This window comes from Streptomyces hazeniae, assembly GCF_031845485.1.
GTDB classification, from domain to species: Bacteria; Actinomycetota; Actinomycetes; order Streptomycetales; family Streptomycetaceae; genus Streptomyces; species Streptomyces hazeniae.
The window spans coordinates 170,800-264,581 of record NZ_JAVREQ010000004.1; the positions used below are offsets into that span (position 1 = coordinate 170,800).

98 protein-coding genes and 2 rRNA genes (1 of these 100 running past the window's edge) are annotated in these 93,782 nt (G+C 72.5%); 51 read left to right on the top strand and 49 right to left on the bottom strand.

Going from position 1 to position 93,782, the window contains the following annotated elements; translation table 11 throughout:
• The 3 genes from RM572_RS07135 to RM572_RS07145 form a co-directional block, all read left to right on the top strand.
• A protein-coding gene (locus RM572_RS07135) for an ATP-binding protein (protein ID WP_311672423.1) crosses the window boundary here: on the top strand, window positions 1–1,175 show its 3' portion. 415 nt of this gene lie to the left of the window's left edge; only the last 1,175 of its 1,590 coding nucleotides appear in the window; its start codon lies beyond the left edge, outside the window; its stop codon occupies window positions 1,173–1,175.
• Between the two features lie 248 nt (window positions 1,176–1,423).
• The gene (locus RM572_RS07140; RefSeq protein WP_311672424.1) at window positions 1,424–1,657 is read left to right on the top strand and encodes a helix-turn-helix domain-containing protein; all 234 of its coding nucleotides are present in this window, start codon (window positions 1,424–1,426) and stop codon (window positions 1,655–1,657) included.
• A 256-nt stretch (window positions 1,658–1,913) separates the two neighbouring features.
• Window positions 1,914–3,149 (top strand): tyrosine-type recombinase/integrase, encoded by a 1,236-nt coding sequence (locus tag RM572_RS07145; RefSeq protein WP_311672425.1) that lies wholly within the window; start codon window positions 1,914–1,916, stop codon window positions 3,147–3,149.
• A 78-nt stretch (window positions 3,150–3,227) separates the two neighbouring features.
• On the opposite strand, the gene RM572_RS07150 is transcribed toward RM572_RS07145, so the two are convergent.
• The 4 genes from RM572_RS07150 to mshA form a co-directional block, all read right to left on the bottom strand.
• The gene (locus RM572_RS07150; protein ID WP_311672426.1) at window positions 3,228–3,989 is read right to left on the bottom strand and encodes a phosphoglyceromutase; all 762 of its coding nucleotides are present in this window, start codon (window positions 3,987–3,989) and stop codon (window positions 3,228–3,230) included.
• Window positions 3,990–4,122: 133 nt separating this feature from the next.
• On the bottom strand, window positions 4,123–4,521 hold the full coding sequence (locus RM572_RS07155) for a hypothetical protein (protein ID WP_311672427.1): 399 nt from the start codon (window positions 4,519–4,521) through the stop codon (window positions 4,123–4,125).
• Window positions 4,522–4,603: 82 nt separating this feature from the next.
• Window positions 4,604–5,116, bottom strand: a complete 513-nt coding sequence (locus RM572_RS07160) for a type III secretion system chaperone family protein (RefSeq protein ID WP_027765664.1) — start codon at window positions 5,114–5,116, stop codon at window positions 4,604–4,606.
• Window positions 5,109–6,413 (bottom strand): D-inositol-3-phosphate glycosyltransferase, encoded by a 1,305-nt coding sequence (gene mshA / locus RM572_RS07165; protein WP_311672513.1) that lies wholly within the window; start codon window positions 6,411–6,413, stop codon window positions 5,109–5,111. Before mshA ends, RM572_RS07160 begins: the two co-directional genes overlap by 8 nt.
• Window positions 6,414–7,010: 597 nt before the next feature.
• Between mshA and RM572_RS07170 the strand changes: the two genes are divergently transcribed.
• Window positions 7,011–7,832 carry a class I SAM-dependent methyltransferase gene (locus RM572_RS07170; protein WP_311672428.1) on the top strand — a complete coding sequence of 274 codons (822 nt, stop codon included), beginning with the start codon at window positions 7,011–7,013 and terminating at the stop codon, window positions 7,830–7,832.
• Here RM572_RS07170 and RM572_RS07175 read toward each other — a convergent pair.
• Together RM572_RS07175 and RM572_RS07180 are read right to left on the bottom strand one after the other, a co-directional pair.
• The gene (locus RM572_RS07175) at window positions 7,771–9,090 is read right to left on the bottom strand and encodes a CHAD domain-containing protein (protein WP_311672429.1); all 1,320 of its coding nucleotides are present in this window, start codon (window positions 9,088–9,090) and stop codon (window positions 7,771–7,773) included. The genes RM572_RS07170 and RM572_RS07175 overlap by 62 nt on opposite strands.
• An 84-nt stretch (window positions 9,091–9,174) precedes the next feature.
• The gene (locus tag RM572_RS07180; RefSeq protein WP_311672430.1) at window positions 9,175–11,511 is read right to left on the bottom strand and encodes an RNA degradosome polyphosphate kinase; all 2,337 of its coding nucleotides are present in this window, start codon (window positions 11,509–11,511) and stop codon (window positions 9,175–9,177) included.
• 328 nt (window positions 11,512–11,839) lie between these two features.
• Here RM572_RS07180 and RM572_RS07185 point away from each other — a divergent pair, with 328 nt between their 5' ends.
• On the top strand, window positions 11,840–12,403 hold the full coding sequence (locus RM572_RS07185) for a dihydrofolate reductase family protein (RefSeq protein ID WP_311672431.1): 564 nt from the start codon (window positions 11,840–11,842) through the stop codon (window positions 12,401–12,403).
• Between the two features lie 51 nt (window positions 12,404–12,454).
• On the opposite strand, the gene mshD is transcribed toward RM572_RS07185, so the two are convergent.
• Window positions 12,455–13,351, bottom strand: a complete 897-nt coding sequence (mshD, locus tag RM572_RS07190; RefSeq protein ID WP_311672432.1) for a mycothiol synthase — start codon at window positions 13,349–13,351, stop codon at window positions 12,455–12,457.
• Between the two features lie 144 nt (window positions 13,352–13,495).
• On the opposite strand from mshD, the gene RM572_RS07195 reads away from it, so the two are divergent.
• Window positions 13,496–15,322, top strand: coding sequence for a bifunctional metallophosphatase/5'-nucleotidase (locus RM572_RS07195; protein WP_311672433.1), 1,827 nt, complete (start codon window positions 13,496–13,498; stop codon window positions 15,320–15,322).
• A 91-nt stretch (window positions 15,323–15,413) separates the two neighbouring features.
• Here RM572_RS07195 and RM572_RS07200 read toward each other — a convergent pair whose 3' ends face one another.
• Window positions 15,414–16,091: an NADPH-dependent FMN reductase gene (locus RM572_RS07200; protein WP_394813540.1), complete on the bottom strand. Its 678-nt coding sequence runs from the start codon at window positions 16,089–16,091 to the stop codon at window positions 15,414–15,416.
• A gap of 192 nt (window positions 16,092–16,283) precedes the next feature.
• Here RM572_RS07200 and RM572_RS07205 point away from each other — a divergent pair, with 192 nt between their 5' ends.
• Window positions 16,284–16,850, top strand: a complete 567-nt coding sequence (locus RM572_RS07205; protein ID WP_311672434.1) for a TetR/AcrR family transcriptional regulator — start codon at window positions 16,284–16,286, stop codon at window positions 16,848–16,850.
• 44 nt (window positions 16,851–16,894) lie between these two features.
• On the opposite strand, the gene RM572_RS07210 is transcribed toward RM572_RS07205, so the two are convergent.
• Together RM572_RS07210 and RM572_RS07215 are read right to left on the bottom strand one after the other, a co-directional pair.
• On the bottom strand, window positions 16,895–17,917 hold the full coding sequence (locus RM572_RS07210) for a LacI family DNA-binding transcriptional regulator (protein WP_311672435.1): 1,023 nt from the start codon (window positions 17,915–17,917) through the stop codon (window positions 16,895–16,897).
• A 24-nt stretch (window positions 17,918–17,941) separates the two neighbouring features.
• Complete coding sequence (locus RM572_RS07215) at window positions 17,942–18,790, bottom strand: winged helix-turn-helix transcriptional regulator (protein ID WP_311672436.1); 849 nt, start codon at window positions 18,788–18,790, stop codon at window positions 17,942–17,944.
• A gap of 208 nt (window positions 18,791–18,998) precedes the next feature.
• Here RM572_RS07215 and RM572_RS07220 point away from each other — a divergent pair, with 208 nt between their 5' ends.
• The 7 genes from RM572_RS07220 to RM572_RS07245 all read left to right on the top strand — a co-directional run bounded on the left by RM572_RS07220 (window position 18,999) and on the right by RM572_RS07245 (window position 23,744).
• Entirely contained in the window at window positions 18,999–19,856 is an 858-nt protein-coding gene (locus RM572_RS07220) for an alpha/beta hydrolase family protein (RefSeq protein ID WP_311672437.1), read from the top strand.
• A gap of 153 nt (window positions 19,857–20,009) precedes the next feature.
• Window positions 20,010–20,276, top strand: a complete 267-nt coding sequence (locus RM572_RS07225) for a MoaD/ThiS family protein (protein ID WP_311672438.1) — start codon at window positions 20,010–20,012, stop codon at window positions 20,274–20,276.
• Window positions 20,273–21,295 (top strand): hypothetical protein, encoded by a 1,023-nt coding sequence (locus RM572_RS07230; RefSeq protein ID WP_311672439.1) that lies wholly within the window; start codon window positions 20,273–20,275, stop codon window positions 21,293–21,295. The genes RM572_RS07225 and RM572_RS07230 overlap by 4 nt, the downstream gene beginning before the upstream one ends.
• Window positions 21,296–21,379: 84 nt before the next feature.
• Complete coding sequence (locus tag RM572_RS07235; RefSeq protein ID WP_311672440.1) at window positions 21,380–22,090, top strand: LmeA family phospholipid-binding protein; 711 nt, start codon at window positions 21,380–21,382, stop codon at window positions 22,088–22,090.
• A gap of 205 nt (window positions 22,091–22,295) precedes the next feature.
• Window positions 22,296–22,379 carry a putative leader peptide gene (locus RM572_RS29740; RefSeq protein WP_368857738.1) on the top strand — a complete coding sequence of 28 codons (84 nt, stop codon included), beginning with the start codon at window positions 22,296–22,298 and terminating at the stop codon, window positions 22,377–22,379.
• A gap of 191 nt (window positions 22,380–22,570) precedes the next feature.
• The gene (locus tag RM572_RS07240) at window positions 22,571–23,410 is read left to right on the top strand and encodes a sulfurtransferase (RefSeq protein ID WP_027765652.1); all 840 of its coding nucleotides are present in this window, start codon (window positions 22,571–22,573) and stop codon (window positions 23,408–23,410) included.
• A gap of 46 nt (window positions 23,411–23,456) precedes the next feature.
• On the top strand, window positions 23,457–23,744 hold the full coding sequence (locus RM572_RS07245; protein ID WP_027765651.1) for a DUF1416 domain-containing protein: 288 nt from the start codon (window positions 23,457–23,459) through the stop codon (window positions 23,742–23,744).
• A 129-nt stretch (window positions 23,745–23,873) separates the two neighbouring features.
• Here RM572_RS07245 and RM572_RS07250 read toward each other — a convergent pair whose 3' ends face one another.
• Entirely contained in the window at window positions 23,874–24,236 is a 363-nt protein-coding gene (locus tag RM572_RS07250; RefSeq protein ID WP_027765650.1) for a DsrE family protein, read from the bottom strand.
• Between the two features lie 127 nt (window positions 24,237–24,363).
• Here RM572_RS07250 and RM572_RS07255 point away from each other — a divergent pair, with 127 nt between their 5' ends.
• The 6 genes from RM572_RS07255 to ygfZ all read left to right on the top strand — a co-directional run bounded on the left by RM572_RS07255 (window position 24,364) and on the right by ygfZ (window position 29,380).
• A complete protein-coding gene (locus RM572_RS07255) occupies window positions 24,364–25,320 on the top strand; it encodes a hypothetical protein (RefSeq protein ID WP_311672441.1) in 957 nt (318 codons plus the stop codon).
• Window positions 25,317–26,081, top strand: coding sequence for a hypothetical protein (locus RM572_RS07260; RefSeq protein WP_311672442.1), 765 nt, complete (start codon window positions 25,317–25,319; stop codon window positions 26,079–26,081). The genes RM572_RS07255 and RM572_RS07260 overlap by 4 nt, the downstream gene beginning before the upstream one ends.
• Window positions 26,078–27,028 (top strand): hypothetical protein, encoded by a 951-nt coding sequence (locus RM572_RS07265; protein ID WP_311672443.1) that lies wholly within the window; start codon window positions 26,078–26,080, stop codon window positions 27,026–27,028. Before RM572_RS07260 ends, RM572_RS07265 begins: the two co-directional genes overlap by 4 nt.
• Before the next feature lie 285 nt (window positions 27,029–27,313).
• Window positions 27,314–27,877, top strand: coding sequence for an FABP family protein (locus RM572_RS07270; RefSeq protein WP_136183507.1), 564 nt, complete (start codon window positions 27,314–27,316; stop codon window positions 27,875–27,877).
• A 74-nt stretch (window positions 27,878–27,951) separates the two neighbouring features.
• The gene (locus RM572_RS07275) at window positions 27,952–28,398 is read left to right on the top strand and encodes a Fur family transcriptional regulator (RefSeq protein ID WP_311672444.1); all 447 of its coding nucleotides are present in this window, start codon (window positions 27,952–27,954) and stop codon (window positions 28,396–28,398) included.
• A gap of 10 nt (window positions 28,399–28,408) precedes the next feature.
• Complete coding sequence (gene ygfZ / locus RM572_RS07280; protein WP_311672445.1) at window positions 28,409–29,380, top strand: CAF17-like 4Fe-4S cluster assembly/insertion protein YgfZ; 972 nt, start codon at window positions 28,409–28,411, stop codon at window positions 29,378–29,380.
• 22 nt (window positions 29,381–29,402) lie between these two features.
• Here the strand turns inward: ygfZ and dtd are convergent, their stop codons facing one another.
• Complete coding sequence (dtd, locus tag RM572_RS07285; protein WP_311672446.1) at window positions 29,403–29,828, bottom strand: D-aminoacyl-tRNA deacylase; 426 nt, start codon at window positions 29,826–29,828, stop codon at window positions 29,403–29,405.
• A 165-nt stretch (window positions 29,829–29,993) separates the two neighbouring features.
• Here dtd and RM572_RS07290 point away from each other — a divergent pair, with 165 nt between their 5' ends.
• The 3 genes from RM572_RS07290 (at window position 29,994) to RM572_RS07300 (ending at window position 33,223) form a co-directional block, all read left to right on the top strand.
• Window positions 29,994–30,605 carry an RsiG family protein gene (locus tag RM572_RS07290; RefSeq protein WP_311672447.1) on the top strand — a complete coding sequence of 204 codons (612 nt, stop codon included), beginning with the start codon at window positions 29,994–29,996 and terminating at the stop codon, window positions 30,603–30,605.
• Window positions 30,606–30,849: 244 nt separating this feature from the next.
• On the top strand, window positions 30,850–31,818 hold the full coding sequence (locus tag RM572_RS07295) for an asparaginase (RefSeq protein ID WP_311672448.1): 969 nt from the start codon (window positions 30,850–30,852) through the stop codon (window positions 31,816–31,818).
• A gap of 151 nt (window positions 31,819–31,969) precedes the next feature.
• Complete coding sequence (locus RM572_RS07300) at window positions 31,970–33,223, top strand: GNAT family N-acetyltransferase (RefSeq protein WP_311672449.1); 1,254 nt, start codon at window positions 31,970–31,972, stop codon at window positions 33,221–33,223.
• 88 nt (window positions 33,224–33,311) lie between these two features.
• On the opposite strand, the gene RM572_RS07305 is transcribed toward RM572_RS07300, so the two are convergent.
• On the bottom strand, window positions 33,312–33,539 hold the full coding sequence (locus RM572_RS07305; RefSeq protein WP_311672450.1) for a DUF5133 domain-containing protein: 228 nt from the start codon (window positions 33,537–33,539) through the stop codon (window positions 33,312–33,314).
• Window positions 33,540–33,781: 242 nt separating this feature from the next.
• A complete protein-coding gene (locus RM572_RS07310; RefSeq protein ID WP_136183499.1) occupies window positions 33,782–33,961 on the bottom strand; it encodes a hypothetical protein in 180 nt (59 codons plus the stop codon).
• Window positions 33,962–34,201: 240 nt separating this feature from the next.
• Between RM572_RS07310 and RM572_RS07315 the strand changes: the two genes are divergently transcribed.
• The 3 genes from RM572_RS07315 to RM572_RS07325 all read left to right on the top strand — a co-directional run bounded on the left by RM572_RS07315 (window position 34,202) and on the right by RM572_RS07325 (window position 37,016).
• On the top strand, window positions 34,202–35,053 hold the full coding sequence (locus RM572_RS07315; protein WP_311672452.1) for a FadR/GntR family transcriptional regulator: 852 nt from the start codon (window positions 34,202–34,204) through the stop codon (window positions 35,051–35,053).
• A gap of 64 nt (window positions 35,054–35,117) precedes the next feature.
• On the top strand, window positions 35,118–36,287 hold the full coding sequence (locus RM572_RS07320) for an aminoglycoside phosphotransferase family protein (protein WP_311672453.1): 1,170 nt from the start codon (window positions 35,118–35,120) through the stop codon (window positions 36,285–36,287).
• Window positions 36,288–36,323: 36 nt separating this feature from the next.
• On the top strand, window positions 36,324–37,016 hold the full coding sequence (locus RM572_RS07325) for an HAD family hydrolase (protein WP_311672454.1): 693 nt from the start codon (window positions 36,324–36,326) through the stop codon (window positions 37,014–37,016).
• 39 nt (window positions 37,017–37,055) lie between these two features.
• Here RM572_RS07325 and RM572_RS07330 read toward each other — a convergent pair whose 3' ends face one another.
• The 5 genes from RM572_RS07330 to RM572_RS07350 all read right to left on the bottom strand — a co-directional run bounded on the left by RM572_RS07330 (window position 37,056) and on the right by RM572_RS07350 (window position 43,859).
• Window positions 37,056–39,314 (bottom strand): MMPL family transporter, encoded by a 2,259-nt coding sequence (locus tag RM572_RS07330; RefSeq protein WP_311672456.1) that lies wholly within the window; start codon window positions 39,312–39,314, stop codon window positions 37,056–37,058.
• Window positions 39,315–39,477: 163 nt separating this feature from the next.
• Window positions 39,478–40,311, bottom strand: coding sequence for a cytochrome d ubiquinol oxidase subunit II (locus RM572_RS07335; protein WP_311672457.1), 834 nt, complete (start codon window positions 40,309–40,311; stop codon window positions 39,478–39,480).
• Window positions 40,312–40,366: 55 nt separating this feature from the next.
• Window positions 40,367–41,677, bottom strand: coding sequence for a cytochrome ubiquinol oxidase subunit I (locus RM572_RS07340; RefSeq protein WP_311672458.1), 1,311 nt, complete (start codon window positions 41,675–41,677; stop codon window positions 40,367–40,369).
• Between the two features lie 227 nt (window positions 41,678–41,904).
• A complete protein-coding gene (locus RM572_RS07345; RefSeq protein ID WP_311672459.1) occupies window positions 41,905–42,597 on the bottom strand; it encodes a response regulator transcription factor in 693 nt (230 codons plus the stop codon).
• Window positions 42,594–43,859 (bottom strand): sensor histidine kinase, encoded by a 1,266-nt coding sequence (locus tag RM572_RS07350; RefSeq protein WP_311672460.1) that lies wholly within the window; start codon window positions 43,857–43,859, stop codon window positions 42,594–42,596. Before RM572_RS07350 ends, RM572_RS07345 begins: the two co-directional genes overlap by 4 nt.
• 97 nt (window positions 43,860–43,956) lie before the next feature.
• On the opposite strand from RM572_RS07350, the gene RM572_RS07355 reads away from it, so the two are divergent.
• Entirely contained in the window at window positions 43,957–44,373 is a 417-nt protein-coding gene (locus RM572_RS07355; RefSeq protein WP_027765633.1) for an ankyrin repeat domain-containing protein, read from the top strand.
• 72 nt (window positions 44,374–44,445) lie between these two features.
• On the opposite strand, the gene RM572_RS07360 is transcribed toward RM572_RS07355, so the two are convergent.
• Both RM572_RS07360 and RM572_RS07365 read right to left on the bottom strand, forming a co-directional pair.
• Window positions 44,446–45,312, bottom strand: a complete 867-nt coding sequence (locus tag RM572_RS07360; RefSeq protein ID WP_311672461.1) for a class I SAM-dependent methyltransferase — start codon at window positions 45,310–45,312, stop codon at window positions 44,446–44,448.
• A 9-nt stretch (window positions 45,313–45,321) separates the two neighbouring features.
• A complete protein-coding gene (locus RM572_RS07365) occupies window positions 45,322–45,783 on the bottom strand; it encodes a GNAT family N-acetyltransferase (protein WP_311672462.1) in 462 nt (153 codons plus the stop codon).
• A gap of 495 nt (window positions 45,784–46,278) precedes the next feature.
• Here RM572_RS07365 and RM572_RS07370 point away from each other — a divergent pair, with 495 nt between their 5' ends.
• On the top strand, window positions 46,279–46,641 hold the full coding sequence (locus RM572_RS07370; protein ID WP_311672463.1) for a DUF805 domain-containing protein: 363 nt from the start codon (window positions 46,279–46,281) through the stop codon (window positions 46,639–46,641).
• A gap of 100 nt (window positions 46,642–46,741) precedes the next feature.
• Here RM572_RS07370 and RM572_RS07375 read toward each other — a convergent pair whose 3' ends face one another.
• The 5 genes from RM572_RS07375 to RM572_RS07395 all read right to left on the bottom strand — a co-directional run bounded on the left by RM572_RS07375 (window position 46,742) and on the right by RM572_RS07395 (window position 50,572).
• A complete protein-coding gene (locus RM572_RS07375; RefSeq protein WP_311672464.1) occupies window positions 46,742–47,893 on the bottom strand; it encodes a MerR family transcriptional regulator in 1,152 nt (383 codons plus the stop codon).
• A gap of 82 nt (window positions 47,894–47,975) precedes the next feature.
• Entirely contained in the window at window positions 47,976–48,611 is a 636-nt protein-coding gene (locus RM572_RS07380) for a histidine phosphatase family protein (protein ID WP_311672515.1), read from the bottom strand.
• Between the two features lie 99 nt (window positions 48,612–48,710).
• Entirely contained in the window at window positions 48,711–49,277 is a 567-nt protein-coding gene (locus tag RM572_RS07385; RefSeq protein ID WP_311672465.1) for a PIN domain-containing protein, read from the bottom strand.
• A gap of 19 nt (window positions 49,278–49,296) precedes the next feature.
• Window positions 49,297–49,746, bottom strand: a complete 450-nt coding sequence (locus RM572_RS07390; RefSeq protein WP_311672466.1) for a helix-turn-helix domain-containing protein — start codon at window positions 49,744–49,746, stop codon at window positions 49,297–49,299.
• Between the two features lie 94 nt (window positions 49,747–49,840).
• Window positions 49,841–50,572: a class I SAM-dependent DNA methyltransferase gene (locus RM572_RS07395; protein ID WP_311672467.1), complete on the bottom strand. Its 732-nt coding sequence runs from the start codon at window positions 50,570–50,572 to the stop codon at window positions 49,841–49,843.
• A 113-nt stretch (window positions 50,573–50,685) separates the two neighbouring features.
• Here RM572_RS07395 and RM572_RS07400 point away from each other — a divergent pair, with 113 nt between their 5' ends.
• From RM572_RS07400 to RM572_RS07410, 3 genes are all read left to right on the top strand, one after another.
• Window positions 50,686–51,108, top strand: coding sequence for a helix-turn-helix domain-containing protein (locus RM572_RS07400; RefSeq protein WP_311672468.1), 423 nt, complete (start codon window positions 50,686–50,688; stop codon window positions 51,106–51,108).
• A gap of 14 nt (window positions 51,109–51,122) precedes the next feature.
• Window positions 51,123–51,887 carry a hypothetical protein gene (locus tag RM572_RS07405; protein ID WP_311672469.1) on the top strand — a complete coding sequence of 255 codons (765 nt, stop codon included), beginning with the start codon at window positions 51,123–51,125 and terminating at the stop codon, window positions 51,885–51,887.
• Window positions 51,888–52,035: 148 nt separating this feature from the next.
• Complete coding sequence (locus tag RM572_RS07410; protein WP_136185388.1) at window positions 52,036–52,389, top strand: DUF2516 family protein; 354 nt, start codon at window positions 52,036–52,038, stop codon at window positions 52,387–52,389.
• A gap of 55 nt (window positions 52,390–52,444) precedes the next feature.
• Here the strand turns inward: RM572_RS07410 and RM572_RS07415 are convergent, their stop codons facing one another.
• Both RM572_RS07415 and RM572_RS07420 read right to left on the bottom strand, forming a co-directional pair.
• Entirely contained in the window at window positions 52,445–53,785 is a 1,341-nt protein-coding gene (locus RM572_RS07415) for a PP2C family protein-serine/threonine phosphatase (protein ID WP_311672470.1), read from the bottom strand.
• Window positions 53,786–53,962: 177 nt separating this feature from the next.
• The gene (locus RM572_RS07420; RefSeq protein WP_311672471.1) at window positions 53,963–55,381 is read right to left on the bottom strand and encodes a C40 family peptidase; all 1,419 of its coding nucleotides are present in this window, start codon (window positions 55,379–55,381) and stop codon (window positions 53,963–53,965) included.
• A 427-nt stretch (window positions 55,382–55,808) separates the two neighbouring features.
• On the opposite strand from RM572_RS07420, the gene pstS reads away from it, so the two are divergent.
• The 4 genes from pstS (at window position 55,809) to pstB (ending at window position 60,072) form a co-directional block, all read left to right on the top strand.
• Entirely contained in the window at window positions 55,809–56,930 is a 1,122-nt protein-coding gene (gene pstS, locus RM572_RS07425; RefSeq protein ID WP_311672472.1) for a phosphate ABC transporter substrate-binding protein PstS, read from the top strand.
• A gap of 199 nt (window positions 56,931–57,129) precedes the next feature.
• A complete protein-coding gene (pstC, locus tag RM572_RS07430) occupies window positions 57,130–58,146 on the top strand; it encodes a phosphate ABC transporter permease subunit PstC (protein WP_311672473.1) in 1,017 nt (338 codons plus the stop codon).
• Entirely contained in the window at window positions 58,143–59,225 is a 1,083-nt protein-coding gene (gene pstA / locus RM572_RS07435) for a phosphate ABC transporter permease PstA (protein WP_311672474.1), read from the top strand. The genes pstC and pstA overlap by 4 nt, the downstream gene beginning before the upstream one ends.
• A gap of 70 nt (window positions 59,226–59,295) precedes the next feature.
• Entirely contained in the window at window positions 59,296–60,072 is a 777-nt protein-coding gene (pstB, locus tag RM572_RS07440) for a phosphate ABC transporter ATP-binding protein PstB (RefSeq protein ID WP_311672475.1), read from the top strand.
• 208 nt (window positions 60,073–60,280) lie between these two features.
• Here pstB and RM572_RS07445 read toward each other — a convergent pair whose 3' ends face one another.
• On the bottom strand, window positions 60,281–61,294 hold the full coding sequence (locus RM572_RS07445) for an inorganic phosphate transporter (protein WP_027765619.1): 1,014 nt from the start codon (window positions 61,292–61,294) through the stop codon (window positions 60,281–60,283).
• A gap of 6 nt (window positions 61,295–61,300) precedes the next feature.
• Window positions 61,301–61,921 carry a DUF47 domain-containing protein gene (locus RM572_RS07450; RefSeq protein ID WP_027765618.1) on the bottom strand — a complete coding sequence of 207 codons (621 nt, stop codon included), beginning with the start codon at window positions 61,919–61,921 and terminating at the stop codon, window positions 61,301–61,303.
• Window positions 61,922–62,184: 263 nt separating this feature from the next.
• On the opposite strand from RM572_RS07450, the gene RM572_RS07455 reads away from it, so the two are divergent.
• Window positions 62,185–62,547: a metal-sensitive transcriptional regulator gene (locus RM572_RS07455; protein WP_311672476.1), complete on the top strand. Its 363-nt coding sequence runs from the start codon at window positions 62,185–62,187 to the stop codon at window positions 62,545–62,547.
• A 64-nt stretch (window positions 62,548–62,611) separates the two neighbouring features.
• Here the strand turns inward: RM572_RS07455 and RM572_RS07460 are convergent, their stop codons facing one another.
• Together RM572_RS07460 and RM572_RS07465 are read right to left on the bottom strand one after the other, a co-directional pair.
• On the bottom strand, window positions 62,612–62,878 hold the full coding sequence (locus tag RM572_RS07460) for a hypothetical protein (RefSeq protein ID WP_311672477.1): 267 nt from the start codon (window positions 62,876–62,878) through the stop codon (window positions 62,612–62,614).
• Between the two features lie 114 nt (window positions 62,879–62,992).
• Complete coding sequence (locus tag RM572_RS07465; RefSeq protein WP_394813541.1) at window positions 62,993–63,889, bottom strand: hypothetical protein; 897 nt, start codon at window positions 63,887–63,889, stop codon at window positions 62,993–62,995.
• Between the two features lie 133 nt (window positions 63,890–64,022).
• Here RM572_RS07465 and RM572_RS07470 point away from each other — a divergent pair, with 133 nt between their 5' ends.
• A complete protein-coding gene (locus RM572_RS07470) occupies window positions 64,023–64,205 on the top strand; it encodes a hypothetical protein (protein WP_394813543.1) in 183 nt (60 codons plus the stop codon).
• A 134-nt stretch (window positions 64,206–64,339) separates the two neighbouring features.
• On the opposite strand, the gene RM572_RS07475 is transcribed toward RM572_RS07470, so the two are convergent.
• Entirely contained in the window at window positions 64,340–65,089 is a 750-nt protein-coding gene (locus RM572_RS07475) for a phosphatase PAP2 family protein (RefSeq protein ID WP_311672479.1), read from the bottom strand.
• Between the two features lie 241 nt (window positions 65,090–65,330).
• Window positions 65,331–66,305, bottom strand: a complete 975-nt coding sequence (locus RM572_RS07480; RefSeq protein ID WP_027765615.1) for a C40 family peptidase — start codon at window positions 66,303–66,305, stop codon at window positions 65,331–65,333.
• 107 nt (window positions 66,306–66,412) lie between these two features.
• Between RM572_RS07480 and RM572_RS07485 the strand changes: the two genes are divergently transcribed.
• Both RM572_RS07485 and RM572_RS07490 read left to right on the top strand, forming a co-directional pair.
• Window positions 66,413–66,721: a hypothetical protein gene (locus RM572_RS07485; protein ID WP_311672480.1), complete on the top strand. Its 309-nt coding sequence runs from the start codon at window positions 66,413–66,415 to the stop codon at window positions 66,719–66,721.
• 137 nt (window positions 66,722–66,858) lie between these two features.
• Entirely contained in the window at window positions 66,859–67,509 is a 651-nt protein-coding gene (locus RM572_RS07490) for an O-methyltransferase (RefSeq protein ID WP_311672481.1), read from the top strand.
• Between the two features lie 56 nt (window positions 67,510–67,565).
• Here the strand turns inward: RM572_RS07490 and RM572_RS07495 are convergent, their stop codons facing one another.
• Window positions 67,566–68,450 carry a winged helix-turn-helix domain-containing protein gene (locus RM572_RS07495; RefSeq protein WP_027765612.1) on the bottom strand — a complete coding sequence of 295 codons (885 nt, stop codon included), beginning with the start codon at window positions 68,448–68,450 and terminating at the stop codon, window positions 67,566–67,568.
• A gap of 306 nt (window positions 68,451–68,756) precedes the next feature.
• Here RM572_RS07495 and RM572_RS07500 point away from each other — a divergent pair, with 306 nt between their 5' ends.
• Complete coding sequence (locus RM572_RS07500) at window positions 68,757–68,984, top strand: hypothetical protein (protein ID WP_311672482.1); 228 nt, start codon at window positions 68,757–68,759, stop codon at window positions 68,982–68,984.
• A 76-nt stretch (window positions 68,985–69,060) separates the two neighbouring features.
• Here RM572_RS07500 and RM572_RS07505 read toward each other — a convergent pair whose 3' ends face one another.
• On the bottom strand, window positions 69,061–70,008 hold the full coding sequence (locus tag RM572_RS07505; protein WP_311672483.1) for a winged helix-turn-helix domain-containing protein: 948 nt from the start codon (window positions 70,006–70,008) through the stop codon (window positions 69,061–69,063).
• A 188-nt stretch (window positions 70,009–70,196) separates the two neighbouring features.
• On the opposite strand from RM572_RS07505, the gene RM572_RS07510 reads away from it, so the two are divergent.
• Complete coding sequence (locus tag RM572_RS07510) at window positions 70,197–71,072, top strand: maleylpyruvate isomerase N-terminal domain-containing protein (RefSeq protein WP_311672484.1); 876 nt, start codon at window positions 70,197–70,199, stop codon at window positions 71,070–71,072.
• Window positions 71,073–71,123: 51 nt separating this feature from the next.
• Here RM572_RS07510 and RM572_RS07515 read toward each other — a convergent pair whose 3' ends face one another.
• From RM572_RS07515 to RM572_RS07535, 5 genes are all read right to left on the bottom strand, one after another.
• Entirely contained in the window at window positions 71,124–71,873 is a 750-nt protein-coding gene (locus RM572_RS07515) for an amino acid ABC transporter ATP-binding protein (RefSeq protein ID WP_311672516.1), read from the bottom strand.
• Between the two features lie 68 nt (window positions 71,874–71,941).
• A complete protein-coding gene (locus tag RM572_RS07520) occupies window positions 71,942–72,955 on the bottom strand; it encodes an amino acid ABC transporter permease (protein ID WP_311672485.1) in 1,014 nt (337 codons plus the stop codon).
• 33 nt (window positions 72,956–72,988) lie between these two features.
• Window positions 72,989–73,936, bottom strand: a complete 948-nt coding sequence (locus RM572_RS07525) for an ABC transporter substrate-binding protein (protein WP_311672486.1) — start codon at window positions 73,934–73,936, stop codon at window positions 72,989–72,991.
• A complete protein-coding gene (locus RM572_RS07530; protein ID WP_311672488.1) occupies window positions 73,933–74,742 on the bottom strand; it encodes a deaminated glutathione amidase in 810 nt (269 codons plus the stop codon). Before RM572_RS07530 ends, RM572_RS07525 begins: the two co-directional genes overlap by 4 nt.
• A gap of 47 nt (window positions 74,743–74,789) precedes the next feature.
• Window positions 74,790–75,788, bottom strand: coding sequence for a substrate-binding domain-containing protein (locus RM572_RS07535; RefSeq protein ID WP_311672489.1), 999 nt, complete (start codon window positions 75,786–75,788; stop codon window positions 74,790–74,792).
• Between the two features lie 193 nt (window positions 75,789–75,981).
• Here RM572_RS07535 and RM572_RS07540 point away from each other — a divergent pair, with 193 nt between their 5' ends.
• Together RM572_RS07540 and RM572_RS07545 are read left to right on the top strand one after the other, a co-directional pair.
• Window positions 75,982–77,379: an aminotransferase class I/II-fold pyridoxal phosphate-dependent enzyme gene (locus RM572_RS07540; protein ID WP_311672490.1), complete on the top strand. Its 1,398-nt coding sequence runs from the start codon at window positions 75,982–75,984 to the stop codon at window positions 77,377–77,379.
• A gap of 19 nt (window positions 77,380–77,398) precedes the next feature.
• Window positions 77,399–77,689 (top strand): DUF397 domain-containing protein, encoded by a 291-nt coding sequence (locus tag RM572_RS07545; protein ID WP_051308731.1) that lies wholly within the window; start codon window positions 77,399–77,401, stop codon window positions 77,687–77,689.
• 71 nt (window positions 77,690–77,760) lie between these two features.
• On the opposite strand, the gene RM572_RS07550 is transcribed toward RM572_RS07545, so the two are convergent.
• The 4 genes from RM572_RS07550 to RM572_RS07565 all read right to left on the bottom strand — a co-directional run bounded on the left by RM572_RS07550 (window position 77,761) and on the right by RM572_RS07565 (window position 80,570).
• On the bottom strand, window positions 77,761–78,117 hold the full coding sequence (locus RM572_RS07550) for a peptidoglycan-binding domain-containing protein (protein WP_311672491.1): 357 nt from the start codon (window positions 78,115–78,117) through the stop codon (window positions 77,761–77,763).
• 170 nt (window positions 78,118–78,287) lie between these two features.
• Complete coding sequence (locus tag RM572_RS07555; protein ID WP_311672492.1) at window positions 78,288–79,295, bottom strand: ArsR/SmtB family transcription factor; 1,008 nt, start codon at window positions 79,293–79,295, stop codon at window positions 78,288–78,290.
• Window positions 79,296–79,449: 154 nt separating this feature from the next.
• Complete coding sequence (locus RM572_RS07560; RefSeq protein ID WP_311672493.1) at window positions 79,450–80,100, bottom strand: Uma2 family endonuclease; 651 nt, start codon at window positions 80,098–80,100, stop codon at window positions 79,450–79,452.
• Window positions 80,097–80,570 (bottom strand): ATP-binding protein, encoded by a 474-nt coding sequence (locus RM572_RS07565; protein ID WP_311672494.1) that lies wholly within the window; start codon window positions 80,568–80,570, stop codon window positions 80,097–80,099. The genes RM572_RS07560 and RM572_RS07565 overlap by 4 nt, the downstream gene beginning before the upstream one ends.
• A 223-nt stretch (window positions 80,571–80,793) precedes the next feature.
• On the opposite strand from RM572_RS07565, the gene RM572_RS07570 reads away from it, so the two are divergent.
• A complete protein-coding gene (locus RM572_RS07570) occupies window positions 80,794–81,678 on the top strand; it encodes a helix-turn-helix domain-containing protein (protein WP_311672495.1) in 885 nt (294 codons plus the stop codon).
• Between the two features lie 10 nt (window positions 81,679–81,688).
• Window positions 81,689–81,883 carry a DUF397 domain-containing protein gene (locus RM572_RS07575; RefSeq protein WP_311672496.1) on the top strand — a complete coding sequence of 65 codons (195 nt, stop codon included), beginning with the start codon at window positions 81,689–81,691 and terminating at the stop codon, window positions 81,881–81,883.
• A gap of 14 nt (window positions 81,884–81,897) precedes the next feature.
• Here RM572_RS07575 and RM572_RS07580 read toward each other — a convergent pair whose 3' ends face one another.
• The gene (locus tag RM572_RS07580; protein WP_311672497.1) at window positions 81,898–82,479 is read right to left on the bottom strand and encodes a suppressor of fused domain protein; all 582 of its coding nucleotides are present in this window, start codon (window positions 82,477–82,479) and stop codon (window positions 81,898–81,900) included.
• Window positions 82,480–82,688: 209 nt separating this feature from the next.
• Here RM572_RS07580 and RM572_RS07585 point away from each other — a divergent pair, with 209 nt between their 5' ends.
• The 5 genes from RM572_RS07585 to RM572_RS07605 are packed head-to-tail and all read left to right on the top strand — an operon-like array spanning window position 82,689 to window position 89,387.
• Entirely contained in the window at window positions 82,689–83,564 is an 876-nt protein-coding gene (locus tag RM572_RS07585; protein ID WP_311672498.1) for a hypothetical protein, read from the top strand.
• Window positions 83,554–84,879 (top strand): hypothetical protein, encoded by a 1,326-nt coding sequence (locus tag RM572_RS07590; protein WP_311672499.1) that lies wholly within the window; start codon window positions 83,554–83,556, stop codon window positions 84,877–84,879. The genes RM572_RS07585 and RM572_RS07590 overlap by 11 nt, the downstream gene beginning before the upstream one ends.
• Complete coding sequence (locus RM572_RS07595) at window positions 84,876–86,432, top strand: SCO6880 family protein (protein WP_311672500.1); 1,557 nt, start codon at window positions 84,876–84,878, stop codon at window positions 86,430–86,432. Before RM572_RS07590 ends, RM572_RS07595 begins: the two co-directional genes overlap by 4 nt.
• 19 nt (window positions 86,433–86,451) lie before the next feature.
• The gene (locus RM572_RS07600; protein WP_311672501.1) at window positions 86,452–87,882 is read left to right on the top strand and encodes an ATP-binding protein; all 1,431 of its coding nucleotides are present in this window, start codon (window positions 86,452–86,454) and stop codon (window positions 87,880–87,882) included.
• A gap of 2 nt (window positions 87,883–87,884) precedes the next feature.
• Complete coding sequence (locus RM572_RS07605) at window positions 87,885–89,387, top strand: type IV secretory system conjugative DNA transfer family protein (protein ID WP_311672517.1); 1,503 nt, start codon at window positions 87,885–87,887, stop codon at window positions 89,385–89,387.
• On the opposite strand, the gene RM572_RS07610 is transcribed toward RM572_RS07605, so the two are convergent.
• Window positions 89,375–89,902 carry a GNAT family N-acetyltransferase gene (locus RM572_RS07610; protein WP_311672502.1) on the bottom strand — a complete coding sequence of 176 codons (528 nt, stop codon included), beginning with the start codon at window positions 89,900–89,902 and terminating at the stop codon, window positions 89,375–89,377. The two genes, RM572_RS07605 and RM572_RS07610, sit on opposite strands and share 13 nt — an antisense overlap.
• Window positions 89,903–90,002: 100 nt before the next feature.
• On the opposite strand from RM572_RS07610, the gene RM572_RS07615 reads away from it, so the two are divergent.
• A complete protein-coding gene (locus RM572_RS07615; protein WP_311672503.1) occupies window positions 90,003–91,106 on the top strand; it encodes a hypothetical protein in 1,104 nt (367 codons plus the stop codon).
• A 64-nt stretch (window positions 91,107–91,170) separates the two neighbouring features.
• Here RM572_RS07615 and rrf read toward each other — a convergent pair.
• Both rrf and RM572_RS07625 read right to left on the bottom strand, forming a co-directional pair.
• A 5S ribosomal RNA gene (gene rrf / locus RM572_RS07620) occupies window positions 91,171–91,287 on the bottom strand.
• A gap of 125 nt (window positions 91,288–91,412) precedes the next feature.
• Window positions 91,413–93,782, bottom strand: a 23S ribosomal RNA gene (locus tag RM572_RS07625); the annotation flags it as partial.

The window sequence follows — 93,782 nt, forward strand, 5'->3', positions numbered from 1 at the left end:
TGACCATCTCCGCTCTGGGCTGGGAAGTAGCGGACCGATCCCCCGTCATCTTCCGCCGCTCCGGAGCCATGTCGCCCATGCCGGCACCGTCCCTCGACGGCGACGGGCTGGCGAAGCTGCACGCCCTGGTGAACATGGACGACACCACCTTCCGCCAGCTCGTGGCATGGCTGGTGGCCGCGTGGATTCCCTCGATCCCGCACCCGATCCTGACGTTCAAGGGAGAGCAGGGCACGGGGAAGTCCAAGACCGCGCAGATGGTCGTCAACCTGATCGACCCAACCCCCGCGCCCAAGCGCTCGCAGCCGCGGGACATCAAGGCGTGGTCGGCACAGGCGTTCAACTCCTGGGCGCTGTGCCTGGACAACATCTCCACCATCCCGGCCTGGCTCTCCGACACGCTGTGCAAGGCCGTGACCGGTGACGGCATCGTGGACCGCGCCCTGTACACCGACGACGACGTCGTGGTGCTGGAGTTCCGGCGCGTGCTGGCCATGACCACCATCGACGCGGGAGCTCTCGCGGGCGACCTTGCCGAACGGCTGCTCATGCTCGACTTGCAGCTCATCGGGGAGGACCGCCGCCGTACGGAGGAAGAGCTGGACCAGGCGTTCGCCGCCGCCCGACCCGCCGTTCTCGGGGCGCTGTGCGACCTGCTCGCCTCCGTGCTCGCGGTGCTGCCCACGGTGCGGCTGTCCACGATGCCGCGCATGGCCGACTTCGCCCGCGTGCTGGCCGCCGTGGACCACGTCCAAGGCTGGGACACCCTCGGCTCCTACCTGGCCACCTCCGAGAACGTCGCCAGCGACGCTCTGGAAGGCGACCCCTTCGGCGCGGCCGTGGCCGCCCTGGTCGAGCAGGCGGGCACCTGGCAAGGGACGGCCGCTCAACTCCTCGAACAGCTCACCCCCACCGACGGGCCACGCCCCCAGGGCTGGCCCAAGGACGCCACCCGCGCCGGCGGGAAGGTCAAACGCCTCGCTCCGCTCCTGCGGTCCGTCGGCATCGCCGTGGACGACACGCAACGTAGCGGGGGCAAGCACCGCCACCGGCTCTACGTCCTCACCCGCACCGACCCCGGAACACCGGCAGCGTCCGACACCGAACCCACCGCCGCACAACCGCCCCTCGCCCACGTCGGCCCCCAACCCGCCCTGCCTGAACAGGAGGAATAGCGCCCGGCAAGGGCCAGCCCGAGACCGGCAGAGAAGCCCCCCGGCACGGACGCCGCACCGGACGCTAAGAGCCCTCAGCGCCCGCAGTGTCCGGCACAGCGTCCACACCGCGCCCCCGCCCTGAGCTGCACCGCAACAGCCCACCGGACGCTGCGGACGCTTCGGACACTGCGATGCAGCAGCTCTCTATTCCACACCCACCCCTACCCGGCCATGCCCCATCGCGGTCACAAGGAGTGAACACCAGAATGCGCAGCACACCCGAAACGCTGCCCGTCCACGCCCTGCGCGCCGGACTCCCCGACCGGTACCTGACCCCGCAAGACGTAGCCGACCTCCTGTCCGTGCCGCTGGAGACCGTCTACGCCTGGCGCCGCAAGCGCACCGGTCCGCCCGGCTTCCGCATCGGCAAGCACCTGCGCTACGACCCCGCCGCCGTACGGGCCTGGATCGACCAGCGGAGCAGCCAACAGGCCGCGTGACACCACGGGTCACGGCGTCACGGGGGCGTGACGGCCCCCGCGACGCCGACGACGCACAGCCCGGTTTCGAGGCTGGACCACAGTTTCGCCCGGCCCGAAACCGGTTTCGTCTCGGATATCGCCGCATCTTTCGCTTGACCTGCACAGATATCGAGTTTCACCACCTCGGCGACCGCCGCAGGAAACGCCCGCAGCAGCTCCTACGGACAGCCCCGCACCCGCCGAAACCCACAGCACCACGAGGAGACCCAACCCGATGCCCGGAAGCATCCAAGACCGCTGGTTCAAGACCGAGACGGACGCCAACGGCAAGACCGTCCGCACCAAGACGGCCCGCCACGGGAACGGCCTACGTTACCGGGCGCGCTACTTCGCACCTGATGGCAAGCGGAAATCCAAGTCCTTCGCCGACGGGCAGAAGCGCCTTGCTGAGCAGTGGCTCAGCACCATCAGCGCCGACGTGGCGCGCGGCCAGTACATCGACCCGAACGCGGCACGAACATCGTTCCAGGAGTTCGCGGAGCAGTGGCTGGCGAGCCAGAGCGGCGACCCAAATACGCGGGCCTCCATGCAGTCTCAGCTCAAGCTGCATGCCTTCCCGCGCATCGGGACGCGCCCGCTGGGGTCGTTCCAGCCGAGTCATATTCGCGAGTTCGTGACGCAGCTCGAAGCGTCCGGCATGTCCGGCTCGTACGCCCGCGTCATCTTCTCCAACGTGCGGGCCATCCTGAGCGCGGCCGTCGAGGACGGCTGTCTGCCCCGGAACCCCTGCAACTCGCGCACGGTGACGCTCCCGGAGATGGGCGCCCGGCGGGTGGTCCCCTGGCTGCCGGAAAGGGTCTTCGCCATGCGCGCTGCCTTGGTCGAACGGTTCCGGCCCATGGTGGACGTTGGCGCCGGGTGCGGACTGCGACAGGGCGAGATCCTCGGGTTGTCCGTCGAAGAACTCGACTTCGACAACGACACGCTTCACGTCGTCCAGCAGCTCAAGCTGAGTCTGAGCGCGCCGGTATTCGCCCCGCCGAAGGGCGGCAAGCTGCGCGACGTGCCGCTACCAGGGCCCGTGGCGGATGCGCTCAAGGCGCACATGAAGCTCTTCCCACCGATAGAGGTCACGTTGCCGTGGATGCGTGCCGGCGGATCGCCCGTGACCAAGCGCCTGCTCTTCACCGGTCCCCGTGGCGGTCACGTCTGGCGTACGTCGCTGAACGAGGACCACTGGAAGCCCGCACTCGCGAAGGTCGGCGTCATCCCCCACGCGAAGAGCCGAGAGCATGCCGCCGCGCGAGAGCACGGCATGCACGCGCTGAGGCACTTCTACGCGTCGGTTCTGCTGGACGCGGGAGAGAGCATCAAGGCAGTCAGCGAGTACCTCGGTCACTCCGACCCGGGGCTGACGCTGAAGGTGTACGCCCACCTGATGCCGAGCAGTCGGGACCGCGCACGGATCGCTCTCGGCAGGGCTCTACGGCCGGACGACTCTCCACGCTGAGGGCCCACGCTGGGCCCAGAGCAAACGCGGGCCCCTGATCCGCGCCGTATGTGCAGGTCAGGGGCCTGGCCGTTTCCCTTACTTCTTCTTGCCCTGGTTCTTGACGGCCTCGATGGCCGCCTTGGCGGCGTCGGGGTCGAGGTAGGTGCCGCCGGGGTTGAGGGGGCGGAAGTCGGCGTCGAGCTCGTAGGAGAGCGGGATGCCGGTGGGGATGTTGAGGCCGGCGATGTCGGCGTCGGAGACGCCGTCGAGGTGCTTGACCAGGGCGCGGAGCGAGTTGCCGTGGGCGGCGACGAGGACCGTGCGGCCGGCGAGGAGGTCGGGGAGGATGCCGTCGTACCAGTAGGGCATCATGCGGCCGACGACGTCCTTGAGGCACTCGGTGCGGGGACGCAGCTCGCTGGGGATGTCGGCGTAGCGCGCGTCGCCGCTCTGCGACCACTCGGTGCCGTCGGCGAGCTCCGGCGGCGGGGTGTCGTACGAGCGGCGCCACAGCATGAACTGCTCTTCGCCGAACTCGGCGAGCGTCTGGGCCTTGTCCTTGCCCTGGAGGGCGCCGTAGTGGCGCTCGTTGAGGCGCCAGCTGCGGTGGACGGGGATCCAGTGGCGGTCGGCGGCCTCGAGGGCGAGGTTCGCGGTGCGGATGGCCCGCTTCTGGAGCGAGGTGTGCACGACGTCCGGGAGCAGGCCGGCCTCCGTCAGCAGCTCGCCGCCGCGGACGGCCTCCTTCTCGCCCTTCTCGGTCAGGTTGACGTCCACCCAGCCGGTGAACAGGTTCTTCGCGTTCCACTCGCTCTCGCCGTGGCGGAGCAGGATCAGCTTGTACGGTGCGTCGGCCATGCGTCCGAGCGTAGACGACCGGGCGGGCGCGGCCTCGGGACGGTCCGAGGCGCGGAACGTCCCCGGGCGTGAGCGGTCCGGAGCCGGTACGGCGGGCGGTGGCGCCGCCGCGGGCCGCCGCTGCTGGAGGGCCCTACGACGCGGTGGTCCTGGTGAGGATCAGGGAGGGCGGACCGTCCGGGTCGTACCGGAAGTACACCGTCCCGGGGCTTCCCGTGTAGAGCTGGATGCCGCCGATCCGGCCGAGGGTGCCGTCCTCGATCGCCAGGTAGACGAAGTCGTCGGCCGTCTCCCGCTCGACGACGTCCCAACTGCCGCTGAAGTCGTCGGTGTCGGGCGAGTCGTCCGTGGAGACGTCGGTGGCGGAGAACGTCCGGTCGGACGCGAGCACCAGCTCACCGCCGGTCTCGTCGTTGCGGTACACGCCGGGGAGTGTGTCGGGGTCGACCGGGGCCGCGCACCCGGACGTGAGGACCGTGGCGGCGGCCAGGGCGGCGCCGACCCATCGTCCGGCTGTTCTCTTGTCTCTCACCCGCTCAGCGTAGCGTCACCCCGTTTGACCTGGTGTGGGGGTGTCAGGCCCGCTGCCCCCGCCACGCGGGCGTCGCCTGGGGTCAGGACGTGGTGTCGGCGTCCCGGGTGAGGTGGGCGAAGGCGTCGAGGTTGCGGGTGGACTCGCCGCGGGAGGTGCGCCAGGCGTACTCCTTGCGGATGGCGTCGGCGAAGCCCATCTCCAGGAGGGTGTTGAAGGAGCCGTCGGCGTTCTCCAGGACGGTGCCGAGCAGCCGGTCGATCTCGTCGGGCGTGACGGCGGCGAGCGGGAGGCGGCCGACGAGGTAGACGTCGCCGAGCCTGTCGATCGCGTAACTCACCCCGTAGAGGCGGGTGTTGCGCTCCAGCAGCCAGCGGTGCACCTCGGCGTGGTTCTCGTCTGGGCAGCGCACCACGAAGGCGTTGACGGAGAGGGAGTGCCGTCCGACGACGAGGGAGCAGGTGGTCGACAGTTTGCGGGTGCCCGGGAGGGTGACGACGTAGGTGCCGTCGGAGGGGTTCTCCCAGTCGATGTCGGCGTCCCGGAGCGACTGCTCCAGCACGGCGGTCGGTGACGTCGGCGTCGGCTCAGCCATGCAGTGATCGTAGGCGACGGCGCCGGGACTGGAGCGCGGCGGTGTACGTCTCGGCGGTGGCGGCGGCCGCCGCGTCCCAGCCGAAGTCGGCGGCGTGGCGGGCGGCTGCCTCGCCCATGCGGGCGCCGAGGGCGTCGTCGTCGAGGAAGCGGCGCAGGGCGCGCGCGTAGTCGGCCGGGTCGTGGCCGGGGACGAGGAAGCCGCTCTCCCGGTCGCTCACGGCCACGGGGAGGCCGCCGACGGACGCGGCGACCACCGGCGTGCCGCATGCCTGCGCCTCCAAGGCGACCAGGCCGAACGACTCGCTGTACGACGGCATCACCAGCACGCTCGCCGCGCGGTACCAGTCGGCCAGCTGCGCCTGCCCGACCGGCGGGCGGAACCGGACCAGGTCGGCGATGCCGAGCCGGGCCGCGAGCTTCTGGAGACGTTCGGGTTTGGCGAGGCCGCTGCCGCTGGGCCCGCCGACCACCGGCACCAGCAGGCGGGAGCGGAGGGAGGGGTCCGCGTCGACCAGCTGGGCGACGGCGCGCAGCAGGACGTCGGGGGCCTTCAGGGGCTGGATGCGGCCGGCGAAGAGCGGAACCAGCGCGTCCTGCGGCAGCCCGAGCCGGGCACGGGCCGCGGCCCGCCCGTCGGCGGGGCGGAACGTCTCCAGGTTCACGCCGGGGTGCACGACGTCGGTGCGCGCCGGGTCGGCGTCGTAGTGGTGGACCAGGTCGCGGGCCTCTTCGGCGGTGTTGCCGATGAGCCGGTCGGCGGCCCGTACGATCTGCTGCTCGCCGATCACGCGGGCGGGCGGCTCCGGGGCGTCGCCCTCGGCCAGGAAGGCGTTCTTGACCTTGGCCATGGTGTGCATGGTGTGCACCAGGGGGACGCCCCAGCGCTGCGAGGCCAGCCAGCCGACGTGGCCGGACAGCCAGTAGTGGGAGTGCACCAGGTCGTAGTGGCCCGGCCGGTGCCCGGCCCACGCCTGCATCACGCCGTGGGTGAAGGCGCAGAGCTGCGCGGGCAGCTCCTCCTTCGCCAGCCCTTCGTACGGACCGGCGTCGATGTGGCGGACGAGGACGCCGGGGGCGAGTTCGACGGTCGGGTCGAGTGCACCTGTGGTGGCGCGCGTGAAGACCTCGACCTCGATGCCCGCGGCGGCGAGCTGGCGGGCCAGTTCGACGATGTAGACGTTCATGCCGCCCGCGTCGCCGGTGCCGGGCTGGTGCAGCGGGGAGGTGTGCACGCTCAGCATGGCGATGCGGCGGGGGCGCCGCGGGTGCAGAAGGTGACGTGGCGACGGCAGCATGCCCTGCGGGGTGCCGCCGGGGGCGACGCCGCCGGGCGTCGTACCGTGCGGGCGCGTGCGGCGGCGGAGGCCGCCGCCGAGCCGGGACGGGGACTGGCTCACGTCGCGTGCCTCCTCCGTGGGCGGTTGTGCGAGGGCTACAACACCGTGGGCGTTGCTCTGCATTTCGACTTTGCCGAATCGTGACGGTCGGGGCCTGCGGACCGTGCCCGCACGGGCCCGCCCGGAGAACCCGTTCGGCGCCGGGTGCCCGCTGGGGCGGGATCCCTCACCTCGCCTGCGTGCACGGCGCGCCGGGGCACGCCGTCACCCTGCTCGCGGGGTGCGCTCGGGGCCCGGCCCGGCGGTTGCGCACGGCGGCTCGCCGGCGCCGAGTCCACGCGGGCGTGGATGACCGGGGCGCGGGCACGGTTCCCCGGCGGGTCGGCTGCGGCGGGGGCGCCGCGCACCCCGTGGGCAGAGCGAAGCGCCGTTCGCCGCAGTCCACGCGGAGTGGGACGCACGCCACCGGGCGCGGCGGACCGGGAGCCGGTCCCGCCCCTCCCTGCGGCCTCCCGAGCCGGAAGGCCGCAGGGAGGTGCGGGATAGGGTCGGGGGATGGTCGGCCGGCTCCCCTCACGTCCCGTCGGGTCGGCGACGCGGGGCACGACGCACCCGAACCGGCTGCGCCGGATGGACCGGTGGATCGCCCACGCGCACGGGCCCGCGCTGCGGCGCGCGCCGGAGGGTCCGCTCGCCGTCGACCTGGGCTACGGCGCCGCGCCGTGGACGGCGGTCGAGCTGCTGTCCCGCCTGAAGCGGGTGCGCCGGGACGTACGGGTGGTGGGCCTGGAGATCGACCCCGCGCGGGTCTCCGCCGCACGGCCGTACGTGCGGGAGGGGCTGGACTTCCGGCTGGGCGGGTTCGAGGTGCCGCTGGAGCGGCGTCCGCTGCTGATCCGCGCGGCGAACGTGCTGCGCCAGTACGCCGAGGACGAGGTGCGGGGCGCCTGGGAGCGCCTCGCGGCCCGGCTGGCGCCGGGCGGGCTGCTCGTCGAGGGGACCTGCGACGAGATCGGCCGCCGCCACGTCTGGGTGGCGCTCGGGCCGGAGGGCCCGCGCACGGTGACGTTCGCGGCCCGGCTCGCCGGTCTGGACCGGCCCTCCGACCTGGCCGAACGGCTGCCCAAGGCGCTGATCCACCGGAACGTGCCGGGCGAGCCGGTGTACGCGTTCCTGCGCGACTTCGACCGGGCGTGGGCGGCCGCGGCACCGTACGGCGCGCTGAGTGCGCGGCAGCGCTGGGTGCGTGCCGTGCAGGCGCTGGCCGACGACTGGCCGCTGGTCGACGGGCCGGGCCGCTGGCGGCACGGCGAGGTCACCGTCCGGTGGCACGCCCTCGCGCCGCGGAGCTCCCCCGCGCCCCGCCGCTCCGGCTGACGGCGTCTCCGGCCGGGCCGGAACGGCCGTCCGGCAGACGGCCGTCCTCGGCCGCCGTCCAGTGGCGGCCGAAGGCGAAACGGGCGGCCTCCACCTCGTGCCGCTGGTCGGCGTGCAGCACGCCGAGGGCGTACGCCGTGGCGGGGGCGATGCGCGGGGTACGGCCGGCCGCCGCGGCGGCCGCCGCGGCCTCCGCGGCGTCGTGGTGCCGGTCCAGCTCCCGGCCTGCGGCGGCGAGCGCCGCGTCGTACGCCGTGCCGGGCGCCGCGTCGTACGCCGTGCCGGGCGCCGCGCCCTGCGCCGGGTCCTGCGTGTCCGGGCCCACGACCTCCTGCGCGTAGCGGTGCAGTCGCAGCAGCAGCCGCACGTGCAGCCAGGCGCTGTCGCCCTGCACCTCGGCGGAGAGTGCCCGGGCCAGCGCCTCGGCGTGGAAGGGGTGTTCGGAACGGGCGAGCGGCAGTCCGTCGACGGCGTCCAGGAGCCGCAGGCGGGCCCGCTCGGCGTACGCGCCGAGGGCCGGATCCTCGCCCGGCTCGGGTGTGCGGGTCTCGGGCGGTTCGGAGGCCAGCACGGCGAGGGTGTCCGCGAGGGCGTGGAAGCGGGAGGAGCCGAGGGCCTGGAGCGCGGCGGAGTGGGCGCGCGTACGGGCCAGGGTGAGCCGGCGGTCGAGCAGGGCTCCGGCGCGGGCGACCCCCGCGGGAAGGGCCTCGTCGCGCCGGTCGCGCCCCTCCCCCGCCGTGCCCCTCCGCGTGCCGGCCGGGGGCGGCACGGGCGTCATCGCGCCCCCGTCGTGGGCGAGGCGGTGCAGCGCGGCGAGCAGTCGGTCGAGCCGGTCACCGTAGGCGTACTCGCGCGCCAGGGTGCCGGACAGCCAGCTCAGTTCGGTGCGGAGCTGTTCGGCCCAGGCGGGGTCGAGCAGCGGGCGGAAGGTGTGCAGCGTGGCGCCGATGCGGCGGGAGGAGCGGCGCAGCCGGCGCACGGCCTCGGCCGCTTCGGCGGCGGTCTCGGCGTGGGCGGCGGCCTCCCGGTGGTCGCGCAGGGTGCGCAGGAACGCGGCGGCCCGGGCCTGGAGGTAGTCGCCGAGCGGGTCCTGGCCCGAGGGCGCTCCCGGCTCCGCACCTGCCCGTTCCGGTGCCGTCGGCGGAGCGGCCGGGGCCGCACGGCGGGCGGCGGGTTCCGGCGGCGTCTGCCCGGCGCGGCGCCGCGGCGGGCGCGGGCGTTCGGTGGCGCGGACGTCGGCGCGTCGTCCGGTGGTCACGGCGTTCCCCCCTGGTGGCGCGGGGCGGGCGACGTCCTGCGCGCCGTTGTGCCGCCCCCGTCGAGGGGGCGGAGCGGCGGACGGTCAGGTCGTCGGGGCACGTCGCCGTCTCCGCGCGTCGATGAGCATTTCCTGGATGTTGCGCAGCGGCTGTCCCTCGCCGTCGTGGGCGACCCGCGTCCATTCCCCGTCGGCGCCGAGGTGCCAGGACGCGGTGCCGTCCGCCGTGCCGCTGTCCAGCAGCCGCGTCAGCGAGGCCCGGTGGCCGGGGTCGGTGACCCGCACCATGGCCTCGATGCGCCGGTCGAGGTTGCGGTGCATCATGTCGGCGCTGCCGAGCCACACCTCCGGCTCGCCACCGTTCTCGAAGGCGAACACGCGGGAGTGTTCGAGGAACCGTCCGAGCACGCTGCGCACGCGTATCCGGTCGCTCAGCCCGGGCACGCCGGGCCGCAGGGCGCAGATGCCGCGCACCCACACGTCCACCGGCACACCCGCCTGCGAGGCGCGGTACAGCGCGTCGATCACGGTCTCGTCGACCATCGAGTTGACCTTGATCCTGATACCGGTGGGCTGCCCGGCCTCGTGGTGGGCGATCTCCCGGTGGACGCGGGAGACCAGGCCGTCGCGCAGCGAGAGCGGGGCGACCAGCAGCCGCCGGTAGGTGGCGCGGCGCGAGTAGCCGCTGAGGCGGTTGAAGAGGTCGGAGAGGTCCGCGCCGACCTGCGGGTCGGCGGTCAGCAGGCCCAGGTCCTCGTACAGGCGGGCCGTCTTGGGGTGGTAGTTGCCGGTGCCGACGTGCGCGTAGCGGCGCAGTGTCTCGCCCTCCTGGCGGACGACGAGTGACAGCTTGCAGTGGGTCTTCAGACCGACCAGTCCGTAGACGACGTGGCAGCCTGCCTCCTCCAGCTTGCGCGCCCACTTGATGTTGGCCTGCTCGTCGAAGCGGGCCTTCAGCTCCACGAGGACGAGGACCTGCTTGCCGGACTCGGCGGCGTCGATCAGGGCGTCCACTATCGGGGAGTCGCCCGACGTGCGGTACAGCGTCTGCTTGATCGCGAGCACGTCCGGGTCGGCAGCGGCCTGCTCCAGGAACGCCTGCACGGAGGTGGAGAAGGAGTCGTACGGGTGGTGCAGCAGGACGTCGCGCTCCCGGAGGGCCGCGAACACGTCGGGGGCGGACGCGGACTCCACCTCGGCCAGGTCGCGGTGCGTGCCGGCGACGAACTTGCGGTACTTCAGGTCAGGCCGCTCCATCGTGGCGGCGACTCCGCCCAGCCCGGTGAGGTCCAGCGGGCCGGGCAGCGGGTACACCTCGGCCTCGCTCACCTTCAGCTCGCGGACGAGGAGGTCGAGCACGTACGGGTCGATGGACTCCTCGACCTCCAGCCTGACGGGCGGCCCGAAGCGCCGCCGCATCAGCTCCTTCTCCAGCGCCTGGAGCAGGTTCTCCGCGTCGTCCTCCTCGACCTCCAGGTCCTCGTTGCGGGTGACGCGGAACATGTGGTGGGCGAGGACCTCCATGCCCGGGAAGAGCTCCTCCAGATGCGCGGCGATCACGTCTTCGAGGGGGACGTACCGCTGCGGTCCCGCCTCCAGGAAGCGGGAGAGGAGCGGCGGGACCTTCACCCGGGCGAAGTGGTTGTGGCCGCTGACCGGGTTGCGGACGACGACGGCGAGGTTCAGGGACAGTCCCGAGATGTACGGGAAGGGGTGCGCCGGGTCGACGGCGAGCGGGGTCAGCACGGGGTAGATCTGCTGGCGGAAGAGGGTGAACAGGCGGGCCTGCTCCTTCTCCGTCAGGTCCGGCCAGCGGATCAGGTGCAGGCCCTCGTCGGCGAGGGCCGGGGCGATGTCCTGCTGGAAGCAGGCCGCGTGCCGGGCCATCAGCTCGCGGGACCGGGTCCAGATGCCCTCCAGCACTTCGCGTGGCTGGAGCCCGGAGGCGGAACGGGTCGCCACGCCGGTCGCGATGCGGCGCTTGAGGCCGGCGACGCGGACCATGAAGAACTCGTCGAGGTTCCCGGCGAAGATCGCCAGGAAGTTGGCCCGTTCGAGGAGGGGGGTCTCCGGGTCCTCGGCGAGCTCCAGGACCCGCTCGTTGAAGGCCAGCCAGCTGCGCTCGCGATCCAGGAAGCGGTCCGCGGGCAGGTCCGGCGCCTCGGCGTCCGGGCCGTGGCCCGGCTCGTAGGAGTCCGGGTCGGAGTCGAGGTCCGGGTCGAGGGCGGGACCGCTGAGGCCCACGGCGTGCGGGCGGTGCGCGGCGATGGAGCCGACGGAGGGTTGCGGGGCGGGCGCGGTGGGCTGCGTCGCAGCGGCCCCGCCGGTGAGCGGCGCCTCGACGGTGTCGCCGCGCCGTGCGGCGGCCGCGGTGTGCGGCGGGTGCGGGCGTCCTGGTCCTGCGGCGGCTGGCTCACTCATGCCCCCATTGTTCCGCGTGCGCCCCGGGGCGGGCGCGGCGGCGGCCGGCACCGTGGCGGGCGCGGCGGCGGCCGGCACCGGGGCCGGAGCACCGGCGCGGCGACGGGAGCGGGCGGCGTGCTGCATTCCGCGATGCTCGCAAGCGTGCGTGAATCGCCGGTTACGCGCACGTGGCCCCCAGCCGACATGCCCCCGCCGCGCGCGGCGCCCTCCGGCCACTCCCGGCGCCGGAGCCGCGTCCTCCGTACGGCCGGGTCCCGCGCGCCGCGATGAGTCCCGCGGCCGTCGGCGGTCGTACTGTCGAACCCGTGACGAAGGAGGCCTTCCCATGCGCAAGGTGACCTTTTCGATGAGCGTCTCGCTCGACGGCTACATCGTCGGGCCGGACGGCGACTTCGACTGGACCGGCCCCGACGAGGAGGTCTTCCGCTTCTGGATCGACGACATCCGGGGGGTCGGCGTCCACGTGATGGGACGGCGGCTGTACGAGACGATGCTGTACTGGGAGACCGCCGACGAGGATCCCTCGCTGGACGCACCGACGCGCGAGTGGACCGCGCTCTGGAAGCCGCTGCCCAAGGTGGTGTTCTCCCGCACGCTGTCGTCGGTGGAGGGCAACGCCCGCCTGGTCTCCGGCGGCCTGGCGGAGGAGATCGGGCGGTTGCGGGCCGAGCCCGGGGAGGGCGAGGTCGCGATCGGCGGCGCGACCCTGGCCGCCGAAGCGGCCGCCTCGGACCTGATCGACGAATACCGGGTGATGGTCTGCCCGGTGCTGGTCGGCGGCGGCATTCCGTTCTTCCCCCGGCACGAGCGCCGGGTGGACCTCGAACTCCTGGAGACCCGCACCTTCGGTGCCAACGTCGTCTACCTCCGCTACCGCGTGGCGCGCTAGGCCGGACACCTACGGGGCGCCCCGGACGCCCCCGGCCGTCCCGGCCTGCGGTCAGGACTCCGTGCGGTACATCAGGTCCGTCTCGTGGGTGCGGAAGCCGAGGCGTTCGTAGACCGCGACGGCGGGCCCGTTGTCGGCGTCGACGTACAGCATGGCCGTGGGGAGGCCGCGGTCTCGGGCCAGGTGGCGCAGGCCGAGGGAGGTGAGGGCGCGGCCGAGGCCGGAGCCCTGTGCGTCGGGGGCGACGCCGACCACGTACACCTCGCCCAGCTGTTCCGCGCTGTGCACCTTGGTCCAGTGGAAGCCGACCAGCCGGTCGCCGCGTACCGCGAGGAAGAAGCCGTGCGGGTCGAACCACGGTTCGCCCTTGCGGTCGTCGAGGTCGCGCCGGGTCAGGCCGCCCTGCTCGGGGTGGTGGGCGAACGCGGCGGCGTTCAGCGCGAGCCAGTCCTCGTCGTCGGTGCCGGGCTGGAACGTGCGGACGGTCACGCCCTCCGGGAAGGCGGGCTCGGCGCGCTCGAACGCGCCGAGCGGGCAGCGCATCTGCCGCAGTTCGCGGAAGAGGGTGAGGCCGAGGAGCTGTGCGAGGTGGCGGGCGGCCGGGTGGCCACCGTGGGCCCACAGGCGGAGCCGCTTGCCGGAGACGTCCAGGAGGGCCTGGCCGAGCTTGCGGCCGTAGCCGCGCCCCCGGTGGGCGGGGTGCACGACGAGTTCGCCGGCGGGCGCCTCGACCGGGTCGGTGTCCTCGAGTTGGGCGTAGCCGACCAGCGTGCCCTCGTGGCGCAGCAGCAGATGCCGTACGCCGGTGCGGCGTCCCCCGCGCAGCTGCAGGCGGCCCTGTTCCGAGACGGCCGGCTGGCCGTCGGTGACGGCCGCGGCGTCGATCAGGTCCTGCGCCTCCCGTACGACCTCCGTCGAGACCTCGTCCACAACAACCACGTCGCTCATGGGGGAAGAGCCTAGGACAACACGCCGCCACCTGGGGGTTCCTCGGCGGTACCGAGTCGTCACCGTCCCGACCGCTGACACGCTACGCGCGTCACCGTAGGCTGCCTCCGCCTGCCCACCCATCCCAGAGGGGGACCCAGCACGATGGCAGCGAATACCTCCCCACGAGCCCGCCGCAGACGAGTCGCCGCGGCGGGCGCCGCGTTCGCCGTCGCGGCCGGCCTGCTGGCCACCGCGATCCCGGCGTCCGCGAACCCCGACGGCCGCGACGCGGACCGCGGCCACGGTCACGGCGGTCACCACGGCCGCACGGTCGACGTGCAGTTGCTGTCCTTCAACGACTTCCACGGCAACCTGGAGCCGCCGCAGGGCTCTTCCGGCGAGGTGACCGAACTCCAGCCGGACGGCACCACGAAGGAGATCCCGGCCGGCGGCGTGGAGTACCTGGCCTCCAGCCTGCGCGACGCCCGCGAGGGACATCGCTACTCGGTGACTGCGGCGGCCGGCGACCTGGTGGGGGCGAGCCCGCTGCTGTCGGGGCTGTTCCACGACGAGCCGACCGTGGAGGCCATGAACAAGCTGGACCTCGACGTCACCTCCGTCGGCAACCACGAGTTCGACGAGGGCATCGCCGAGCTGACGCGCCTCCAGGACGGCGGCTGCCACCCGGAGGAGGGCTGCTACGTCGACGGCCGCCGCTACCGTGGCGCCGACTTCCCGTACCTGGCCGCGAACGTGACCGACGAGGACACCGGCCGCCAGGTCCTGGAGCCGTACACGATCTGGAAGCACCGCGGGGTGCGGATCGGCTTCATCGGCGTCACCCTCGAGGGCACCCCGGACATCGTCTCGGCCGAGGGCGTGAAGGGCCTGGAGTTCCACGACGAGGTCGAGACCATCGACCGGTACGCGAAGAAGCTGAAGCGGCGCGGTGTGAACGCCGTGGTCGCGCTCGTGCACGAAGGCGGCGCCCCGGCCGGCGACGCGTACAACTACGACTGCGACAGCCCCGGACCGGGCGACGGCATCTCCGGTCCGATCGCCGAGATCGCGAAGAACACGACGCCCATGGTCGACGCCTTCGTCACGGGACACACCCACGAGGCGTACGCGTGCACGATCCCGGACCCGAAGGGCGCCCCGCGCACGGTGACCTCGGCCGCCTCGTACGGCCGGCTGTTCACCGACACGACGCTGACCTACGACCGCCGCACCCGCGACATCGTGCGCACCAGCGTCGACTCCGCGAACCACGTGGTGAGCCGTGAGCAGCCCAAGGCGCGCGACCTGACGCGGCTCATCGGCCGGTGGAACGAGCTGGCCGCACCGGTCGCGAACCGCCCGGTCGGCTGGATCGGCGAGGACATCCCGGGCCGCGGCGCGAGCACGCCGGAGTCGCCGCTCGGCGACCTGATCGCCGACGCGCAGCTCGCGCACGCCCAGGGTCTGGACGCCGAGGCGGACCTGGCGCTGATGAACCCCGGCGGCATCCGCTCCGACCTCGTCCACGGGGCCTCCGGCAGTGAGGGCGACGGCGTGGTGACGTACGCCGAGGGCTTCACCGTCCAGCCGTTCGCCAACACGGTGAACATGATCGACCTGACCGGCGCCCAGCTCCTCCAGGTGCTGCGCGAGCAGGTCAGCGGGGACAACGCCGAGTCGCCGAAGGTGCTCCAGGTGTCGGAGGGCTTCACCTACACCCTCGACCTGACGCGCTCCGGCGCGGACCGCGTGGTCGCCGACTCGGTGCGGCTGAACGGCGAGGCGATCCAGGAGGACGCCACTTACCGCGTGGCGGTGAACAACTTCCTGGCCGGCGGCGGCGACGGCTTCCCGACCCTCGCGGAGGGCGCGAACCCGTACGTCGGCGGGAACGACCTGGACGTGCTGGTGGACTACATGACCGCCAACTCGTCCGAGAGCGAACCGTTCCAGGCTCCGGCCGCCGACCGGATCACCGTCGTCGAGTGACCCGCGCGCGCTGAGCGCACCCGCAGCACCCGCTCCACCCGCAGCACCGGCCGCCCCGCCCCGGACCTCTCCGGCGCGGGGCGGTCGCCTGTCAGCCCTGGCGTCCGTACGGCGCGCGGGCGCGCGCCGCGTGCAGCGCGTCGGCCCACCACCGGAGCTGCCGGAGCATGGCGGCGGCCGCCGCGGAGGTGCCCTCGGTGTCGCGCGGGAGGCCGTCGGCGTCGAAGCGCTCCCAGGCGCTGTGGAAGCTGAGCCCGTCGCGGACGGTGACGGCGTGCAGCTCGGCGAAGATCTGCCGCAGCTGCTCGACGGCGCGCAGACCGCCGCTCACCCCGCCGTAGGAGACGAAGCCGACCGGCTTGGCCTGCCATTCGGTGTGGAACCAGTCGAGGGCGTTCTTCAGCGACGCCGGGAAGCTGTGGTTGTACTCCGGGGTGACGACGACGAAGGCGTCGGCGGCGTGCAGGCGCTGGGACAGGGCGGCGGAGATGCGGGCCGTCTCCGCGTCGGTCTCCCCGGCGGAGCCGGGGAAGACCAGCGGCAGCCGGTGGTCCGCCAGGTCGACGACGTCGACCGTCGCGAAGCCGCCGATCCGCTCGGCCTCGCGGGCGAACCACTCGGCGACGACCGGCCCGAAGCGGCCCTCGCGGACACTGCCGACGATCACCGCGAGCCGCAGCGCGTGAGGCTCGGGAGCTGCGGCGGCGGAGCGGGAAGCGGCGGCGGGATGGGAAACGGCGGACGGGGCGGTGCGGACGGTTGCGGACACGTGAGGCCTCCGGGGCACGTCGGGGTCCTGCTCGGCGGCGGGACCGGTCGGTCGGGCGACGCACACGAGAGTGCAACTTCAACTGAAGTTCAGGTCAACCGCCTGCAGGGCCGCCGCGGCCCGGGAACGCCCCCGCCACCCGTACAGCCCCTCGCACACCCGCACGAGTGCCGTTTTTCGTAGCATGAATGCATGGAACATGGCGAAGTGCTCCTTCTGGACGCGGCGATCGAGGTCCTCGCCGCCGGCGGCATGCAGAGCCTGACGCACCAGGAGGTCGACGCCCGGGCGGGAGTCCCCGAGGGCAGCACGTCGCACCTGTACCGGACCCGCGACGAGCTGCTCGGGGCCGTGCTCCGACGCGTGCTCGAGCGGGAGAACGCCGTGTGGGCCCTGCTCCCCGTGGTGCCGGGAGCCTCGACCATCGAGGGCTTCGCCGACCGGATGGGACGCCTGCTCCAGATCCTGGCGGGCCCCGAGCGGACGCTGACGATGGCACGCCAGGCCGTCTTCGCCCACGTCGCGACGTCGCCGGGGCTGCGCGCCGAGCTGCGTTCCGCCCGCAGCGGCGTCAACGCGTGGCTGAGTCCCCTGCTCGCCGAGCTCGGCTCACGGCACCCGGAGGGCGACCTGGACATGCTGCTGGTGTTCATGGACGGGCTGCTCGCCTCACAGGTCGCCGGGCCCACCCCGGGATGGAACCCGTCCCCGGCGATCGCCGCCCTGCTGCACGGCCTCATCGAGCGGCAGGCGGCGTAAGGGTCGACCGGCGGGATCACTGCCGCCCGGGCACCGGCGCTCCGCTACACGCAGCCGCAGCTGTGGCGGACGACGAGGCCGGAGGGGAAGAGGCGGACGCGTTCGCGACGCGAGCCGGCCACGCGCAGGCCGTCGTCCAGCACCAGGTCGACCGCCGCGCGCGCCATCGACTCGCGGTCCGAGCCGACCGTGGTGAGCGGCGGGTCGGACAGGCCCGCCTCCTTCACGTCGTCGAACCCGGCGACGGCCAGTTCGCGCGGCACGTCGATGCCGAGTTCGCGGGCGGCGCGCAGCACGCCCAAGGCCTGGTCGTCGGTGGAGCAGAACACCGCGGGCGGCCGGTCCGGGCCGCTGAGCAGGTCGAGCGCGAGCAGGTAGGTGTCGTAGCGGTTGTACGGCGCCTTGAACAGGCGTCCCTCCACGGAGCGCCCGGCCTCCCGCATCGCCCGCGACCAGCCTTCGACGTGGTCGGTGACGGGGTCGCCGCTCTCGGGCGTGGAGTCCACGCCGCCGAGGCAGGCGACGTAGTCGTGGCCGTGCTCCAGCAGGTGGCGGGTGGCCAGCTGCGCGCCGCCGACGTCGTCGAGGACGACGGCCACGTCGTCGATCGCCTCGGGGCGGCGGTGCAGCAGCACCACCCGCGCGTCCCAGGCGTCGATCTCGGTGGCGGCGTGTTCGGACGGGCCGGAACTGATGAGGATCAGGCCGGAGACCCGCATGCCGAGGAACGCCCGCAGGTAGTGGACCTCGCGCTCGTCGAGGTAGTCGGAGTTGCCGACGAGGACCATCTTTCCGCGCTCGGCGGCGGCCTGCTCGACGGCGTGCGCCATCTCCGCGAAGAAGGGCTGCCGGGCGTCGGGAACGATGAGACCTATGAGGTCGGTGCGACGGGAGGCCATGGCCTGGGCGACACGGTCGGGCCGGTAGCCGAGCTCCTTGATCGCCGCCAGCACCCGTTCCTTGGTGGCCGGCGCCACCGGACGCGGTCCGTTGTTGATCACATAGCTGACCACCGCGGTCGAGGTACCCGCCAGTCTTGCCACGTCGTCGCGCGTCACCTTGGCCACGGCGGTCAGTCTACGTGCGATGGCTCAGCCCTTGGCAGACCGCGTGCCGGTGCGACGAACGTCACCGGAGGCGCCGCCGGAGTCCCCGTCGGCGCCGGAGCCCGGGGCGTCGCCGGCCGCCCGCTTCGCGACCTCCTCGGCCTCGTCGGTCACCGCCCTGGCCTCGGCCTTCGCCTTCTTCGCGGCAGCCGACCTCTCGCCCTTCTCGGGGGAGACGAAGCGGTAGCCGACGTTGCGGACGGTGCCGATCAGGGACTCGTGCTCGGGGCCGAGCTTCGCCCGCAGACGCCGCACGTGCACGTCGACGGTGCGTGTGCCGCCGAAGTAGTCGTAGCCCCAGACCTCCTGGAGGAGCTGGGCGCGGGTGAAGACCCGGCCCGGGTGCTGGGCGAGGTACTTCAGCAGCTCGAACTCCTTGAAGGTCAGGTCGAGGACCCGTCCCTTGAGCTTCGCGCTGTACGTCGCCTCGTCCACCGACAGGTCGCCGTTGCGGATCTCCATCGGGCTGTCGTCGGCGGTCGCGCTGAGCCGGCCGGTGGCCAGCCTCAGCCGGGCCTCGACCTCGGCCGGCCCGGCGGTGTCGAGGACGACGTCGTCCACACCCCAGTCGGCGGTGACCGCGGCGAGACCGCCCTCGGTCACGATCAGCAGCACGGGCGAACCGGGGCCCGTGGAGCGCAGGAGCTGGCACAGCGACTTGACCTGCGGCAGGTCGCGCCGGCCGTCGACCAGGATCACGTCCGCGCCCGGGGTGTCGACCAGGGCGGGCCCGGAGGCGGGGGCGACCCGCACGTTGTGCAGGAGCAGGCCCAGGGCGGGAAGGACTTCGGCGGAGGGCTGGAGGGCGTTGGTGAGCAACAGCAGGGAGCTCATGCGGCCACCTCCCGCTGCCCGGGGTTCGTATGGTGGCTGGTTCCGTCTCGCTTGCCCATGACGTCGGTCGTCCTTCCTTCGGTCCCGGTGGGGCCTGGGGAACACATGCCCGTCGTACGTCGTCGTACGGCCGGTCGTACGGCTGCCGAAAGCACGAAAGGACCCGGGGGCGGCGCTGCCCGAGTCCTCTCCCAGCAGAATAGCCCACATGAGCAGGGAATCGGAGTGTGAGTTGGCTCGCCTTGGTCACCCGCCGGTCGCCGACGGTGACGCGAAGGCCGTGGACCAGGCCCGGCGTACGGTGCTGCGGGCCGCGGACGGGGTGCCGCTGGAGGCGGCGTACACGCCCTGGTCCGGCGGCGGCGACGCGGCGGTTTCGGCCGTTCCGGTGATCGTGGTCGCGCACGGGTTCACCGGGGCGCTGGACCGCCCGGCGCTGCGCCGGGCGGCGGGTGCCTTCGCCCGGCACACGGCGGTGGTGACCTTCTCCTTCCGCGGGCACGGGCGGTCCGGCGGGCGTTCGACCGTGGGTGACCGCGAGGTGCTGGACCTGGCGGCGGCGGTCCGCTGGGCCCGGGAGAGGGGACACCGGTCCGTGGCGACGGTGGGCTTCTCCATGGGCGGCTCGGTGGCCCTGCGGCACGCGGCGCTGTGCGAGGACGCGGCGGAGCGTACGGACGCGGTGGTCGCGGTGAGCGCGCCCGCACGCTGGTACTACCGGGGCACCGCCCCGATGCGGCGGCTGCACTGGGTGGTCCAGCGGCCGGTGGGGCGGCTGGTCTCCCGCTGGGGCCTGCGGACCCGGGTGCACACCGAGGACTGGGACCCGGTGCCGCCGTCCCCCACGCAGGTCGCGCCGAAGATCGCGCCGACGCCGCTGCTCGTCGTGCACGGCGACCGGGACGCGTACTTCCCGCTGGACCATCCGCTCGGGCTGGTACGGGCAGCCGATCCGCGGTGCACGGAGTTGTGGGTGGAGCACGGTTTCGGACACGCGGAGAACGCCGCGCCGGACGACCTGCTGCACCGGATCGCCCGCTGGGCCACCGGCGCCCTCGCGGCCTGAGACCTCCGGCCGTCGGGCGGCAGGCACGGCGCCGCGGGCAGGGAGGGTACGGGGAGCGCCGCGCGGGGGCCATCATGGAGGGCGCACCGACGACACCTGCCACACCGACCACACCGGCGACACGCAGTCGGCCGGCGAGAGGGACGAACCACGATGGCTCGCGGAACCATCCGCTACTGGGCTGCGGCCAAGGCCGCGGCCGGACACGCCGAGGAAGCGTACGAGGCCCACACGCTCGGCGAGGCCCTCGACGCCGCTCGCGTCCGCCACGCCGGGCGGCCGGACTTCGACCGCGTGCTCGGGCGCTGTTCCTTCCTCGTGGACGGCACCGCCGTGGGCCGCCGCCCGCACGGTGCGGTGGAGCTGACCGACGGCGGCACCGTCGAGGTGCTCCCGCCGTTCGCCGGGGGTGCCCGGTGACCGGCGCCCGCCCGCATCCCTCGCCCGGCCCGCTGCCCCCGGAGCGGCCCGCGGCCGAGCCGCCGCCCGCCGCAGCCCCCCACGCCGCGTCCCCGCGCGCCGCGTCCCCGCACACCCCCCGCCGGGCGCCTGCGCCCCCGGGCGCGCCCGGCCCGGCGTCCGCGCCGGACGGACCGGCGCGGGAACCGGCCGACGGCGGCGGCACGGCGGCCGGGGGACGCCGTTCGCGCAGACGCAGCCCGATCATCGCGCCAGGCCTCCTCCCGGCCCTGCTCACCACCGTCCTCGCCGGCCTGCTCGCCGGCGCGGCCCGGCTGCCGCTGCCGGCCTTCGCCGTCGCCGTGGTGGTGCTCCAGGCCGTGACGGCGGCCGGCTGGTTCCGGCTGAACGGGATGTGGCCCGCCCGGCAGGGCATCGCGCTCGCGTTCCTCGCGGGCGTCGCCGCCGATGCGGCGATGCTGCTGGCCGGGGAGGCCCACGTGCCGACGGCCCTGGCGGCGACGCTCGGCGCGTTCTTCGTGCTGAACCTGGTGCTGCACCTGCGCAACCGCTCCGCCCCCGACGAGCGCCTCTACGCCCTGACGGTCGCGCTCACCTCGACCGCGCTGACGGTGGTCGCGGGCGGCTGGATGGCCGCACTCGCCACCGCGGAGTCCGCCACCGACGGCGGCTCGGGAACCGCCCCGGAAGCCGCCGCGCTCGTCGCCGTGGCCGCGGCCGGGATCGCCGCCGCGACGCTGGTCCGCGCGCTGCCGCTGCCGCCGTACGTCTCCCCGGCGCTCGCCCTCGCGGCCGCCGCCGGGGCCGGGTTCGCCGCCGTGCGGGCCGGGGCCGCCTTCGACGCGTCCGGCCTGCACGCCGCGGGCGTCGGCCTGGCGGCGGGCGTGTGCGCGCTGACCGGGCTGCGGACCGCGAGCTACGACTTCCCCTCCCGGTTCGTGCACATGACGGCCGGTGTCGCGCTGCCGCTCGCGCTCGCCGCCCCGGCGGTGTACGGGCTCGGCCTCGCCCTCGGCTGAGTGCTCACCGCGCTCTCATCCGGATCCGACCGAACGCACGTTAGGCTCCCCCGGAGTCGAACACCTGCCCTGGGGGATGCCCGCATGCGCGCCACACGTCGCACACTCGTGATCCTGCTCGTGCTGGCCGGCCTCTTCATCGGGGCGGACCGGCTGGCGGTGCACCTCGCCGAGCAGGAGGCGGCCGACCGGATCAGGTCCGCCGAGGGCCTGTCCGGCGCCGAGTCGACCAGCGTCGACATCCGCGGTTTCCCCTTCCTCACCCAGGTGCTGGACCGGAACCTCGACGAGGTGGACGTCGAGCTGACCGGCATGACGGCGGAGGCCGGGGACCGCGAGATCACCGTGACCCAGATGCAGGCCACCCTGACCGACGTCCGGCTCGGGGAGGGCTACGACACCGGGACCGCCGCGCGGGCCACCGGCAGCGCGTCGATCTCGTACGCCGACCTCAACGCCATAGCGCCCCCCGGCGTGAAGGTGTCGTACGCCGGAGCGGACCGGGCGGCCCGCAACCAGGTGAAGGTCAAGGTCGGCATCGAGATCTTCGGGCAGGAGCTGAAGCTTCCCGAGGCGATCTACAGCACCGTCGAGGTGAACGGCGACGAGCTGGAGCTGCACGCCGACGCCGTGCCGGGCGCCTCGATCCCGGGTGCCGAGGCGCAGGTCAGGTCGCGGATCGACTTCACCACCGGGGTGCGCGGGCTGCCCTCCGGCATCGCCCTGGACGACGCCGAGGTGACGGAGCGGGGCGTGCGCTTCACCCTCTCCGGCGCGGACGTGCCCCTCGGCTGACCGCCTCGTCCGCCCGGGGGACGGATCCCTCGTCCACAGAGCGAGACATCCCCGCCCGCAGAACGGATGCGGACGCCCGTCGCCCCCGTGGCGCCGGGCGTCCCGGCGTTTCGGCGTCCGCCTCCATCTCATGTCGCGGACGATCTCGTCTCACCATCCGGATCAGCGGTGACAGACCGGCCCGCTCCTCCGTACGATCGTGCACATGAAGCGACAGGCGGATCTCACCAAGCGACGGGCGGTCGACCTCTGCCGCGTCGCCGCCATGCTCTGTCGCACAGCCGTCTGACGGCCGTCCCCCGGCGCCCCGCGCCGGCCTGACGCCGCCGCGCACCGCCGCACGGACCGCGCTCCATCCCGCGTTTCCCGCACCTCGCGCTCCCGCGCCTCCCCCGGCGCACGCAGCGCGGCACATCCGGCGTGCGCCCGTACCGCCGCGTACGCACCCACACTGCTCACCCCGCTTCCGGAGGAGAACTGATGAGCCGCAGTGACGTCCTGGTGGACGCCGACTGGGTCGAGGCCCGCATCGACGACCCGAAGACGGTCATCGTCGAGGTGGACGAGGACACCTCGGCGTACGAGAAGAACCACATCCGCAACGCCGTCCGCATCGACTGGAAGCAGGACCTCCAGGACCCGGTGCGCCGCGACTTCGTCGACCAGACCGGCTTCGAGGAGCTGCTGTCGAAGAAGGGCATCGCCAACGACGACACCATCGTGCTGTACGGCGGCAACAACAACTGGTTCGCCGCCTACGCCTACTGGTACTTCAAGCTCTACGGCCACCAGGACGTCAAGCTCCTGGACGGCGGCCGCAAGAAGTGGGAGCTGGACTCCCGCGACCTGGTCGCCGAGGTGCCCGAGCGCCCGGAGACGCAGTACCGGGCCACGCCGCAGGACCTGTCGATCCGCGCCTTCCGCGACGAGGTCGTCGACGCGATCGGCAAGCAGAACCTGGTCGACGTCCGCTCCCCCGACGAGTTCAGCGGCAAGCTGCTCGCTCCCGCGCACCTGCCGCAGGAGCAGTCGCAGCGCCCCGGCCACGTGCCGACCGCGCGCAACATCCCGTGGTCGAAGTCCGCGAACGACGACGGCACCTTCAAGACGGACGACGAGCTGAAGGAGCTGTACGAGGCCGAGGGCGTCGACCTGGGCAAGGACACCATCGCCTACTGCCGCATCGGCGAACGGTCCGCCCACACCTGGTTCGTGCTGCACGAGCTGCTGGGCCAGGAGAACGTGAAGAACTACGACGGCTCCTGGACCGAGTACGGCTCGCTCGTCGGCGTGCCCGTCGAGGTCGGCGCCAACAACTGAGCCGGCCCGTCGGCCACGGCACACGAGCGAGAGGAACGCGACACCCATGTGCGGAGCACAGGCAGGCGGCCCGGACGCCTCCACCGTCAAGCCCGGTGAGACCACCATCCAGGGCAACGTGACCCGGGACGGCGAGCCCGTCACCGGCTATGTCCGGCTGCTGGACAGCACCGGCGAGTTCACCGCGGAGGTCCCGACCTCCGCGACCGGCCAGTTCCGCTTCTACGCGGCCGAAGGCACCTGGACCGTACGGGCCCTGGTGCCCGGCGGCACCGCGGACCGTACGGTCGTCGCCCAGCAGGGCGGGCTCGCCGAGGTCGCGATCGCGGTCTGAGCCGTTCGACCGGATGAGGCCGGTCCGGGCGCGGACCGGCCGAACCGGGTCCGAGGGCCGCATCCCACGGGTTGGACACCCGGGGTGCGGCCCTCGGCGCGTCCGGACACGGCACCACCAGCCGTCGCGTCAGTACACGAGGGCCTGCGCGCCGTCGGCCATCGCCTCGCTGACGAACACCTGCGCCCCGGCGATCCGGACGCCCTCCAGGACGTCCTTCTCCTCGATGTCCCGCCGCTTGGCGCACTGCGTGCACAGGGTGATCCGGCCGCCCGCCCGGATGCCCTCGATCAGCTCGGGCAGCGGTGCGGCGTGCGGCAGTTCGAACTCCGCCGCACGGCCCGGCAGCGCGAACCACGCCGACTCACCCGTCAGCCACAGCGACACCTCCACGCCGCTGGCGGCCGCGACCGCCGCCACCGTGAACGCCTGCGAGCAGCGCTCGGGCGCGTCCGCCCCCGCCGTCACCTTGATCACCAGCTTCTTCGCCATGCCCCCACGGTATGCGGCGCCCCGCCGTCTCCCGCTCCGGCCCGCCGCAACCGGATCGTGATCATGCGTAGGGCAACTTTCCGGCCTCCTCCCCGGTCAGCGCGTTGACGAGAACATGAGGAGCCCCATGGAAGACCAGCCCGCGAGACCGGCGGACCCGCCGGCCGCCCCCGCGGCGGCGCAGCAGGAACCGGAGCCGGAGACCACGCCGGAGGCCGGGAGCACGGCCGGTGACGCCGACGCGCCCGCGCCGGGACCCACGACCGCGCCCGACGACCCGCCCGCGTCCGCGCCGGGTGCGCCCGCCCTCGCCGACGCCCCCGCCACACCCGGCGCGGACGCGCCGGAGGAGCCAGCCCCCCGCCGCCCGCGCGGCCGTACGACCCTGCTGCTGGCGGCCGCCGCCCTGCTCGGCGTCGTGGCCGGTGTCGCCACCGGCTACACCGTCCAGGCCGAACGCCCACCCACCCCGCTGCCCCCGCTCTCCCAGGCACAGCTGTCCTACCCGGACAAGCACGTCCCGGCCGACGAGTGGGAACCCGTCCCGGCGAAGCACGACCGCCGCGTCCGCACCGACGGCGACCTCCGCAAGCTCCTGGTGAAGAAGCCGAAGGGCGCGCGGGAGTTCTCCTTCCTTCCGATCACGGACGGCTGGGTGACCCCGGCCGACTACGCCCGCGGGTTCGAGCAGCCGGGGAGCATGTTCGACAGCCTCCTGGAGATGAACGTCCGGCGCATCGCGGCGACGGAGTGGGAGCACGGTGACCAGGTGACCAGCGTCGTGCTGGTGCAGTTCCACGACCAGTCGGCGCGGTCTGCTCCCGGCCACGCGTGGTCGCAGGGCTCGTACATGGTGGGCGACGACTACGCCGGCAACGGCGGCCACCCGATCGAGGGTTCGGACGACGGCCGCTACTGGGTCTACGACACGCCGTTCCGCGAGCCGGGCTACCTCCCGGTGTACGGCGCCCGGGCCCTCGCCTGCCGCGGCGACATCGTGCTGGACATCCACATCACGGACACCGGCCCGATCGGTTCCGACGAGATCCGCGACATCGCCGAGCGTCAGTTGGAGCGCCTGTGAACGCCCGCCGGAAGCAGACACTCACCCTCGCCCTCGCGTCGGTCCTCGTGCTGGGCGCGGCGGGGGGCGGGCTCGCCTACACCAAGGTCACCGTGGACGCCGCCGACCGGACGGCCGCCACCAGGGTCTGGAAGGCGCCGCCCAGGGCCCCCTCCGTCGACGACCCGGTGCCGGACGTGTCGAACGGGCGCGTCGACACTCCGCTGAGCAAGGAACTGCTCCCCGTGTCCGCCGACTACCGGCTCGGCCCCGACGTCGAGGGCTTCGGCAACGACGCCCACCTGACCGGCCCGGAGGCCGAGGCGCTGTTCCGGAAGGGCTCGGAGAGCCTGCCCAGCAAGCAGCGCAAGGAACACCGCCGCTTCGTGCGGAAGCTGCGCATCGAGGGCATGGCCATGCGGTCGTACACCCGCTACAGCGACGACCTGAAGGTCGAGATCACGCTGGCGCAGCTGGGCGACCGGGGCGCGGTCGAGGATCTGAACACCTTCCAGCGCGAACTGGCCGACGCCTTCTCGATCCTGCGCAAGGGACCGAAGATCAAGGGCCACGACGCAGCGAAGTGCTTCCTCCTGCCCGAGGACGATGACGCGGAAGTGGGCGAGATGTTCTGCACGGCGCACGAGGACGACGTCCTGGTGTCCCTGTCGGCTGCCGGGTCCGACGACTACGACGGCACGGAGTTCGACCGGAAAGAGGTGGCGAAGCTGCTGGAGAAGCAGTTGGACCGGCTGAGCAAGGGCGGAGGGGTCAGCGCGTGAGCGAGTCCACGGTGACCGGCCCCGAGCCGGCCGCGCCGGACGCGGCCCCCGCCACCGTCCCCCCGACGGACGCGACGCCCGCGCCGACGAACGCACCGCCGCGGCCGGAGTCCCCGCCCGCCGCCGGGCCGGTGGCGGAGCCTTCGCAGACGGACGAGACGCCGGCCGAACCCTCCGCGCCCGCCCGCCGCCGGCGGTTGCTGCGCGCAGTCGCCCGCTGGACGGCGGCCGTGGCCGTCTTCGGCGTGCTCGGCACCGGCGTCGCCTACGGGATCACCGAGCTGGAGCGGACGGATGTGCCGGGCCTGGCCACCGCGCCGGACGGGCGCTGGGCGTATCCGGAGCTGAAGCTCCCTGCTCTGCCGGAGGGTTCGCCGCGCCCGTTCGCCGAGGGCAACGACGGCGAGATCCACCACGCGGACGTCCGCGACCTGCTGCTGCCCGCACCGCGGGGAGCGCGCGGTGGCGAGGACCTGCCCGGCATCGAGGGCACCTGGGTGTCCGTCGACACGTTCGCGCAGGCGTACGTGGACGCGGACCGCGACGAGCTGAAGCAGACGCTGCGCGACACCGCGGTCCGGCACATCGCCGCCCGCGGCTGGCGGATGCCCGACGGCACCCGCACCACCGTCTACCTGCTCCGGTTCAACAGCGCCGCCTATCCCGGCGACTTCCTCTCGACCACCGCCAGCGGGGCCTCCCCGTACGTCACGGTCACCGACGGGGAGATGGCGACGCTGGACGACGGCTGGCCGGAGGACGTCGAGGTGCCGGACATCGAGCACTACACGTTCGACGAGTCCGAGCCGCGCGGCGAGCGGCACGTGCGGCAGGCGTATCTGGTCGCGGGGGACACCGTCGCCGTGATCGTCCAGTCGCGGAAGGGCGAAGCGGCCGCCGTGCCGTTCCAGCAGACGGTGATCCTGCAGTCACAGCTGCTCGGCTGAGCCGCCCGCCGGGGCGCACCTCGGGGCGGTGCACGCCACAGCACCGGCCCGGCGGGCCGCCCGCGGCGGCGACTAGACTCGGGGCCGGCGCGGACTCCGCGCCGGCCCCGTCACGACAGAGCGCGCAAGGAGAGCCCGACGTGCTGCACGCATTCTTCACCACCCTGATGGTCCTGGTGGGCCTCGGGACCCTGGCCTTCACGGTTCTCGTCGTCAAGAAGCTCTACCAGGGCCAGCGCTGACCCCTTTCCGCCGCATCCGTTCACCACAGATCGTCTGGTTCCCATGATCGAGATTCCGTCCGACCTGCACCCGGACCTGGTTCCGCTCGCCTTCCTGCTCGGCAACTGGACCGGTGCCGGCGTCGCAGAATTCCCGGGCACGGACAAGTGCAACTTCGGCCAGGAGGTCACCTTCTCCCACGACGGGCGCGACTTCCTGGAGTACGTCTCGCACAGCTGGGTGCTCGACGACGAGGGGAAGAAGACCGCTCCGCTGGAGACCGAGACCGGCTACTGGCGCATCGACGCAGAGCGCAAGGTCGAGGCCGTGATGATCCGCGACCAGGGCGTCGCCGAGGTCTGGTACGGCGAGCTGGCCGACCAGAAGCCGCAGATCGACCTGGCCACCGACGCCATCGCCCGCACCGCCTCCGCCGGCGAGTACAGCGGCGGCAAGCGGCTCTACGGCTACGTCAAGGGCGACCTGATGTGGGTCGGCGAGAAGGCCACCCCCGAGGTGCCGCTGCGGCCGTACATGTCCGCGCACCTGAAGAAGGTCGTCGACCCCAGCGAGTGGGCGAAGGACCTCAAGGACCTCCCGGACGACGGCATCGCCTTCTTCAAGTAGGCCCGCCCCCTCACCGCACCGCCCCGGGCTGAGCACGGGGGCGACCGTCACCCGGCGACTCGTAGAATGGGCGGGTGGTGACCACCGACTGGCAGAGCGATCTGAGGGCGCGCGGGTACCGGCTGACCCCGCAGCGCCAGCTCGTACTGGAGGCCGTGGACAAGCTCGAGCACTCCACCCCCGACGACATCCTCGCCGAGGTGCGGAGGACCGCGGGCGGCGTGAACATCTCCACGGTCTACCGCACGCTGGAGCTGCTGGAGGAGCTGGGCCTGGTCTCGCACGCCCACCTGGGGCACGGCGCGCCGACGTACCACCTCGCGGACCGGCACCACCACATGCACCTGGTGTGCCGGGACTGCACCGACGTCATCGAGGCGGAGCTGTCCGTCGCCGACCCCTTCACGGCCGCGCTGCGCGAGCGCTTCGGGTTCGAGACGGACATGAAGCACTTCGCGATCTTCGGACGCTGTGAGAAGTGCCGGAACCGGGCCGCGCAGGAGGGCGACGACGCGCCGTAGGCTGGGGGCCATGAAGAGCCCGCTCCTCTCCCTTCCCGGCGCCGTCCCCGCCGAAGGCGCGGACGAAGGTGTCGCCGCGCACTACGGCGACCTCTTCCGCGAGCAGCGCGCCCTCGCGGACGGCACCGGATTCGTCGACCTCTCCCACCGCGGCGTGGTCACCGTCACCGGCGACGACCGGCTGACCTGGCTGCACCTGCTGCTCACCCAGTACGTGGAGGACCTGCGGCCGGGGCACGCCACCGAGGCGCTGGTCCTCTCCGCGCACGGTCACGTCGAACACGCGCTGTACCTGGTCGACGACGGCGAGACGACCTGGCTGCACACCGAGCCGGGCGCCCAGGGCGACCTCCTCGCCTACCTGGAGTCCATGAAGTTCTTCTACCGGGTGGAGACCGCCGACCGCACCGACGCGTACGCCGTCGTGCACCTGCCTGCCGGTTCGATCGCGGAGACCCCCGCCGACGCCGTCGCCCGGGAGACCGCGCACGGGCGGGACCTGTTCCTGCCCCGCGAGGCGCTGGAGTCGTTCGCCGAGGCGCACCGCCCCGCCGTCGGCGTGCTGGCGCACGAGGCGCTGCGGGTGGAGACGCACCGGCCGCGGCTCGGCATGGAGACCGACCACCGCACCATCCCGCACGAGGTCGGCTGGATCGGCTCCGCCGTGCACCTGCAGAAGGGCTGCTACCGCGGCCAGGAGACCGTCGCCCGCGTGCAGAACCTGGGGAAGCCGCCGCGGCGGCTGGTCTTCCTCCACCTGGACGGCAGCGAGGTGCGCATCCCGCAGCACGGCGACGCGGTGCGGCTGGCCGCCGACGGGGTCGAGGGCCGGAAGCTGGGCTTCGTCACCACCTCGGCCCGTCACCACGAACTCGGGCCGATCGCCCTGGCGCTGGTGAAGCGGAACGTGCCGGTGGACGCTCCGCTGATCGCCGGGGAGGACGCCACCGCGGCGGCGCAGGAGGTCGTCGTCGCCCCCTGACGCCGCCGGGCGCCGCACCCCGTCAGACCTCCAGGAGCACGGTGAACGGGCCGTCGTTCGTCAGCGACACCTTCATCTGCGCGCCGAACCGGCCCGTCGCCACCTCCGCACCCAACGCGCGGAGCTGCGCGACGACTTCGTCCACCAGCGGCTCGGCGACCGGACCGGGCGCGGCAGCCTGCCAGGTGGGGCGGCGCCCCTTCCGGGCGTCACCGTAGAGAGTGAACTGGCTGACCACCAGCAGCGGTGCGCCCGCGTCCGAACACGACTTCTCCCCGTCGAGGATGCGTACGGACCACAGCTTGCGGGCGAGTTGCGCCGCCTTCGCGGGTGTGTCGTCGTGCGTGACCCCGACCAGCACGCACAGGCCCTCGCCGACGATCTCTCCGACCGTCTCGCCGTCCACGACGACGCGCGCGCCGTCCACTCTCTGCACCACTGCTCGCATGCCCGCCATGATGCCGTGCCGCCCGACGCGGACGGGCGGGGTGCCGCCGTATGGGTGCCGAACGCTGCGCGCGACGGCCACGCGGTGGCACGATGCGCGTACGGGATGCGTACACGAGGTGCGTACCGTGGCACCACGGGCAAAAGGGCACGAGGGGACGTCACCATGGACTCAGCCGGAACCGGACGCGCTCCCGGGGGCACGTCGGCCCCCTCCGGCCGTACGCCCGCCTCGGCCGCCTCCTCCCTGCCGCCCGCGCAGCGCGCGGCGGCGGCCCGGGAGGCCCTGCGCGAGGAGGAGCCGCCGGAGCTGACCGGCAGCACGCTCCCCGAGTTGCGCGACCTGCGCCGCGCCGCCCAGCGCGAGGAGGCCGACCTCAGCTACGTGCGGCGGCTGCTCCAGGGCCGCATCGACATCCTGCGCGCCGAACTGGCCCGGCGCACCGAGCCCGGTTCGCCGCTGCTGGACCTCCTGCCGGAGATCCTGGTCGACGCCCCCTCCCGGCACCGCCAGTCGGCCCGCCACGTCACGGTCGGCACCCCGCACCGCGCCGAGTACCGGGCGCTGGCGGAGGAGATGCTGGCCGAGGTCGAACTCTCCGACCTCACCGCCCGTACCGACGACGAACTGCACGGCGCGATGGGCCGCCTGATCCGGTACGAGCAGCAGGTCTCCGGCCGCCGCCAGGCCCTCCACCGCACGGCGGACGCGTGCAGCGCCGAGATCGCCCGCCGCTACCGCGAGGGCGAGGCGCACGTCGACGACCTCCTGGCCTGAGAACTTCTGAGCCGCCGACGGACCGCACCTCCGCACCCTCCGGGCGCGCGGGCACGTGGGCACGGGCGGGGGCGGGGGTGAGCCGCGGGGCGGGGAGCGGGAAGGATGCCCGGTGCACGGACCAGGGCGGCGCACCCGCTACTGTAAGGAGCGTCCCCGCAGAACGCACCGTACAACCCGCAGCACACCGCCCACTCTCCGTCACCCCGGACGGGTCCGGGCGGACCGCCCGGAGGCCCCGCCCATGACCGCTCCCGCAGCGCAGCAGCCGCCCGCGCACCCGATCCTCGCCGAGATCGTCCGCTCCGGCTTCGTCGAGGGCCACCACCGCGGCTCCCTCGTCACCCTCGCCGCCGACGGCACCGTCGACCTCGCCCTGGGCGACGTCACCACCCCGGTCTTCCCGCGCTCCTCGACCAAGCCGGTCCAGGCCGCCGCCGTCCTGCGGGCCGGCCTGGACCTGTCCGGTGAACGCCTCGCGCTCGCCGCCGCCAGCCACTCCGGCGAGCGCTTCCACCTGGAGCTGGTGGAGAAGATGCTCGCCGAGCACGGCCTGGCCGAGTCCGACCTCCGATGCCCGCCGGACCTGCCGCTGGACCGCGCGGAGGCGGACGCCCACCTCGCCGCGGGCGGCACCCGTACCCGCGTCGCGATGAACTGCTCCGGCAAGCACACCGCCATGCTGGCCGCCTGCAAGATCAACGGCTGGTCGACGGACGACTACCTCGCGCCCGGCCACCCGCTCCAGCGGCTGGTCGCGGGCACGGTGGCCGACCTGGGCGGCGAGCCCGTCGCCCACACCGGCGTGGACGGGTGCGGCGCGCCGCTGATGGCCGTGTCGCTCACCGCGCTGGCCCGCACCTTCCGCTCCCTCGCGCGGGCCGGCGACGGCACCCCCGAGGGACGGGTCGCGGCGGCCATGCGCGCCCACCCCGAGTACGTCGCGGGCACCCGCCGGCACGACACCTGGGTGATGCGGGACGTGCCGGGCGCGGTGGCCAAGATGGGCGCGGAGGCCGTGCAGGCGGTGGCGCTGCCCGACGGCCGCGCGCTGGCGTTCAAGGTCGACGACGGTTCGGTACGCGCCCTGGCGCCCGTGCTCGCCCGCGCCCTGGCCGTGCTGGGCGTCACCGGCCCGGTCCTCGACCGCCTCGCGGACAGCCCGCTGCTGGGCGGCGGCGTGCGCGTCGGGGAGATCCGCGCCGCGTTCTGAGGCCCCGCCGCCCACCGACCCGCCGTCCCTTCCGTGCCGTGGCCCCTTCTGTGCCGTACCCCCTTCCGTGCCGTCGCCCCTTCCGCGCCGCGCCGTGGCCGGGCGGAAAACGACGTGCGCCGCTGGTCAGCACCCATCTAGCGTGGTGCCCATGACGCCCGAGATCCGGACCCTCACCGCCGACGACCTGCCCGCCTGGTTCCGCGCGGTCCACGTCGGCTTCCTGAACGGCAAGGAGCTGACGGACGAGGAGATCGCGGTGCGCGGCGGCGGGGTGGGCGTCGACCGCACTCAGGGCGCGTTCGACGGCGGCCGCTGCGTGGGCACCTTCCGCACCATGCCGCAGCAGCTGACCGTGCCGGGCGGTGCGGCGCTGCCGTCCTGCGCCGTCACCAACGTCACCGTCTCCCCCACGCACCGGCGTCGCGGCCTGCTCACCCGCATGATGGGCGAGGCCATGGCGGCGGCGAAGGAACGCGGCGACGCCGTCGCCTCCCTGATCGCCGCCGAGTACCCGATCTACGGCCACCACGGTTTCGGCCCGGCCGCCTGGACCACCGAGTTCACGGTCGACGTCCCCCGGACCGGCCTGAACCGCCGCTACGCCGGGCCGCCTCCGGGCGAGGGACGCGTCGACCTGGTCGAGCCGGAGGCGTTCCGCCGCGTGGCCCCGGAGTTCCACGAGCGGTTCCGCGCGCAGTCGCACCGCCAGGGCGTCATCGACCGGAACGACCGCTGGTGGCGGATGACCACCGGCGCACTCCGCTGGCCCGACGACGAGTGGGAGCCCCCGTTCTGCGCCGTCTTCCGCGACGCCGAGGGCGTCGTGCAGGGCACCGTGACGTACACCGCCCGGCACGACACCTGGCACAACAAGCTGCCGCACTGCACCCTCAGCGTCGGCAAGCTGGAGGCCGCCACTCCGCAGGCCGAACGCGCGCTGTGGCACTTCCTGTTGTCCGTCGACTGGGTCACCACGCTCCGCTCCGGCTACCGCGCACCCGACGACGTGCTGCCGCTGCTGCTGCCGGACCCGCGGGCCGCGCGCATCGACGCGCACGCCGACTTCCTGTGGCTGCGTCCGCTGGACGTCCCGCGCATGCTGGAGGCCCGCACGTACGCCGTGCCCGGGACCCTCGTCCTCGACCTGCACGACGAGACCGGCCTCGCCGGCGGGAGGTTCCGCCTGGAGACCGGCCCGGAAGGCGCCGCGTGCACGCGCACCGAGGACGGCGCGGACCTGTCGATGGACATCGCCGCGCTGGGCACCCTCTACCTGGGCGACGAGACGGCGACCCGCCTGACCGCCCTGGGGCGCGTGGCCGAGCACACGCCCGGAGCGGCGGCGACGGCCGACGCGCTCTTCCGCACCGCGCGCCGCCCCTGGTGCCCGGACGTCTTCTGACGGCCACGGGCGCCTGGCTCGTCGTCACCACCGACGACGACGGCGACGCACGGCGATGAGGCCGGCCCGTTCCGAGGCGTCCCCGCGGTCAGTGCTCCAGCACCGAGTCGTCCTCCGGGCGGGCACCGGGCAGGTGGTGCCGCGCCGCGATCAACGCGGCGTCGACGTCCTGCGTGCCGGTCGCGATGCACAGCGTGTACGACACGTCGTCCAGACGCTGCCGTGCCTTGTCGCTGCCCTCCTCGGCGTGCAGCGCGCGCAGCGTCTCGTACTGCTCGACCAGCTTCTCCAGGACCGCGGGGTGAGCCATCAGCATGTCCGGCTCCTTCCGTGGTTCGCCGCCTGCGGCGGCATCGGGCGCTTCTGCGGTGCTCAGCCGTGACGGTGACGTTCCGGAGAGCGGCGGGAGCGCGCCGGGCGGCACACCGGTCCGAGTGCGACCCGAAGGTCGCTCCCGCGGGTGCTTGAGGTCCCAAGCACGTAGACCTTTTACAGTCCACGCCCCCCGCCCGGGTACGTCAAGTCGACCTGTCCCGGGGAGCGACCGCACGGTGACACTCAGTGCACGAGCAGCAGGGTGAGCACCACGGCGCCGACGCAGCTGCACGTGACGTTCTTCGCGTGCCAGCCGATGCTCAGCAGCACGAGCGCGAAGACGCCGGCGACGCCGAAGCGCCACTCCACGAGTTCCTCGAAGGCGACGACGAAGACGGCGAAGAGCATCGCGAGGACGGGCATGGCGTTCTCCCTCCGGGAGAATCCGGACCGCTGCGCGGCCCGGACGCGGACCTTTGACGGGGTGGAACCCTTGAGCCCGAGGGCCATCGGCGGAGAACTTCGTCGTCCTCCCGCGAATTGTTGACGAACACCGACCAACTCTGCCCAACTTCTTCCCGGTTGGCGCGAGGTCGAAAACAGTTCGCCTCGAACAACGTCCAACAACTCCCCAACTCACCGCCCGCGTTGTACGGTCGATCAGTGAGCTCCCAGAGCACGTCCCTGACCGTCGCCGCCGTGCTGCGCGAGCGCATCACCAGCGGCGCGGTGGCCCCCGGAGGCTCGCTGCCCAAGCGGGCCGACCTCGCGGCCGAGTTCGGCGTGAGCGGCAGCGTGATCCGGCAGGCGCTGACCACGCTCGAGGACGAGGGCCTGGTCACCCTCGGCCGCGGCGCCCCGGCCACGGTGAACGAGCCCCCGCCGCCCGCCCCGGCTCCGCAGACCGCCGGCGTCCTCCTCCCGGACCGCATCCGCGCGGCCTTCGAAGCCGAACACGTCACGATCGACAGCTTCTCCCTCACCGCGGAGACCCTGCACGAAGCTCTCGCCGTCGCCTACCTGGGCGTGAGATCCGGCGCGCTCACCCCCCGGTCGATCGCCCTGCGGGTCATGGTGCCCGCCATCGACACCCGCCTCGCCCTGCCCAGCCTGATCGACGACCCGGGCGACACCAGGCCGCTGGAACGCCTGCGCGGCATCATGAACACCTGTCACGACACCTTGGCCATGGGGCTGAACTCGCTGCACCTGAGAGGTCACGTCCCCGAGGTCGCGCTGGAGTTCCGCAGCGTCCCGCTCACGCCCATGCACAAGCTGTACCTCCTCAACGGCACCGAGTCCCTGATCGGGTACTACGAAGTCGTTCCCGAGACGGTCCTCCTCGAGGGCGGCGAGGCGAGGATCTACGACGTGCTCGGCATCGACTCCCTCCTCTTCCGCTCCTCGTCCGGGCCGGACAGCCGGGACGCGCAGGACGCGGCCTTCGTCGTGTCCTCCCAGAGGTGGTTCGACTCGCTCTGGAATTCGATCGCCCGCCCCATCGAGTCCGGCTGAGCCGGGTGGCAGCCCTGTCAGTACGCTCTCTGCCACCCATCCCTCGTCCCTCGATCGAGTCCCGATGCCCCTGCCACCGACGCTGCACCAGCTGCACCTGCACTGGCACGTGAACCGCCACCAGCGCGCCCCCGACGGCCGGGTCCTGGCGGGCCATCACCACCACAACGTCGTCGTCCCTCTGCGCAAGCCGCTCGCCACCCTGGTCAGCGCGGACGTGGGCGAGGTGGTGACCATCCGCGCCCGGCGCCGGACGCTCGGGGTGGTCCTGCGCGCGTGGGAGGACGAGGCGGCCGTCGTGGAGGCGGTGCGACCGCAGTTCCCGGAGCTGCCCCGCCCCCTGCACGCCCTCCGCCGTGGCTCGGTCTACACCTACGTCGACGGGACCTCGCTGGCCGAGACCGAACCAGCGGGCCGCCCGGTGCAGAACGGCACCATGCGGCGCATCGCCGGCATCTTCGGGCGGCTGGCCACCGTGGACGGCCACCGGCTGCCGCCGCGGCCCGTCGGCGACGCGCACGAGGCGTGGCCGGACGAGGGCGACTCCGCGGGCTTCCTCGCCCGGCTGGCGCGGCACGCCGAGCACCGCGTGCATCTGCCGAACCGGAGGCGCTTCGGGCAGCTCCTCGACGACCTGGAGGTGCCGCGGGACGCCGTCGCGCGGTTCGAGATCACCGCCAAGTCGCTGACCCCGCGCCCGTTCGGTCTGCTGCACACCGACATCCATCGCTCGAACCTCGTCGTCCGGCCCGGTGGAGACCTCTGCCTGGTGGACTGGGAACTGGCTCTCTACGGCGATCCCCTGCACGACCTGGCCACGCACCTGGCCCGCATGCGCTACGGCAAGCAGGAGCGTCTCAGGATGGTCGAGCTGTGGCGGCAGGAGATGATCTCCCGCGACCTGCACGCCCGCGTCGCCGGCATGGGCGGCGGCAGGCGCGACGGCGACCTCGCCCGCTACCTCGACTTCGAGTACGCCCAGTCCGTCCATGCGGACACGATGCGAGCGGCCCTCTCACTCCCCGGATCTCCCTCGGCGGCCGAGTTCGTCGCCGCGGCCGCTGCGGTCCGCAGGGCGCTGCGCCGGGCGCAGGCGCCGCTCGACCTGGTCCACGTGCCGACCCGGAAGGCGGTCGAGGAGGCGCTGCGCGCCTGGCACGCCCGCCATCACTCGGTCTCGGGCACCCTCGCCCGCGTGCTCGGCGCTGTACGGAGGCCGATGGGGCGGCGATAGTTGAGCTGTCCAGCCCGCCCGGCGAAACGGATCGCGATGCGCCCACTCGTAGACGCCGCCAGCACCGTCCTGTTCGACTTCGACGGACCGCTCTGCGCCCTCTTCCACGGACGCCCGGCTCCCCAGGTGGCCGAGCGGCTGCGGACGCTCGGCGACGGCTTCGACGAGGGCGGGGAGAGCAAGCGCTGGCTGCCGGACACGCGCGACCCGTACGTGATCCTCGCGAGCGCCCTCAGCTCCGGCCGCAGCCGGGAGCTCACGACGCTGCTGGAGAAGGCGCTGACGGAGGAGGAGAGCGAGGCGGCGCCGCTCGCCTACCCCACCCCGTACGCCGACCGGCTCGTGCACACGCTGCGCGCGACCGGCCGGCGGCTGGCCGTCGCCACGAACAACTCCCCCTCCGCCGTCGAGCGCTACCTGCGGACCCGGGCCACGGACGAGGTGTTCGCCGGGCACGTCCACGGCCGCACGCCCGACGAGCTGCGGCTGAAGCCGGACCCGTACTGCCTCGAACGGGCGCTGGCGTCGACGGCGACCGCGCCCGCCGACGCCCTGATGATCGGCGACGCGGCACGGGACTTCGAGGCGGCGCGGGCCCTCGGGGTCCCCTTCCTCGGGTACGCGAGCACGGAGGGCAAGGCGGCGCGGCTGCGTGCGGCGGGGGCGGAGCACGTCGTCGACTCGCTGGCGCCCGTGCTGCGTGCCGTCGACCCCGCCGCACGCGTCTGAGCGGCCCGACCGGCCACCAGCCGGCTCGGCGAACGGCGGTCAGTTCCGCTCCAGCTCCACCCTCGGCAGGAGCCGGGCCAGCGGGCCGGGCAGCCACCAGGCGCGGGCGCCCAGGAGCTGCATCACGGCGGGGACGATGAGGCACCGGATGACCACCGCGTCCAGCAGGATCGCCACGGCCAGGCCGAGGCCGAACTGCTGGAGCATCCGGTCGGGGCTGAGGACGAACGCCGCGAACACGACGATCATGATGGCCGCCGCCGCGGTGATGACCCGTCCGGTGTGGGCGAGCCCTTCGCGGACGGCGACCGCCGGGTCGCGCGTGCGCTCCCACTCCTCGTGGATGCGGGACAGCAGGAACACCTCGTAGTCCATGGACAGCCCGAAGACGATCGCGAAGATCATCGCCGGGATGAACGCCTCCACCGGGCCGGGCTGGGCACCCAGCCAGCCCTGCTGGAAGACGAGCGTGACGACGCCGAGGGAGGCGCCGATGCTCAGCAGGTTCAGCACCGCGGCCTTGAGCGGGATGAGCAGCGAACGGAACACGGCGGTCAGCAGCAGCGCGGAGAGTCCGACCACCAGGGCGACGAACAGCGGCATCCGGTCCGCGACCGTCGACGCGAAGTCCTGCGCGGCGGCCGTCGATCCGCCGACCAGGAACTCCGCCCCGGTGTCGGCCTCCAGCGGTGGCAGCACCTCGCCGCGCAGGGCGGCGACCAGGTCGGAGGTGGCCTCGTCCTGGGGCGCGGTCTCGGGGTAGGCGATCACGGTCGCCGTCGAGGAGTCCCCGGTGGGCAGCGGCGGGGAGGCCGCGGCGACGCCGGGAGTGTCGAGCAGGGTGGCCCGCAGCGCCCCGGCCGCGTCGCCGACGGCTTCGCCGCCGCCGTCGGCGACGACCACGAGCGGCCCGTTGAACCCCGGGCCGAAGCCCTCGGCGAGGAGGTCGTACGCCTGCCGGCTCGTGCTCGCAGCGGGGTCGTTGCCGGCGTCGGCGAAGCCGAGGCGCAGCCCCGCGGCGGGTGCGGCCAGGGCGCCCAGCGCGAGCACGGCGACCATCAGCGCGGCCCACGGCCGCCGCTGCACGGCGGTGGCCCAGCGCCGCCACGCGGCGCCGTCGTCGCCGCGCCCGCGCGCGGCCCGGCGGGCGTCGCGCCGCTCCACGTTCCGCTGGATGCGGCGCCCGAACACGCCGAGCAGCGCGGGCAGCAGGGTGAGCGACGCGACCATGGTGACCAGCACGGTCAGCGCCATCGCGAGGGCGACGCCCTGGAGGGAGCCGAGGCCGAGGGCGACGAGCCCGAGGAGGGCGATGACGACGGTGCAGGCGGCGAAGAAGACGGTACGGCCGGCCGCGTCGAGCGCGACCCGCGTGGCGCGTTCCCGTACGGCGGCCGGGTCGGCCGGGCCGGCGACACCGTCGGCCGGGCCCCCGGCGCCCTCCGTCCCGCGCCCGCCGAGGGCGAGCAGTTCGGTGCGGTAGCGGGAGAAGACCAGCAGCGCGTAGTCGATCCCGACGCCGAGGCCGACCAGCATCATCAGCGGCGGCGTGAAGTCGGCGAGCGTCACGACGTGCGAGGCGAGCACGATGAGGCCCATGCTGCTGCCCACCGCGAACAGCGCGGTGACCACCGGCAGTCCGGCCGCGACGACCGACCCGAACAGGAACACCAGGATGACCAGCGCGCCGAGGATGCCCGCGCCCTCGGCTCCGCCGCCGCCCTCCTCGCCGGCCGCGCGCACCGCCTCGCCGCCGAGGGCGACGCTCAGGCCTTCGCCCTGCGCGTCCTGCGCGGTGTCGATGAGGCGGCGCGTGTCGGGGACGGGCATCTCCTCGGCCTTGCCGTCGAGCGTGACCGTCGCGTAGGCGAGGGTGCCGTCGTCGGAGACCGCCCCGGGGTCCTGGTAGGGGCTGCGCACCTGGGCCACGCCGTCGAGCGCGCGGACGTCGTCGAGCACGGCCTCGACGCGGCGTTCGGTGCCCGGGGCGGCGAGGCCGTCCTCGTCGTGCAGCACGATCTGGACGGTGTCGCCGCCCTGCGCGGCGCCGTGGTCCTGCAGTGTCTCCAGCGCCTGCTGGGACTCGGTGCCGGGGAGGGAGAAGTCGTTCCGGTAGTCGCTGGAGACGACTCCGGCCACGGCCTGGACCCCGATGAGCACGGCGGCCCACAGCGCGAGCGCGGTCCACCGGCGGCGGTGCGAGAAGGCGGCGACGCGTTCGAGGATGCCGGGCCGTCGGCCGGGGTCGTGTCCGGCGGCGGGCGCCGTGGGGCGCGTGCCGGGCGGAGAGGTGGTCATCGGGAGCTCCGTTCTGTGCGGGAGGTACCGGTGCCGTGGGCCCGGCGGCCGGCGGCCGCGCCGGGCGCGGTACGGGGGCAGGTCGGGGGAGGCGGGAGGGTCCGGGGCGTCGGGCGGCGTCGCCGCTTCACGGCGGTCACGGCGGTCACGGCGGTCACGGCGGTCACGGCGGCCCTCCCCGTTCCGCAGGGGGCGTGCCCGCGGCAGGGTGGCGGGCCGCCGGGGCGGGGGCGGCGGCGTGCACCCGCCCGCGCAGCGCCCAACGCAGCCAGGCCTGGGCGCCGAGCAGCAGCGGCAGGGCGGCCAGCAACGCGGGGACCAGCAGGCCCAGCACCGGCCCGTCGGCGGCGGACTCCCGCAGCGGCAGCCGTACGCCGCCCAGCAGCGGCAGGGCCGCGGCGGCGACGGCGGTGAGCGCGTACGCGGGCACCGGCGCCGTCCGTCCGGTGAGGGCGCGGACGCGTGCCAGCGGCGGCCCGGTGAGGCGGCGCCCCGCGTAGGCCAGGCCGTGGGCGGCGAAGAGGACCGCGGTGGTGAGCGCCATGCCGACGGCGAACGAGCCCCCGGCGGGCCGGGTCGGATCGCCCTGGAGGAACCCGGCGAGCAGCCGGCCCCAGGACAGGGCGACGGCCCAGCTCCCGGCCACCACCAGCCCGTCGGCGAACCGCCGCCAGGCGCGCGAGGTGCCGCCGCCTCGCCACCACAGGCCGGCGTCCCGCACCACCCAGCCCGCGAGCAGGCCCAGCAGCACGGCGAACTGCCCCTGGAACAGGGCGCCTTCCAGGTCCGGGAAGCAGCCGATGAACACGCCGGCGGCGGCGACCAGCCACACCTCGTCGGCGAAGAAGTACGGGAGGACGGTGCGCAGCACGAGGCGGCGTTCGTCGTCGTCGCGGCCCAGGTGGGGCAGCAGCATGCCCACGCCGAGGTCGGCTCCGGACAGCACGGACCACCCGGCGGTGAAGAGGCCCAGCAGGGCGACGGCGAGGACGTCCATGGCGGCGTTGCGCCTCCTTCTCGGGGTCGACGTGCGTCTCGGGGTCGGCGTGGTGTCAGTACGTGGGGGCGGGCGCCCGGTCGCGCGGGCGGGGCCCGTCCGGGGCGTCGCCGCCCGGCGTCCCGGGGCCCGCGTCGTCCGTGCCGAGGGTCACGGCGGCGGGCCCGCGTCCGGCGGCGCGCAGCAGGAAGTACCCGTTGCCGGCGATCAGCAGGGCGAAGAGGGCCCCGAACACCGCGAGGGAGAGCCGCATCTGCCCGGCGGAGAGCTGCGAGGCGGCGTCCTCGGTGCGCAGCAGGCCGTGGATCACCCACGGTTGGCGTCCGGCCTCGCGGAAGACCCACCCGGCCGTCATGGCGACGTACGGCAGCGGCACGACCGCCATCAGCAGTACGTGCCACGCCCGCAGGCGGTGCACCACGAACCGGATCGCCCCCAGCACCACGCCGAGCCCGGCGACCAGGAACATCAGGGCGAAGGCGACGAGCATCAGCGTCGCCCCGAGCTGCGTCCACGTCTCGGACGGCACGTAGTCGCCCGGCCCGAAGCGCGCGGTCAGTTCCGCCTGCAGCCGGGCGATCTCGGTCTCGTCGCGGCGGAAGACGGCCATCTTCATCGGCTGGTTTCCGGTGAGGAAGGGGAACTGCACGCCGCCCGTGACGGCGGTGAGGAACACCGCGGGCGCCCCCAGGAACACGCCGATGCGCAGCGACCGGCGGAACACCTCGTGTTCCGGGGACCGCCGGAAGAGGTGGTAGGCGCTCACCCCGGCCATGAAGAACGCGGCCGTGACCAGGGCGCCGGCGGCGATGTGCCCGAAGGCGAAGAGCGTGGACGGGTTGGTGAGCACGGCCGCGGTGTCGTGCAGCACCAGCCCGTCGGGGGTCTCCCGGTGGCCGACGGGGTTGTTGAGGAAGCCGTTGGTGACCAGGATCCAGTACGCGGACAGGTAGGCGGTCAGCGTGACGACCCAGAGGGTGCCGAGGTGCACCCACCGGTTGAACCGGCCCCAGCCGAAGATCCACAGCCCGAGGAACGTCGACTCGACGAAGAACGCGAGGATCGTCTCCAGCGCGAGCGAGGCGCCGAACACGTCGCCCGCGTAGTGGCCGAGGCCGCTCCAGTTCATGCCGAACTGGAACTCCATGACGATGCCGGTGACGATCCCCACCGCGTAGTTGATGACGTAGAGCTGCCCCCAGAAGCGCACCATGCGGTGGTGCACGGGCTTCCCGGACGCCACGGCGACGGTCTGCACGCAGGCGACGACGGTCGCCAGGCCGAGGGTCAGGGCGACGAACAGGAAGTGCCCGGCAGCGGTCAGGGCGAACTGCAGCCGCGCCAGGTCGAGGGTCTGTGCATCCACGCCCCACACGGTGCCGGTCCGGCACCCCCGGCCGCGTCGGGCCGGGGATGCGACCTGCGCTACCGCGCCGGTTGCGGCGTCCGCCTCCCGTGTACCCCCGGGGTTGCGCCGGCCCCCGACCCGACCCGGGGCCGGGCCGGTCCCCGACCCCTAAGGGGCCCGTCGTTCCGGGGGCTCCCCGCCCGGCTGCGGCACCGGACCGGCGCAGCCGCGCGAGAGGGAAGCGGTCAGTCCAGCCAGCCGGGGGCGACCAGCCCCGACTCGTAGGCGAGGATCACCAGCTGCGCGCGGTCCCGTACGTCCAGCTTGGTCATCACGCGGCTGACGTGCGTCTTGGCCGTCGCCGGGCTCAGCACGAGGCGGGCGGCGATCTCGTCGTTGGTCAGCCCGGCCGCGACGAGGGCCATGACCTCGCGTTCGCGCCCGGTGAGCGCGTTCAGGCGGGGGCCCGGTTCGGGCCGTGCGACGCGGCCGGCGAACTCGGCGATCAGGCGGCGGGTGACGGCGGGGGCGATCAGCGCGTCGCCCCGCGCGACCACCCGCACCGCGTGCAGCAGTTCCGTCGGTTCGGTGTCCTTCAGCAGGAATCCCGAAGCCCCGGCCCGCAGCGCCCCGTAGACGTAGTCGTCCGCGTCGAAGGTGGTGAGGATGACGACGCGTACGCGCTCCAGCCGCGGGTCGCCGACGATCTCCCGGGTGGCCTCCAGTCCGTCCGTTCCGGGCATCCGGATGTCCATCAGCACCACGTCGGGGCGCAGTTCGCGCGCCGCGCGCACGGCCGTCGCACCGTCACCGGACTCGCCGACGACCCGGATGTCGTCCTCGTCGTCCAGGATGGACCGGAAACCGGCCCGGACGAGCGTCTGGTCGTCGGCCAGCAGGACACCGACGGCGTCCGCGACCGCTCCGTCCGCGTTCACGTGCTCTCCTCCCGCCCCGGCCGGCCCTCCCGGTCCCCGCGCCCGGCGGGGCCGCGTGCGAGGGTCCCGCGCACCGGCAGCCGTGCCGCCACCCGGAAGCCCCGGACCGTGCCGGCGTCGTCGGTGACGTTACCCGTGGTCAGCTCGCCGCCCAGCGCCCGGGCGCGTTCGGCCATGCCGCCCAGCCCGCTGCCCTCCGCTCCGCCCTCCTCGCCCGGAGGCGCACCGCCGCCGTCGTCCACCACGGTGACCAGCAGGGCGTCGCCCTCACGCCGCACGCGCACCTCGGCCGTCGCAGCGCGCGCGTGCCGGACGACGTTGGTCAGCGACTCCTGCACGATGCGGTACGCGGCGAGTCCGACCTCCGGCGGAAGGCCCTCCGCGGCGCCCTCCCCCGGGAGTTCGGCACGGACCCGGAGTCCCGCCCCGCCGGTGCGCTCGGCCAGCTCGGCGATACCGGCGAGACCGGCGCCCGCGGGCGAGGTCGGCGCGACCGCGTCGTCGACCTGCCGCAGCACGCCGAGGGTGGCACGCAGTTCGCGCAGCGCCTCCCGGCTGGTGTCCCGCACGGTCTCCAGTGCGGGGACCATGTCCTGCGCCGCCGCGTCCCCGTGCTTGGCGTACCGGTGCAGGGCGGCGGCGGACTGCACGTTGATCAGCGAGATGTTGTGGCCGAGGACGTCGTGCAGCTCGCGGGCGATCCGCAACCGTTCCTCGGCCGCCGACTGCCGCGCGCGGACGTCCTTCTCCCGCTCGGCGGCCAGCGCGCGCTGCTCCGCCTCGCGCAGGTAGGCCAGCCGCGTGCTGTACGCGGTGCCCGCGGCGACCAGGCCGACGAACCAGCCGGCCAGCAGGAAGATCGACGTGTCGTCGACGTGCCGCTGTCCGGGCTCCGCGAGCACTTCGGAGAGCACGATCGCCAGCATCGTCACGACCGCGAGGGTGACCGCGGCGACCAGGTGCCCCTGGGCGGCGACCGTGAAGAGGGCCACCGCGAAGGCCGCGACCAGGAGCGGGACGTCGCGGTCGGCGAAGGGGAAGTAGAGCGCGCTGCACACCAGCGTCACGAGGGCGACCGCCACCGGCCGGCGGCGACGCCACCACAGCGCGCCGCAGCCCACGGCGATGAGCACCCAGCCGAGCACGGCGCGCGGCCACGACTCCGCGCCGACGCCGTCCCGGCCGACGTCCCACACCAGCAGCAGCACCACGACCGCGGCGACGGCTGCGCCGAGCACGATGCGCCTGGTAGCCGGGGCCATGCGGGCAAGCGTACGTAAGGTGGGCGGCAGACGGCACGCCCCGGCGCGCCGACCGGCGCCTGCGCGGCCCCGCACGCACGAGGAGAGGACGCACGCGATGACCAACGCCCCGATGCCCGAGAGCGACGAGCCCGCGCACGACCCGGAGGTCCTCGAACTCGCCCAGAAGATCTTCGACCTGGCCCGGCACGGGGACACCGGCACCGTCAGCGCCTACGTGGGCATGGGCGTCCCGCCGAACCTCACCAACGACAAGGGCGACTCGCTCGTCATGCTCGCCGCCTACCACGGGCACGCCGCGACCGTCCGGGCCCTGCTGGAGCGCGGCGCGGACCCGGACCGGGTCAACGACAAGGGCCAGACGCCGCTCGCCGGCGCGGTCTTCAAGGGTGAGGACGAGGTGGTCGAGGCCCTGCTCGACGGCGGCGCCGACCCGCACGCGGGGACACCGTCGGCCGTGGAGACGGCCCGCATGTTCGAGAAGGACGAGCTGCTGAAGCGCTTCGGCGCCTGAGCCCGGCGGCCCGTCCGCGCCGGCCCTGCGGGGCGGACAGGCGGCGGGGTGCCGCCCCGGCCTCCGCGGGCCTCACCCCCGGCCGGCCGCCGTGGCGAGGCGGGCGGTGGTGAGGTGGGCCGTGGCGAGGTGAACGTCGAACGCGCAGGGCACCGGCCCGCCGCCGGGCGGCGCCAGAGCCGCCGCCTCCGCGAGGAAGGCGGCGCGCAGCCCGGCGCGCGCGGGCCCGTCCAGCGTCCGCACGTCGTAGATCCCCGACACGGACCGCCACACCTCTTCGGGCGAGCCACCGAGGTCGATCCGCAGCGTCTCCCACTCCACCGGGCCGAACCCGGCCGGGCCGAGCACCGCGTCCAGCCCGTCGCGGCTGCGTACCCGCCGGTCGCCCAGCGGCGGCATGCGCCGCTCCTCGGGGACGGCGGCCAGCACCGGACGCAGCAGCCGGAGGAACGCCTCGTACGCCTCGCCGCCCGCGGCGCCGCCGCCCAGTACGCAGGCGAACAGCCCGCCCGGTGCGAGCACCCGCGCCGCTTCCGCGGCCACCCGCTCGACGTCGTCCATCAGCATCAGCGCCATGTGGGACACGCACGCGTCGAACGCCCCCGCCGCGAAGGGGAGTTGCTGTGCACGGCCCTCCACCAGCACGGCACGTGCCAGCTCCGGCCGCCGCCGGGCCAGCGCCAGCGCCTCCGGCGACAGGTCCACGCCCGCGACGGTCTCCGCACGCCGGCCGTCGTCGCCGACTGCCAGGAGGCGCAGCAGCACCCCGTCACCGCAGCCGAGGTCCAGCACCCGGCGGCAGCCCGCGACCCGGTCGCGCAGCGCCTCGTAGCCGGTCCGCCCGTCGGCCGACCGTCCGTGCCCGAACGCGTCACCCGTCACCCCCGGCCGCTCCGCGTGGAAGCCGCGCAGGAACGCCTCACCCGCCGTCGTCACCATGCGGCCAACCTACGGCGCGTTCCCGTCCGTCGCGCGCTGCTCGCCGTGGTTCCTCGGCAGGCCGAAGCCGCTCATCTGCTTCTCGGCGAGGCTCAGGAAGCCCATGCTGCGGTAGAACGCGTGGTTCCGCTCGCCCTCGGGCGTCGACGGGTGGTCGGTCGAGAGGAGGAAGAAGCGGCAGTGCGCGTAGCGCTCCCGCAGCCGGTCGAGCAACGCCCGGCCGATGCCCCGCCGTTGCGCCTGCGGCCGTACCAGCACGTCCTGCACGTAGACGACGTGCTCGTCGTCGGACACCGTGCGCGCCAGCCCCAGCAGGACGCCCGCCTCGTCCCGGGCGGTGAGCACGAGGTGGGAGTTGCGCAGCCCGCGGCACAGCTTCCCGGCGTCCGCCGTGTACCCCTCCCAGCCGACGGAGTCGTACAGCGCGTACATCTCGTCCGCGTCGAACTCCCGCTCCTCCGCGATGACCACCCGTGCCCTCCCACCGTCGCCGGACCTGAACCCGGGCGACTCTACGCGGGCCGGCGGCCAGTGACCTGAGTCAGAGATTCGGTGGGCGTTCCTGGCCTCGGGCTTCCGGCCGCTCGGCCCGGAAGTCCTCCTACGCCCGGAACGACCGTAAGAAGTTCGGAACGACTGAAACGACGGGAACAGCGGTTACGGCGGTTACGGCGGTTACGGCGGGAACATCCGGACCGATGACGAACTGATCACGTTCCACCAACTGCTGGGCAACGGAGTCAACCGTTCCGCCCCGGGCACCCGTACGCTCTCCTCGCTCCCAACAGCGCTTTTCGGCCACGTGGTTGGTTCGTCCGGCGCTGTCGGGCCGGTCGCGCATGCCCGCAGATCGAGCCACGTCCACCGTCCGGTGGCGACTCCGTGCGGCATCCACGGCCACGGCTTTCATCCTTCTGCGCCCTGTCCGAAACGGAACGGGCCCGTCACGCTCCCTGGGGGGACGACATGCACTGGTACCTCGACGTGCTGAAGAACTACGCCACGTTCAGCGGCCGCGCGCGCCGCAAGGAGTACTGGATGTTCACGCTGTTCAACGCGATCGTCCTGGTCGCCCTGCTGGCGATCGGCTTCGCCGCCCTCGGCGAGAACGGCGTGTACCTCTACCTGGTCTACGTCGTGGCCGTGCTGGTCCCTACCCTCGCGGTGACGGTGCGCCGCCTGCACGACACCGGCCGCACCGGCTGGTGGTACTTCATCAGCTTCGTCCCGCTGGTCGGCCCGATCGTCCTGCTGGTCTTCCTCTGCACCGCCGGCAACCCGGCGCCGAACCAGTACGGCGCCGACCCCAAGCTGGTCGCCGCCGCCTGACCCGGTGCCCGGCGGCGGCCCACCCCTCCGCCGCCCGGCACCTTCCCGCGACCGCCCGCCGACGCTCTCCGCCGGCGGGCGGTCGCGCGCGTTCGCCGCGTCAGCAGGCGCTCTCCCGCACGTCCGCGACGACGCAGCTCACGTTGTCGGGGGCGCCCTGCCTGCGGGCCAGCTCGACCAACTCCGCCACCACCGCCTCCGGTTCCCCCTCGGCGGTGACCGCCCGGCGCAGCTCGTCCTCCGGCACCACCGCGGAGAGGCCGTCCGAACAGAGCAGGTAGCGGTCCCCGGCACGGGCGTCCCGCAGCCGCATCTCGGCCTCCCCGCGCGAACCCCCGGCGCCTCCGTTCAACGCCCGTACGAGAAGCGCGCGCTGCGGATGCGAGGCGGCCTCCTCCGGGGTGAGCCGACCCTCGTCCACCATCGCCTGCACCCGCGTGTGGTCGTGCGTGATCCGGCTCAGGACACCGTCGCGCAGCAGGTACGCCCGCGAGTCGCCGATGTGCACCAGGGCCAGCTGGGCACCGTTCCACAGCATCGCCGTGAGCGTCGTACCGGAATGCTCCGGCGACGGTTCCACCGCGGTGACGCCGTGCACGGCCAGGCCGGCCCGTTCGACTGCGTCCTCCAGCACGTTCAGCAGGGCGCCCGCCGGGGCGGGCTCCGCCTCCAGCGTCCTGAAGACCTCCACCGCGGCGGCGCCGGCCTCGGCGCCCACGCCGCCGAACCCGTCGGCGACGGCCAGCACCCGCGGGCCGGCGTAGGCGACGTCCTGATTGCTCTCCCGTACGAGTCCCCGGTCCGACAGCGCGGCGCAGCGGATCTCCAGCGGAGGTGCGGTACGTGTGCTCATGGCAGCGTCCTTCCGGCTCAGATGGTCGACGAGGAAGGTCGCGAGCTCCCGGCGGGCGGCGGTGTCGGCCTCGACCTGCGCCCAGTACGCCCGCACGGCGTGCACCGCCGGGTGGTCGCCGCCCGCCGCCTGAGCCGTGCCCGGGTCGTCGGCCGCCTCAGGCCCCCCGGCCGGCTCCGCGAGGTCGCAGACCTCGCGAATCCGTGCCAGCGGCATCCCCAGCCGCCGCAGCCAGGCCACCAGCCGGGCGCGCTCCAGCTGCTCCGGCACGTAGTACCGGTAGCCGGAGTCCGGGTCGACGCGCGCCGGTGCCAGCAGGCCCAGCTCGTCGTACAGGCGGAGCGCCTTCGGCGACAGCCGTGACGCCTTCGCGAACGCCCCGATGGTCAGCAGCCCCATGCCCGTCGCCTCCCGCGCCTCCTCGTCGTGCCGAGCGCCTCGCCCGGCGGAGACGACGCTGCGGCCTCCCCCAAGGGCAAGGTCAACCCGCCCGCCCGCCGATCCGGTGGTCCTCCGGCACACCGGTCCACCGCAGCTCGTCGGGGAGGTGCGCCATGTCGTTGTGCACCACCAGATACGGCGGACGCCCCGGCACGTACCGGATGACGGTCAGCGCGCAGTTGCAGCCGTTGACGGCGAGCCACCGCCACGGCGGGGCGTACATCGCGGCGGACACCAGCCGCCCGAGGAGGAAGTTGTGCGTCACCAGCAGCTCGTGCCGCGGCTCCCCACCCTCCACCGGGCCGGTGAACCGCGCCTCCGCCTCCGCGGCGAGCGCCGGCCCGCGACGCCGCTCCTCCACGGGGAAGCGGTGCACGAAGTCCAGCAGGAAGTCCGCCGCCTCGGGGGGCAGTTCCTCCCGCTCCGGAGTGTGCGGCACGTAGTCCCCGGCCGCCTCCGCTACGTGCACCGGTACGCCGTCCAGCCGCTCGGCCGCCAGCCGCGCCGTCTCGGCGGCGCGCGGGAGCGGGCCGTGGTGGACGGCGGCCAGGGGCACCCCGCGCAGCCGCTCCCCCAGGGCCCGCGCCTGCCGCCGCCCCCGCTCCGTCAGCCCGCCCTCGGCGTCCGCCTCCCCGTGCCGCACCACGTACAGCCACCGCTCCGCCGCGCCCACCATGCCCCGTCCCCTCCACAGCCGGATGTGCTCACCCTGCCCCTGCACCGACGCCCACCCGCCGGTGAGGGTTCCACGTGGCCCCACGCGGGCTACGTTCGCTCAGTGGACGTTCAGCCCCTCTTCGAGCCGTGCGGCGAAGCGCAGCACCCCCGCCTTGGCGAAGCGCTCCCCCAGTTCGATCGCGGTCATCGGCGGGCGTCGTTTCTCGGCCGCCAGGCGCTTCACCGTGGCCACGACCTCTGCGGGCACCATGTCGAACAGCCCGCAGAGGGAGGTGTCGGGGTCGACCACTCGGACCCTCCGGTCGATCCACGGCTGGGGCGGGAAGTCCTGCAGGTTCCAGGTGACGACAGCCTGGGCATCCGCCGCGATGGCCGCCGCAAGGTGATGCCGGTCGTCCGGATCCGGCCCCCGCACGGTGTCCACGAGGTGCAGGTACTGCTCCTCCGGGATCCGGCAGTCGTCGAAGAACGTCCGGATGGCTCGTGTGATGGCTCGGGCCGCATCCGGGCTGCGTTGCTGCTCACGCACGATGACGCGCTCCCACTCGTCGAGAAGCCGTTCCGTCCACACGACCTGATGCACCGCGTCCTCCGTCAGCGCAAGCATCAGGTCCATGAGCGAGAACGGAAACAGAACGTTGGTGTCGACGAAGACGCGCCCCATGCCTGCTCCCCCTCCGGCCTCAGTACGGGAGGTCCGTGTCCTCGACCACGTCGGAGATGCGCCGACGTCCCTCTTGGCGGCGTCGGCGCCGCTCTGCGAAGGCGAGCACGTCGTCGAGTCGCACGACACGGTGGCGGCTGCCGGGCAGGTGCGTGCTCGGGATGGCGCCCTCGTCGAAAAGGCGGACGACGAACGGCCGGGACAAGCCGAGGAGGGCGGCCGCCTCGGCCGGTGTGAGCTCGGTCTCGGTGGCCAGTATGGTCACCGCATGCCCCTGGGAGAGTTCCCCCGCTGCCGCCCTCAGCACCTCGAGCAGCGGTGACGGCACGCGCAGCTCCGTGCCGTCGGCGTAGCGGACCACCGCGTCGGCTTCCCGGGCCCGCCTCTCGGCCACCCGTTCCAGCGCCTCGCGCAAGGACGGGTCGGGTTCGATGCGTGCAGCCTGGGTCAGGGTGCTCGTCCGGGGCATGAACGCCTCCTCCACCGATCCGATATCTGCAACAACTGTAACCGAAGGCTTCCCCTGCCGCACGGTGTCGCGTTCTCCGGCTCCTCCGGTGGGGTCAGGGCTTCTCGTAGACGGAGACGTGGCGGCGGCTGGCGGCGGTGAAGGGGGTGCGGTCCCAGTCGGTCCAGCGCTCGCGCAGACGCATGCCGGCGAGCTGCGCCATCAGGTCCAGCTCGCTCGGCCAGCAGTAGCGCAGGCGCAGCGGACGCAGCGTGGTGCCCTGGGCGTCGAAGGTCACGCGCTGGAAGGTGACGGCCTGCTCGACGGGGTCGTGGAGCAGGAACTCCATCTTGACCGCGTCCTCGGAGAGCGCACGGGTGGCGACCCGCTGATGGCGGTCGAACTCGGTCAGGTCCTGGATGAAGCACTCCACGACGAACAGTCCGCCCGGCGCGAGGACGTCGGCGACGTTGCGGAAGCAGCCGACCTGCCGGGCCTGGCTGGGCAGGTTGAACAGGGTGTTGAAGACCAGGTAGGAGAGCTGGAAGGGGCCGGTCGCCGCCACGTCCGCCATGTCGCCGATGGTCACGGGGATGTCCGCGCCGCCGGGCTTCGCGCGCATCTGCTCGACCATGCCGGTCGAGCCGTCGATGCCTTCGACGGAGATTCCGCGGGCGGCCAGCGGGACGGCGACCCGGCCGGTCCCGATCGCCAGCTCGAGGACACGCCCGCCCTCGGGGACCAGCTCTGCCAGGAATTCCACGGTCGGCGTCGGCTCGTAGGCGTCGGCCACGTCGTACTCGTGGGCGTAGCGGTCGAAGAACGCAGGGTCGTTGAGTCCGGTCATGGCGGAGGAGTCAACCACCCTCCGGCGCGGCCGCGCCATCGGTTTCCGCCGGTGGCGACACACCTGCAAGCGGCTTGCTTGCAAAAGTTAGCAAGGCGGTGCACGCTGGGGTCATGGCTTCCCTGCATGTCGGCAATCTCGGTGAGTTCCTGCGGGAGCAGCGCCGCAGCGCGCAGCTCTCGCTGCGGCAGCTCGCCGAGGCCGCAGGGGTGTCGAACCCGTACCTGAGCCAGATCGAGCGCGGCCTGCGCAAGCCGAGCGCGGAGATCCTCCAGCAGATCGCCAAGGCGCTCCGCATCTCCGCCGAGACGCTGTACGTGCAGGCCGGGATTCTCGAGGAACGCGACGTGGACGAGGCCCGTGACGAGGTCTCGGTCGGCGCCGCGATACTCGCGGACCCGTCGATCAACGAGCAGCAGAAGCAGGCGCTGCTCCAGATCTACGCCTCGTTCCGCAAGGAGAACGGGCACCTCGACGACCCCGGGCAGGCGTCTTCGAGCCGGACGGCGCAGCCGCCGCGGGAGACGGAAGCCTGACGGAAACCCGAGCCATGACCGCCGATACGTCCCGGAAGGGATTCCTCATGCCGCTGAACGACGACATCCGCAAGACGCTCACCGACCCGACCCCGCTGTACTTCGCAGCGGGCGTCCTCGACAAGATCCGCGAGGAGGCGCCGGGGGCGATCGCCGCCGTACGGGCGACGGACCCGAAGGAGGTCCAGGCCAAGGTCACCGACCGCGCGAAGGAGACGCAGGTCCGGATGAACGAGGCGCTGGGCAGCATCGACACCGACATCAAGAAGCTGCGCGAACAGGCGCAGTCGCTGGCGATGCAGGGCCTGGGGTACGCCGCCGAGTACGCGGTGAAGGCGCGCGAGGCCTACGGCGACCTGGCCGAGCGGGGCCGCGGCGCGGTGCAGACCTGGCGCGGCGACGGCGACAGGCCCGAGATCACCGTGGAGCGGGAGTCGGTCCGCGTGGCACAGCCGCCGAAGCAGCCGCGCAACGGCTCCTCCTCCGCCCGGGCGGGCACCAGGACCGGCACCGGCGCCGGGACCGCCACCAGGGCCGGGACCGGGACCGGGAGCAGCAACGGCGCGAAGAGCGCCAACGGCTCCGGCGCCGCCAAGAGCGCGAACGGCTCCGGCAGCCAGGGCGCGGCCGCCGGCACCACGGCCCGCTCCACCAGCGCCAAGGCGGCGGCCCCGAAGAGCACCGCCGCGAAGAACACCGCCGCGAAGAGCGCGAACGGCAACGCCAAGGCCGGCGGCAAGGGCTCCACCGGCGGGTCCACGCCGAAGTCGGGCTCCTGACCCCCGGCCGCGGGCCGGGCACAGAACGCGTGCCCGGCCCGTTGTACGGGTAGCGTGACCAGTCGGGGGCCGATCCACGGCTCCCGGGCGGTGACGGCACCCGCCGCGTCCGCCGCGGCGACCGCAGAACGAACAGGACGTGACACAGATGCTGATCGAGGGCTTCAACACCGTGATGCTGGTGATCATGCTGGCGTTGCTCTGCTTCGCCGTGTTCGCGTTCATCGACGCCATGCTGCGCCGCGAGGACGCCTACCGGGCGACGGACAAGAAGACCAAGGGCTTCTGGCTGATCATCCTGGGTCTGGCGGTCGTGGTGAACCTGCCGTTCCTCGGCGTGGGCCTCTGGATTCTGAAGATCATCGGCCTGATCGCGAGCATCGTGTACCTCGTCGACGTCCGCCCGGCGCTCAAGCAGGTCATGGGCGGTGGCGGCGGACCGAAGCGCCGCGGCGGCAGCAGCAGCGACGGGCCGTACGGGCCCTTCAACGGCGGACGCTGAGACCGCCGGACGCCCGGAGGCTTCGCGCCCCGGGAGGAACGCCGCCGCAGGAAGGTCAGCCCCGGTCCAGCAGCAGGACCGCCACGTCGTCGGTCAGCTCCCCGCCGTTGAGGTCGTGGACCTCGCCCAGCGTGCCGTCCAGGAGCGCCTCTCCACGCTCACCCGTCGCGAGCCGCCGGGCCACGATGTCGATCATGCCCTCCTGGCCCAGCCGGGGGCGCCCCGGGCCGACGTGGCCCTCGATGAGCCCGTCGGTGTACATCATCAGCGACCACCGGCCGCCCAGCTCCACCTGCCGGCGCGGCCAGCGCGCCTGCGTCAGCAGGCCCAGCGCGGGGCCGCTCTCGTCGTAGGGCAGCAATCGCGGCGCCGAGCCGCCGCCCGCGATGATCAGCGGCGACGGGTGCCCGGCCAGGCACACCCCGGCCCGCCGCCCGTCCGGCGCGATGTCGACGGTGCACAGCGTGGCGAAGACCTCGTCGCTGGCCCGCTCGTGCTCCAGCACCTTCTGGAGCGTGCCGAGAAGCTGGTCGCCGCAGAGGCCGGCGAAGGTCAGCGCACGCCAGGCGATGCGCAGTTCGACGCCGAGCGCTGCCTCGTCGGGTCCGTGGCCGCACACGTCACCGATCATCGCGTGCACGGTGCCGTCGGCGGTGCGGACGGTGTCGTAGAAGTCGCCGCCGAGCAGGGCGCGGGAGCGGCCGGGCCGGTAGCGGGCGGCGAACCGCAGGTCGCTGCCGTCGAGCAGCGGTGTCGGCAGCAGGCCGCGTTCGAGCCGGGCGTTCTCCTCCGCCCGGATCCGGGACTCGGTGAGCTGCCGCTGTGCCAGGTCGGCGCGCTTGCGCTCCACGGCGTAGCGCACGGCGCGGCCGAGCAGCCTTCCGTCCAGCTCGTCGCGGAAGAGGTAGTCCTGCGCCCCGACCCGTACGGCGGCCGCCGCCCGTTCGGCGTCGGCGCCGTCGGTGAGGGCGACCACCGCGTGCCGCGGCGCGAGCCGCAGCACGCGCCGCAGGGTGTCCAGCTCGTCGCCGCCCGCGGCGCCGCCCTCCTCGTCGCCGTCACCCGTGGCGTCGGGGGCGACGAGGGGCAGCTCCAGGTCGAGCAGGATGCACTGGACGTCGTCGGTGAGGAGGCGTTCGGCCTCGGTGAGGTTGCGGGCGGTGCGGGTGCGGATGGGGCGCCCGTCCAGCAGCGCGGGCACGCTGAGGGCGCTCGCCGGGTCGTCCTCGATGACGAGGAGCATCAGCGCGCTGTCGGACCCTCCCCCGGGGCCCTCCGGGCCGCGACGGCCCTCGGGCCCTTCTCGGTCCGTAGGACCGGGAGCGGGCCCGCCCTGTGACGGAATGGCCGCGATGGGCCCGGCCGTCGTGTCGTCCCGCTGCACGGGTGCCGGCATGTTCGAAGCTTCCCTTCCCTCCCCCCGAGGGCGCGGCGCCCGTGGTCGCGGACGCCGTGGCGACCTTAGCGCCCCCGGACGCCGGTACGGAATGCCTGATCGTCAACATGCCAATGCCATATGCCACATGTCACGGTGCAGGCGTACGGCACCGGCCGGACGTTTCGGCGCACGGCGTCACTTGTCGGGACGTACCACGCCCAGGATCGGGTACGAGCCGGCACCCTCGACGGTGATCTGCCGCCCGGTGCGCGGCGCGTGCACCATCACGCCGTCGCCGAGGTACATGCCGACGTGGCTGGCGTCGGACTTGTAGACGATCAGGTCGCCGGGGCGCATGTCCTCCACGTCCACGCGCGGCAGCCGCCGCCACTGTTCCTGCGAGGTGCGGGGGATGGTCACGCCCGCCGCCTCCCAGGCGCGCATGGTGAGGCCGGAGCAGTCGTACGTCGTCGGCCCCTCGGCGCCCCACTCGTAGTCCTTGCCCGTCTGGGCGGTGGCGTAGGCGAGGGCCTTCTTCCCCTGGGCGGAGGCCTTGCCGTCGATCTCCTCCAGCACGCCGGTGCGCAGCCACCGCAGTTGGCGCGCGTACGCGGCCTGGCGTTCGAGCTCACGCAGCTGCTCGCGCTGGTCGGCGGCGAGCCGGGACTCCAGACGTTCGGCCTTCTTCAGCTGCTTCTCGACGCGCTTCTTCCCGGCGGCCTTCCGCTCGCGGTTGCGTTCGAGGTCCCGGTAGCGCTCCTTGGCGTCGCGGGTGTAGCCCTCGAGGCGGTCCTCGGTGTCAGTGAGCGAGGTGACCAGGGACGTGGCCGCATGGTGGCCCTGGCGGGCGAGCCCGGCGTCGCGGAGGAAGGACTCCGGGTCCTCGGAGAGCACGAGCCGGGCGGTGGCGGGCAGTCCACCGCCACGGTACTGGGCGCGGGCGAGGGCGCCGGCCTGCTTCGTCAGCTTCGCCAGCTGCCGCTTCGTCGAGGCGACGCGGCGTTCGAGGTCGTCGATCTTCTCGCGCTGCTTCTCGGCCTTCGTCTCCGCGGCGTTGAACGCGTCGGTGGCCGAGCCGGCACGGTCGTGCAGGCGCTGGATGCGCTTGCGCAGGTCTGCCAGTGACTCCTCACCGCCGTCGGCCGTGCCGTTCCCGTCGGCACCGGGGTCACCGCCGGGTGCGTCGTCCGCCGTGTCGCCGGCGGGGGCGTCGGGGTCGCTGCCGGCCGTCTCGGGGGTGGGCGTCGCGGGGGACCAGTGGTCGTCGCCGGCGCCGCCGCTCGTCCCGCCGCCCGGTCCGCCGGGGGCGTCGGCCGAGTCGCCGCTCCCGCCGCCGGGTTGATGCGGGGTGGGAGGAACTCCCGGCGAGGGCTGGGGAGTCGGCGCGTCCGCAGCGGCCGCCGTCTGGCGCGCCGCCACCGGGCTCGCCGGTGCCGCGTAGGCGGCGCCGACGGTGGCCGGCCCGCCGAGCACCGCCAGCACGCACGCCACCGCCAGCGTCGTACGCCGCCCCAGCCCGCCGTCCGTCCCGCGTCCGCCGTCGGTCCCGCGTCCGCCGCCGTCCGACGCGCGCCCGCGCGCGTCGGGATGCCGTTCCGGTCTCCGCTCCGGCACGGTCCCCCCTCGCCTCAAGATTCGCCTGCCGCACGGTACGACGCCCGGAGGGGCCGTACGGATGTACGGGTGTGCGGATCGTCCCACGCGGAGCCCCGGACCGACAGACCGCGGCGACGGACCGCGGGGACGCAGAGGCCCACGCCGGGCACCCTCCGTCGCCGGAACCCGGCCGCACGGACGCCAGGTCTCGGCGGGATCACGAGAGCCACCACGCCGACGGGCGAGGTTCACCTGTCGTTCACTCTCGCCCGTCGGCGGCTTCACCTGCTCTGCCTAACTTCGGCATCGAAGCCGGCGCGACGCCGTGCCGCACCACGCGGTCCGCCCGCACCGGCTGAACAGTCGGCTGAACAGCCGGACGCACTCAGAAACCACTCCGCTTGCCCGACCCCACCGGCGAGCACCTGGGAAGGAAGATCCGACAGTGAAGCTTCAGCGCACGAACCGGCTCCGGTCCCTCGCCGCCGGCGCGGTCGCCGTCTCCGGTGCCCTGGTCCTGACGGCCTGCGGCACGGACACCCAGTCCGGTCAGCAGGGGCAGAACGCCCAGCCTGTCGGCGACATCGCGTGCGAGGGCAAGGGCAACCTGCTGGCCTCGGGTTCCAGCGCGCAGGCCAACGCCATGGACGTCTGGATCAAGAACTACCAGTCCGCCTGCGCCGAGACGAAGGTCAACTACAAGCCGACCGGCTCCGGCGCGGGCATCCAGGAGTTCCTCCAGGGCACCACCGCCTTCGCCGGCTCCGACTCCGCCCTGGAGCCGGAGGAGATCAAGCAGTCGCAGAAGATCTGCAAGGGCGGCCAGGCGATCGACCTGCCGATGGTCGGCGGCCCGATCGCGGTCGGCTACAACCTGCCGGGCGTCGAGAACCTGGTCCTGGACGCCGAGACCATCGCCAAGATCTTCGACTCGAAGATCACCCAGTGGGACGACTCGGCGATCAAGAAGCTGAACCCGGACGCCGACCTGCCGTCCACCAAGATCCAGGCGTTCCACCGCTCGGACGACTCCGGCACCACCGACAACTTCACCAAGTACCTCAACACCGCCGCGCCGGACGCCTGGACGTACGAGCCGGCCAAGCAGTGGGCCGCCAAGGGCGGCCAGTCCGCGGACGGTTCGTCCGGCATCGCGACCAACGTGAAGCAGAACGAGGGCGCCATCGGCTACTTCGAGCTGTCGTACGCCACCGGCAACGAGATCCCGGCCGTGGCCCTCGACACCGGCGCCGGAGAGCCCGTCCAGGCCACCACCGCGAACGCCTCGAAGGCCATCGCCGAGGCCGAGATCGTGGGCCAGGGCAAGGACCTCGCCCTGGAGCTCGACTACACCACCAAGGCCGAGGGCGCGTACCCGATGGTGCTGGTGACCTACGAGATCGCCTGCGACAAGGGCAACGACAAGGCCACCCTCGCCGCGACCAAGTCCTTCCTGAACTACATGGCGAGCGAGGACGGCCAGAAGGCCATCACCGACATCGACTACGCGCCGATGCCCGAGGAGATCATCACCAAGGTCCGGGAGACCGTCGACGGCCTCTCCTGACGCGTCCGGCCCGCGAGCCGGCCGACCGACCGCAACCGAAGCACGCGCGCCGGTCCGGAGTGAGTGGAGTGACAACGGGGGGGAGCGGCCGTCGCGCCGCTCCCCCGCACCCGCTCCGGCCGCGCCCCATCCGGTGCACCGCCGCCCGGGAGATCCCCCGCCACGCGCAGGGACTCCCCACCAGACCGGAGACGAACCCATGACTCTCGACTCACCGTCCACCACATCCCCACCCCGGCCGGACACCGCGTCCGCGCCCGCCGCGGACGCCGGCCTGCGCAAGGGCCGCCCCCGTCCCGGTGACCGCATATTCAGCGGCCTCGCCCGGGGCTCCGGGATCACGCTGCTGCTCATCATGGCCTCGATCGCCGTGTTCCTCAGCGTGCAGGCCGTCGTCGCGCTCGAAGCCAACGAGGGGAACTTCCTCACCACCTTCGAGTGGAACGTCAACGCGGAACCGCCGGTCTTCGGCATCGCGGTCCTCGCGTACGGCACAATCGTCACGTCCCTCATCGCGCTGGTCCTCGCCGTGCCGGTCTCCGTCGGCATCGCGCTCTTCATCTCGCACTACGCGCCGCGCCGGCTCGCCGCCCCCGTCGCGTACGTCGTCGACCTGCTCGCCGCCGTCCCCTCCGTGGTGTACGGCCTGTGGGGCTTCCTCTTCCTGGTGCCGCACCTGGAGGGCCTCTACCTCTGGCTCGACGACTACTTCGGCTGGACGGGGATCTTCCAGTACTCCGGGGGCGCCCCCCGCACGCTCTTCGCCGCGGGCATCCTGCTGGCGATCATGATCATTCCGATCGTCACCAACGTCTCCCGCGAGGTCTTCCGGCAGTCGCCGAAGATGCACGAGGAGGCGGCGCTGGCGCTGGGCGCCACCCGCTGGGAGGTCGTCCGCACCGCCGTCCTGCCGTTCGGCCGCTCCGGTGTGATCAGCGCCTCCATGCTCGGCCTCGGCCGCGCGCTGGGCGAGACGATGGCCGTCGCGCTGATCCTCTCCCCGAGCTTCGACATCCGGGCGAGCCTGCTCAACCCCGGCGGCGGCACGTTCGCGCAGAACATCGCCGCCTCCTTCGAGGAGGCCTCGCCCACGGGCGTCGGCCGCGAGGCGCTCATCGCCTCCGGGCTGGTGCTGTTCGTCATCACCCTGCTGGTGAACGGCCTGGCCCGTCTGATCATCGCCCGCCGCAAGGAGTACTCGGGGGCCAACGCATGAGCAACGCCACCACCACGAACGTCCCGCCGCCCGCCGAGCCGTCGGTGCAGCCCACGACGCTGCGCCGCCCGCGGCTCCCCCGCTGGGCGCCCGCCGCCCTCGCCGCCGGCTCCGCCGCGGCCGGAGCCGGAGCGGGCCTGGCCCTCGGCCTCCAGAGCCGCATCCAGTGGGGACTGATCGCCGCGGTCGTCTTCATCGCCGCGACGTACGCGCTGACCTCCAAGGTGGAGGGCGCCCGGCAGGCCCGCGACCGGCTGGCGACCAGCCTGGTCTGGGTCTGCTTCCTCATCGCCCTGCTGCCGCTGGTGTCCCTGCTGTGGGAGACGGTCTTCCGCGGCTCCAAGGTGCTGGACGGCTACTTCCTCACCCACTCCATGCAGGGCATCATCACCCTCGAGCCGGGCGGCGGCGCCTACCACGCACTGCTCGGCACGCTGGAGCAGATCGGCCTGACCGTGCTGATGGCCACGCCGATCGGCATGCTCACCGCGATCTACCTCGTCGAGTACGGCAAGGGACGGCTGGCCAAGGCCGTCACCTTCTTCGTCGACGTCATGACCGGCATCCCGTCGATCGTCGCGGGCCTGTTCATCCTGTCGTTCTGGATCCTGATCCTGGGCTTCGGCTACTCCGGCTTCGCCGGCGCGCTCGCCCTGACGATCCTGATGCTGCCGATCGTCGTCCGCTCCACCGAGGAGATGCTCAAACTCGTCCCGAACGAGCTGCGCGAGGCGTCACTGGCACTCGGCGTCCCCAAATGGCTGACGATCGTCAAGGTGGTCATCCCGACCGCCATCGGCGGCATCACCACGGGCGTCATGCTCGCCGTCGCCCGCGTCGCGGGCGAGACCGCGCCGATCCTGCTGCTCGTCTTCGGCGCCAACTCCATCAACGGCAACCCGTTCGAGGGCCCGCAGTCGTCCCTGCCCTACTACGTCTACCGGCAGTGGTCGCTCGGCAACGAGGCCTCCTACGACCGTGCCTGGGCGGCGGCCCTGCTGCTGATCGCCTTCGTCATGGCGCTCAACCTCGTGGCCCGCGCCATCGCGCGCTGGAAGGCGCCCAAGGCCGGCCACTGACGCCGGCCCTCCCCCACCACCTGGACCTCCCCGGGGCTCCACCCCCGGCGACCCGAGAAAGAGACCCCTCATGGCCAAGCGCATCGACGTCAGCGGCCTCTCCGCCTTCTACGGCTCGCACCGTGCCATCGACGACATCTCCCTGAGCGTCGAACCCCGCGCCGTGACCGCCTTCATCGGCCCCTCCGGCTGCGGCAAGTCGACCTTCCTGCGCACCCTCAACCGCATGCACGAGGTCACCCCCGGCGGACGCGTCGAGGGCAAGGTCACCCTCGACGGCGAGGACCTCTACGGCTCCGGCGTCGACCCGGTGTCCGTCCGCCGCACCATCGGCATGGTCTTCCAGCGGCCCAACCCGTTCCCGACCATGTCCATCTACGACAACGTCGCCGCCGGCCTTCGGCTGAACGGCAGGTTCAAGAAGTCCGAACTGGACGGCGTCGTGGAGAAGTCGCTCAAGGGCGCCAACCTCTGGAACGAGGTCAAGGACCGGCTGAACAAGCCCGGTTCCGGGCTGTCCGGCGGCCAGCAGCAGCGCCTGTGCATCGCCCGCGCCATCGCCGTCGAGCCGCAGGTGCTGCTGATGGACGAGCCCTGCTCGGCACTCGACCCGATCTCCACCCTCGCCATCGAGGACCTGGTCGGCGAACTGAAGTCGCAGTACACGATCGTCATCGTCACCCACAACATGCAGCAGGCCGCACGCGTCTCCGACCGCACCGCGTTCTTCAACCTCGCGGCGGTCGGCCAGCCGGGCAGGCTCGTGGAGGTCGACGACACGGAGCGCATCTTCTCCAACCCGACGGTCCAGGCCACCGAGGACTACATCTCGGGCCGCTTCGGCTGACGGCGCCCGGCCACGGGCCGGAAAGCCTCCCGTCGGCGGCATCACCCCGAGCAGGTGCCGCCGTGGAGGGTGGCCGCGCGGTGCTGCATGGCGGTGCCACCGCTCGCCACGCACGGGCGGGGCCGGGGAGTCCTCCCCGGCCCCGCCCTCTCGTCGTGTCCCCTCGCTCCGGTCCCGCCCGTCCGCGGGGGCTCCGCCCGGGACGGCGTCAGCCGGTGACCAGCACGAGGGCGCCGTAGCACAGCGCGGCGACCCCCGCCGCGGCCGGCATGGTGACGAACCAGCCCATCACGATGTTCTTCGCCACCCCCCACCGCACCGCGGAGAACCGCTTCGTCGCGCCCACGCCCATGATCGCCGACGTGGTCACGTGCGTCGTCGAGATCGGCGCGTGGAAGAGGTAGGACGCGGTGTACATCACCGAGGACGCCGTCGTCTCGGCCGCGAAGCCCTGCGGCGGGTCCAGCTCTATGATCCGGCGTCCCAGCGTCCGCATGATGCGCCAGCCGCCCGCGTACGTGCCCAGCGACAGCATGCCCGCGCTGGCGATCTTGACCCAGAGCGGGATGCCGTTGTGGTCCTGGACGTCGGCGATGGTGAGCGCCATCACCACGACACCCATGGTCTTCTGCGCGTCCTGAATGCCGTGGCCCAGCGCCATGGCCGCCGCCGAGACGGTCTGCGCGATACGGAAGCCGCGCTTCGCCCTGCTCGGGTTGGCCCGGCGGAACGCCCACATCAGGCCGAGCATCACCAGGTAGCCGAGCAGCATGCCGACCAGGGGCGAGAGGAACATCGGGATGACGATCTTCTCGACGACCCCGGACCAGTAGACGGCGATGCCGCCGGCCAGGGCCGCGCCGACGAGGCCGCCGAACAGCGCGTGGCTGGAGGACGACGGCAGCCCGAAGTACCAGGTGATCATGTTCCAGGTGATGGCGCCGACCAGCGCGGCGAACAGGATGGCCATCCCGCCGCCGGAGCCGCCGGTGGAGTCGCCGCCGGGCGTCTCGATGACGCCCTCGCTGACCGTCTTGGCGACGCCGCTGCCCATGAACGCGCCGGCGAGGTTCATCACGGCGGCCATCAGCAGGGCCGCCCGGGGGGTGAGGGCTCGTGTCGAGACGGACGTCGCGATCGCGTTCGCCGAGTCGTGGAAGCCGTTGGTGTAGGTGAAGAAGAACGCGACGCCTATGGTCACGACGAGGGCGAACGTGTCCACGGCCGGTCAGGACTCCTTGACCGCGATGGTCTCGACCGTGTTGGCCACGTGCTCGAAGGCGTCCGCGGCCTCCTCCAGCACGTCCACGATCTGCTTGAGCTTCATGACCTCCATGGCGTCGTACTTGCCGTTGAAGAGGTGGGCGAGCAGCTTGCGGTGGATCTGGTCGGCCTGGTTCTCCAGCCGGTTGACCTCGATCCAGTACTCGGTGAGGTGGTCCATGGTCCGCAGGTGCGGCATGGCCTCGGCGGTGAGCTCGGCGGCGCGCGCCAGCACCTCGATCTGCTGCTCGACGCCCTTCGGGAGCTCCTCGATCTGGTAGAGGACCACCAGGTCGACGGCCTCCTCCATGAAGTCCATGATGTCGTCGAGCGACGAGGCCAGCTTGTAGATGTCCTCGCGGTCGAAGGGCGTGATGAAGGAGGAGTTCAGCTGGTGGAAGATCGCGTGCGTCGCGTCGTCCCCGGCGTGCTCCGCGGCCCGCATCCGTTCGGCGATCTCGGAACGTGCGGACGACTCCGCCCCGAGCAGTTCCATCAGGAGCTTCGAGCCGGTCACGATGTTGTCCGCCGACGCGGCGAACATGTCGTAGAAGCTCGTCTCCCTGGGGGTCAGACGAAAGCGCACTGGGTGTCCTCGGTGTGAACGATTACGGACTCGATCGATGCTAGGTGAGCGCGTCCGGAGTTTCGCCCATCCGCCCTGCGTGCGGACGGCGCTCTTCCGGGCCCACTCACCTGGGCGCATCATCCAGCCACGGCGTCGTGGCGTCCACCAGTGTCGCCGATCGGGGGGAGAGCACCGGCAGCGGGATCGGACAATCGGCTACCATATACCCAGAGGGGGTATATGCCCGCACGGGTGCCCCTTTCGTCCACCCGGGAGGACCGATGACGACCGCCGACCCCACCGCCGCCACCGGCACCGGCGCCGAGGCGCCCGACGCCTGCTCCGCCCACTCCGCCACCGGAGAGCACGGCTACACCAAGGACAAGGACGCCCACCTGCGCCGGCTGCGCCGCATCGAGGGGCAGATCCGCGGCCTCCAGCGGATGGTCGACGAGGACGTGTACTGCATCGACATACTCACCCAGGTCTCCGCGTCCACCAAGGCGCTGCAGTCCTTCGCGCTACGGCTGCTGGAGGAGCACCTGCGGCACTGCGTCGCGCACGCCGCGCAGGACGGCGGGGCGGAGATGGACGCCAAGGTCGAGGAGGCCACCGCCGCCATCGCCCGCCTGCTGCGCACCTGATCGCCCCGCGGGCCCCCGGCGTCCGCCGCTCCGCCGGACGGGTCCTAGCAGCTCCGGACGGGTCCTAGCCGCGTCGGCGCTGGCACGGCACGTGGGCGGCGGGTACGCGGTCGCCCCGCGCGTCGCCCTCCCCCGGCGCCCGGCGCCGTACACGCAGCACCTCGTCGATCCGCGCGGCGCTCAGCCGCTCCGTCGTCGCCGTGGAGGCCGCGATCATCAACTCGCAGCACAGCTCTATCTCGTCCAGCGCGACGTGGTCGTGGACCGCGGAGCCGCGGTGGCCGCGCGCGCTGCCCGGCAGGTGTCCGGAGACGGACACAGGCACCCACATCACCTCCACACCACGTAGCGGCGGGGCACCCGCGACACCCGCCCGCGCTTCCAGAGTAGGGACGGAGCACCCCGCCGTGCATGGCACTTCCGAACCATTTGGCGAATGCACGGACTAGCTAGTGCTGTGGCCGGTGCGGGCGCCGGTGCCGCTGCCGTCGTCGGGGACGGCTTCGATCCGCCCGGTGTAGATGTCGGCCGGGTCCGGCATCCGCACCGTCACCGGGACGCCGAAGTCGAACAGCGTCGTGGTGGACGTCACGGACACGTCCGGGAAACGGTGCCGCACCTTCCGCAGGCGGCCCTCCCGGTCGAACCAGGCGTCGAAGGTGAACACGTCCGTCCCGAACCCCTCGGCCGCCGCGGCCAGCTCCCCGGCCGACCCTCCGCGGGCCCGTGCCGCCGCGCGCGCGGCCGCGGCGAGCGCCGCCGTACCGCTGTAGTGCCGCACGTCGGTGCCGCCGAGCCGTTCCTGCCCCTCGTACGCGACCGCGACGGCGCCGCGGAGCAGTTCCGCGGCGCGCAGCGGATCGGTGGCTCCGTTGGCCAGGAGGTTGCCGTCGGCGAGCCGGGTGGTGTCCACGCGCACCCATGTGCCGTCGGGCACGCCGGCGCCGCGGTTCTTCATGTGCAGGGCACCCGGGGTGAGGAGTTCGGTGATGGGCTCGCCGCCGGTCCCGCCGAGCTCCTCGTCGGGGGGCGTGACGACGAGCGTCCCGCGCCGGTTCGCGTAGTCGAAGCGCCCGTGGCCGGTGATGGTGACGCGGGTGCCTCCGGACGCGGTGTGCAGCGTGGTGCGGGTGCGGGAGGTACCGGCCCGCACCAGCAGATCGGCGGCCTGCCGCACGGTCGTGAGGTGGTCGTCGGCCGGCCTGTCGTCGGCGGCGGCGCCGCGTTCCGCGCACCCGGTGGACGTGACGACGACGACCGCGCCGAGCACGCCCGCCGCGGCACGCACGACCACCGCACGTCTCGGTCCGCAACTCCTCGGTCCGCGCCGCCGCGACACCATCGTGAGCCGACCCCCTTAGGCCGTCCTCTTGGGCTCGTTCGGCTTGCCCAACGAGAACCCGGGCGGACCGTCACGCCTTCACCGGGCGGCGGGGAGGCCGGAGGGCTCCGACCGGTACGGTGAGCCGGTGGCCATCGAGGACGCGACCGGCACCGTGACGGAGGATTCCGGCGGAGCCGCCGGGCACCGCCCGGAAACCGTGGAGCAGGGCGCGTTCGCCCATGCCCGGTGCAGCTGCGGCTGGCGTGGCCCGGCCCGCCGCGCCCGCGAGCGGGCCCGCGCGGACGCCGCCGCCCACCAGCCGGACGCCGGCTGACCCTCCGTTCCCGGCGCCCGCGCCGACGAGGAGGCCAGGCCCGACGACGAAGCCCGACGAAAGAGCGCCCCGCAGGTTCTTCGCCCGCGAGGCGCCCGGTGAACGAGGAGCGGGCCCCTCAGCCGCTGGACGGCTTACGCCGCCAGGTCGCGGTCCCGCCGTGCCCGTCCGGCTCCCGCGCGACCGCGCGCGCGGCCGGCGCCCGCCTTGGCGCGCCCGCCGGCGTGCGCGTCGTACGGGCCCTCCGGCTGGGGGTCGTCGTCGGTGCCACCCGCCCAGACCAGGGAGCCGGCCCGCGGTGATCCGGCGATGGCCCGCACCAGCGGGGTCAGCAGCCACGTGGCGAGCGGCGCGAGGAGCAACGCCACGGCGGTGCCGAGGGCGAGGCCGCCGATGACGTCGGTCGGGTAGTGGACGCCCATGTAGACCCGGCTGAAGGCGGCGAACACCGCGACGGCGATGCTGATCAGTCCGTACTTGCGGTGCACCATGAAGATGCCGACGGCGACGGCCATGGTGAGCGTCGCGTGGTCGCTGACGAAGGAGTAGTCGGTCTTGCCCTGGACCAGGACCTCCAGGCCCTTGTGGTCGAGGAAGGGTCTGGGTCTTTCCACCAGGTTGCGGATGGGGATGTTGACCAGCAGGGCCACACATGCGGCGAGGGGTGCCCAGATGAGACCGGAGACGGCGCCGACGGCGCTCGCCCGGTCGGCGCTGTTGCCCCGCACCCACCACCACGTCCACAGACCGAGCAGCATGACGGCGAAGACGGTGCCGTACTCGCCGACGTACTCCATCGTGAGATCGGCCCAGGTCGGCGCACGCTCGGCGAGGCCGTTGACGTCGTACAGCAGGTCGACGTCCGGGTTGTCCCATCCAGCCATCGGTACGGCCCTTCATGTGGTCGGTCGGTCGATCCGCAGTTGCTTGCCGCCCCGTGACCCCGTACCCCCGCGGTGGTGCTCGTGATAGCGGAATGCCCATTCCGCAGCAGAGAACGCGCGGATATCCACTCCGCGTTCCGCTCTCCACCGAAAGATCACCTGGACGTTATCGGAGGGTGACCCGGGCGCGCAGCCCGAGGCCTCCGCCTCACGCAGAGTTCACGTCGTCGTGTGGTACGGCTCATCCGTCCGTCGGTCGCGTGGCGCCGAAGTAGTCGGGGGTGTCGACCGGGTCGAACCTGATCGTCGCCCCCGTGTAGGGCGCGTCGATCATGTAGCCGCCGCCGACGTAGATCCCGACGTGGTGGATGGACCGGGGATCGTTCAGATCGTACGCGAAGAACACGAGGTCTCCGGGCAGCAACTCGTCCCGGGAGGGGTGCGGGCCGGAGTTCCACTGGTCGTTGGCGACCCGCGGCAGCTCGATGCCGACCGACGCGTACGCCGCCTTGGTCAGCCCCGAGCAGTCGAACCGCCCCCGGTCGGCTGCCGTGCCGTCGCCGCCCCACAGGTACGGCGTGCCCAGCTTGTCCTGCGCGAAGTGGATCGCGCCGGCCGCCTGCCGCGACGGGTCGACCCGGTCGTCGGGGGCCGCGAAGCTCTTCTCCAGCTCCTTGATCCGGTCGACGTAGTTCCGCGTCTCCTCGTACGGCGGCACCCCGCCGTACCGGATGACCGCGTACGAGCCCGCGTTGTAGGCGGCGAGCATGTTGGCCGTCGGATCGCCCGGCACGTCGTCCACGTAGCCGGCGAGCGTGCAGTCGTACTGGGCGGCGGACGGGATGGCGTCGGCCGGGTCCCACACGTCGCGGTCGCCGTCGCCGTCGCCGTCGATGCCGTGCGTGGCCCACGTGCCGGGGATGAACTGGGCGATGCCCTGCGCCTCGGCGTGGCTCTGCGCGTCCGGCTGCCAGCCGCTCTCCTGGTACAACTGGGCGGCCAGGAGCGCCGGGTTGATGGCGGGACACAGGTTGCCCCACTCCTGCACCAGCTTCTGGTACGCCGCCGGGACCGCTCCCTTGGCCAGCGTCACCGGCCCGCCGCCCAGACCGCCACGCAGGCCGGCGGCCGCGACGAACGTGCCGATCACGAGTAACGCGACGAAACCGGCCAGCAGACCGGCTCCCGCTCCGAGACCCCACCACGCTTTGCGCACGGGTCAACCATCACCGGTTACCCCGCGATGTCACAAGTCGGCGGTACAGTCGGTGTGAGACGGATCCGTCTCGGATCCAACCTTCCGATCGGGGCGGTGAGTTCCACATGATCCTGGCAGCCGAAAAGGGTGACATCACCACCATCATCGGCGGCATCGCGCCCGACTGGGGGCCGTTCGGTTCCCTCGGTCAGGAGGCGCGCGTGATGATCGAGGTGGTGATGGCCATCGCCATCCTCATCTGCCTCGGCATCGCGATCTGGGGAGCCGCCAAGCAGCGCATCGGCGCGACGGCCCTCCGCGACACCTTCAGCGCGGAGCAGGGCAAGGGCCTGATCGTCGCCGGGCTGACCGGCGTCTTCATCATCGGCTCGCTCGGCACGGTCTTCACCATCGTCTACGGTATGGCGGTCTGACCACCGGTCAGCAGCGGGTTCCGGCCTCCCGGCCTCCCGGCCCCCGGCCCGCCGGCCCCGCCGGACCGGGGGCCGCGCGGCTGCGGGGCCGTGGTGAATCCGCCCGCTCCGCGGCCGCTCGGCGTACGGTCGGCGCCATGACGCACATCGTGAACCCCGCCCTCGACGACTACCTCCTCGCCCACTGCAGCCCGGCCGAGGACGAGGTCCTGCGCGACCTCGCGGCCGAGACCCAGCGCGCCGTCCCCGGCACCACCATGCAGATCTCGCAGGACGAGGGCGTCTTCCTCGCGATGCTGGTCGGCCTCACCCGCGCCCGGCTCGTCGTCGAGGTCGGCACGTTCACCGGCTACTCGGCGCTGTGCATGGCCCGCGCGCTGCCCGCCGAGGGGCGCCTGATCGCCTGCGACGTCAGCGAGGAGTGGACGGACATCGCCCGCCGCTACTGGGAGCGCGCCGGCGTCTTTGAGCGGATCGACCTGCGGATCGCGCCCGCCGCCGAGACGCTGCGCACGCTGCCCGCCGAGGAGACCGTGGACTTCGCCTTCATCGACGCCGACAAGTCCGGCTACCCGGTCTACTACGAGGAACTGGTCGCGCGCCTGCGTCCGGGCGGCCTGATCGCGCTGGACAACACCCTCCAGGGCGGCCGCGTCGTCGACCCGGCGGACCACAGCGAGCAGGTGGTCGCCATCCGGGAGGTCAACGACGCCATCACGGCCGACCCGCGCGTCGAGTCCGTCCTGCTTCCCGTGCGGGACGGCGTGACCCTCGTACGCAAGCGCTGACCCTGCCCGGACAGGTCACGAGGTCCGCGGCCGCGCACAGCTGTTCGGGGCGGGTCTCACGCGCCGAGCGGCAGCGGCCTCGCCACGTACTCCCACCGCGTGTCGAACCACTGCTGGATCTGCTCGAACCGCGCCTCGTCCAGCGCGTCCGGCACCGGGCCCGCCGCCTCGCCCCGCACCAGCGGGAAGAGGCTGCCGTCGCTGTACAGCTCCAGCACGTCCAGCGAGGAGCCGTCCGCGGAGTTGTGCATGTGGCTGCGCCGCACCTGGTAGAAGCCGGTGAGGATCTCGCTGCCGTTGATGATGTACCGCTTCTCGCCGGGGATGGTGGGCACGCCGCGGACCTCCACGCGCACGTCGTCGACCAGGTGTTCCTCGGCGAGCGCGGTCAGCGAGTGCTCCATCGCCCCGGCGTAGGTGCGGATCACGTGCCGCAGTCGCTGCAGCGGGCGCGGGTCGTCGGGGTCGCCGATCCGGCACGGGTACGGGTGGCGCGTCTCCAGGTCCGGCAGCAGCACCCGCACGGCGACGGACTCCGGCCGGTGCTCGCCGGCCCGGATGGCCTCGGTCTGGATCTGCACCGCCTTGCTCAACTGCTCCGCCGTCAGGGCCCACACGTCCAGCCGCACGTGCCGCGCCGCGAACGCGCGGGCGATGTGGTGGCCCAGGGGCTGCAGTGTGGCGCCGCGCCGGGCCACCCGGGCGGCCCGTCCCGGGACGCCCTCCTCGATCAGCCCCTCCTCGCGGAGCACCTGGAGCGCGCTCTGCACGGTGCCGCGGCCGATGCCGTACCGGCGGCGCAGGCTCTGCTGGGTGGGGAGGTTCTGTTCCGGCGCGAGGCGGCCGTCGAGGATCAGGCCGCGCAGGTCGGCGGCCACCTGACGGTAGCGCGGGGCGGTGTCGTCCACGCCCCCGTCGCGGTCCACGGTCCCGGAATCCACCTCCCGAGGCTACAACTGCCGTGCAGGACAGCACAGATGGCTGCATCTGCCGGTCGTCCGAGCGTTCGGTCGTCCACTGCCCGGCCTGTGCCTGCGGCCTGCCGCCGCCCGGCGGTCAGGCCCGCCGGGTCGCTCTGAGATGGCAGCAGATGGTGGGGGGTAGGTGTCTCCCCCTGGGAGCCATTCGGCCAATGGGCGGCACTCGACGAGGAGTTCCTGCCAACGGGGAGACCAACCGCAGGTGCTCCGGTCCCCCCGGGTTCCCGGTTCCCGTTCCACCGGGCGCGGATCCCCGAGGAGGGTGCCATGAGTGCGCTGTTACGTACGGAACTGCTCGCGGAGGTGCTGTCCCGGGTGGCCGGCGAACTGCTGATCGCCCTGGGCTGGCGCGGCACGGCCGTCCTGGTGCTGACGGCCGTCGTCGTCCGGGCGTGCCGGCGGCCGCCGGAGGAGACGGCCGCCACCGGGCCGCGGGGCGTGGACGTGGCGTGCGTGGCCACCGTGCTGCTGGCCCTGCTGCTGATCGACGGCTGACCGGCGGGCCGTCCGCGGGAGCGGGCACCGCGGAGGCCGGCACCGCGGAGGCGCCCGTGCGGCGCCTCCCTCCCGGTCACTCCCCCGTGGGCCGGGCGATCGTCTCCCACAGCGAGTCGAACCACTGCTGCGTCTGCTGCACGTACGCCTCGGTCACCTGGTCGCCCGGCACGGCCGTGTGCCGGAAGAGCATGCCCTCCAGGCCCAGCACGTCGTAGATCTCCATCGGGTCGCGGTACAGCTCCACCCGGCGTGGCTGCACCCGGTAGTGGCCGGCCAGCACCTCCTCGCCGTTGAGGATGTACACGCGCTGCGTCGGCGTGATCGCCACCCGCCGGGCCTCGACCCGGACCTCGGGGACGATCTCGCGCACCTCCAGCATGCGCAGCGAATGGCGGAGCGAGCCGTAGATGTTGTCCATCACCTCGCGCAGCCGGGCGCGCGGCCGGGCGTCCTCCGGGTCGCCGATGACCTGCGGCAGGGCCAGGGCCCGGTCCGGGTCTGGCAGCAGGATGCGCACCCGCACCGATTCCGGCCGCGGTGCGTCGGCCGTCATGGCGACCATCGGGCCGGCCAGCGCGGAGGCCAGCGTCTCGCCGCTGGAGCAGTACGCGTCCACCGTGACCCGGTCCTGCTGGAAGGCCCGCGTCAGCCGTTCGGCCAGTTCCAGACCGGCGCTGCGCGGCAGGTGCGTCCGCGCGCGCACGGCCCGTTCGCGCTCCCGCTGCGCCCGGGACACCTTCGCGGGGGTGGGGGCGTTCGGGGTGAGGCGGCCGGACACGGCCCGCACGACTTCGGCGGACGTCCCCTGCCGGGCCCGCCTGATCAGGCCCTCGTCCTCGAGCACCTCCAGCGCCCGCCGCACGGCCCCGCGCGGCACGTCGTACTCCTCGCTGAGCCGCGCCTGCGTCGGAACCTGCTGGCCGACCCGCAGGTCGCCGCGGGAGATGCGCTGCCGCAACGCCTGCACCACGACGTCACGCGGACGCCGCTCACCACCGGCTGAATGGCTGTCACCCGACACGACCAAAACACTACAACAGGGTGCCAATGAACAGGAGTTGTACGACAGGGCTTTCCCCCGGGCGTCCAATGGCTGCCATTGTCCCGCCTCGGCCGGCCCGTCCGCCCCGCCGACGACCGTCCGGCGGCCTCGCCGCCCCCGGGAAAACCCGGCTGCCGTCGCGCCGACCTGCGGCTAGTGTCCCCGCCATGACGACCAGCACCTCCCCCGCTCCCCGGCTCGACCACGCGCGGTACTGCGCGGAGATCCTCGAACAGACCCGCCTGCTGCGCCGCACCCTCGACGGCGCCGACCTCTCCGCGACGGTCCCCACCTGCCCCGACTGGTCGCTGCGCGAACTCGCCGTGCACGTCGGCGGCTCGCACCGCTGGGCGCACGAGATCGTCCGCACACGGGCCGCCGAGGAGGTGGAGGAGGAGACCGTCCCCGGCTTCCACGGGCCGGCCGCAGCACCGGACGCCGGAGGTGACGCCGGTCGTGACGCGGGTGGTGACGCCGGTCGTGACGCCGCCGATGCCGAAGCCCTCGACGCCTGGCTCGCCGAGGGCGCCGAACTGCTGGTCGCGGCGCTGCGCGAGGCGGGCCCGGACACCCGCGTCTGGTCCTGGTCCGCACGGACGGACGCCGGATTCTGGGCGCGGCGCATGACGCACGAGACGGTCGTCCACCGCTTCGACGCCGCCGGCGCCGTGCCCGGCACACCGTACGAGGTGGATGCCGAGGTGGCGGCCGACTGCGTCGACGAGTGGCTGGACATCCTCACCGACCCGGTCAACGAGGACGACGAGGAACTGCACGCGCTGCGCTCCCGCGCGGGCGAGAGCCTGCACCTGCACGCCACCGACGCCCCGGACGGCGTCGACGCCGAATGGCTGATCGAGCTGACCGGCGACGGCGTCGTCTGGCGGCGCGGCCACGCCAAGGCCACCGTCGCCCTGCGCGGCCCGCTCACCGACGTGCTCCGCGTCTTCCACCGCCGGCTCCCGGCCGACGCCGGGAGCGTGGAGGTCCTGGGGGACCGCGGACTGCTGGACTTCTGGCTGGAGTGCACCCGCTGGGGCTGAGTGGACCGGCGCCGGAAGCGGAGGGCTTCCCTGCGGGAAGCCCTCCGGCCTCTACAGGAAGCGTCCGAGGAACGACCGGGTCCGCTCGTGCGACGGGCGGTCCAGCAGGCTCGGCGGGCCTTCCTCGACCACCACTCCGTCGTCCATGAACACCACGCGGTCGGCTGCCTCCTTGGCGAAGGAGACCTCGTGGGTGACCACGATCATGGTCAGTCCCTCGCGCGCGAGGTCGCGCATGGTCGCCAGCACCTCCCCGACGAGTTCGGGGTCGAGGGCGCTGGTCGGTTCGTCGAAGAGCATCAGCTTCGGACGCATCGCCAGCGCCCGCGCGATGGCCACCCGCTGCTGCTGCCCGCCGCTGAGCTGCCGCGGATAGGCCCCGGCCTTGTCCGACAGGCCGACCCTGGCCAGCAGTTCGCGCGCGTCCTTCTGCGCCTCGGCGCGAGGGCGCTTCAGCACGCCGACGGGCGCCTCGACGATGTTCTGCAGGACCGTCTGGTGCGGGAAGAGGTTGAAGTGCTGGAAGACCATCCCGATGTCGCGGCGCTGCCGCGTCACCTCGCGGGGCCGCAGGTGGTGGACGCGGCCGTTGTGGACGCGGTAGCCCATGAGCTGTCCGCCGACGTGGATGGACCCGGCGTCCATGGCCTCCAGGTGGTTGATGCAGCGGAGGAAGGTCGACTTGCCGGAGCCGGAGGGGCCCATGAGGACCACGACTTCACCGGCGGCGACCTCCATGTCGATGCCGCGGAGCACCTCCAGCGAGCCGAAGCTCTTGCGGACGCCCCGGGCGCACATCATCGGCAGGTCGCTCTCGGGGGCCTGCGCCGCGGCGGCCGGGCTGTTCTCCTTGAGGGGCGTGGTCGTCTTCACGGCGTCTTCTCCTTACCGGACTGCGCCTCCGCCTCCCGGACGTCGGCGCGCGCGCCGCGCCGACGGAAGAGCGCGAAGTCCCAGAAGCTCTGCGGCGCGTTGCGTGTCGCGCCGCGCGCGTAGTGGCGTTCGATGAACGACTGCCCGATGTAGAGGATCGACGTCATCAGCAGGTACCACAGGCAGGCCACGAGCAGCAGCGGAATTGTCTCGAAGGTGCGGTTGTAGATGGACTGGACCGTGTAGAGCAGGTCGGCGAGGGCGATGACGCTCACCAGCGAGGTCGCCTTGAGCATGTTGATGACCTGGCTGCCGGTGGGCGGCACGATGAAGCGCATGGCCTGGGGGAGCACCACGCGGCGCAGCGTGCGGGGTTGCGACATGCCCAGCGCGGAGGACGCCTCCCGCTGGCCGGGGTCCACCGCGAGGAGGCCGCCGCGCACGATCTCCGCCATGTAGGCGGCTTCGTTGAGGCCGAGGCCGAGGATGGCGGCGAGCAGCGGGGTGATGAGCGCGTTGGTCTGCCCGCTGGCGAACTCCGGCCCGAAGGGGATGCCGAAGGAGATGCGCGGCAGCAGCGCGGAGAGGTTGTACCAGAGGATGAGCTGCACGAGGACGGGTACGCCGCGGAAGAACCAGACGTACGCCCCGCACACGCCGCTGAGGACGGGGTTGTCGGACATCCTGCCCACGGCGAGGAGCACGCCGAGGAGGATGCCGATCACCATGGCCACGACGGTGAGTTCCAGGGTGATGAGGATGCCCTTGCCGATGATCTCCGACCCGAAGTAGGAGCCGACCGTGCCCCATTCGAAGTTGGGGTTGGTGATCAGGAAGTGCGCGAACTGGGCGGCGAGCACGGCCAGGACGAGGACGGCGAGCCAGCGGAGCGGACGTCGTACGGGCGCGGCCGAGGCGACGTCGACCTCGGGGATGCGCGCGGCTCCGGAAACGTTTCTGCGGTCCGCTTCCGCTCGGTCGGTGGTGGGTGGCGGGTGGGAGGTGGCCATGGGGGCGTTCACTCCTGTCGGGGAAGGGCCGGCTCAGGAGCCGAGGTTGACACCGGGCTTGTCGAGCGCGTTGTCCGAGAGGTCCCACTTCTTCATGATCGATGCGTAGGTGCCGTCGTCCATGAGCTTGGTCAGTGCCTCGACCAGGACCTTCTTCAGCGGCGAGTCCTTGGGGATGACGGCGCCCTGGTACAGGTCGTCGAACCCGTTGGACTTGCCGGTGCCCGCGAGCTCCAGCTCCCCCTTCGACTGGTTGACGAAGTACGTCAGCGGCGCCTGGGAGGAGAAGAACGCGTCGGCGCGGCCGGACTTGACCGCGAGGATGGAACCGGGCTGGTCCTTGTAGGACTGCACCTTCACCGGGCGCTTCCCGGACTTCGTGCACTCCTTGGCCTGCTCCTTGATCACGCCCTCGGCGGAGCCGCCCGCCATGACGGCGATGCGCTTGCCGCAGGTGCTGTCCAGGGACTCGATGTTCTTCGGGTTGCCCTTGTGCACGGCGAAGACGACGTACTCCTGGACCCAGTCGACGAAGTCGTTCGACACCTGGCGGTCCTTGAAATCGCCCACGGGGCCGAGCGCCATGTCGTAGCGCCCCGCCTTGATGCCGGTGAGCGAACTCGGCAGGCCGTCGGCCGTGATGTGCGTGATCTTCACGCCGAGGAGCTGGCCGAGCGCGGTCGCGAGGTCGGCGGAGGCGCCGGTGAGGCTGCGGCCGTCGGAGCCGGCGATCTCGTACGGCGGGAAGGAGCCGTTGTTGACCGACACCAGCTTCTTCGACTCGCGGATCTTCTCCGGGAGCATGGCGTGCAGCTTCGGGTCCTTCTCCAGCGCCGGCTGTTCGGCGGTCTTCTCCGCGTCCTCCTGCACGCCCTCCGCCTGCGGCGGGTTGCTGCCGCAGGCGGCGAGGCCGAGGCAGGTGACGGCGGAGGTGACGGCTACGGCGAGGCGGGTCGAGCGGCGGATGGTGGCGTGGTTCATCGGGGCCCTCCGGAGGCGAGTATGGCGGGGCTGACGGCGAAGCGGCGGTTGGCGAGCACGGGAAGGACGGCGCGGGCCCTCGCGGTGGCTTCGGGTTCCGCGTCGGCCCAGGTCAGACCGGGGGTGGCGGTCAGCCGGGCGCGGACGTTGCCGAGCGGGTCGACGATCATGCTGTTGCCGGTGTTGCGCGGGCCGCACTCGCCGCTGGCGGCGACCCAGCAGGTGTTCTCCATGGCGCGGGCGGCGATCATGACCTCCCAGTGGCGTTCCTTCGCGGGCCCGCGCACCCAGGCGGCCGGGAGAGCGAGCACTTCGGCGCCCTGGTCGACCAGCAGCCGGGCCAGCTCGGGGAAGCGGATGTCGTAGCAGGTCATCAGGCCGACGCGGGTGCCGGCCACGTCCAGCAGCACGGGCGCCTCGTCGGCGGGCCGCACGTGGGCGGACTCCTGGTCGCCGAAGGCGTCGTACAGGTGCAGCTTGCGGTAGCGCGCGACCAGGCGTCCGTCCCGGAGGGCGACCAGGGTGTTGAAGACCCGGCCGTCCTCGGAGGGTTCGTGGATGCCGACGACGACGGTGGTCGTCCCGCCCTCAGTGGCTTCGGCGAGCGCGGAGACGAAGGGTCCGTCCAGCGACTGGGCGACCTCGCGGATGCGGTGGCGGTCCTCCGTGAAGCGGGCGAGCACGCCCTCGGGAAGCACGAGCAGGTCCGCGTCCGCGCGCCGTGCTCCGGCGACGAGGTCCTGGCAGCTGGCCAGGTTCTCCTTCCAGTCCGGACTGGCGGTGAACTGTCCGACGGCTGTGCGCATGGGGTCTCCGTCCTCGACCGTCCCGCCCCCCGAGGCGGGACGGGCGGTCAGTGGTCTGCGGCGAATGCGGAAGCGGGTACGGCGGGGGCGGCGAGGGCCGGGTCGGGGAAGAGGGCCGCCGGGTCGATCGGCTCGCGGCAGACGTCCTGGGCCCGGAGTTCGTCGCAGAAGGCGTGGATCATGGCGGTGTTGTCCTGCACCCCGTACGGCATCCAGTCGTCGCCGAAGAGCAGGGCCGACTCGGTGAGCTCGCGCAGGAGCCAGGGCGTCGTGTCGGCGAGGACGCGGCGCCGCCGCACCCAGCGGCGTTTGGACTGCTCCAGCGCCGCCAGCAGCACCCCGGGCAGATCGGGATGGGCCTCGGCCACCTCCCGGCGCAGGGTGACCAGGTGGATGCCGGGCACGAAGCCGTGCCGGCCGAAGTACGCGCGCTCCGCGTCCGCGTGGTCGGCGAGCAGGTGGCGGAAGCGGCTGTCGCGGGTGAACAGTTCCGAGGGCATGAACGGGGTCAGCACGGCGTCGAGCCGCCCCGCGGCCAGTTCCTCCTGGAGGGACCGGCCCTCGTCCAGAACGGACACGTTCGGCGGCAGCGGGCGGCTGCCCAGCCGGTCCTTGCCGCTCTCGCCCGCCGTGAGCGGGCCGACCCGCCAGTCGACGGATCCGATGCCGACGCCCTCGGCGCGCAGCAGGGCGCGGGTCCAGGTGTTGCCGGAGTCCGGCCAGCCGGTGAGCCCCACCCGCTTGCCGTCGAGTTCGGAGAGCTGTGTGAGCGGGCTGCCGGAACGCACGAGCACGCAGCGGTGGCGGAAGCCCCGCATGACGAACGCCGGAATGCCGACGAGCCGGTCGTCCCCGGCGGCGCGAGCCTGTACGTAGCGGCTGAAGGACGTCTCCCCGCCGTCGAGTTCCGGCTCGGCGAGCACGTCGGGGGTGGTGTCCCGCGCGTCGACCCGGAGGGTGAACCCGGGGGCGGTGACCTGCCCGGAGGCGAGCGGCACCAGGTGGTCCCAGTCGCGCAGCCCGAGGCGGATGACGGGTGAGGACACGCGCACTCCTTGTGTCGTCTTTCATGGGGTTCACGACGATGCGCCGGGAAGGCACCGAGGTATCCCCGGACGAACAGGAGGCTATTGTTCAGAGTCAGCGGCATACAAGACTCGTTTTGTTACCGGACAAACCTTTTCCCGAGGGTGACCCCGCGGCTACGCTGCGGGCGGCAGTACGGGCACAGGGAGTGATGTGACGGAAACCCAGCAGACAGCGGGCGAGACGGAGGCCGCGACGCAGGAACGGCTCTCCGCGGAGGCCCTGGCCACGCGGCTGAACGACCCCAGCGCACGCGGCATAGCCGGGACGATGACCGACCTCATCCGGGGCGGCGAACTGGCTCCCGGCGTCGCCCTCCCCACGGTGCGGGCACTGGCCGCCCGCCTCGGCGTGAGTCCGGGCACGGTCGCCGACGCCTGGTCCGTGCTGCGCAGACACCGCATGATCACCACGCGGGGGCGGCGCGGCAGCGTGGTCAGCGGCCCTCCGGCCGTCACCCACCCCGTGCGCTACGAGCGGGTCGGCGACTTCGGCGACCACCTCACCCAGGACCTGGCCATCGCCGCACCCGACCCGGCCCTGCTGCCGCCGCTGGAGGCCGCCCTGGCCTCGGGAGCCCGCACCCCCCAGCTGCACCGCTACTCCCGGACCTCCCTCACCCCCGCGCTGCGGGAGGCCGTCGAGCCCTCCTGGCCGTTCCCGCCGGAAGCGTGGCTGGCGGTGGGCGGCGGCTACGAGGGCGTCCACCTGCTGTGCCAGGCGCTGCTGGTGCCCGGGGACCGGGTCGCCGTCGAGGAACCCACCGCACCCCGGCTGCTCGACATCCTGGACGCACAGGAGGTGCGCACCCTGCCGGTCGCCTGCGACGCCGAAGGGCCGCTGCCGCACTCCCTCCGGCAGGCGCTCGCCGACCGGCCCGCGCTCTTCCTCTTCCAGCCGCGGGCCCAGACGCCACGCGGCTGGTCGCTCACCGCCCAACGGGCCGCGGAGCTCGCCTCGGTGCTGGAGTCCTCCCCCAACACCGTGGCCCTGGAGGACGACGGCATCGGACCCCTGGCCCGGCACCCCGCCGCCAGCGTCGGGACCCACCTGCCCGCACGCACGGTCGTGGTGCGCTCCTACTCCAAGGCGTACGGGCCCGACCTGCGGACCGCGGTGATCGGAGGGCCGCAGGACGTCGTCGAACGGGTGCGCGTGCTGCGGACGTACGGCACCGGCTGGACGAGCCGCATCCTTCAGGACACCGTGGCCCACCTGCTCCGCGACCCGGCGACGGAGGACCGGGTGACCGAGGCGGCGCACCGGTACGCGCTGCGCCGCACCGGCCTGGCGGAACGTCTGGCCGCACACGGCGTACTCACGGACAACCGGGACGGGCTCCAGCTGTGGATGCCCGTGGCCGACGAGACCTCCGCCCTGGTGACGCTGGCAGCCCGGGGCATCACGGTCTCGCCGGGAAGCCGGTTCTGCGTCGGTCCGCAGCTCCCGCACGTGCGGGTCGCCACCGCACGGCTGCCGGAGGACGGTGCGGCGCTGGACGCGACGGCCGGCCTGCTCGCCCTGGCCGCCCGCGCGGTCCGCACCCCCTGACGCCGCTAGCCTTGCCGGTATGACCGACTGGGACTCCCTGGAGTGGGTCCGGGCCACCGACGACCCGGACCCGGACGCCGAGTGCATCGAGATCGCCATGGGCGAGGACGACCTGGTGCACCTGCGACAGAGCGACGACCCGCAGAACGTCGTCACCACCACCCGGGTCAAGTGGGACGCGTTCGTACTGGGCGTGCGCAACGACGAGTTCGACCACTTCGTGGAGGGTGTCGAGGGCTTCGTACCCGGCCCCAACGCCCACAAGTACGGCCCGGACGCGGTCCGTTCGCCCGAGGGCGAGGGCGCGTAGCGGCGTGCCGGCATGACGACGGCCGCGCGCCGGGCCGGCGGGTGCCGACCCGGCGCGCGCCGTCACGGGGATCAGAGGTGGCCGTGCAGGCAGTCCCAGGTGTTGGGCCCGATGATGCCGTCCACGGCGATACCGCAGGCGCGCTGCGCCTTCCTGACGGCGGTCGCGGTGTTGGGGCCGAAGATGCCGTCGATGTCCACGTCGTAGCCCCGGACGTGCTTCAGGAGGCACTGGGCGTGGGACACGGCAGCGCCCGTGTCGCCCGGGGAGAGCTCCGGGTGGCTGCCGTTGTAGTTGCAGGCGCCGAGCAGCGAGGCTGCGGGAGCGGGCCGCGTGTCGGCGGCCGAGGCTGCCGGCACGGACAGCATCAGCGCGCCGGTCGCGGTGAGGGCACTGGTGGCGAGAGCGACGGTCTTCCGGAAACGCATGGTGATTCCCCCCTGTTGTCCGGAGCGGGCGCGAAGCGGCCGGGTCGGCTCGTGGACTTCGCGGCCGCTGCGTTCGGTTCGTTCAGCACGGAACGCTAGGCCGGGCCCCGGCCGCGACAGAGCCTTTGCGACGTGGCGCAAAGGCCCCGCGAGGACACGGACCGCTCCACTCAGGTGCCGTGCACGAGCGCGGTGCCCAGCGCCGTGCGGGAGTGCAGGACGGCGCCGCCCCGCCGTTCGGTGTCGACGAGCCCCGCCCGGCGCAGGGTCGTCGCGTGGCGGCTGGCTGCTGAGGGGGAGACGCGCAGGCGGTCCGCGAGGGCGCTGGTGGTGCGCCGGGTGTCCAGCGAACGCAGCACCGCGGCCCGGGTGGGCCCGAGCAGGTCGTCGAGGGCCGTGCCGGCGCGGCCGCCGCCGTCCTCCTCACGGCGGGCGTGTCCGGGAATCCACAGCGGCCCGCGGGAGACCGGGAAGGTCAGGACCGGTGGCAGCGACGGGTCGGCCAGTGCGATGGGATGGTCGTGCAGGAAGAAGCTGGGCACCAGGGTCAGGCCCCGGCCGTCCAGCCGCAGATGCTGCGTGGTCGGGTAGTCGACCTCCAGGACCGGCGGTCTCCAGCGGGCGCTCGCCCCCAGGGCGCCCAGCACCGCTTCGCCGCCGTGCCGCAGCACACGCCGCGCGCGGTCGTTCCGGTCCCGGCGGACGTCGGCCGCGACCCTGTCGGCGTGCGGAGCGAGGGCGACCGCGTGGTAGCGGCGCAGCGCGTCGCCGAGCCGGTGCAGCGCCCGGGGTCTGCCCGCGGCGAAGTCGTCGAGCCAGGCGGGCGGTCGCGGCATGCCGGACGCGAGCCGGCCGATCTCGGTGCGCAGTCTGCCCTTTCCGGTGGACAGCACCCTGTCGATGCCGGTGCCCACGTCGGGCGGATGGCCGTCGTCGTCCGAGGGGGTGAGGAAGTCGGGGAAGTAGGAGCTGCGCGGAGCGAGTGTGGTGAGGAGCCGGAGGTCGGCCCCTGCCCCGGCTGCCGCGAGACCGGCGCCCGTGCGGCGGCGCCACGCGGCGAAGAACGGGTCCGGCCGGATCATCTGATGCAGGCTCAGAACCGTCTCCCAGAGCGGGTCCGCCCGCTCCGCCAGGCGTAACCGGGCACGGTCGTCCGCGGTGAAGTGGATGTGCAGCACGTGTCCCCCCGTTGCTGTGCCGCTGACACTGCGTGAACATGTCTCGCCCCCACTGTCCCGCGACACGGGATGCCCGGTCAGAGGATTCCGGATATCGCGGACATCGCTGGGCTGGATGTTGAGGGGCTGGCGTCGAGGCGCCTGAGTACGGAGCTCAAGGGCCGGATCGGCCCTGGGCGTACACGGGGAGCGCGTCGAGCGGCAGTTCACCCCGGAGGGGCGGTGGGAGGGGTATCGTCCGGGCGCCGGGACGGGGCGAGGTCGTCGCGCCGAACGTGCCGGTGAGGGTCGCCCAGTAGTGGCCGCCGACGGGTTCGGTGTGCAGCGCCCACGTTCCGGTGGCGGGCCCGGTGACCGGGCGCGGGTCGACGACCAGCAGGGCGCGGACGCCTGCGGCGGCGTAGCGGTCGACGGCAGCCGGGACGCCGGTGGTGAGGGTGGCGTGGCGCAGGACGACCTCGACGGCGAAATCCACATCCTGTGGATGAAGGAACGCGTCGTCGGAACCGAGGAAACCCGTGGGGCAGACCGCGAGGTCCGGGACGGCGACCGTACCGGTGCCGGGCAGCGCGATCCCGGCCTGCTGCACGAGGGTCCGCCCCGCCGGCAGCAGGGGGCGCAACACCGTGTCCAGCACGCCGACGAGCGCCGCGTGCTTGCCGCAGCGCGACGCGGCGACGGCGGGACGTGCGACGTCCAGCTCGACGCGAATGCCGGTGAACCGTCGTACGAGGTCCGCCGCCCGCTGGAGACGGGGCGCGTCGAGCCGCACCGTACGGGCGCGGGTCGCACGGGCGGCGGTCATGCAGCGGTGCCCGGGGCGTGCTCCAGCTGGAACCAGAACGACTTGCCGGGCCCGGGACCGTCGAGGCAGAAGCCGTAGCGGCTGGCCAGTGCGGCGATGAGGAGCATGCCGCGGCCGTGCTCGGACTCCTCGGCGGGCGTGTCGACGTACGGGACGCCGGGAGCGGCGTCCTGCACGTGGACGCGGAGCGCCCCGTGGGCCAGCCACTCGCCGCACAGGGTGACCGGCCGCGTGCACCCGGCCGTCGCCGAGGCCGTGACCGCGTTCGTGGCCGCCTCCGACGTGAGGAGCACGGCCGTTTCGGCGAGTTCGCGGAGCGCTCCTCCGGCAGCCCGCCGCACGGTGTCGAACGACGTGCGCACCAGCTCCCGGCACGCCCTGACCCAGACCGGGTCCGGCGGGAACGTGAGCGCGAAGTCCGCCCCGACGGCTGCGAAACGCGCCCCTGTCGACGTGATCGTCGGACACATGGTGATGCCTCCTTCATCCGGTTCGGCCGGTGACCTCGCCGCGCCCCAACTGTCATGTGGAGCCGGTGCACTTCCGCCCGATCTGGCTCGGCTTGAGCAGTACGTGACGACGGTAGAGCCGTATGGTTTTCAATGCATAACCATTGAGCCGACGTTCCCTCCAATGAGTGACACGGTCGGGCTCTGCGGCACCCGCGAGGCAGCGACCTGCTAGGAGAGCACCATGGGACTACGCACTCGTCCGACTCAGCGACAGCGTCGCGTAGGCGTGGAGCTTCGCCGGCTGCGAGACATGGGCGGAATGACAGCCGCAGAAGCCGGCGGACTCGTGGACCTGAGCGGCGCACACCTCGGCCATGTCGAGTCCGGCAGAACTCCCATCCCCGAGGACAAGCTGCGCACGCTCCTGAAGGCTTACGGTTGCCATTCAAAAACGTATACGGAGGCCCTCATCGCGTGGAGCGCCGCTCCGCGTGGCTGGTGGCACAAGCACCGACGGGACTCGAGCCCCGGTGCACTCGACCTCGCCGAGATGGAGACGATGGCGGCGTCGCTGAAGGGGTTCGAGCCTCTGCACCTCCCCGGCCTGCTGCAGACTCCCGAGTACGTGGGGGCACTCATCAAAGGCGCCTTCCCCGAGAGCACGGAGAGCTTCCTGAACAGGGGCATCGAGTTCCGCCTGAAGCGTCAGGAGGTACTCGCCGGAGACGAAGCGGCCGAGTACCACGTCGTCATCCACGAAGCCGCGTTCCAGATGCGCTTCGTTGACGCCACTGTCATGCGGCGGCAGATCGTGCACCTGATCGAAGTAGCCCGGCTACCTCACATCACTCTGCAGGTCGTTCCCTTCCAGTCCGGCACCCTCCCAGTCGTCGGTTCTCCCTTCGTACTCTTCGAAGCTGCCGCCGACTCGCTGGACACGGTCTACCTGGAACATGACGCCGGAACGGTCTTCCTGACGGACCAGCAGGAAGCCACTCGCTACCGTCATACCTTCGAACGTCTCGCCGCACTCGCCTTGCCGCCCGTGCCCGACGAATCCGAACGGCAGTCCTACTCCGTGCGAGATTCGCTTAGCCTCTTGCAGCACCTGCTCTACGTGTTGTGAGGGGAAGACAGTGGCAGAAACGGGCTGGCAGAAGTCGTCATTCAGCAGCGGTGATCCGAACACCAACTGCGTCGAGGTCGACGGGGGAGGCCACGGGGTCCGCCTGCGGGAGAGCGAGGAGCCCTCGACCGTCCTGGCCGCGTCAGCGGACGCGCTGCACGCACTGCTGACGCACCTCAAGGCGGGCGACGCCCGCACCCATTGAGGCGCCGGGTCGGGTCAGTCTCGGCGGTGGACGTCCCAGAACTCGATCTTCTGTGCGTGCCAGCGCTCCCACAGGCGGGCCTGGCGGCCCGCCCCCACGTCGGCGGCGACCAGGAACCGCAGGTCGCCTTCCGTCAACGGCAGCACCGTGAGGAACCGCAGGGCGACGCTGCCGTCCTCGCCGAGGAACGGCGACACCTCGCGGAACACGGGGTGGGCACCGAACAGCAGGCCGTGAATCGCCGTGCCCGGGATCAACGGCGCTTCACCGCCCACCAAGCGGTCCTGCCCGACCGGCGGCCGCTCCTCGCCGCCCTCCCCCAGCACGTACTGCGCGGCGACGTTCACCAGCCGAACGGCCTCCGCCTCCTGGCCCGTCTGGAGGGTGCAGATGAGCTCGATCGGCTCGGGCGCCTCGATCTCCTGAAGGTGGAGCCCGGCCGTCACGGCGGACACGATCGGCAGTCGCTGCCGCTGCGGGTAGTGGAGGGTGACGCCGTAACCCCGGTCGTCCGGCGGCGTCCACCGCCGCTTCGCGGGCCCGAGGTGCCGTACGACGTGCGCGGTCAGGCCACCGAACTCATCGCTGTCCGTCATGAACGCCGAGACTAGGCGATCTCCCGGTTACTGGTGGCGCCTGTGAGAGCCGTGGGACGGATGTGCGGACACGAAGCGCAACTCTTCAGAAGAGATGACCGCCTCTGTGGAAACGCGGGACCCACACAGCCGATACGACCGCTAACGTCATGTGAGGAGACAATGTACTGACGGCGGTTGACCGGTTGAGGCTAGGGGGCACGTCCGGCATGAGCATCGGCGGCGACGAGTACGACGAGCAGGGTCGTACCGGCGGGGCAGGCACGTCCACGCGGCGTGCTCCGGCACGGGGCACCCGCACCCGCCTGCCCGGCGAGGACGGAGACGTCTACGGCGTCGGCAGACGACCCGCAGGGCGTCCGGGCCGCAGCCTTCTGATGGTCGTGAGCGTTGTGGTCCTGCTGATCGCGGCGATCGCGTTCGCCAACCGGAGCGGATCTTCCGGTTCGGAGGGCGAGGAGAACGACCCCGGCGGTGGCCCTGCCGCCCAACCCACCGCGCCCAGCGGCCAGACGCCGGTCCAGACCGAGGACGGCACCACGGGCATCCCGTCCGGCTTCCCCCAAACCGAACAGGGCGCCCAAAGCGCCGCCGCGAACTACGCGGTGGCGCTGGGCGGCGACCGGATGTACGGGGATGCGGAGAGGGCAGAGATCGTCCGGAAGGTGTACACCCCGGAGACCGCTGACCGACGCCTTCAAGAGCTCGACAAGGTCTACAACGACACTGCTTTCCTCAAACGCATCGGACTCGAAGATGATGGAACCGCTCCCGACGGCTTGACTTTCGTGTCACGAACGAGCCCGGTCGGCGCCAAGATCGTCAACTTCGACCAAGCGAGCGCTCGCGTTGCGGTCTGGTACTCAGCGCTCTTCGGCTTGGCCGGTCCGAACTCGAAGACTCCAGTGACCGAGAGTTGGTACACCAACACATTCGATCTGCAGTGGGTCGACGGTGACTGGAAGATCTTGGACTTCACACAAATCGATGGCCCCGTGCCGGTCGGACGAGACCAGCGAGCCTCCTCGGCGGAGGAGATGACTGACGCGGTCGAAGGGTTCGGAGGGTTCACCTATGCCCGCTAACCGTCAACGAGCCGTGACCGTCGGCGTGCTGGCAGCGGCACAGGGAGCAGTTCTGCTGCTCGCCTCCCGCGCCCATGCGGCACCGGACGACGACCCGTGCGACCTCGTGCGGGGTCCTGCAAAGGACTACTGCACCAGTGAGAACGGGAACCGGGAGGCGCCCGGGGGTGGGGACACCCCCATGAGCCCCGACGGCGTACTCGACCCGCTCGCCTCGTTGGCGAACGGCTGCGCCGAGGCCGCCGCGTGGACGATCCGCCGGCTCTCCGACCTCGTCAACGAGACGACGAAGGTCGACTTCACGAACCCCGCCTTCCTGCGGCAGTACGCCATCGTGTTCGCCGCCTCGACGATCCTGACCCTCGTCCTGTGGCTGCTGGCCGTGGCCAAGCGGGCCGTCCGGGGCGTGCCCTTCGTGGAGGCGTTCACCGAGGCCGTCGGCTTCCTCTGGCTCGTCGTCCTCGCGTCCGCGTTCACGCCGCTGATCCTCTACACGGTGGTGACGGCGACCGACGCCGTGACAGAGGCCGTGTCGTCGGGGACCCGTGACGACACGAACGCGTTCTTCGGGACGTTCGCCGAAGCCCTGGAGAAGGGCAACGACATCGGCGGCGGCCCGATCATGCTCATCGTCGTGTCGCTGATCTCCATCCTCGCGGCGGGCGTCCTCTACCTCGAACTCGTCATCCGGGCCGCGCTGCTGTACATCGGCGCACTGCTCGGCACCGCCGTCTACGCCGGGCTCGTCGACAAGAACCTGTGGGGCCATGTGCGCCGCTGGGCGGGCATCATGATCGCGGTGATCCTGGTGAAGCCCGTCATCATGATCGTGCTCAGCCTCGCCGGCGCACTCGCGGGCGAGAACGGGCCGAACGCGTTCTCCGCCATCGTCTCCGGGCTGGCGATCATCCTGCTGGCCATCTTCGCCTCCGCGATGATCTACCGCTTCGTGCCCGGCTTCGGCGACGAGATCGTCAACCACCGCAACGCCAGCCAGGACGCGGCCTCCCGCCAGGCCGCCGCGGTCGTCTCCTCGCCCGCGACGATGCTGCGGCAGGGCATCACCACCCACGGCGCGCGCGGCGGTGGCGGCAGCTCCGCCGCGAGCGCGGACGAGGGCCGGGGCGGGGGCGGCTCCCGCCCGTCGAACCCCGCCTCCGGCGGCGTCGCCGCCCACAGCACCCGCGACAGCGACGGGGGATCGTCGGCGCCCGCGCCGCCCCCGCCGCGCAAGGGCGACCCGTCCCGGACTCCGCACAGCAGCCGCACCGCCCGCGCGGGCAGTTCGGGCCGCAGCGGAGGTGAGCGCGGATGACCACCTCCACGCACCTCGCGGCGCCGCGCCGCACGTACATGATCGGCCGGGCCCGGCCGAACGCGATCGTCGGCAAGAACCGGGAGACCGGCGAGATCGCCCTGATCGTCGTCGGCGCGTTCCTCGGCATGATGAGCGGTCTGCTCATCCCCGTCCTCTCCGCCCGCATCCCGGCGCTGGTCGGGTTCCCGATGCTCGCCCTCGCCGCCGTGTACGTGCCGTACCGGGGGCGCACGTTCTACAGGTGGTTCGAGATCGACCGTTCCTTCCGCCGGCTGCTGCGCAGCGGCGCGACCTACCGTTCCGGGGCCGCCGAGGCCGGCGTGCGGCTCAGCGGCCACGAGGTGGACGTCGTGCCGCCGCCCGGTGTCGGCCGCATCACGTGGCTGAGCGCACCGTTCGGGCCCGACGAGCTGGCCGTGCTGCTGCACGCGGACCGCCGCACGGTCACCGCCGCCATCGAGATCGAAGGGCCCGGCGTGGGCCTGCGGGACAGCGAGGACCAGGAGGCGCTGGTCGACCGCTTCGGCGTGCTGCTCAAGCACGTCGCCAACGGCGACGGGTTCGTGACCCGCCTCCAGATGCTCGCGCGCACACTGCCCGCCGACCCCGACGCCCACGCCAAGGACGTCGCCGTGCGCGGGGACGACCGGGCCGCCGGCTGGCTCCAGGAGTCCTACGACGAACTCCAGTCGATGGTGTCCACCTCCAGCGAGCAGCACCGCGCCTACCTCGTCGCCTGCATGCACTACGGCCGCGAACTGGCCGCCGAGAGCGCGGCGATCGCCAAGGCGGCGCGCACCTCGGCCGGCGGCGGCCGGCGCATGACCAAGGACGAGGGCCTGGCCGTGGTGATGGCCCGCGAGCTCACCGACATCTGCGCCCGTCTCGCCGAGGCCGACATCCGGGTGCGACAGCCGCTCGGGCAGGCCCGGCTGGCGTCGCTGGTCCACTCCATGTACGACCCGGACCACCCGATCGACCACATCCAGGCCATGTCCAAGCGGAACGCCTGGCCGGCCGAACTCGACGCCCGCGAGGCGACGTACATGCAGGCCAAGACCCGGGAGTCGGCCACCCGCGCGCCCTGGTGCCACGCGACGGCCTGGGTCAAGGAGTGGCCGATGACCCCCGTCGGCGTCAACTTCCTCGCCCCGCTGCTCGTCCACACCCCCGACGTCATCCGCACGGTGGCCGTGGCGATGGACCTGGAGCCCACCGAGCTGGCCATCGAGCGGATGCTGACGGAGAAGACCAACGACGCCGCCGAGGCCAGCCGCGCCGCCAAGATGAACCGCACCGTCGACCCCCGCGACATCGCCGCGCACGGCCGGGTCGACCAGCGCGGCGACGACCTCGCCAGCGGCGCCGCCGGCGTCAACCTGGTCGGCTGGATCACCGTCTCCTCCCGCAACCCCGAGGCCCTGGCGCGGGACCGGCGCACCATCCGCGCCTCGGCCGGCAAGGCCTACCTGAAGCTGGAGTGGTGCGACCGGGAACACCACCGGGCCTTCGTCAACACGCTGCCGTTCGCGACCGGCATCCGGCGCTGAGAGGACGAGGGGACTCCCTGTGGCACTCGACCCGCTGAACGCCGTCACCGAAGCCTTCACCAGCTTCCTCTTCGGCAAGACGGAGACCACCCGCCTCCCGGTGCGCACCTCCACCGGCCAGGCGCAGGCCGTGTACCTGCCGACGGCCGCACCCGGCCTCGGCGACTCCGGCGTGATCATCGGCCGCGAGGTGTACAGCGGCAAGGGCTACATCTACGACCCGTTCCAGCTCTACGGCCAGCAGCTGCCCGCCCCGCACTGGCTGGTGCTCGGCGAGTCCGGCAACGGCAAGTCCGCGCTGGAGAAGACGTACGTGCTGCGGCAGCTCCGCTTCCGCGACCGGCAGGTCGTCGTGCTGGACGCCCAGGGCGAGGACGGCGTCGGCGAATGGAACCTCATCGCCGAGGAGATGGGCATCACCCCCATCCGCCTCGACCCGACGGCCGCCCTCGACCAGGGCATCCGCCTCAACCCGCTGGACCCGGCGATCACCACCACCGGGCAGCTCGCCCTGCTGCGCACCATCATCGAGGTGGCCATGGGCCACGGCCTCGACGAACGCTCCGGCTTCGCCCTCAAGGTCGCCCACGCCTACGTCAACGCCACCATCGCCGACCGGCAGCCCGTCCTCACCGACATCGTCGAGCAGCTCCGCCACCCGGAGCCCGAGTCCGCGAAGGCCATGAACGTGGCGCTGGACGACGTCCGCGCCTGGGGTCTGGACGTGGCGCTCGTCCTGGACCGCCTGGTCGACGGCGACCTGCGCGGCATGTTCGACGGCCCCACGACCGTCGGCATCGACCTGGACGCGCCGCTCATCGTCTTCGACCTGTCGCACATCGACCGCAACTCCATCGCCATGCCCATCCTCATGGCGATCGTCGGCGTGTGGCTGGAGCACACCTGGATCCGCCCCGACCGGCGCAAGCGCATCTTCCTGGTCGAGGAGGCGTGGCACATCATCAACAGCCCTTTCGTGGCCCAGCTCTTCCAGCGTCTGCTGAAGTTCGGCCGCCGGCTGGGCCTGTCGTTCGTGGCGGTGGTCCACCACCTCTCCGACGTGGTCGACGGCGCGGCCGCCCGGGAGGCGGCGGCGATCCTCAAGATGGCCTCCACCCGTACCGTCTACGCCCAGAAGGCCGACGAGGCCCGCGCGACGGGCAAGGTCCTCGGCCTGCCCCGCTGGGCCGTGGAGATCATCCCGACCCTGTCGCCCGGCATAGCCGTGTGGGACGTCAACGGCAACGTCCAGGTCGTCAAACACCTCGTCACGGACACCGAACGGCCGCTGGTCTTCACCGACCGCGCCATGACGGAGGCCGCCGCCGCACCGCCCTCCCCCTCCGACGCCCTCGAAGCGGAACTGGAGGCCGAGGCGGAGGCCCGCGCGCTCGCCATGGAGCACGTCCCCGGGCACGGCGGCCACGACCCGGCGTCCGGGGTGGCGTGACCGTGCCCGGCGGCCGTACCGGTCCGGGAGCGGCGGGTGCCGCCGACGGCGGCGCCCGCGGCATCCCCGACGGACTGCTGCTGGGTCTCCTGGGGTTCCTCCTCGGCCTCGCGGCGCTCACCTGGACGGCGACCGGCCTGTCGGCCTGGCTCGCCCACGGCAGCTGGCCCGACGGCCTCCACTTCCCCCGCACACCACTCGCGATACGCGAACTGGTCACCGACCCGAAGGACCTGGCAGCCGCCTGGCCCGGCGTTCCGGACGGTGCGCTCTCCGGCTACGGGCTCTTCTGGGGCCTCTTCATCGGCCAGCTGATGGTGCTCACCGTGCTCGCCGTCTTCCTCATCGGCACCGTCACCCGCTGGCGTGCGGTCCGCGCGGCCCGCCGCGAGGACGCCCGCGTGTCACGGCCCGGACCGGACCTGCGCAAGCACGCACCCGGCCCCGTGCCGGCACCACGCGCCGAACGCCCCGCCGACTCGGCAGAACCGCCCGCAATCACCGGGACCGTACCGGCCCCCGGCACCGCACCGCCCGCCACCGCGTCGACGGGCCCGGCCGCGCCTCCCGGGCGCGGCCCGGCGCTGCACGGCCTCCTCGTCGGCGCGGGACGGGACGAGGCGGCCGAAGCAGTCCGGGACGCCGAGGGCGCCCTCCTGGTCGTCACCGCGGATCCCGGGCTGTGGTCGGAGACCGCCGGAGCCCGCGCCAAACTCGGCCCCGTCCACGTCTACGACCCGGAGCAGTTCACCGACGCGCCCACCCGCCTGCGCTGGGCCCCGCACCACGGCTGCGAGGACATGGCCGAGGCGCGTGCCCGCGCGGCCGCCCTGCTCGCCCCCGTCCGCAGCCCGGCACGGAGCGACGCGGCGGTACACGACGCCGCAAAGACCCTGCTGCGCTGCTGGCTGCATGCGGCAGCCCTCGACCGGGAGCCGTTCCGCCAGGTGCACCGCTGGTCCCTCACGGGCTCCTCCCGGGACGCCCTGCGCATCCTCCGCACGAACCCGGCCGGGGCCTCCGGCGCCTCCGGAGAACTGGAAGCCGGCCTCACCGCCTACCCGGAACGACGCGAGGCGGCCACCGAGTTGATCCGCCGCGCGCTCAACTGCGTCTCACAGCTCCATGTGCGCAACGCCAGCACCCCGCCGCGATTCGATCGCCTCGCGTGGGAATCGTTCGTGTCCGAGGGGGGAAGCCTCTTCGTGGTGGGCGAGTCGCTGGAGGACCCGCACCGGGGAGACCCGGCAGCGATGCCCCTGCTGACGGCGCTCACCTCAGCCGTGGTCGGGCACGGCCGCCGCATGGCCGCACGGTCATCCGCCGGCCGGCTCGACCCACCAGTCACCCTGGTGCTCGACCACCCCGCGACGGTGGCGCCGCTGCCCGAGCTGCCGTGGCTCCTGTCCGACGGCGCACCGTCCGGGCTGGTGACCCGTGCCCTGGTGCGCTCGGAGGAACAGCTCCGCACCTGGTGGCCCGAGTTGGTCCCTCATCGCCCCTGAGCCTCCGACGGCGGACGTTCCAGCACCATCTCCCACTCCAGTGCCGCGGCGTCGTTCGGGTCCGGCTTCGACGCTCCCGTCCGGGCGAACCCGTAACGCCGGTAGAACGCCTCCGCCCGCGGGTTGCCCTGGTGCACGTCGAGCCGCATCCGGACGACGTCCGTCCGCGCCCACGCCCACGCCTGAGCCGTGTCGAAGAGCCGCTCGGCGAGTCCGTCGCCACGGTGTTCCGGACGCAGGTAGACGGCGACGACGTGCGCCTCGCCGTCCTCCACGAACACCACCAGCATGCCCGCCCACGAGCCGTCGGGCAGCTCTGCGGCCAGCGTGGTGATCGGACGGCCGTTCCGCGCCTGCCCCGCCCGCCCCCGCCAGAACGAGGGCGGCTTGCCCGCCGCGACCTCGTAGCGCTCGTTGAAGGCGACCGGCGCCAACGGGTCCGCGAGCGCGGCGAGCCGCAGTTCCCGCAACCGCCGCCAGTCCCCGGCGTGCGCCTCCCGGATCCGGTACTCCATGCAATCATCGTGCCCCCTGGCCCGCCCCGGCGCCGCCCGGCGCGGTAACGGTACTGCCAAGATCACACATCCCGGCGAAGGCGGCTCTAACGTCCCTGCCATGGGAGCCGTGGATCTGACGAACGCAGTGGTCGGAGCAGTGGTGGGCATGCTCGCCGCAGCACTGTTCCAGCAACCCCTCCAGGACGCGGTGTTCTCCCTCCGCAAACGGGCGAGCAGAACCCTGCACGCCTTACGCGCCGAGGAGCGTTCCGTCCCCGTCTGGAACACCTTCTCGCTCGGGCCCCTGCACACCAGCGGTCTGATCGTCGAGGGGGACGGAACGACGCCCATAGCACCCGAGTCCGTGTTCGTGCAGGTGCTGGACGACGAGGTCCGGCTGCCGGACGAGATGGCACGGTGGCGCGACGAGATCGAAGAGGACAATCACCGTCGTCGTGCCGCTGGGGACACCAGCACGTGGAACGGCGACCGGTACGCCGTCGAGGCAGTGTCCGTCTCGCGGAGCGCCCTGGACGAGAACCCCGAGGTCCACATACGTCTGCGCCCCACCGACTACTACACGTACCTCGCAGCCCAGCAGCTCGACCGTCCGCTGGCGTCCGGCGGCACGCCGCGGTCCCGGTACCTGGACCCGGATCGCCCGCTGGAGGCGCCGGCGTTCCTCCAGTGCAGTCTCGGAGCGAACGTCGCCGTCGTGACGGCGGACGACCTGCTGGTCGTCACCCGTCGCAGTACGGAGACGCGCATGGCCCCGGGGCTGTGGAACGTCTCGGTCAACGAAGGTCTCTCCCGGCACATCGACTCGGCCGGCCGCAGGGCCCCGGACCTCCACGCGCTCGCACGTCGCGGCATGCAGGAGGAGATGGCCCTCGAGCCCCACGAATACGAACTGACCCTGCTGGCCGTGGCGCTGGACGTGCAGAAGAGGCACTGGGGCCTGCACTTCTACGCCAAGCTCAGCACCCTGACCGGCAGCGCCCTCGAAGCGCGGATCAGCCGCGGGGTGGCAGACCGGTGGGAACACTCGACGGTGGACTTCGTGCGCTTCCGGCCGGCCGATGTGACGCGCTACGTACTGCGGCCGGACCGGGTGCACCGCTGGGCACCGCTGGCTCCGAGCCTGTTCCACCTGGCTCTCGTTCACGTGCATTCCCGCACACCGGTCGAACGGGCGGAGGCGCAGGTCATCCGCCGGCTCTGACAACACGGCCCCACAAACACGTCGACCCCCCAGACAGAGTCTGGGGGGTCGACGTTCAATGATTGTTCGGCGGCGTCCTACTCTCCCACGAGGTCCCCCTCGCAGTACCATCGGCGCAATGAGGCTTAGCTTCCGGGTTCGGAAAGTAACCGGGCGTTTCCCTCACGCTATGACCACCGAAACACTATGAAACACACAAAACCGGGAGAATCAGCCGCAACCCCTGCACCACCCTCACGGGCGGGGGGTTGCGGGGTTCTCGACCTGGTTGTGGTCTCAGAACCCACACAGTGGACGCGAGCCTCTATGGACAAGCCCTCGGCCTATTAGTACCGGTCACCTCCACCCATTACTGGGCTTCCAGATCCGGCCTATCAACCCGGTCGTCTACCGGGAGCCTTAACCCCTCAACGGGGGTGGGAGTCCTCATCTCGAAGCAGGCTTCCCGCTTAGATGCTTTCAGCGGTTATCCCTCCCGAACGTAGCCAACCAGCCATGCCCTTGGCAGAACAACTGGCACACCAGAGGTCCGTCCGTCCCGGTCCTCTCGTACTAGGGACAGCCCTTCTCAAGACTCCTACGCGCACAGCGGATAGGGACCGAACTGTCTCACGACGTTCTAAACCCAGCTCGCGTACCGCTTTAATGGGCGAACAGCCCAACCCTTGGGACCGACTCCAGCCCCAGGATGCGACGAGCCGACATCGAGGTGCCAAACCATCCCGTCGATATGGACTCTTGGGGAAGATCAGCCTGTTATCCCCGGGGTACCTTTTATCCGTTGAGCGACGGCGCTTCCACAAGCCACCGCCGGATCACTAGTCCCGACTTTCGTCCCTGCTCGACCCGTCAGTCTCACAGTCAAGCTCCCTTGTGCACTTACACTCACCACCTGATGACCAACCAGGCTGAGGGAACCTTTGGGCGCCTCCGTTACTCTTTAGGAGGCAACCGCCCCAGTTAAACTACCCACCAGACACTGTCCCTGATCCGGATCACGGACCCAGGTTAGACATCCAGCACGACCAGAGTGGTATTTCAACAACGACTCCACCCAAGCTGGCGCTTGAGTATCACAGTCTCCCACCTATCCTACACAAGCCGAACCGAACACCAATATCAAGCTATAGTAAAGGTCCCGGGGTCTTTCCGTCCTGCTGCGCGAAACGAGCATCTTTACTCGTAGTGCAATTTCACCGGGCCTATGGTTGAGACAGTCAAGAAGTCGTTACGCCATTCGTGCAGGTCGGAACTTACCCGACAAGGAATTTCGCTACCTTAGGATGGTTATAGTTACCACCGCCGTTTACTGGCGCTTAAGTTCTCAGCTTCGCCATCCCGAAGAATGACTAACCGGTCCCCTTAACGTTCCAGCACCGGGCAGGCGTCAGTCCGTATACATCGCCTTACGGCTTCGCACGGACCTGTGTTTTTAGTAAACAGTCGCTTCTCGCTGGTCTCTGCGGCCACCCCCAGCTCAAGGAGTAAATCCCATCACCAGGCGTGGCCCCCCTTCTCCCGAAGTTACGGGGGCATTTTGCCGAGTTCCTTAACCATAGTTCACCCGAACGCCTCGGTATTCTCTACCAGACCACCTGAGTCGGTTTAGGGTACGGGCCGCCATGAAACATCGCTAGAGGCTTTTCTCGACAGCATAGGATCATCCACTTCACCACAATCGGCTCGGCATCAGGTCTCAGACACATGCCAGGCGGATTTACCTACCTGACGTCCTACACCCTTACCCCGGGACAACCACCGCCCGGGATGGACTACCTTCCTGCGTCACCCCATCACTCACCTACTACCAGCTCGGGCCACCGGCTCCACCACTCCGACTTCATCCGAAGAATCCGCCGGCGGCTTCACGGGCTTAGCATCACTGGATTCGATGTGGGTCGCTTCACAGCGGGTACCGGAATATCAACCGGTTATCCATCGACTACGCCTGTCGGCCTCGCCTTAGGTCCCGACTTACCCTGGGCAGATCAGCTTGACCCAGGAACCCTTAGTCAATCGGCGCGCACGTTTCTCACGTACGTATCGCTACTCATGCCTGCATTCTCACTCGCATACCGTCCACAACTCGCTTCCACGGCTGCTTCACCCGGCACACGACGCTCCCCTACCCACCCACACGGTCGTTGGACCTGTTGTGTGAGTGACACGACTTCGGCGGTGTGCTTGAGCCCCGCTACATTGTCGGCGCGGAATCACTTGACCAGTGAGCTATTACGCACTCTTTCAAGGATGGCTGCTTCTAAGCCAACCTCCTGGTTGTCTCTGCGACTCCACATCCTTTCCCACTTAGCACACGCTTAGGGGCCTTAGTCGATGCTCTGGGCTGTTTCCCTCTCGACCATGGAGCTTATCCCCCACAGTCTCACTGCCGCGCTCTCACTTACCGGCATTCGGAGTTTGGCTAAGGTCAGTAACCCGGTAGGGCCCATCGCCTATCCAGTGCTCTACCTCCGGCAAGAAACACACGACGCTGCACCTAAATGCATTTCGGGGAGAACCAGCTATCACGGAGTTTGATTGGCCTTTCACCCCTAACCACAGGTCATCCCCCAGGTTTTCAACCCTGGTGGGTTCGGGCCTCCACGAAGTCTTACCTCCGCTTCACCCTGCCCATGGCTAGATCACTCCGCTTCGGGTCTTGAACACGCTACTCAG

What these genes read in the sequence shown, in the direction of transcription:
- RM572_RS07140 (WP_311672424.1), top strand. Translation starts at nt 1,424, where the DNA reads ATGCGCAGCACACCCGAAACGCTGCCCGTCCACGCCCTGCGCGCCGGA.
- RM572_RS07145 (WP_311672425.1), top strand. Translation starts at nt 1,914, where the DNA reads ATGCCCGGAAGCATCCAAGACCGCTGGTTCAAGACCGAGACGGACGCC.
- RM572_RS07150 (WP_311672426.1), bottom strand. Translation starts at nt 3,989, where the DNA reads ATGGCCGACGCACCGTACAAGCTGATCCTGCTCCGCCACGGCGAGAGC.
- RM572_RS07160 (WP_027765664.1), bottom strand. Translation starts at nt 5,116, where the DNA reads ATGGCTGAGCCGACGCCGACGTCACCGACCGCCGTGCTGGAGCAGTCG.
- mshA (WP_311672513.1), bottom strand. Translation starts at nt 6,413, where the DNA reads ATGCTGCCGTCGCCACGTCACCTTCTGCACCCGCGGCGCCCCCGCCGC.
- RM572_RS07170 (WP_311672428.1), top strand. Translation starts at nt 7,011, where the DNA reads ATGGTCGGCCGGCTCCCCTCACGTCCCGTCGGGTCGGCGACGCGGGGC.
- RM572_RS07180 (WP_311672430.1), bottom strand. Translation starts at nt 11,511, where the DNA reads ATGAGTGAGCCAGCCGCCGCAGGACCAGGACGCCCGCACCCGCCGCAC.
- RM572_RS07185 (WP_311672431.1), top strand. Translation starts at nt 11,840, where the DNA reads ATGCGCAAGGTGACCTTTTCGATGAGCGTCTCGCTCGACGGCTACATC.
- mshD (WP_311672432.1), bottom strand. Translation starts at nt 13,351, where the DNA reads ATGAGCGACGTGGTTGTTGTGGACGAGGTCTCGACGGAGGTCGTACGG.
- RM572_RS07195 (WP_311672433.1), top strand. Translation starts at nt 13,496, where the DNA reads ATGGCAGCGAATACCTCCCCACGAGCCCGCCGCAGACGAGTCGCCGCG.
- RM572_RS07205 (WP_311672434.1), top strand. Translation starts at nt 16,284, where the DNA reads ATGGAACATGGCGAAGTGCTCCTTCTGGACGCGGCGATCGAGGTCCTC.
- RM572_RS07215 (WP_311672436.1), bottom strand. Translation starts at nt 18,790, where the DNA reads ATGAGCTCCCTGCTGTTGCTCACCAACGCCCTCCAGCCCTCCGCCGAA.
- RM572_RS07220 (WP_311672437.1), top strand. Translation starts at nt 18,999, where the DNA reads ATGAGCAGGGAATCGGAGTGTGAGTTGGCTCGCCTTGGTCACCCGCCG.
- RM572_RS07225 (WP_311672438.1), top strand. Translation starts at nt 20,010, where the DNA reads ATGGCTCGCGGAACCATCCGCTACTGGGCTGCGGCCAAGGCCGCGGCC.
- RM572_RS07235 (WP_311672440.1), top strand. Translation starts at nt 21,380, where the DNA reads ATGCGCGCCACACGTCGCACACTCGTGATCCTGCTCGTGCTGGCCGGC.
- RM572_RS29740 (WP_368857738.1), top strand. Translation starts at nt 22,296, where the DNA reads ATGAAGCGACAGGCGGATCTCACCAAGCGACGGGCGGTCGACCTCTGC.
- RM572_RS07240 (WP_027765652.1), top strand. Translation starts at nt 22,571, where the DNA reads ATGAGCCGCAGTGACGTCCTGGTGGACGCCGACTGGGTCGAGGCCCGC.
- RM572_RS07245 (WP_027765651.1), top strand. Translation starts at nt 23,457, where the DNA reads ATGTGCGGAGCACAGGCAGGCGGCCCGGACGCCTCCACCGTCAAGCCC.
- RM572_RS07250 (WP_027765650.1), bottom strand. Translation starts at nt 24,236, where the DNA reads ATGGCGAAGAAGCTGGTGATCAAGGTGACGGCGGGGGCGGACGCGCCC.
- RM572_RS07255 (WP_311672441.1), top strand. Translation starts at nt 24,364, where the DNA reads ATGGAAGACCAGCCCGCGAGACCGGCGGACCCGCCGGCCGCCCCCGCG.
- RM572_RS07270 (WP_136183507.1), top strand. Translation starts at nt 27,314, where the DNA reads ATGATCGAGATTCCGTCCGACCTGCACCCGGACCTGGTTCCGCTCGCC.
- ygfZ (WP_311672445.1), top strand. Translation starts at nt 28,409, where the DNA reads ATGAAGAGCCCGCTCCTCTCCCTTCCCGGCGCCGTCCCCGCCGAAGGC.
- dtd (WP_311672446.1), bottom strand. Translation starts at nt 29,828, where the DNA reads ATGCGAGCAGTGGTGCAGAGAGTGGACGGCGCGCGCGTCGTCGTGGAC.
- RM572_RS07290 (WP_311672447.1), top strand. Translation starts at nt 29,994, where the DNA reads ATGGACTCAGCCGGAACCGGACGCGCTCCCGGGGGCACGTCGGCCCCC.
- RM572_RS07295 (WP_311672448.1), top strand. Translation starts at nt 30,850, where the DNA reads ATGACCGCTCCCGCAGCGCAGCAGCCGCCCGCGCACCCGATCCTCGCC.
- RM572_RS07300 (WP_311672449.1), top strand. Translation starts at nt 31,970, where the DNA reads ATGACGCCCGAGATCCGGACCCTCACCGCCGACGACCTGCCCGCCTGG.
- RM572_RS07305 (WP_311672450.1), bottom strand. Translation starts at nt 33,539, where the DNA reads ATGCTGATGGCTCACCCCGCGGTCCTGGAGAAGCTGGTCGAGCAGTAC.
- RM572_RS07310 (WP_136183499.1), bottom strand. Translation starts at nt 33,961, where the DNA reads ATGCCCGTCCTCGCGATGCTCTTCGCCGTCTTCGTCGTCGCCTTCGAG.
- RM572_RS07320 (WP_311672453.1), top strand. Translation starts at nt 35,118, where the DNA reads ATGCCCCTGCCACCGACGCTGCACCAGCTGCACCTGCACTGGCACGTG.
- RM572_RS07325 (WP_311672454.1), top strand. Translation starts at nt 36,324, where the DNA reads ATGCGCCCACTCGTAGACGCCGCCAGCACCGTCCTGTTCGACTTCGAC.
- RM572_RS07330 (WP_311672456.1), bottom strand. Translation starts at nt 39,314, where the DNA reads ATGACCACCTCTCCGCCCGGCACGCGCCCCACGGCGCCCGCCGCCGGA.
- RM572_RS07335 (WP_311672457.1), bottom strand. Translation starts at nt 40,311, where the DNA reads ATGGACGTCCTCGCCGTCGCCCTGCTGGGCCTCTTCACCGCCGGGTGG.
- RM572_RS07350 (WP_311672460.1), bottom strand. Translation starts at nt 43,859, where the DNA reads ATGGCCCCGGCTACCAGGCGCATCGTGCTCGGCGCAGCCGTCGCCGCG.
- RM572_RS07355 (WP_027765633.1), top strand. Translation starts at nt 43,957, where the DNA reads ATGACCAACGCCCCGATGCCCGAGAGCGACGAGCCCGCGCACGACCCG.
- RM572_RS07360 (WP_311672461.1), bottom strand. Translation starts at nt 45,312, where the DNA reads ATGGTGACGACGGCGGGTGAGGCGTTCCTGCGCGGCTTCCACGCGGAG.
- RM572_RS07370 (WP_311672463.1), top strand. Translation starts at nt 46,279, where the DNA reads ATGCACTGGTACCTCGACGTGCTGAAGAACTACGCCACGTTCAGCGGC.
- RM572_RS07375 (WP_311672464.1), bottom strand. Translation starts at nt 47,893, where the DNA reads ATGGGGCTGCTGACCATCGGGGCGTTCGCGAAGGCGTCACGGCTGTCG.
- RM572_RS07380 (WP_311672515.1), bottom strand. Translation starts at nt 48,611, where the DNA reads ATGGTGGGCGCGGCGGAGCGGTGGCTGTACGTGGTGCGGCACGGGGAG.
- RM572_RS07385 (WP_311672465.1), bottom strand. Translation starts at nt 49,277, where the DNA reads ATGGGGCGCGTCTTCGTCGACACCAACGTTCTGTTTCCGTTCTCGCTC.
- RM572_RS07390 (WP_311672466.1), bottom strand. Translation starts at nt 49,746, where the DNA reads ATGCCCCGGACGAGCACCCTGACCCAGGCTGCACGCATCGAACCCGAC.
- RM572_RS07395 (WP_311672467.1), bottom strand. Translation starts at nt 50,572, where the DNA reads ATGACCGGACTCAACGACCCTGCGTTCTTCGACCGCTACGCCCACGAG.
- RM572_RS07400 (WP_311672468.1), top strand. Translation starts at nt 50,686, where the DNA reads ATGGCTTCCCTGCATGTCGGCAATCTCGGTGAGTTCCTGCGGGAGCAG.
- RM572_RS07405 (WP_311672469.1), top strand. Translation starts at nt 51,123, where the DNA reads ATGACCGCCGATACGTCCCGGAAGGGATTCCTCATGCCGCTGAACGAC.
- RM572_RS07410 (WP_136185388.1), top strand. Translation starts at nt 52,036, where the DNA reads ATGCTGATCGAGGGCTTCAACACCGTGATGCTGGTGATCATGCTGGCG.
- RM572_RS07415 (WP_311672470.1), bottom strand. Translation starts at nt 53,785, where the DNA reads ATGCCGGCACCCGTGCAGCGGGACGACACGACGGCCGGGCCCATCGCG.
- pstC (WP_311672473.1), top strand. Translation starts at nt 57,130, where the DNA reads ATGACTCTCGACTCACCGTCCACCACATCCCCACCCCGGCCGGACACC.
- pstA (WP_311672474.1), top strand. Translation starts at nt 58,143, where the DNA reads ATGAGCAACGCCACCACCACGAACGTCCCGCCGCCCGCCGAGCCGTCG.
- pstB (WP_311672475.1), top strand. Translation starts at nt 59,296, where the DNA reads ATGGCCAAGCGCATCGACGTCAGCGGCCTCTCCGCCTTCTACGGCTCG.
- RM572_RS07455 (WP_311672476.1), top strand. Translation starts at nt 62,185, where the DNA reads ATGACGACCGCCGACCCCACCGCCGCCACCGGCACCGGCGCCGAGGCG.
- RM572_RS07460 (WP_311672477.1), bottom strand. Translation starts at nt 62,878, where the DNA reads ATGTGGGTGCCTGTGTCCGTCTCCGGACACCTGCCGGGCAGCGCGCGC.
- RM572_RS07465 (WP_394813541.1), bottom strand. Translation starts at nt 63,889, where the DNA reads ATGGTGTCGCGGCGGCGCGGACCGAGGAGTTGCGGACCGAGACGTGCG.
- RM572_RS07475 (WP_311672479.1), bottom strand. Translation starts at nt 65,089, where the DNA reads ATGGCTGGATGGGACAACCCGGACGTCGACCTGCTGTACGACGTCAAC.
- RM572_RS07485 (WP_311672480.1), top strand. Translation starts at nt 66,413, where the DNA reads ATGATCCTGGCAGCCGAAAAGGGTGACATCACCACCATCATCGGCGGC.
- RM572_RS07490 (WP_311672481.1), top strand. Translation starts at nt 66,859, where the DNA reads ATGACGCACATCGTGAACCCCGCCCTCGACGACTACCTCCTCGCCCAC.
- RM572_RS07500 (WP_311672482.1), top strand. Translation starts at nt 68,757, where the DNA reads ATGAGTGCGCTGTTACGTACGGAACTGCTCGCGGAGGTGCTGTCCCGG.
- RM572_RS07510 (WP_311672484.1), top strand. Translation starts at nt 70,197, where the DNA reads ATGACGACCAGCACCTCCCCCGCTCCCCGGCTCGACCACGCGCGGTAC.
- RM572_RS07515 (WP_311672516.1), bottom strand. Translation starts at nt 71,873, where the DNA reads ATGATGTGCGCCCGGGGCGTCCGCAAGAGCTTCGGCTCGCTGGAGGTG.
- RM572_RS07520 (WP_311672485.1), bottom strand. Translation starts at nt 72,955, where the DNA reads ATGGCCACCTCCCACCCGCCACCCACCACCGACCGAGCGGAAGCGGAC.
- RM572_RS07525 (WP_311672486.1), bottom strand. Translation starts at nt 73,936, where the DNA reads ATGAACCACGCCACCATCCGCCGCTCGACCCGCCTCGCCGTAGCCGTC.
- RM572_RS07530 (WP_311672488.1), bottom strand. Translation starts at nt 74,742, where the DNA reads ATGCGCACAGCCGTCGGACAGTTCACCGCCAGTCCGGACTGGAAGGAG.
- RM572_RS07545 (WP_051308731.1), top strand. Translation starts at nt 77,399, where the DNA reads ATGACCGACTGGGACTCCCTGGAGTGGGTCCGGGCCACCGACGACCCG.
- RM572_RS07550 (WP_311672491.1), bottom strand. Translation starts at nt 78,117, where the DNA reads ATGCGTTTCCGGAAGACCGTCGCTCTCGCCACCAGTGCCCTCACCGCG.
- RM572_RS07560 (WP_311672493.1), bottom strand. Translation starts at nt 80,100, where the DNA reads ATGACCGCCGCCCGTGCGACCCGCGCCCGTACGGTGCGGCTCGACGCG.
- RM572_RS07565 (WP_311672494.1), bottom strand. Translation starts at nt 80,570, where the DNA reads ATGTGTCCGACGATCACGTCGACAGGGGCGCGTTTCGCAGCCGTCGGG.
- RM572_RS07570 (WP_311672495.1), top strand. Translation starts at nt 80,794, where the DNA reads ATGGGACTACGCACTCGTCCGACTCAGCGACAGCGTCGCGTAGGCGTG.
- RM572_RS07580 (WP_311672497.1), bottom strand. Translation starts at nt 82,479, where the DNA reads ATGACGGACAGCGATGAGTTCGGTGGCCTGACCGCGCACGTCGTACGG.
- RM572_RS07585 (WP_311672498.1), top strand. Translation starts at nt 82,689, where the DNA reads ATGAGCATCGGCGGCGACGAGTACGACGAGCAGGGTCGTACCGGCGGG.
- RM572_RS07590 (WP_311672499.1), top strand. Translation starts at nt 83,554, where the DNA reads ATGCCCGCTAACCGTCAACGAGCCGTGACCGTCGGCGTGCTGGCAGCG.
- RM572_RS07595 (WP_311672500.1), top strand. Translation starts at nt 84,876, where the DNA reads ATGACCACCTCCACGCACCTCGCGGCGCCGCGCCGCACGTACATGATC.
- RM572_RS07610 (WP_311672502.1), bottom strand. Translation starts at nt 89,902, where the DNA reads ATGGAGTACCGGATCCGGGAGGCGCACGCCGGGGACTGGCGGCGGTTG.
- RM572_RS07615 (WP_311672503.1), top strand. Translation starts at nt 90,003, where the DNA reads ATGGGAGCCGTGGATCTGACGAACGCAGTGGTCGGAGCAGTGGTGGGC.